The sequence below is a fragment of the Hyphococcus aureus genome, from assembly GCF_042643165.1.
GTDB classification, from domain to species: domain Bacteria; phylum Pseudomonadota; class Alphaproteobacteria; order Caulobacterales; family Parvularculaceae; genus Hyphococcus; species Hyphococcus aureus.
In genome coordinates this window covers 2,485,521-2,600,863 of sequence record NZ_JBHRSH010000001.1, presented here as the reverse complement: position 1 = coordinate 2,600,863, position 115,343 = coordinate 2,485,521, and the positions used below count along the sequence as shown (strand labels likewise).

Annotated in this window: 107 protein-coding genes, 2 tRNA genes and 1 pseudogene (2 of these 110 cut by a window edge); 53 read left to right on the top strand and 57 right to left on the bottom strand. The window is 57.2% G+C overall.

The genetic code is table 11. The annotated features are described in order from the left end of the window. The 3 genes from carB to ACFOOP_RS12660 all read left to right on the top strand — a co-directional run. Window positions 1-2,138, top strand: partial view of a carbamoyl-phosphate synthase large subunit gene (gene carB, locus ACFOOP_RS12670; RefSeq protein ID WP_379881332.1) — the 3' portion only. The gene continues 1,168 nt to the left of window position 1, outside the view; 2,138 of the gene's 3,306 nt are visible here — the last part of the coding sequence; its start codon lies beyond the left edge, outside the window; its stop codon occupies window positions 2,136-2,138. 210 nt (window positions 2,139-2,348) lie between these two features. After that, window positions 2,349-2,822 (top strand): transcription elongation factor GreA, encoded by a 474-nt coding sequence (gene greA / locus ACFOOP_RS12665; protein WP_379881330.1) that lies wholly within the window; start codon window positions 2,349-2,351, stop codon window positions 2,820-2,822. 213 nt (window positions 2,823-3,035) lie between these two features. Continuing rightward, entirely contained in the window at window positions 3,036-3,536 is a 501-nt protein-coding gene (locus ACFOOP_RS12660; RefSeq protein WP_379881328.1) for a nuclear transport factor 2 family protein, read from the top strand. A 4-nt stretch (window positions 3,537-3,540) separates the two neighbouring features. Here ACFOOP_RS12660 and gmk read toward each other — a convergent pair whose 3' ends face one another. The 7 genes from gmk to fabD all read right to left on the bottom strand — a co-directional run bounded on the left by gmk (window position 3,541) and on the right by fabD (window position 9,763). After that, the gene (gmk, locus tag ACFOOP_RS12655) at window positions 3,541-4,185 is read right to left on the bottom strand and encodes a guanylate kinase (RefSeq protein WP_379881326.1); all 645 of its coding nucleotides are present in this window, start codon (window positions 4,183-4,185) and stop codon (window positions 3,541-3,543) included. A gap of 10 nt (window positions 4,186-4,195) precedes the next feature. Continuing rightward, complete coding sequence (locus ACFOOP_RS12650; protein WP_379881324.1) at window positions 4,196-5,083, bottom strand: YicC/YloC family endoribonuclease; 888 nt, start codon at window positions 5,081-5,083, stop codon at window positions 4,196-4,198. Between the two features lie 39 nt (window positions 5,084-5,122). Then, entirely contained in the window at window positions 5,123-6,175 is a 1,053-nt protein-coding gene (mltG, locus tag ACFOOP_RS12645) for an endolytic transglycosylase MltG (RefSeq protein ID WP_379881322.1), read from the bottom strand. Between the two features lie 40 nt (window positions 6,176-6,215). Next, a complete protein-coding gene (gene fabF / locus ACFOOP_RS12640) occupies window positions 6,216-7,502 on the bottom strand; it encodes a beta-ketoacyl-ACP synthase II (RefSeq protein WP_379881320.1) in 1,287 nt (428 codons plus the stop codon). Between the two features lie 141 nt (window positions 7,503-7,643). Continuing rightward, window positions 7,644-7,880 carry an acyl carrier protein gene (locus ACFOOP_RS12635; protein ID WP_104832297.1) on the bottom strand — a complete coding sequence of 79 codons (237 nt, stop codon included), beginning with the start codon at window positions 7,878-7,880 and terminating at the stop codon, window positions 7,644-7,646. Between the two features lie 173 nt (window positions 7,881-8,053). Beyond that, a complete protein-coding gene (gene fabG, locus ACFOOP_RS12630; RefSeq protein ID WP_379881318.1) occupies window positions 8,054-8,791 on the bottom strand; it encodes a 3-oxoacyl-[acyl-carrier-protein] reductase in 738 nt (245 codons plus the stop codon). Between the two features lie 36 nt (window positions 8,792-8,827). Beyond that, complete coding sequence (gene fabD, locus ACFOOP_RS12625) at window positions 8,828-9,763, bottom strand: ACP S-malonyltransferase (protein ID WP_379881316.1); 936 nt, start codon at window positions 9,761-9,763, stop codon at window positions 8,828-8,830. 147 nt (window positions 9,764-9,910) lie between these two features. On the opposite strand from fabD, the gene ACFOOP_RS12620 reads away from it, so the two are divergent. The 5 genes from ACFOOP_RS12620 (at window position 9,911) to ACFOOP_RS12600 (ending at window position 14,007) form a co-directional block, all read left to right on the top strand. Next, entirely contained in the window at window positions 9,911-10,951 is a 1,041-nt protein-coding gene (locus ACFOOP_RS12620; RefSeq protein WP_379881315.1) for a glycosyltransferase family 4 protein, read from the top strand. A gap of 185 nt (window positions 10,952-11,136) precedes the next feature. After that, window positions 11,137-11,559 (top strand): 30S ribosomal protein S6, encoded by a 423-nt coding sequence (rpsF, locus tag ACFOOP_RS12615; protein ID WP_379881313.1) that lies wholly within the window; start codon window positions 11,137-11,139, stop codon window positions 11,557-11,559. A gap of 15 nt (window positions 11,560-11,574) precedes the next feature. Continuing rightward, window positions 11,575-11,802 (top strand): 30S ribosomal protein S18, encoded by a 228-nt coding sequence (gene rpsR / locus ACFOOP_RS12610; protein WP_379881563.1) that lies wholly within the window; start codon window positions 11,575-11,577, stop codon window positions 11,800-11,802. Window positions 11,803-11,807: 5 nt separating this feature from the next. After that, the gene (gene rplI / locus ACFOOP_RS12605; protein WP_379881312.1) at window positions 11,808-12,407 is read left to right on the top strand and encodes a 50S ribosomal protein L9; all 600 of its coding nucleotides are present in this window, start codon (window positions 11,808-11,810) and stop codon (window positions 12,405-12,407) included. A 115-nt stretch (window positions 12,408-12,522) separates the two neighbouring features. Beyond that, window positions 12,523-14,007, top strand: coding sequence for a replicative DNA helicase (locus tag ACFOOP_RS12600; protein WP_379881310.1), 1,485 nt, complete (start codon window positions 12,523-12,525; stop codon window positions 14,005-14,007). 6 nt (window positions 14,008-14,013) lie between these two features. On the opposite strand, the gene ACFOOP_RS12595 is transcribed toward ACFOOP_RS12600, so the two are convergent. Then, the gene (locus ACFOOP_RS12595) at window positions 14,014-14,418 is read right to left on the bottom strand and encodes a RidA family protein (protein WP_379881308.1); all 405 of its coding nucleotides are present in this window, start codon (window positions 14,416-14,418) and stop codon (window positions 14,014-14,016) included. An 11-nt stretch (window positions 14,419-14,429) separates the two neighbouring features. Next, the gene (locus ACFOOP_RS12590) at window positions 14,430-15,233 is read right to left on the bottom strand and encodes a glutathione S-transferase family protein (protein ID WP_379881306.1); all 804 of its coding nucleotides are present in this window, start codon (window positions 15,231-15,233) and stop codon (window positions 14,430-14,432) included. 518 nt (window positions 15,234-15,751) lie between these two features. Between ACFOOP_RS12590 and katG the strand changes: the two genes are divergently transcribed. The 5 genes from katG (at window position 15,752) to ACFOOP_RS12565 (ending at window position 21,954) form a co-directional block, all read left to right on the top strand. Continuing rightward, window positions 15,752-17,911, top strand: coding sequence for a catalase/peroxidase HPI (katG, locus tag ACFOOP_RS12585; RefSeq protein WP_379881562.1), 2,160 nt, complete (start codon window positions 15,752-15,754; stop codon window positions 17,909-17,911). Between the two features lie 543 nt (window positions 17,912-18,454). Then, a complete protein-coding gene (alr, locus tag ACFOOP_RS12580; protein ID WP_379881304.1) occupies window positions 18,455-19,549 on the top strand; it encodes an alanine racemase in 1,095 nt (364 codons plus the stop codon). A gap of 19 nt (window positions 19,550-19,568) precedes the next feature. After that, window positions 19,569-20,342, top strand: coding sequence for an MlaE family ABC transporter permease (locus tag ACFOOP_RS12575; protein ID WP_379881303.1), 774 nt, complete (start codon window positions 19,569-19,571; stop codon window positions 20,340-20,342). Window positions 20,343-20,350: 8 nt separating this feature from the next. Further along, window positions 20,351-21,130, top strand: a complete 780-nt coding sequence (locus ACFOOP_RS12570; RefSeq protein WP_379881302.1) for an ABC transporter ATP-binding protein — start codon at window positions 20,351-20,353, stop codon at window positions 21,128-21,130. Window positions 21,131-21,132: 2 nt separating this feature from the next. Further along, a complete protein-coding gene (locus tag ACFOOP_RS12565; protein ID WP_379881301.1) occupies window positions 21,133-21,954 on the top strand; it encodes an FkbM family methyltransferase in 822 nt (273 codons plus the stop codon). 3 nt (window positions 21,955-21,957) lie between these two features. Here ACFOOP_RS12565 and ACFOOP_RS12560 read toward each other — a convergent pair whose 3' ends face one another. Further along, a complete protein-coding gene (locus ACFOOP_RS12560) occupies window positions 21,958-22,746 on the bottom strand; it encodes a hypothetical protein (RefSeq protein ID WP_379881300.1) in 789 nt (262 codons plus the stop codon). A gap of 236 nt (window positions 22,747-22,982) precedes the next feature. Here ACFOOP_RS12560 and ACFOOP_RS12555 point away from each other — a divergent pair, with 236 nt between their 5' ends. Then, window positions 22,983-23,573 carry a nuclear transport factor 2 family protein gene (locus tag ACFOOP_RS12555; RefSeq protein ID WP_379881299.1) on the top strand — a complete coding sequence of 197 codons (591 nt, stop codon included), beginning with the start codon at window positions 22,983-22,985 and terminating at the stop codon, window positions 23,571-23,573. 8 nt (window positions 23,574-23,581) lie between these two features. Here the strand turns inward: ACFOOP_RS12555 and ACFOOP_RS12550 are convergent, their stop codons facing one another. Continuing rightward, on the bottom strand, window positions 23,582-24,139 hold the full coding sequence (locus ACFOOP_RS12550; protein ID WP_379881298.1) for a 2'-5' RNA ligase family protein: 558 nt from the start codon (window positions 24,137-24,139) through the stop codon (window positions 23,582-23,584). 100 nt (window positions 24,140-24,239) lie between these two features. Here ACFOOP_RS12550 and ACFOOP_RS12545 point away from each other — a divergent pair, with 100 nt between their 5' ends. Then, complete coding sequence (locus ACFOOP_RS12545) at window positions 24,240-24,527, top strand: magnesium and cobalt transport protein CorA (protein WP_379881297.1); 288 nt, start codon at window positions 24,240-24,242, stop codon at window positions 24,525-24,527. Between the two features lie 3 nt (window positions 24,528-24,530). Here the strand turns inward: ACFOOP_RS12545 and guaA are convergent, their stop codons facing one another. Further along, entirely contained in the window at window positions 24,531-26,120 is a 1,590-nt protein-coding gene (gene guaA, locus ACFOOP_RS12540) for a glutamine-hydrolyzing GMP synthase (RefSeq protein WP_379881296.1), read from the bottom strand. 243 nt (window positions 26,121-26,363) lie between these two features. Between guaA and ACFOOP_RS12535 the strand changes: the two genes are divergently transcribed. Further along, the gene (locus ACFOOP_RS12535) at window positions 26,364-27,611 is read left to right on the top strand and encodes a metal-dependent hydrolase family protein (protein WP_379881295.1); all 1,248 of its coding nucleotides are present in this window, start codon (window positions 26,364-26,366) and stop codon (window positions 27,609-27,611) included. A 215-nt stretch (window positions 27,612-27,826) separates the two neighbouring features. After that, the gene (locus ACFOOP_RS12530; RefSeq protein WP_379881294.1) at window positions 27,827-28,447 is read left to right on the top strand and encodes a VPLPA-CTERM sorting domain-containing protein; all 621 of its coding nucleotides are present in this window, start codon (window positions 27,827-27,829) and stop codon (window positions 28,445-28,447) included. 58 nt (window positions 28,448-28,505) lie between these two features. Here the strand turns inward: ACFOOP_RS12530 and ACFOOP_RS12525 are convergent, their stop codons facing one another. The 5 genes from ACFOOP_RS12525 to ACFOOP_RS12505 form a co-directional block, all read right to left on the bottom strand. Next, window positions 28,506-29,798, bottom strand: coding sequence for an RsmB/NOP family class I SAM-dependent RNA methyltransferase (locus ACFOOP_RS12525; protein WP_379881293.1), 1,293 nt, complete (start codon window positions 29,796-29,798; stop codon window positions 28,506-28,508). Between the two features lie 80 nt (window positions 29,799-29,878). Then, window positions 29,879-30,133, bottom strand: a complete 255-nt coding sequence (locus ACFOOP_RS12520) for a hypothetical protein (RefSeq protein WP_379881292.1) — start codon at window positions 30,131-30,133, stop codon at window positions 29,879-29,881. Between the two features lie 148 nt (window positions 30,134-30,281). Beyond that, entirely contained in the window at window positions 30,282-31,757 is a 1,476-nt protein-coding gene (gene guaB, locus ACFOOP_RS12515) for an IMP dehydrogenase (RefSeq protein WP_379881291.1), read from the bottom strand. Between the two features lie 10 nt (window positions 31,758-31,767). Beyond that, a complete protein-coding gene (locus tag ACFOOP_RS12510) occupies window positions 31,768-32,340 on the bottom strand; it encodes a hypothetical protein (RefSeq protein ID WP_379881290.1) in 573 nt (190 codons plus the stop codon). After that, a complete protein-coding gene (locus tag ACFOOP_RS12505) occupies window positions 32,337-33,011 on the bottom strand; it encodes an RlmE family RNA methyltransferase (RefSeq protein WP_379881561.1) in 675 nt (224 codons plus the stop codon). Before ACFOOP_RS12505 ends, ACFOOP_RS12510 begins: the two co-directional genes overlap by 4 nt. Before the next feature lie 361 nt (window positions 33,012-33,372). Between ACFOOP_RS12505 and ACFOOP_RS12500 the strand changes: the two genes are divergently transcribed. From ACFOOP_RS12500 to lysM, 5 genes are all read left to right on the top strand, one after another. Continuing rightward, on the top strand, window positions 33,373-33,741 hold the full coding sequence (locus tag ACFOOP_RS12500; RefSeq protein WP_379881289.1) for a DUF6249 domain-containing protein: 369 nt from the start codon (window positions 33,373-33,375) through the stop codon (window positions 33,739-33,741). 38 nt (window positions 33,742-33,779) lie between these two features. After that, entirely contained in the window at window positions 33,780-34,400 is a 621-nt protein-coding gene (locus tag ACFOOP_RS12495) for an RNA polymerase sigma factor (RefSeq protein ID WP_379881288.1), read from the top strand. Beyond that, window positions 34,390-34,719, top strand: coding sequence for a hypothetical protein (locus tag ACFOOP_RS12490; RefSeq protein ID WP_379881287.1), 330 nt, complete (start codon window positions 34,390-34,392; stop codon window positions 34,717-34,719). Before ACFOOP_RS12495 ends, ACFOOP_RS12490 begins: the two co-directional genes overlap by 11 nt. Before the next feature lie 142 nt (window positions 34,720-34,861). After that, on the top strand, window positions 34,862-35,458 hold the full coding sequence (locus tag ACFOOP_RS12485) for a DUF937 domain-containing protein (RefSeq protein WP_379881286.1): 597 nt from the start codon (window positions 34,862-34,864) through the stop codon (window positions 35,456-35,458). A gap of 21 nt (window positions 35,459-35,479) precedes the next feature. Then, on the top strand, window positions 35,480-35,911 hold the full coding sequence (lysM, locus tag ACFOOP_RS12480) for a peptidoglycan-binding protein LysM (protein WP_379881285.1): 432 nt from the start codon (window positions 35,480-35,482) through the stop codon (window positions 35,909-35,911). A gap of 60 nt (window positions 35,912-35,971) precedes the next feature. Here the strand turns inward: lysM and ACFOOP_RS12475 are convergent, their stop codons facing one another. The 3 genes from ACFOOP_RS12475 to dksA form a co-directional block, all read right to left on the bottom strand. Then, window positions 35,972-36,175, bottom strand: coding sequence for a cold-shock protein (locus tag ACFOOP_RS12475; protein WP_375203919.1), 204 nt, complete (start codon window positions 36,173-36,175; stop codon window positions 35,972-35,974). A gap of 245 nt (window positions 36,176-36,420) precedes the next feature. Beyond that, entirely contained in the window at window positions 36,421-36,915 is a 495-nt protein-coding gene (locus ACFOOP_RS12470; RefSeq protein WP_379881284.1) for a GNAT family N-acetyltransferase, read from the bottom strand. A gap of 35 nt (window positions 36,916-36,950) precedes the next feature. Beyond that, complete coding sequence (dksA, locus tag ACFOOP_RS12465) at window positions 36,951-37,367, bottom strand: RNA polymerase-binding protein DksA (RefSeq protein WP_379881283.1); 417 nt, start codon at window positions 37,365-37,367, stop codon at window positions 36,951-36,953. A gap of 539 nt (window positions 37,368-37,906) precedes the next feature. On the opposite strand from dksA, the gene ACFOOP_RS12460 reads away from it, so the two are divergent. Both ACFOOP_RS12460 and ACFOOP_RS12455 read left to right on the top strand, forming a co-directional pair. Further along, entirely contained in the window at window positions 37,907-38,272 is a 366-nt protein-coding gene (locus ACFOOP_RS12460; RefSeq protein WP_379881282.1) for a hypothetical protein, read from the top strand. A gap of 220 nt (window positions 38,273-38,492) precedes the next feature. Continuing rightward, window positions 38,493-38,930: pseudogene (locus tag ACFOOP_RS12455) on the top strand (lysozyme); the annotation flags it as partial. A gap of 522 nt (window positions 38,931-39,452) precedes the next feature. Here ACFOOP_RS12455 and ACFOOP_RS12450 read toward each other — a convergent pair. Continuing rightward, a complete protein-coding gene (locus ACFOOP_RS12450) occupies window positions 39,453-40,064 on the bottom strand; it encodes a uracil-DNA glycosylase family protein (protein ID WP_379881281.1) in 612 nt (203 codons plus the stop codon). A gap of 76 nt (window positions 40,065-40,140) precedes the next feature. Between ACFOOP_RS12450 and ACFOOP_RS12445 the strand changes: the two genes are divergently transcribed. Next, window positions 40,141-40,617, top strand: a complete 477-nt coding sequence (locus tag ACFOOP_RS12445; RefSeq protein WP_379881280.1) for a GFA family protein — start codon at window positions 40,141-40,143, stop codon at window positions 40,615-40,617. On the opposite strand, the gene ACFOOP_RS12440 is transcribed toward ACFOOP_RS12445, so the two are convergent. Next, window positions 40,614-41,006: a GFA family protein gene (locus tag ACFOOP_RS12440; RefSeq protein WP_491062256.1), complete on the bottom strand. Its 393-nt coding sequence runs from the start codon at window positions 41,004-41,006 to the stop codon at window positions 40,614-40,616. The two genes, ACFOOP_RS12445 and ACFOOP_RS12440, sit on opposite strands and share 4 nt — an antisense overlap. Continuing rightward, window positions 41,006-42,292, bottom strand: a complete 1,287-nt coding sequence (locus ACFOOP_RS12435; protein ID WP_379881278.1) for a NupC/NupG family nucleoside CNT transporter — start codon at window positions 42,290-42,292, stop codon at window positions 41,006-41,008. The genes ACFOOP_RS12440 and ACFOOP_RS12435 overlap by 1 nt, the downstream gene beginning before the upstream one ends. A 176-nt stretch (window positions 42,293-42,468) precedes the next feature. On the opposite strand from ACFOOP_RS12435, the gene ACFOOP_RS12430 reads away from it, so the two are divergent. Both ACFOOP_RS12430 and ACFOOP_RS12425 read left to right on the top strand, forming a co-directional pair. Then, window positions 42,469-43,968 (top strand): phosphomannomutase/phosphoglucomutase, encoded by a 1,500-nt coding sequence (locus ACFOOP_RS12430; protein WP_379881277.1) that lies wholly within the window; start codon window positions 42,469-42,471, stop codon window positions 43,966-43,968. 29 nt (window positions 43,969-43,997) lie between these two features. Further along, window positions 43,998-44,561 carry a cupin domain-containing protein gene (locus tag ACFOOP_RS12425; RefSeq protein WP_379881276.1) on the top strand — a complete coding sequence of 188 codons (564 nt, stop codon included), beginning with the start codon at window positions 43,998-44,000 and terminating at the stop codon, window positions 44,559-44,561. A gap of 18 nt (window positions 44,562-44,579) precedes the next feature. Here ACFOOP_RS12425 and ACFOOP_RS12420 read toward each other — a convergent pair whose 3' ends face one another. The 6 genes from ACFOOP_RS12420 to ACFOOP_RS12395 form a co-directional block, all read right to left on the bottom strand. Then, on the bottom strand, window positions 44,580-44,843 hold the full coding sequence (locus tag ACFOOP_RS12420) for a hypothetical protein (protein WP_379881275.1): 264 nt from the start codon (window positions 44,841-44,843) through the stop codon (window positions 44,580-44,582). A gap of 72 nt (window positions 44,844-44,915) precedes the next feature. Then, on the bottom strand, window positions 44,916-45,137 hold the full coding sequence (locus ACFOOP_RS12415) for a SlyX family protein (RefSeq protein WP_379881274.1): 222 nt from the start codon (window positions 45,135-45,137) through the stop codon (window positions 44,916-44,918). Window positions 45,138-45,175: 38 nt separating this feature from the next. Continuing rightward, a complete protein-coding gene (locus ACFOOP_RS12410; RefSeq protein WP_379881273.1) occupies window positions 45,176-45,889 on the bottom strand; it encodes a PepSY-associated TM helix domain-containing protein in 714 nt (237 codons plus the stop codon). 141 nt (window positions 45,890-46,030) lie between these two features. Further along, on the bottom strand, window positions 46,031-48,127 hold the full coding sequence (locus tag ACFOOP_RS12405) for a TonB-dependent receptor (protein ID WP_379881272.1): 2,097 nt from the start codon (window positions 48,125-48,127) through the stop codon (window positions 46,031-46,033). A gap of 67 nt (window positions 48,128-48,194) precedes the next feature. Further along, complete coding sequence (locus tag ACFOOP_RS12400) at window positions 48,195-48,620, bottom strand: hypothetical protein (protein WP_379881271.1); 426 nt, start codon at window positions 48,618-48,620, stop codon at window positions 48,195-48,197. A 101-nt stretch (window positions 48,621-48,721) separates the two neighbouring features. Further along, window positions 48,722-49,420, bottom strand: a complete 699-nt coding sequence (locus ACFOOP_RS12395; RefSeq protein ID WP_379881270.1) for a Crp/Fnr family transcriptional regulator — start codon at window positions 49,418-49,420, stop codon at window positions 48,722-48,724. Window positions 49,421-49,512: 92 nt separating this feature from the next. Between ACFOOP_RS12395 and ACFOOP_RS12390 the strand changes: the two genes are divergently transcribed. Next, window positions 49,513-50,343, top strand: coding sequence for a sterol desaturase family protein (locus ACFOOP_RS12390; RefSeq protein ID WP_379881269.1), 831 nt, complete (start codon window positions 49,513-49,515; stop codon window positions 50,341-50,343). Here ACFOOP_RS12390 and ACFOOP_RS12385 read toward each other — a convergent pair whose 3' ends face one another. From ACFOOP_RS12385 to ACFOOP_RS12345, 9 genes are all read right to left on the bottom strand, one after another. Continuing rightward, complete coding sequence (locus ACFOOP_RS12385; RefSeq protein WP_379881268.1) at window positions 50,344-51,315, bottom strand: beta-ketoacyl-ACP synthase III; 972 nt, start codon at window positions 51,313-51,315, stop codon at window positions 50,344-50,346. Window positions 51,316-51,419: 104 nt separating this feature from the next. Further along, complete coding sequence (locus ACFOOP_RS12380) at window positions 51,420-52,247, bottom strand: sulfite exporter TauE/SafE family protein (RefSeq protein ID WP_379881267.1); 828 nt, start codon at window positions 52,245-52,247, stop codon at window positions 51,420-51,422. A 1-nt stretch (window position 52,248) separates the two neighbouring features. After that, entirely contained in the window at window positions 52,249-53,229 is a 981-nt protein-coding gene (gene dusA / locus ACFOOP_RS12375) for a tRNA dihydrouridine(20/20a) synthase DusA (RefSeq protein WP_379881266.1), read from the bottom strand. Window positions 53,230-53,357: 128 nt separating this feature from the next. After that, window positions 53,358-56,549: an amidohydrolase family protein gene (locus ACFOOP_RS12370; RefSeq protein WP_379881265.1), complete on the bottom strand. Its 3,192-nt coding sequence runs from the start codon at window positions 56,547-56,549 to the stop codon at window positions 53,358-53,360. A 106-nt stretch (window positions 56,550-56,655) separates the two neighbouring features. Continuing rightward, the gene (locus ACFOOP_RS12365; protein ID WP_379881264.1) at window positions 56,656-58,068 is read right to left on the bottom strand and encodes an alanine/glycine:cation symporter family protein; all 1,413 of its coding nucleotides are present in this window, start codon (window positions 58,066-58,068) and stop codon (window positions 56,656-56,658) included. 15 nt (window positions 58,069-58,083) lie between these two features. After that, window positions 58,084-59,130 carry a histone deacetylase family protein gene (locus ACFOOP_RS12360; protein WP_379881263.1) on the bottom strand — a complete coding sequence of 349 codons (1,047 nt, stop codon included), beginning with the start codon at window positions 59,128-59,130 and terminating at the stop codon, window positions 58,084-58,086. Window positions 59,131-59,207: 77 nt separating this feature from the next. Next, window positions 59,208-61,415: a TonB-dependent receptor gene (locus tag ACFOOP_RS12355; protein ID WP_379881262.1), complete on the bottom strand. Its 2,208-nt coding sequence runs from the start codon at window positions 61,413-61,415 to the stop codon at window positions 59,208-59,210. Window positions 61,416-61,521: 106 nt separating this feature from the next. Further along, window positions 61,522-62,106 carry an FMN-binding negative transcriptional regulator gene (locus ACFOOP_RS12350; RefSeq protein WP_379881261.1) on the bottom strand — a complete coding sequence of 195 codons (585 nt, stop codon included), beginning with the start codon at window positions 62,104-62,106 and terminating at the stop codon, window positions 61,522-61,524. Between the two features lie 13 nt (window positions 62,107-62,119). Then, a complete protein-coding gene (locus tag ACFOOP_RS12345; RefSeq protein ID WP_379881260.1) occupies window positions 62,120-63,076 on the bottom strand; it encodes an alpha/beta hydrolase in 957 nt (318 codons plus the stop codon). A gap of 200 nt (window positions 63,077-63,276) precedes the next feature. Here ACFOOP_RS12345 and ACFOOP_RS12340 point away from each other — a divergent pair, with 200 nt between their 5' ends. Then, window positions 63,277-64,050, top strand: a complete 774-nt coding sequence (locus ACFOOP_RS12340; RefSeq protein WP_379881259.1) for an AraC family transcriptional regulator — start codon at window positions 63,277-63,279, stop codon at window positions 64,048-64,050. 18 nt (window positions 64,051-64,068) lie between these two features. On the opposite strand, the gene ACFOOP_RS12335 is transcribed toward ACFOOP_RS12340, so the two are convergent. Together ACFOOP_RS12335 and ACFOOP_RS12330 are read right to left on the bottom strand one after the other, a co-directional pair. After that, complete coding sequence (locus ACFOOP_RS12335; protein WP_379881258.1) at window positions 64,069-65,274, bottom strand: PepSY-associated TM helix domain-containing protein; 1,206 nt, start codon at window positions 65,272-65,274, stop codon at window positions 64,069-64,071. A gap of 60 nt (window positions 65,275-65,334) precedes the next feature. After that, a complete protein-coding gene (locus ACFOOP_RS12330) occupies window positions 65,335-67,509 on the bottom strand; it encodes a TonB-dependent siderophore receptor (RefSeq protein WP_379881257.1) in 2,175 nt (724 codons plus the stop codon). A gap of 371 nt (window positions 67,510-67,880) precedes the next feature. Here ACFOOP_RS12330 and ACFOOP_RS12325 point away from each other — a divergent pair, with 371 nt between their 5' ends. Next, on the top strand, window positions 67,881-68,669 hold the full coding sequence (locus tag ACFOOP_RS12325; RefSeq protein WP_379881256.1) for an AraC family transcriptional regulator: 789 nt from the start codon (window positions 67,881-67,883) through the stop codon (window positions 68,667-68,669). A 326-nt stretch (window positions 68,670-68,995) separates the two neighbouring features. Then, window positions 68,996-70,552, top strand: a complete 1,557-nt coding sequence (locus tag ACFOOP_RS12320; protein WP_379881255.1) for an amidohydrolase family protein — start codon at window positions 68,996-68,998, stop codon at window positions 70,550-70,552. A 48-nt stretch (window positions 70,553-70,600) separates the two neighbouring features. On the opposite strand, the gene ACFOOP_RS12315 is transcribed toward ACFOOP_RS12320, so the two are convergent. The 7 genes from ACFOOP_RS12315 to ACFOOP_RS12285 all read right to left on the bottom strand — a co-directional run bounded on the left by ACFOOP_RS12315 (window position 70,601) and on the right by ACFOOP_RS12285 (window position 80,708). Beyond that, on the bottom strand, window positions 70,601-71,740 hold the full coding sequence (locus ACFOOP_RS12315) for a DUF819 family protein (protein ID WP_379881254.1): 1,140 nt from the start codon (window positions 71,738-71,740) through the stop codon (window positions 70,601-70,603). A gap of 43 nt (window positions 71,741-71,783) precedes the next feature. Beyond that, window positions 71,784-72,776 carry an N-acetyl-D-Glu racemase DgcA gene (gene dgcA, locus ACFOOP_RS12310; RefSeq protein WP_379881253.1) on the bottom strand — a complete coding sequence of 331 codons (993 nt, stop codon included), beginning with the start codon at window positions 72,774-72,776 and terminating at the stop codon, window positions 71,784-71,786. Next, complete coding sequence (locus tag ACFOOP_RS12305; protein ID WP_379881252.1) at window positions 72,773-73,864, bottom strand: N-acetyltransferase DgcN family protein; 1,092 nt, start codon at window positions 73,862-73,864, stop codon at window positions 72,773-72,775. The genes dgcA and ACFOOP_RS12305 overlap by 4 nt, the downstream gene beginning before the upstream one ends. Beyond that, a complete protein-coding gene (locus ACFOOP_RS12300) occupies window positions 73,851-74,972 on the bottom strand; it encodes a YkvI family membrane protein (protein WP_379881251.1) in 1,122 nt (373 codons plus the stop codon). Before ACFOOP_RS12300 ends, ACFOOP_RS12305 begins: the two co-directional genes overlap by 14 nt. Before the next feature lie 194 nt (window positions 74,973-75,166). Beyond that, on the bottom strand, window positions 75,167-77,107 hold the full coding sequence (locus ACFOOP_RS12295; protein ID WP_379881250.1) for a serine hydrolase domain-containing protein: 1,941 nt from the start codon (window positions 77,105-77,107) through the stop codon (window positions 75,167-75,169). 252 nt (window positions 77,108-77,359) lie between these two features. After that, window positions 77,360-79,738 (bottom strand): TonB-dependent receptor, encoded by a 2,379-nt coding sequence (locus ACFOOP_RS12290; protein WP_379881249.1) that lies wholly within the window; start codon window positions 79,736-79,738, stop codon window positions 77,360-77,362. Between the two features lie 253 nt (window positions 79,739-79,991). Continuing rightward, window positions 79,992-80,708, bottom strand: a complete 717-nt coding sequence (locus tag ACFOOP_RS12285; RefSeq protein WP_379881248.1) for a GntR family transcriptional regulator — start codon at window positions 80,706-80,708, stop codon at window positions 79,992-79,994. A 164-nt stretch (window positions 80,709-80,872) separates the two neighbouring features. On the opposite strand from ACFOOP_RS12285, the gene ACFOOP_RS12280 reads away from it, so the two are divergent. After that, entirely contained in the window at window positions 80,873-82,543 is a 1,671-nt protein-coding gene (locus tag ACFOOP_RS12280) for a serine hydrolase (RefSeq protein ID WP_379881247.1), read from the top strand. Window positions 82,544-82,595: 52 nt separating this feature from the next. Further along, a complete protein-coding gene (locus ACFOOP_RS12275; protein ID WP_379881246.1) occupies window positions 82,596-83,084 on the top strand; it encodes an Lrp/AsnC family transcriptional regulator in 489 nt (162 codons plus the stop codon). A gap of 60 nt (window positions 83,085-83,144) precedes the next feature. On the opposite strand, the gene ACFOOP_RS12270 is transcribed toward ACFOOP_RS12275, so the two are convergent. The 5 genes from ACFOOP_RS12270 to ACFOOP_RS12250 form a co-directional block, all read right to left on the bottom strand. Then, window positions 83,145-83,231 (bottom strand) — tRNA-Leu (locus ACFOOP_RS12270). 194 nt (window positions 83,232-83,425) lie between these two features. Next, complete coding sequence (locus ACFOOP_RS12265; protein ID WP_379881245.1) at window positions 83,426-83,800, bottom strand: c-type cytochrome; 375 nt, start codon at window positions 83,798-83,800, stop codon at window positions 83,426-83,428. Window positions 83,801-83,808: 8 nt separating this feature from the next. Continuing rightward, window positions 83,809-85,794: a thiamine pyrophosphate-binding protein gene (locus tag ACFOOP_RS12260; protein ID WP_379881244.1), complete on the bottom strand. Its 1,986-nt coding sequence runs from the start codon at window positions 85,792-85,794 to the stop codon at window positions 83,809-83,811. Further along, window positions 85,791-87,164 (bottom strand): MFS transporter, encoded by a 1,374-nt coding sequence (locus ACFOOP_RS12255; protein WP_379881243.1) that lies wholly within the window; start codon window positions 87,162-87,164, stop codon window positions 85,791-85,793. Before ACFOOP_RS12255 ends, ACFOOP_RS12260 begins: the two co-directional genes overlap by 4 nt. Next, window positions 87,062-88,387 carry an MFS transporter gene (locus tag ACFOOP_RS12250; RefSeq protein WP_379881242.1) on the bottom strand — a complete coding sequence of 442 codons (1,326 nt, stop codon included), beginning with the start codon at window positions 88,385-88,387 and terminating at the stop codon, window positions 87,062-87,064. The genes ACFOOP_RS12255 and ACFOOP_RS12250 overlap by 103 nt, the downstream gene beginning before the upstream one ends. Window positions 88,388-88,729: 342 nt before the next feature. Here ACFOOP_RS12250 and ACFOOP_RS12245 point away from each other — a divergent pair, with 342 nt between their 5' ends. The 17 genes from ACFOOP_RS12245 to ACFOOP_RS12165 all read left to right on the top strand — a co-directional run bounded on the left by ACFOOP_RS12245 (window position 88,730) and on the right by ACFOOP_RS12165 (window position 109,345). Next, window positions 88,730-89,257: an RNA polymerase sigma factor gene (locus ACFOOP_RS12245; protein WP_379881241.1), complete on the top strand. Its 528-nt coding sequence runs from the start codon at window positions 88,730-88,732 to the stop codon at window positions 89,255-89,257. Then, window positions 89,251-90,324 carry a FecR family protein gene (locus ACFOOP_RS12240; protein WP_379881240.1) on the top strand — a complete coding sequence of 358 codons (1,074 nt, stop codon included), beginning with the start codon at window positions 89,251-89,253 and terminating at the stop codon, window positions 90,322-90,324. The genes ACFOOP_RS12245 and ACFOOP_RS12240 overlap by 7 nt, the downstream gene beginning before the upstream one ends. Window positions 90,325-90,989: 665 nt before the next feature. Further along, on the top strand, window positions 90,990-93,584 hold the full coding sequence (locus tag ACFOOP_RS12235; protein ID WP_379881239.1) for a TonB-dependent receptor domain-containing protein: 2,595 nt from the start codon (window positions 90,990-90,992) through the stop codon (window positions 93,582-93,584). A gap of 128 nt (window positions 93,585-93,712) precedes the next feature. Next, window positions 93,713-94,792 carry an ornithine cyclodeaminase family protein gene (locus tag ACFOOP_RS12230; RefSeq protein WP_379881238.1) on the top strand — a complete coding sequence of 360 codons (1,080 nt, stop codon included), beginning with the start codon at window positions 93,713-93,715 and terminating at the stop codon, window positions 94,790-94,792. Further along, window positions 94,789-95,310, top strand: coding sequence for a LeuD/DmdB family oxidoreductase small subunit (locus tag ACFOOP_RS12225; RefSeq protein WP_379881237.1), 522 nt, complete (start codon window positions 94,789-94,791; stop codon window positions 95,308-95,310). Before ACFOOP_RS12230 ends, ACFOOP_RS12225 begins: the two co-directional genes overlap by 4 nt. Beyond that, window positions 95,307-96,578, top strand: a complete 1,272-nt coding sequence (locus tag ACFOOP_RS12220) for an aconitase/3-isopropylmalate dehydratase large subunit family protein (RefSeq protein ID WP_379881236.1) — start codon at window positions 95,307-95,309, stop codon at window positions 96,576-96,578. The genes ACFOOP_RS12225 and ACFOOP_RS12220 overlap by 4 nt, the downstream gene beginning before the upstream one ends. Continuing rightward, window positions 96,575-97,840, top strand: coding sequence for a 3-isopropylmalate dehydratase large subunit (locus ACFOOP_RS12215; RefSeq protein WP_379881235.1), 1,266 nt, complete (start codon window positions 96,575-96,577; stop codon window positions 97,838-97,840). Before ACFOOP_RS12220 ends, ACFOOP_RS12215 begins: the two co-directional genes overlap by 4 nt. Beyond that, window positions 97,837-98,343 (top strand): LeuD/DmdB family oxidoreductase small subunit, encoded by a 507-nt coding sequence (locus ACFOOP_RS12210; protein ID WP_379881234.1) that lies wholly within the window; start codon window positions 97,837-97,839, stop codon window positions 98,341-98,343. Before ACFOOP_RS12215 ends, ACFOOP_RS12210 begins: the two co-directional genes overlap by 4 nt. Further along, window positions 98,340-99,368, top strand: coding sequence for an aminopeptidase P family N-terminal domain-containing protein (locus ACFOOP_RS12205; RefSeq protein ID WP_379881233.1), 1,029 nt, complete (start codon window positions 98,340-98,342; stop codon window positions 99,366-99,368). Before ACFOOP_RS12210 ends, ACFOOP_RS12205 begins: the two co-directional genes overlap by 4 nt. An 18-nt stretch (window positions 99,369-99,386) precedes the next feature. Next, the gene (locus tag ACFOOP_RS12200) at window positions 99,387-100,541 is read left to right on the top strand and encodes a M24 family metallopeptidase (protein WP_379881232.1); all 1,155 of its coding nucleotides are present in this window, start codon (window positions 99,387-99,389) and stop codon (window positions 100,539-100,541) included. Window positions 100,542-100,606: 65 nt separating this feature from the next. Continuing rightward, window positions 100,607-101,557, top strand: coding sequence for a Gfo/Idh/MocA family oxidoreductase (locus tag ACFOOP_RS12195; protein WP_379881231.1), 951 nt, complete (start codon window positions 100,607-100,609; stop codon window positions 101,555-101,557). A gap of 340 nt (window positions 101,558-101,897) precedes the next feature. Next, the gene (locus ACFOOP_RS12190; protein WP_379881230.1) at window positions 101,898-102,569 is read left to right on the top strand and encodes a response regulator transcription factor; all 672 of its coding nucleotides are present in this window, start codon (window positions 101,898-101,900) and stop codon (window positions 102,567-102,569) included. After that, on the top strand, window positions 102,566-103,585 hold the full coding sequence (locus ACFOOP_RS12185) for a sensor histidine kinase (RefSeq protein ID WP_379881229.1): 1,020 nt from the start codon (window positions 102,566-102,568) through the stop codon (window positions 103,583-103,585). The genes ACFOOP_RS12190 and ACFOOP_RS12185 overlap by 4 nt, the downstream gene beginning before the upstream one ends. 49 nt (window positions 103,586-103,634) lie before the next feature. Continuing rightward, on the top strand, window positions 103,635-104,711 hold the full coding sequence (locus ACFOOP_RS12180) for an efflux RND transporter periplasmic adaptor subunit (protein ID WP_379881228.1): 1,077 nt from the start codon (window positions 103,635-103,637) through the stop codon (window positions 104,709-104,711). A gap of 2 nt (window positions 104,712-104,713) precedes the next feature. Beyond that, the gene (locus ACFOOP_RS12175; protein ID WP_379881227.1) at window positions 104,714-107,821 is read left to right on the top strand and encodes an efflux RND transporter permease subunit; all 3,108 of its coding nucleotides are present in this window, start codon (window positions 104,714-104,716) and stop codon (window positions 107,819-107,821) included. After that, on the top strand, window positions 107,797-108,114 hold the full coding sequence (locus ACFOOP_RS12170; protein ID WP_379881226.1) for a DUF3240 family protein: 318 nt from the start codon (window positions 107,797-107,799) through the stop codon (window positions 108,112-108,114). The genes ACFOOP_RS12175 and ACFOOP_RS12170 overlap by 25 nt, the downstream gene beginning before the upstream one ends. Next, on the top strand, window positions 108,107-109,345 hold the full coding sequence (locus ACFOOP_RS12165) for a TolC family protein (protein ID WP_379881225.1): 1,239 nt from the start codon (window positions 108,107-108,109) through the stop codon (window positions 109,343-109,345). The genes ACFOOP_RS12170 and ACFOOP_RS12165 overlap by 8 nt, the downstream gene beginning before the upstream one ends. A gap of 41 nt (window positions 109,346-109,386) precedes the next feature. Here ACFOOP_RS12165 and ACFOOP_RS12160 read toward each other — a convergent pair. Continuing rightward, window positions 109,387-109,463: transfer RNA gene (locus tag ACFOOP_RS12160), tRNA-Ile, on the bottom strand. Window positions 109,464-109,665: 202 nt separating this feature from the next. Here ACFOOP_RS12160 and ACFOOP_RS12155 point away from each other — a divergent pair. Then, window positions 109,666-110,385 (top strand): SIMPL domain-containing protein, encoded by a 720-nt coding sequence (locus ACFOOP_RS12155; RefSeq protein ID WP_379881224.1) that lies wholly within the window; start codon window positions 109,666-109,668, stop codon window positions 110,383-110,385. Between the two features lie 47 nt (window positions 110,386-110,432). Here ACFOOP_RS12155 and ACFOOP_RS12150 read toward each other — a convergent pair whose 3' ends face one another. Then, window positions 110,433-112,145, bottom strand: a complete 1,713-nt coding sequence (locus tag ACFOOP_RS12150) for a M28 family metallopeptidase (protein WP_379881223.1) — start codon at window positions 112,143-112,145, stop codon at window positions 110,433-110,435. 167 nt (window positions 112,146-112,312) lie between these two features. On the opposite strand from ACFOOP_RS12150, the gene ACFOOP_RS12145 reads away from it, so the two are divergent. Both ACFOOP_RS12145 and ACFOOP_RS12140 read left to right on the top strand, forming a co-directional pair. Beyond that, on the top strand, window positions 112,313-113,128 hold the full coding sequence (locus tag ACFOOP_RS12145; RefSeq protein ID WP_379881222.1) for a hypothetical protein: 816 nt from the start codon (window positions 112,313-112,315) through the stop codon (window positions 113,126-113,128). A gap of 4 nt (window positions 113,129-113,132) precedes the next feature. Further along, window positions 113,133-113,435 (top strand): DUF4286 family protein, encoded by a 303-nt coding sequence (locus tag ACFOOP_RS12140; RefSeq protein ID WP_379881221.1) that lies wholly within the window; start codon window positions 113,133-113,135, stop codon window positions 113,433-113,435. Here ACFOOP_RS12140 and ACFOOP_RS12135 read toward each other — a convergent pair. The 3 genes from ACFOOP_RS12135 to ACFOOP_RS12125 all read right to left on the bottom strand — a co-directional run. Further along, entirely contained in the window at window positions 113,432-113,986 is a 555-nt protein-coding gene (locus ACFOOP_RS12135) for a GNAT family N-acetyltransferase (protein ID WP_379881220.1), read from the bottom strand. The genes ACFOOP_RS12140 and ACFOOP_RS12135 overlap by 4 nt on opposite strands. Before the next feature lie 9 nt (window positions 113,987-113,995). Continuing rightward, window positions 113,996-115,162: a hypothetical protein gene (locus tag ACFOOP_RS12130; protein WP_379881219.1), complete on the bottom strand. Its 1,167-nt coding sequence runs from the start codon at window positions 115,160-115,162 to the stop codon at window positions 113,996-113,998. A gap of 96 nt (window positions 115,163-115,258) precedes the next feature. After that, window positions 115,259-115,343, bottom strand: the end of a protein-coding gene (locus ACFOOP_RS12125; RefSeq protein WP_379881218.1) for a YegP family protein. 251 nt of this gene lie beyond the right edge of the window; only the last 85 of its 336 coding nucleotides appear in the window; the start codon falls outside the window, past its right edge; the stop codon is at window positions 115,259-115,261.

Here is a 115,343-nt window from a genome sequence, read left to right as displayed (position 1 = left end):
CGCTCTCGACGGCGATGAAATCGGTTGGCGAAGCCATGGCCATCGGCCGGTCATTCGCAGAGTCCATGCAGAAGGCGCTGCGCTCTCTTGAGACCGGGCTTTGCGGACTCGACCCGATCGAGATTGCCGGTCTTGGCGAAGGCGATGACGCCAATGCGTTCAGGGCGGCGCTCGCGGCGCCGACGCCGGATCGGCTGCGCGTGACGGCGCAGGCTTTCCGCCATGAATTGCCGCTGGAACAGATCCGCTCCATCACGCAATATGACCCGTGGTTTCTCGAACAGATCGCGGAAATCATTGCAACGGAAAAACAGATCGCGCGCGATGGTCTGCCAGACGACGCCGAAGCCTTGCGCCTCATTAAGGCCATGGGATTTTCCGACAAACGCCTCGCAGAGCTTGCCGAAGGCACGGAAAAGGAAGTTCGCGAGCACCGGCGCGCACGCAAGGTCCACCCCGTTTTCAAGCGCATCGACACCTGCGCCGCGGAGTTCGCCGCCAAGACGCCTTACATGTATTCCGCCTACGAACCGTCTTTCGCCGGAGCTCCGGCCTGTGAATCGAACCCGTCGGATCGGAAAAAAGTCATCATTCTCGGCGGCGGACCGAACCGCATCGGCCAAGGCATTGAGTTTGATTATTGCTGTTGTCACGCGGCGTTCGCGCTCGCCGATATCGGCGTCGAGTCAATCATGGTGAATTGTAACCCTGAGACAGTGTCGACCGATTACGACACGTCTGACCGGCTCTATTTCGAACCGCTGACCGCCGAAGATGTTCTGGAAATCGTCGCGAAGGAACGGGAACATGGCGAGCTTCTCGGCGTCATTGTTCAATATGGCGGACAGACGCCCCTGAAACTCGCCGGCATTCTCGAAGACGAAGGCGTGCCGATCCTCGGCACCCCCTATGACGCCATCGACCTCGCCGAAGACCGTGAGCGGTTCCAGAAGCTCGTTCAAAAGCTCGGCATGGTGCAACCGAAAAACGCCACCGCGCCTTCGCGTGAGCTCGCTGCGGAAGCCGCGGAAGAGGTTGGCTATCCTCTTGTCACGCGTCCTTCCTATGTGCTCGGCGGGCGCGCCATGGAGATCGTGCGCGACAAAACCGCCCTCGCCCATTATCTCGCGACGGCCCAGATCGAAATCAACAAAGACGAGCCGCTTCTTCTCGATCACTATTTGCAGAACGCCGTCGAAGTCGATGTGGACGCCATCTGCGACGGAGAGGATGTCTTCATCGCCGGCGTGATGGAGCATATTGAAGAGGCCGGCGTGCATTCCGGCGACAGCGCCTGCTCGCTTCCGCCCTATACGCTGTCAGACGCCATGATTGAAGCGCTGAAAAAACAGACAACGCGCATGGCGCTTGAGCTCGGCGTCGTCGGCTTGATGAATGTGCAATACGCCATCAAGGACGACGTCATTTATCTTCTCGAGGTGAACCCGCGCGCCTCGCGTACGGTGCCGTTCGTCGCCAAGGCTGTCGGCCTGCCCGTGGCGCGGATCGCAGCAAAAGTGATGGCTGGCGCCAAGATCAAGGACCTTGATCTCAAATGGCCCGAATTCACCCATGTGGCCGTCAAGGAAGTTGTCTTCCCCTTCGCGCGTTTCCCCGGCGTCGACACGGTGCTTGGGCCCGAGATGCGCTCCACCGGCGAAGTCATGGGCATCGACGTCAATTTCGACAAGGCGCGGGCGAAAAGCCTGATCGCCGCCGGCGCGCGCATTCCCATGAAAGGCTGCGTGTTCGTGTCGCTGAAAGATTCCGATAAGGCGCAAATGGTCAACGCCTCGCGCAAGCTCCTCAATATGGGCTTCACGATCATCGCCACTGGCGGCACGGCGGATTACCTGAATAGTCAGGGTCTAGATGTCGCCCGCGTAAACAAGGTGCTCGAAGGGCGCCCGCATATCGTTGACGCCCTCAAAAACGGCGAAGTCCATATGGTCTTCAACACCACCGAGGGGGCTCAGTCGGTGAAGGATTCGCGCTCCATCCGCACGACCGCCCTGACCCAGAAAATCCCCTGCATCACCACCGCCGCCGGAGCCCGGGCCGCCGTCCGCGCCATCGAGGCCATGCGCGCCGGGGATCTTGAGGTCGCCCCGCTTCAGGCCTACTTCGCCGCGATATAGAAAAACTATTAAATTTCAATCAGTTAAGACAGTTTCGCCGCAAATCCTCTTGAATTTCCGGCAAAGTAGGCTTAGATAACCGGCTCGAAAATAGGCGACGGCCCGGCGAAAACCGCCCGGCCGCGCTATTTTTTTCGTTTTACGGTCAAGAGGACCGGCCAAGGCGGACCAATGCGGGTTCGCCATTTATGAGGAGAGAGAGGGCGAGACATGGATAAATTCCCCATGACCCTTGGAGGCTATCAGAAGTTGGAAGCCGACCTGAAAAAACTGAAGAATGAAGAACGCCCGGCTGTCATCCAGGCGATTGCGGAAGCGCGCGCCCATGGCGACCTGTCCGAAAACGCCGAATATCACGCCGCGAAAGAGCGCCAGGGCTGGATTGAATCCCAGATTCTCGACCTTGAAGACAAATACACCCGCGCCGAAGTGATCGACGTATCCAAGCTCGACGGCATATCTGTGAAGTTCGGCGCCATCGTCACGCTGATAGACGAAGACACCGAAGAGGAGAAAGTCTGGCAGATTGTCGGAGATCTTGAAGCCGATGTGAAACAGCGCCGCATCTCCGTCTCTTCGCCCATCGCCCGCGCCCTGATCGGCAAGGAGCAAGGCTCCAGCGTCGAAGTCGCAGCACCTGGCGGCGCACGGTCTTATGAGATCGCGAAAGTGGTTTTCAAGTAAACGCTGTTTACTGAGAATTTTGATTTATTGAGCGCGCGCCTTTCGAAAGAAAGGCGCGCTTTTTCATGCAGCAAGAATAATTCCTCGGCGTATGCCCTGATTTGAGATCAATTGCCCGGTTTTCGCGTCTAGCTGATTGAATTCACGCTCCCCTCGGTGGGCTTGGACCCGTATGACCAGACCAGATCATTTTGAACCGAAAGCAGGGATTTCATGTCATATTTGTCGGTCGCATTTCGTGTGCGCGGAACTGTGTTGGCTGCACTGCTGCTCTTTTGCTCTCCCTCACTGGCGCAGGAGAAGCAAGAATGGACGCCGGAACAACAGGCGATTGTCGACCTGCTTAAGAACGGCCCGATGAATATCGAGACCAATTTCGAGAACTGGGAAGACAAGTACCATGAAGAGTGGACAGTCTGGTTCGCTGGACAGCCCACGGTTCGGCAAAAACCTGCGCATATGGAAAGAGTGCGCGACTATATCGGCCAAGGCGCCAAAGTCATTTCGTACACTGCGCAATTCGCCGATATAAGCGTAATCGGGAATACAGCGTTCGCGCGCTTCAATGCGATAGAAGAATTGCGCAATCCGGACGGCTCTCCGCGCACCGTTTATTATGCCGGGACGGACTATCTGGTAAAAGTTGATGGTCAATGGAAAGTCAGAGCGACGACCGTCGCCTTTACGCCGCAAGATGAAGAAAGCGAAGAATAAGCGCTTACCCGTCGCCGATCATCTCTTTCACAATCGCGGCGAGACCAACCTGGCGGCGGCGTTTCAGGCGTTCGGCGAAGAGGATGGAACGTAATAACTCTTCCGACTCATTCAGGTCGTAATTGACGATCACGTAGTCATACTCAGCCCAGTGGGACATTTCGGCGTCAGCTTTGGCCATGCGCTTTTGCACGACGTCTTCGGGGTCCTGCGCGCGCTGGCGCAAGCGCCGCTCCAGTTCCTCGCGCGAGGGCGGCAGGATGAACACCTTGACCACATCCTCGCCCGCGACCTCGTCAAGCTGTTGCGCGCCCTGCCAGTCGATATCGAACAGAACGTCCTTGCCCTGACGAAGCGTGTCCTCGACGAGGCTGCGCGGCGTGCCGTAATAATGCCCGAACACATTCGCCCACTCCATGAACTCGCCATTGTCACGCATGCGCATGAATTCTTCCTCGGAAACGAAAAAATAATCCTTGCCGTGCGCTTCACCGGGCCGGCGCTGGCGCGTGGTGGCGGAAATCGACAGCACCATATCGCCGTCCTTGGTCAGAAGCCGCTCAGCCAGCGTGGTTTTCCCGGCGCCCGACGGGCTCGACAGGATGAACATCAGGCCTCTGCGGGCCACTTTGAGGTCGCCGCCGATCATCTCGTCTTCCCTATTCGATATTCTGCACTTGTTCCCGGACCTGATCGATCACGCGCTTGAGGTCAAGGCCGATGCGTTTCAGCTCCATATCCTGCGCCTTGGAGCAGAGTGTATTGGCCTCGCGATTGAGCTCCTGGGTGAGGAAATCGAGGTCCCGGCCCACGGGACCGGATTTCGCCAGAAGCGCCCGGCCCGCGCCGACATGCGAGGAAAGCCGATCCAGCTCCTCCCTGACATCGGCCTTGATGGCGAGAAGCGAGGCCTCCTGAGCGAGACGGTCTTCAGGGACAGCGCCCTCCAGTAACTCTTTCAACTGGGCTGATATCCGGTCGCGGATCGCCGCGGGCATTGCGGCGGCGTTCGCTGCAGCGTCGGCGGTCAGTTTCTCAATCATGTCGAGTTGCCCCGCGAGCACCTCACCCATGGCGACCCCTTCCTTGCGGCGCGCATCGGCAAGCCCGTCCAGGGCTTGAGCGAAGGATGTCATCAACGCGGCACAAAGGGCTTCGCGCATCTCCTCGCTCATTTCGTCTTCGGCTTGTTCGATAACGCCCCTCAGCGCCAAAAGACCTTCCGCCTGGGGCGGGGCGCATTCGATCCGCAAGCGGATTTTTTCGATCATGGCGACAGCATTATCAAGCATCGCCTCGTTGATCGCATAGCCAGCGTCCTGCCCGTCTTTATTCAGAGTCAGTCCGATATTGAGCGTCCCGCGCGCCAGTTTCTGTTTCGCGAGTTTTCGCATCTCAGGATCGAGCGCATCGAATCCGGCCGGTAGACGCGCACGCCATTCAAGGCCCCGCCCATTAACCGAGCGCACTTCCCAGATATAGCGCCAGCCGTCATGTGCGCCTTCAATCCGGGCGAAGCCGGTCATGGAAGAAAGGTTTCCGGTCAATTGTTTTCCTTCATATGCGGTCGATGATTGGCCGCTGTTTTACTTTCCGCCTTGCGTGGCGCGCTGGCGTTCAATGCTCCGCCATTTGGCGACATTGGCGTTGTGTTCACGCAAGGTCGGCGCGAACACATGCCCGCCTGTGCCGTCGGCGACAAAAAAGAGATCATCCGTATCCGCAGGATTGAGAACCGCTTCGATCGACGCCTTGCCGGGATTGGCGATCGGCGTCGGCGGCAAACCGCGAATGACATATGTGTTATAAGGGGTTTCCCCGCGCAGCTCGCTGAGGCGCAAACCGCGGCCAAGGGGCTCGCCCTGAGTCAGGCCGTAAATAATCGTCGGGTCGCTCTCAAGCCGCATCCCTTTTTTGAGGCGGTTTACAAAGACCGAAGCGATGCGCGGTCGCTCCTCAGCGACGCCGGTTTCCTTTTCAACGATGGAGGCGAGAATGATCGCCTCAGCCGGGGTTGAAAATGGAAGCTCCATAGCGCGGTCATCCCAAATCGCATCAATCAGCGCGTCCTGGTCTTTCATCATCCGGCGCACGAGATTGTCGCGGGTCTCACCGCGTGTGAAGGCGAAGGTCTCAGGCAACAGTTCACCCTCGCCCGGCTCAATCGACACCTCGCCTTCGAGCACGTCGTTCTCGTTCAGCAATCGGATGATCTGCGCCGTCGTGCGCCCCTCGGGCGCTGTGAAATAATGCAGGATGCTCTTGCCTTCGCGAAGCTGATCGATAATGGCGATCACGCTTGATCGGGCCGGGATTTCATATTCACCTGCCTTGATCTCGCTTTGCACGCCGCGAAGACGCACCGCCGCAATAAAAATTTCCGGATGCTCGATAACGCCGACATCTTCCAGCTGGTGAGCGATCGTGGAGACAGCGCTCCCCGGCGGCAGGAGGACAATCGTGTTCTCCCGCGATGGACCGGGCTTCACCGCTTCGCGGTAGCCGAGATACCCGCCAACCCCGAGTGCAATCGCCGCCAGAAGCGCGAGCCCGCCGATAAAAAAGAGAAAGCTTTTCACCGCGCCCCCGCGCTGACTTGATCTGCGCTGGGCGCGCCTCGTCTGATCTTTACCTGACATCCCGCCTCCCGCCAGCTCCCGCTCGATTCATGAGGGGAGTTTAGCCGTCAACGCGCCGCATCACCAGAGAGGCGTTTGTGCCGCCAAAACCGAAGGAATTGGATAACGCCACGTTAATCGGCTTTTTGACCGCCTCTTTGGCGGCGAGATTGATAGGCGTCGCGACGGACGGATTGTCGAGATTGAGGGTCGGCGGCGCGATCCCGTCACGCATGGCGAGGAGGCAGAAAATCGCCTCCACCGCGCCTGCGGCCCCAAGCAAATGCCCGATAGAGGATTTTGTAGATGACATGACGAGCCCGTCCGCCGCATCGCCGAAGAGGCGCTCAACCGCTCTCAGTTCGATTTCATCGCCGACCGGCGTCGATGTGCCGTGGGCGTTGACATAGTCGATGTCTTTCGGCGCAAGCCCCGCGCGTTTCAGCGCCATTTCCATAGAGCGATAGCCGCCATTGCCGTCTTCGGCCGGCGACGTGATGTGATAAGCGTCGCCCGACAGGCCATAGCCGATAATCTCGCCGTAAATTTTCGCGCCGCGCGCTTTGGCTTTTTCATACTCTTCGAGCATGACGAAGCCGGAGCCCTCGCCCATAAGGAACCCGTCACGATCCTTGTCATAGGGGCGCGACGCTTTTTCCGGCGTGTCATTGAAATGAGTTGTCAGCGCCTTGCACGATGAGAAGCCCGCAATGCCGATGGGACAGATCGCAGCTTCGGCGCCGCCGGCCAGCATCGCGTCCGCATCGCCGAGCGCGATCAGCCGCGCCGCATCGCCAATCGCATGAGCGCCTGACGAACACGCCGTCACCACCGCGTGGTTCGGCCCCTTCATGCCGAGCTTGATCGACACCTGGCCAGAGACGAGGTTGATCAGATTGCCGGTGATGAAAAACGGCGACACGCGGCGCGGGCCTTTCTCATTCAGGACCAGCACTTCATCTTCGATGCCGGAAAGGCCGCCAATGCCCGAGCCCGTCATGACGCCGGCGCGTTCGCGTTCTTCTTCGTTTTTGAACTCAAGGCCGGAATCCTTGAACGCCATCTGCGCGGCGGCCATGCCGAACACGATGAACGGATTCATGCGGCGCTGTTCGCGCGGTTCTACCCAGTCATCGGCGTTAAAAGCCGCATCACCGGCTTTGTCGCCGCCGCGGGTTCCGTCAGTTAATGGAACGGAGGCCGCGATCCGGCAGGGAAGATTCGCGGCGTCGAATTGTTCAATAGGTCCGGCGCCGCTCTCACCATTGATGAGACGACGCCATACGGAATCGAGCCCCACCCCGAGCGGCGTGACCAATCCCATTCCTGTAACGACAACGCGGCGCATATAGACCTACTCCGGATTTGGGAAGCCGACAGGCCTTTGCGCTGATATTGACTGGCGCCGATGCGGTTTTCTTCAAAAACCCTTCAACGGCGCCGTCAGGCGAAACGGCCCTGTCGGCTCGTTATCGGGAAGAACAGCCGATCAGGACTTTTGTTCTTCGATAAATTTGATGGCGTCGCCGACCGTCTGGATAGTCTCGGCTGCGTCATCAGGGATCTCAACATCGAATTCTTCTTCGAACGCCATCACGAGTTCGACAATATCAAGACTGTCGGCGCCGAGATCATCGATGAAGCTCGCCTTTGGTTCGACTTTGGCGGCATCCACATCAAGATGTTCGACAACAATTTTCTTCACGCGTTCTGCAAGATCAGACATTCAACGCTCCTTGGTAAAAACGGTTATTTACGATTTTCAGATAAAACCTGAAAGGTGGTTTGTCAGCAGGTGTTAAACGGGGCCGCCTCTTGAGCGGGTTCGGGGGCGCAATTACGGCATATTGCAGATTGTTGCAACGCCAAAACCGCCGCAGCCGAGGTCATTTTCCTGACTTATAACATCGCCATGCCGCCATTGACATGCAAGGTCTGGCCGGTGACGTAGCGCGCCTCGGCTGAAGAGAGATAGACCGCAGCTGCAGCAATATCCTCAGGCGCGCCCATGGCGCCTGCGGGAATCTTGCCGAGAATCGCTTCTTTCTGCTGGTCATTCAGGGCGTCGGTCATGGCCGTGGCGATGAAACCCGGAGCGATGCAGTTGACGGTGACATTGCGGCTTGCGACTTCCTGCGCCAGCGATTTCGACATGCCAATCATCCCTGCCTTGGAGGCGGCGTAATTCGCCTGCCCGGCGTTTCCGGTGACGCCCACGACGGAGGCCACGCCGATGATCCGCCCGAAACGCTGTTTCGTCATGCCGCGCAAGGATGCCTTCGCCAGATGGAAATAGGCGGTGAGATTAATCTTGATGACCTCATCCCACATCGCCGGTTTCATCATCATCATCAGCGTGTCGCGGGTGACGCCTGCATTCGAGACAACTATGTCGAGCCCGCCCATGGCTTCCGAAGCGGTCTTTGGCAACGCGTCCACCGCATCGAGATCGGACAGATTGCACGGCGTCACATGAACGCGGTCTTTCAGATCGCCCGCAAGCGCTTCGAGTTTTTCCGCGCGGGTGCCGGAGACGGCGACGCTGGCGCCTTGCGCGTGCAGCGCTCTTGCGACAGCTTCGCCGATGCCGCCGGTGGCGCCAGTGACAAGCGCCCGCTTGCCCGAAAGATCAAACATTCCGCATCCTTTCTTTTGATTACGGAGAACTTCGCTTTAAGCTTTTACGAAGGCTTCGATATCGCCCGGTTCACTCACATTGAGGCTCTGCACATCGCGGTTGATGCGCTTGATGAGGCCGGACAGAACCTTGCCTGACCCCACTTCAATAAACAGCTCGCAACCTTCGGCCGTCATGTGATTGACGCTTTCAGTCCAACGCACGCGTCCCGTCACCTGTTTCACAAGAAGGTCACGGATCGACGCCGGATTGGCGACATCCTTCGCCGTGACATTGGCGACTAACGTCGTCGCAGGCGCAACGATTTTCACTTCCGCCAGCGCTTCCCTCATCCGTTCAGCGGCAGGCGCCATCAATGAAGAATGAAACGGCGCCGAAACCGGCAGCAATTTCGCAATCTTGGCGCCGAACTCCTTGGCGCCGGCGCAAACGGCTTCGACGCGTGCTTTCTCCCCGGAGATCACAACCTGTCCCGGCGCGTTGTCATTGGCGATTTCACACACGCCGTCACCCTTGGCGGCGTCGATGGCTTTTTGCGCGGCTTGCATGTCGACGCCGATCAGCGCCGCCATGGCGCCTTCGCCCACCGGAACAGCGGCCTGCATCGCCTCGCCTCGAATGCGCAACAGCTTCGCCGTGTCGCTGAGACTGATGGATCGCGCCGCACACAAGGCGGAATATTCTCCGAGAGAATGCCCGGCGACGAACATGGCGTTGGCAATGTCAGCGTCAGCTTCCGCTTCCAGCACCCGCATGGCGGCGATCGAATGGGCCATCAAGGCGGGTTGCGTATTCGCCGTCAGGGTCAGCTCTTCCATGGGGCCTTCGCGCATCAGCTTTGAAAGCTTCTGACCGAGCGCCTCATCCACTTCTTCAAAAACTTCGCGCGCAACCGGAAAAGCATCGGCGAGGCTCGCGCCCATTCCCACACTCTGGCTACCTTGTCCCGGAAAGACGAAAGCTCGCGTCATCGCGGCCCTGCTCCTTGGTTAAATTCTGAATTCGCGGACATAGCGACGCTGGCGCGCGAGGGCAAGGATTGGCGCTCACCAAATGTTACGGTTTCTTTTGCCGCCAAACCTTTTGCTGGAAGGGGCGAGCGCTGGTATCAGCCGCAGATGACCCAGCCGCCTATCCGCATCGCCACATTATCTGACGCCCCCGACCCGGACTGGGCGTGGATTCGGGACCTGATGGCGCCGGATTACGAAATCGCCGGCCGGCGGCTCCACTGGACGCCCTATTCGCTGGCGGCCCCAAGAAAAAAGCTGCAATTCGCCTATCGCTACGCCGGGGTGCGGCGCCTCATATCGGGTGCGCGGAAACAGCCCTATGACCTCATCATCACGCACGGCCCCTGGATGACGACCTGGGTGGAGCGCGTCGGACAAGCCGCAAAGGGCCCCAAAGAGAACCCCGCGCGCCACCTCGCCTTCTCCTTCAATTTCACCGACCTGCCCACCGGCTTCCGTAAATCGGTCATGAAACGCGCCTTTGACGGCGTCGATGCTTTCGCTGTTTTTACCGATGCGGAACAAGGGCTTTACGCCGATTATTTCAATATCGACCGGAGCCGGTTCTGGCGCGCGCCCTGGGGCGTCGCGCCGCCTTTAGCCGGGCCTCAGCCCAGAACCATCGAAGGGGACTATTTCGCCGCCCTCGGCGGCGAGGCGCGCGATTATGCAGTTCTGTGCGAGGCCGCCCGGGCCCTTCCCGGGACCCGTTTTGTCGCCGTCGCCCGGCCCCATAATTTCGAAGGGCTGAACCCGCCCGAAAATCTCGAGGTAAGGTTCAACCTGCCCTTTGAGGAGGCCTGGGAGATCGTCCAGCACGCCAGGGCGGCGCTTGTTCCCTTGCGCTCGCGTGAGACCCCTTGCGGGCTCGTGACCCTTGTCGGGGCCATGCATATCGGCAAGGCGCAAATAGTGACCGACGCCGCCGGGGCCGCCGACTATCTGAGGGACGGCGAAACCGGGCTTCTCGTCCCCCCCGGGGACGCATCCGCCCTCGCCGCCGCTGTCACCCGACTTGAGGCCGATCCAGCGCTGACGAACCGCCTGGGGCAAGCCGCAAGAGACTTCGCCGAGGCCAATTGCAGCGAGGCCAGGACGATCGCCTTTTTCGAGACTGTCCTCGTCCGCTGGTTCGGCGAGAAATAGCCGGTTTCGCGCTTGCAATAGGCCGCTCACTCCGCTATCTCCCGCGCCTTCACGAGCGATGGTCATGGGCGCTCGCCCCCAATCGGGCGGGTTCAAGGGATGGTCCCTTAGCTTCATGAGCCACAGGCGTTCCGGATCGCCAGCAGATCCGAACAGTCTCCGTCGCCCTATAAGGAGCTGGCTACATGCCGCTATACGAACACATCTTTATTGCGCGTCAGGATATCTCGCCTGCGCAGGTTGAGGGCCTGACCGAAACGCTCACCAAAGTCGTTACAGACCTCGGGGGCAAGATTGCAAAGTCCGAATATTGGGGCCTTCGCAATCTCCAGTACAAAATCAGGAAAAACCGCAAGGGCCATTACAGCCTTTTCAACATCGAAGCGCCGGCCGAAGCGATCTTCGAACTTGAGCGTCAGGAAAAGCTCAATGACGACGTTCTGCGCGCACTCACCGTGCGTGTCGAAGAACATAATGAAGAGCCGTCCCCCGTGTTGTCACGCCGTGACCGCAATGATCGCGGCGAGCGTGGCGACCGTGATCGCGGCGACCGTGGAGACCGTGACCGCGGCGATCGTGGCCGCGGCGATCGCGGCGACCGCCGGTAATCAGGAAAGGGATCAATCATGGCTAAACCATTTTTCCGCCGCCGCAAAACCTGTCCGTTCTCCAGCGATAACTCGCCGGCGATCGACTACAAGGATCCGAAACTGCTTCAGCGTTTTGTTTCCGAACGCGGCAAGATCGTTCCGTCGCGGATTTCCGCCGTCTCTCACAAGAAGCAGCGTGAGCTTGCGCGCGCCATCAAGCGCGCCCGTTTCCTTGCGCTTCTTCCCTACGTATCGGAGTAAGCACGATGGACGTCATTCTCCTCGAACGGGTCGAAAATCTCGGCCAGATGGGCGATGTTGTCAAAGTGAAGGCCGGCTATGCACGGAACTTCCTTCTGCCCCAGAAAAAGGCGCTTCGCGCCAATGACGACAACAAGAAAGTTTTTGAGGCTCAACGCGCCGATCTTGAAGCGCGCAACCTCGAACGCAAGAAAGAAGCCGAACAGGTCGCTCAAAAAATCGATGGCGCCTCTTTTATCGTCATTCGGCAATCGTCGGAACTGGGCGTTCTTTACGGCTCCGTTTCGAGCCGCGATATTGCGGAAGCGGCGTCAGAAGGCGGGTTCTCCATCGAACGCGCGCAGGTGCGTCTCGACAAACCGCTGAAAGCGCTCGGCATTACGCCTGTCCGCGTTGTCCTCCATCCGGAAGTCGACGTGAAGATCAACATCAACATTGCGCGCTCTGCTGATGAAGCTGAACGTCAGGCCCGCGGCGAGAACGTCCTCGCCCGTCCTGAGGATGAAGCCGAAGAGGAACAGGCCGCGGAAGCTGCGCCCGAGTTCTTCGACGAAGACGCCGACGCCGCCGTTGAAAACGCGGATGAAGAAAAAACCGAAGAATAACAAAATAACATAAAGGAGCTTTTGCAACAGCGAAGGCTCTCCCCACCCCCAAAGGTGGAAAAATATAAACGCCGGCTGTCTTCTCAGCCGGCGTTTTTTTTGATCTAAGGGCTGAATGGCTGACGGCGCAACCAATGCACCCAATAAAAATCAGGGTACGGAGAATAAACTCCCCGTAAGCCTCGATGCTGAACAGGCGATCCTCGGCGCCATTCTGTTCGATAACGAAATCTTTTACCGGGTCTCCGTCTTCCTGAAGCCCGAGCATTTTTTCGATCCCGTTCATCAGCTCATCTTTGAAGCGGCGGGCGATCTGATCAACTCGGGCCGTCTCGGCTCTCCAGTCACGATCGACACCTATCTCGCGAACAAGCAGGGCTATATCGACGCTGGCGGCAAGCGTTACCTCGAAACGCTCGCGGCGAATGTGCCGTCAACTTCCGGCGCCACCGACTACGCCAGGATCGTGTTCGATCTCTCCGTTTGCCGGGGCCTTATGTCCATCGGCTCGGAAATGTCGGAACGCGCGAAGATCGCAACGCTAGAGGATTCGCCCTCACAGCAATTGCAAGACGCGGAACAAGCGCTCTACAAGCTCGCCGAGACCGGAAAATATGGCGGCGGTTTTAAAACTTTCCGCGCCGCCATCACCGAAGCGATTGAGCTTGCAAACGCCGCCGTCAAACGTGACGGCGGTCTGGCCGGCGTCTCCTCCGGCCTTCGCGATTTCGACCGCATGCTCGGCGGCCTTCATCCATCGGACCTGATCATTCTCGCCGGCCGCCCCTCCATGGGCAAAACATCGCTTGCGACCAATATCGCGCTGAACGCTGCGAAGGCGCACAAGACCGAAAGACAGCCCGACGGCACGATGAAAACGGTTGAAGGCGCGGTGGTCGGCTTTTTCTCGCTGGAAATGTCCGCCGAACAGCTCGCGACGCGTATTATCGCCGAAGTCGCGGAAGTCTCCTCCTCGGCGATCCGCCGCGGCGAGGTCGATCAGGAACAGTTCGACAAGATTTATCACGCCGCGCGCGAACTGGAAAAGCTGCCGCTTCACATTGATGACACTGGCGGCCTTTCCATCGCCCAGCTTGCCGCCCGCGCCCGGCGCCTCAAGCGCCAGCATGGCCTGAACCTTCTCGTGGTTGACTATCTCCAGCTCCTCACGGGCTCCGGACGACGCAATGACGGCCGCGTGCAGGAGATCACTGAAATCTCTCAGGGGCTCAAGACGCTGGCGAAAGAGCTGGACGTGCCGGTCATCGCCCTCTCCCAGCTTTCGCGTCAGGTCGAAGCGCGCGAAGACAAGCGCCCGCAGCTTTCCGACCTCCGGGAATCTGGCTCGATCGAGCAGGACGCGGATGTCGTGCTCTTTGTGTATCGCGAAAAATATTATCTCGGCCGTCAGGAGCCGCGCGAAGGCACCGAAGAACACATGAAGTGGCTCGCGCGCCTGGATGAAGTCGGCGACACCGCCGAAGTGATCATTGGCAAGCAACGCCATGGCCCCATCGGCAAGGTGGATCTCCATTTCGAAGAAAAATTCACGAAATTCTCGGATCTCGTCACCGACCGCTATGGCGGCGGCGAATATTAGGCGCCCTCACGCAGACGAAGCCGCCGTCGCCTCGATCTCGATCAGCATTGCCGGCGCGCCAAGCTGCGCCACAGGGATCAGCGTTGCGGCCGGGCGATGCTCGCCCAACGCGTCCAGCTGCGCGGCGTGATACGCCTTCATTCGCTCCACATCATAGCCGACGATAAAAACGGTGAGCCTGACAATGTCGCCGATATGCGCGCCCGCGCTTTCCAAAGCCACAGCGATATTTTGAAAGACCTGCCGGGCCTGTTCTTCAAAATCGGATGACAGCTTTCCGTCCGCCGCAAAACCGCCCTGCCCGGCGAGAAAAATCATTCGCGCGCCGGGGTCAACCACCGCCATTTGCGAGAAATGAAAATCCGTCGGGTCAATCAGTCCCGGCGGATTTGAAAAACTTACAATGGGCATGAGCACCTCCTTCAAATTTCCAAACGTCTCTTCACTTCCGGCCATGATTTCGCACCATTGGCGCGCATTTGTTCTGCAAGCTCGTCAGGCATCCATTCCATAAACGCAGGATAAAAAGTCGGGCGAGCCTGGATCCGCGCGAACCACGCCTCAACGCGCGGCAGACGCCCGTCGCGCCACATGCCGTCACAAGAAAGCGCGGCGAGCCGGTTAAGATAAGGCGCGAGCGCCACATCCGCGATGGAGAACTCATCGCCGGTTAGCCAGGGATGCCGCTCAAGCGCAGTCTCCATTTTTTTCAGATAGCTGTCATAGAGACGGATCTTGTCCGCCGCGCCAGGCGCGGCCAGCCCGTCATGAATCCATTTCCATTTGAGTTCACGCGCAGCACGCCCCTCCGCCCCTGCGCCTTGTAGAAAATCGTCAAATGAGCCGGCGCCATTGCGCAAGATCATGTGGCGATGAGAAAGCGCATAAGTCAGCGCCGAACAGGCGGGATGCAATTCCTCGTCGACCGCCTTTGTCCAGAGCCGCGCCCGCGCGCGCTCGACGGCGCCCTCTGGAAAAAGCCGCGGCGCCTCGGGGAACGCATCTTCCAGATATTCGCAAATGACGGTCGATTCCGGAATCACTTCACCATCATGCACCAGCGCCGGCACGACCGCCTTAGGATTGATTCTCAAATAGGCCGGGTCGAACTGTTCACCTTTCAGGATGTCCACATAGTGGCCTGTCCAGTCGAGCTCCTTTTCCGCAAGTGCGAAGCGAACTTTCGCCGCGCAAGCCGATGACCCATGATGATAAAGTTCGAGCAAAGCAGCGTCCCTTTGATTCAAATCATACGGAATTTGGCCGCAACAGCACAGCTTCGCAATGACAAGCGCGCGATTGCACAGAACAGAGACGCATGATCGATTTTTCCAATTTCGGCCATGAATATTATCTTTTTTACATATAAATCGGGCGCCCATAGGGTTTCTTTGTGATGCGAATTTAAAGGGGCGCGGTTCGCCAAGGGGCTAGCGGCTTTATCGCATCTGAAAATGGTCACGTAGTAACTGGTCTCGTTTGTCAAAGACAAACCTGGTTCAACCCTGGCGGCGACAATCCTGGTGACATCAAGCCTGATGACATCAGGGCGCCCCCGGATGTGTCTTCTGAATTTTTGCACCGGAGAGGAAACATGAAAACAAATACGAAATCCGCCTTGCTCGCGACAGCTGCGGTCCTGTCGCTGTCTCTGGCGGCAAGCTGCGGCGGTTCGAATGAATCGCGCGAAGTCACGACGCCAACGCCGGAGGCCGTTGAGGATTCCGCTGGTGAAACAATTTCCATGAAGGAAGACGCGGCGCCGGCGGAAAGCGAATCCAAAACAAACGACTTCTGGTGGCCGGATGCGCTTGATCTCAGCCCCCTTCGCCATAACGCAGCAGCATCCAATCCTATCGGCGAAGACTTCGATTACGCCGCCGAGTTTTCAAAACTCGACCTCGCCGAAGTGAAAAAAGACATCGAAGCCGTCATGACGGACTCACAGGATTGGTGGCCTGCAGACTATGGACATTACGGACCGTTCTTCATTCGCATGGCCTGGCACGCGGCAGGCACCTATCGCATGTATGACGGCCGCGGCGGCGCCGGCGGCGGACAGCAGCGTTTCGAGCCGCTGAACAGCTGGCCGGACAATGTCAGCCTCGACAAAGCACGACGCCTTCTCTGGCCGGTAAAGCAGAAGTATGGCCGCGCCCTATCCTGGGGCGACCTTATGGTGCTGACCGGCAATGTCGCGATGGAGTCCATGGGCTTCAAAACTTTCGGTTTCGCAGGCGGGCGCGAAGATGATTGGGAAGCCGAAGTCGTCGATTGGGGCACGGAAGACACCATGCTCGCCGGCGATCAGCGTTTCCATGGCGACCGGGAGCTCGCCAAACCGCTGGCGGCGACACAGATGGGCCTCATCTACGTTAATCCGGAAGGTCCGAACGGCAATCCAGACCCTCTCGCGGCGGCCCATGACATCCGTCAGGCCTTCCGCGGCATGGCGATGACCGATGAGGAAACGATTGCGCTCATTGCTGGCGGCCACACCTTCGGCAAGGCCCATGGCGCGCACAAGCCAGATGAATGTCTTGACCCCGAACCCGCCATAGCCGGCGTGGAGCAACAAGGTCTCGGCTGGGTGAATAAATGCGGCAAAGGCAATGCGGAAGACACCATCACCAGCGGCCTCGAAGGCTCATGGACAATGAACCCGACCGAGTGGACACATCAGTATTTCTCGAACCTGTTCAACTTCGAATGGGAACAGACGCGCAGCCCGGCAGGCGCTATCCAGTGGGTGCCGACCGATGAAGCAGCGGGTCAATTGGCGCCGGACGCCCATGATCCTAACAAGCGTCACGCGCCGATAATGTTCACGACGGACCTCGCGCTGAAAGAAGATCCGGAATTTCGGAAAGTGTCACAGCGCTTCTTTGAAAATCCGGAAGAGTTCGAACTGGCTTTTGCGAAAGCCTGGTTCAAGCTCACCCACCGCGATATGGGCCCGCGCGCCCGTTATCTCGGGTCGGAAGCGCCTGCTGAAGAACTGATCTGGCAGGACCCGATCCCGGCGGTTGATCACCCGCTGATCACGTCAGCTGACGCCGCATCGATCAAGGCTGACATCCTTGCGTCAGGTCTGACGGTTCCGGAACTCGTGCGCACCGCCTGGGCGTCGGCTTCGACCTTCCGCGGCACCGATATGCGCGGCGGCGCCAATGGCGCGCGTATCCGCCTTGCCCCGCAAAAGGATTGGGCGGTCAACGATCCCTCCGAGTTGTCAAAAGTTCTGACTACGCTTGAAAAAGTGCAGACGGACTTCAACGATGCGCAAAGCGGCGGCAAGAAAGTCTCGCTCGCCGATGTGATCGTGCTCGGCGGCAATGCGGCGATCGAAAAGGCGGCGCAGGATGCGGGCAATCCGGTCAACGTTCCCTTTACGCCGGGCCGCATGGACGCTTCGCAAGAACAGACGGACCTTACCTCCTTCGCCGTTCTTGAACCGAAGGCGGACGGCTTCCGCAACTATCTCGGCGGCGCTAACGATAAGTCACCGTCTGAGCTTCTTGTGGACCGTGCGAGCCTTCTGGACCTCACCGTGCCTGAAATGACGGTTTTGGTCGGCGGCATGCGCGCCCTCGACGCCAATGCAGGCGGAACTGACTATGGCGTCTTCACTGACACGCCGGGAGCGCTGACGAATGATTTCTTCGTCAACCTGCTCGATATGTCGACGAAATGGGCGCCATCGAATACGCCTTATGTCTTCGAAGGCCGTGATCGTCAGACTGGCGATCTGAAATGGACGGCGACCGAGAACGATCTCGTCTTCGGCTCTAATGCGGAACTGCGCGCTGTCGTCGAGGTCTACGCCTTTAACGGCGCGGAAGACAAATTCGCCGACGATTTTGTCGCCGCCTGGACCAAGGTGATGAACGCCGACCGCTTCTGATCGCTGCTAATCGCGATACAGGCGACGAACGATTGAGACCGCCCGGCGCCGAAAACGCGCCGGGCGTTTTTCATAGACAAGACATATTCAAATCGGGGGGATGCAGGGGGCGGCGGCAAGTATACACCCGTTTTGGAACCCGTGGATAAGTTTTCACCGCTTTTCAGATGGCCCTATAATGCTCCCAGTCCGGACATTGAGAGGCGGTGTGGCCTGCCGTTCCCACTGGTCCGGATCGCGGCGCGCAGGGCGCGAGGGTTGCGAAACGGAAACTCCTCGCACGCTGGCCGGTCGCAGAGCCCGGGCTTTCTCATGGCTCAACGTCTGGGGCGTAACACCCTCCGGCGGTCATGATTACGGCCGGGCCCGCCGACGCTGAACAACGCTGCAAATGCGGGGCGTGATGCGCCCTTATACTTCTATTGCGATGGACGTTTCACGCCCCGCGCCTCTCTGCCTTTTACGTTCGGGCTCACGGAAGCCGCGGCGGCGCCAGCGCTTGCCCTTTTCCCGCCGCAAAAAGCCCCTTAAAGCTCGGTGGCTATGACCGTTGACCCAAAAACCGCGCCCGCTCACGGGCCGATCGTCGAGATCGATCTTTCGGCCCTTTGCGCCAATTACGCGATGATCCGCGACGCCGCGCCGGAGGCGCGCGTCAGCGCAGCGGTGAAATGTGACGCTTACGGTCTCGGCCTCACGCCTATTTCCCGCGCGTTGTTTGAGCGCGGGGGGTGCGATGAATTTTTCGTCGCCTACCCGGAGGAAGGCGCAGCCCTGCGCGAAGCGCTGAACAATGCGGCCGCCCGCATCTATTGTTTCGCCGGACCATCGGAAGAAACGCTTGCGCTTTATGAGCGCGTGCAAATGACGCCCGTCATCAATTCGCTGACCCAGGCAGAGCTGTGGGCGAAACGCGGCGCAGGCCCCACGGTGGTTCACATCGACACCGGCATGAATCGCCTCGGCGCGCCGATGAGCGAAGCGCAGGCGATTGCCGCGACCCTGTCAGCGGCGGGCCGTGAGGTCAGCATCGTCATGAGCCACCTGGCCTGCGCCTCAGACCCGACGCATCCGAAGAACAAAGACCAGCGTGAAAAATTTGTCGAAGCCGCGCGGCGCTTTTCCGGCGCACGGCTTTCCCTTGCTGCGTCGGCCGGCGCATTGATGGACAAGGCCTATCAGTTCGATCTCGTGCGGCCCGGGATCGCGCTTTATGGCGGCAGCCCCTTCGATGCGGATGACGAGCGCATTTGCGATGTGGCGACCCTGAAAGCGCCGATTGTTCAGTTGCGCGACCTTCGCCCCGGTGAAACCGTCGGCTATGGCGCGACCTTCACAGCGACGGCCCCGGTGCGAATCGCGACCGTCGCTCTTGGTTATGGCGACGGTTATCCCCGTAATGACACGCCAGCGGGCGCCGCTATCGTGAATGGGGCCCTTGCTCCTATTGTCGGGCGCGTCTCCATGGACTTCATCACTCTCGATATTACAAGCCTAAAGAATCCTGTAAAAATAGGAGATTATGCGGAATTCTTCGGCCCGCGCCTGCGCCTTTTCAAAGCCGCCGCCGCCGCCCATCGCGTGCCCTATGACTTGCTCACAGGGCTTGGCGGGCGGATCGATCGCCGCTACCTCTAGACGGTCAAGGGGAGCGTCCATGAACATCTTTGCAATAACCGGCAGCGTCACCCTCGACGCCCTGCGCGAGACAGGCCGAATGGCGGTCTTCGCGGGCCGCGGCGCCCTCGCCAGCATTCTCGGACCATTTTACTGGCGCGCCTTTTTCTCCTCGCTGGTCCGCATCGGCTTCACCTCGCTGCCCGTTGTCGGGCTGACCGCCGTCTTCACCGGCGCAGCGCTCGCCCTCAATATCTATGACGGCTCGTTGCGCTTTAACGCCGAAACATTTCTGCCGCAGATTCTGGGCGTGTCTATTGTGCGTGAGCTGGGGCCAGTGCTCGCGGCGCTGATGGTCGCCGGACGGTGTTCCTCCGCCATGGCGGCGGAGATCGGGACCATGCGCGTCACCGAACAGATCGACGCCATGTCGACGCTGGCTGTCGATCCTTTCAAATATCTGATCGCGCCGCGGATTATCGCAACAACCCTCGCACTGCCGATCCTCGTGCTCATCGCCGACATCATTGGCGTTTATGGCGGGTATCTTGTTGCCGTGTACGGTCTCGACTTTTCCGGGCCCGTTTTCATTCGCAACATTTCCGAGTTCCTTCAAAACCGCGACGTCGTCAGCGGGCTTTTCAAGGCGGGCGTGTTCGGCTTCCTCATCGCGGTGATGGGTTGCTATTACGGCTATCGCAGCCGCGGCGGCGCACAAGGCGTCGGCGCTGCGACGCGCACCGCCGTGGTGGCGGCGGCGGTTTCGATCCTCGCATCGAACTATGTCATGACCTCTTTCCTGGTGGAGTTTTAATCAAACCCATGAGCGAGACGTCACACACCATCGCCGTGCGCGGTCTTCACAAAGGCTTCGAGAATAATCAGGTCCTGCGCGGCGTCGACATTGATGTGGATAAAGGCCGGTCTCTGGTCATCATCGGCGGCTCCGGCAGCGGCAAGTCTGTGCTGCTCAAATGCATTATCGGCCTGATGAGGGCGGATCACGGCACTGTTGAAGTCGATGGGCGCGACATCGCGCGGCATACGGACAGCGACCGGCGTTATATGACCCAGCGCACCGGAATGCTGTTTCAGGGATCAGCCCTGTTTGACAGTCTCAAGGTCTGGGAAAATATCGCCTTTCGCCTGCTCAACGCCGACCGGAAATCACGCAAGGAAGCGCGGGACAAAGCGATCGATTGCCTCGCTCAAGTTGGCCTTTCACCTGAGATCGGCGACCTTCATCCTGCGGCGCTTTCAGGGGGCATGCAAAAGCGCGTGAGCCTTGCGCGCGCCATCGCCTCCGACCCGGAGATCCTTTTCTTTGATGAGCCGACGACGGGTCTTGATCCGATCATGTCCGACGTCATCAATAACCTTATCGTCGAACGGGTGAAAGCCCTCGGCGCCTCGGCCATCTCCATCACTCATGACATGGCGTCAGCTCGCAAGATCGCCGACGAGGTCGCCATGCTCTATCAGGGGCGCATCATCTGGCGCGGCAAACCGGAAGACCTTGAACGCTCCGGCAATCCCATGGTCGACCAGTTCGTGCACGGAAGGGCGGAAGGTCCGATCAAGATGGCCTTGCGGCGGAGCTAGGAATGGCCGCCGCCATCGAAGGTTTTCCGCTCAAGCAAAAACTGAAGCTGTTGCGCCAGCGCGCATACGCCGCCCTGTCCTATCGCGGTCACGTTCCCCTGTCGGTAAGCGCCGATCCGCTGGGCGCCGTCATCCATGTTGACGGCATGTCGGTTTACGCTCCCTCTGCGCTGCGCTGGAAACTTTACAAGAAAGGTTGGGCGGCGCGTCTCGATCAACTGGAGCGGGAATATGGGGTCGGCCGGCACATGAACCTGAACGAGGTCAGCACCATTCTCGATATCGGCGCCAACGCCGGCGAATTCGCCTATGTCGCGGCGCGTTATGGCGCCCGTATTCATTGCGTAGAACCGGACCCGAAAGTCTTCGCCTGCTTGAAGGCCAATACATCCGCACTCTCAGGTGTTTCCATCTATGATGCGCTCATCTGGAAAGAAAACGCCGATCTCGCTTTTTTCTCAGCGCCGGATACCGCAGACAGTTCGGTTTTCGATGAGGGGCAAGGCGATAAGATCACCAAGCCCGCTGTCACGGTGGAGCGGTTTTGCGCCGATAATATGATTGCGCAAATTGACCTGCTCAAATGCGACGCCGAAGGCGCCGAGCCTGAAATTCTGGAAGGCATTGGCGCGATGTTTCCAAACATTCGCGTAATAGCGCTCGATACAGGCGCCGAACGCCGAGGTGCGCGCACCCATCGCGAATGCCGCACACTCCTTGAAGCAAACGGTTTTTCCGTTTTCGATGAAAAGATCGGCAAGCGGCTGATGACTTTCGGCGTCAACCCGGCGCTGAAAAATCATCCGGACGCCGCCCAAAAATAAAGTCTATTCTTTTCTCGCTTTGACAAGCGATGGCGGACGAAGTCGTTGCGCTTCGGAAAACAGCGAATAAGTCTTGTTCACATAGTTTGAAACATCAACAATGCTCGCCATATATTTTTCAAGCTCAGGCGTCATCTCCTGCTCCACTAAACGCACATGGGCGGACGGATTTTCAGTTTCAAAACTAATGTAAAACCATGGCTCGCCGCGTTTCAAAACCAGCGGCTTCGTCACATCGTACCATTCAAAGCCCCAGCTCAATGGCCGTGGCCAGATATGCGCCGGAAACCGTCCGCCCATTTGGAGGCCAGGCCGGGGCGTCGGGAAATAATGAAGATAAGGCGGCGTCTGCACAATGTAGCAGGGATCATCAGCCACAAAAACATAAGGCGCAATAATCTGGATCAAAGGCCGCTCAGGATTTCGCCATTCATGTTGGGGATGTAGCATCATCATTTCGCGCAAGCCTGTCTGGCGCATCCCGGATTTTTCACCGTCAGCGTCAACAAGCGTAAACTGTCCATTTGGCTGACGATCAAACTGCAACGTCAGATCGATTGGACATGGCACAACAAAATGCCGTCGGTCAAAATCCACCGCAGCCGGACAAACTTGTACGGATTTTGAAGAAACAGGCTTCGGATCATTACGGGAAAATGGCTGCGGCGGCGCCCAGATTACAGCTCCCTTTTGTGTCCGCACGGTCCAGCCAACAGTGATAGTGCGTTTTTTGCCGCTCTGCGCGGCAGCGCGCCCATCCTGTTCTTCAGCAAAATAATCGTCCCAGCTCATAAGGCGGCGCACCCCGAAAGTTAATAAACGAATCCAGTATCATCCTGAACGAAATGCTTGTGAATTCAATACATCGCAACATCAATTCGCCTTGTCGATTTATGGATGCTCCGGCCCCCTACAACTATAATCCGAACCCGGCGCCGAAATAGCGCCGATTTCTTTATAAGCATCGATTGGATGCCGTCCACATAGAGGAAAAGCTGGCGGCGAAGGCATAAGGTCAGGGCGTCAATATGGGAGGACAAAAAGAAATGAAAAACTCGAAACAAAGGATCATCCACCATGGAACTGGAGCATTATTCACAGTCCTGATTTCTTTCGCAGCAATCATGTCTGCTGCTTCCGCCAGGCCGCCAACAGCGACGAAAGAAAGCTTGCTTGACCGCATGCAGATCCAAGACATAATTATCGGCTACTACGCCGAACTCGGGTCTGGCGATCATAATTTCGGCGAGTATTTTCTGGATGACAGCGTATTCCTCCTGAACGGTCTGAAATATGAAGGCCGCGACGCCATCGAAGCGCTCTATGCGAGCTTTGATGACATTTCTGACAATATGAGCCGCGGCAGATTTCGCATGCTGCTGACAAATCTGCAGATAGACGTCAACGGCGACACAGCAACGGCGAGCATGATCTGGACCGGCGTCATGAATGAAGATCTTAAAGGCGCACCCAAACTCCAGGAACAAGGCCGGGAATATGACACGCTCGTAAAACGTAATGGCGTCTGGTATTTTCAAGAGCGTGTTGTCGTTGCCGATAGCGGACTTCCGGACATGTTCGACGACAGCTACAAAGACGCCGAACCGTCAGAAGAGTGAGCGCCAATTTACTGAGCGTTATCATGCAAGGACCATTGCCCCAGAAAGTCGTATCGTGACTCTCCAATATGACTTAAAATCAATAAGAAGTCTTTCACTTGCCAGCTTATGGCTTCAACAGGATGGTCCTCAATAAGCCGGTCCGCATAAAGTAGCGTTATATGCGGCGTGTAATTAAAATCCACAAACCGGCCGAGACCCTCCTTTTTCAATGCAGAGACCAGCTGGCGATGAAAATCCCGCAAGGCGATGAGCCCATAGTCACCTAGCAATACAAGCGGAAAGCGCCCTGACTTTGTATCAAAACTCCCTGCCCGATCAAACGTGACTTTGAAGGTCTCTGCGTTGACGCTCGCCGCCGCCTGCCCGGCGGCGTCAACCACTTCATTTGGCACGCATGAATATTCACCAAGATTTTGAAGTGAAATATGAAAGCGGTCGGCCTCAAAAGGATGGCCGGTTAATTTGTGGGCGCTGCACAAACGTCTTGCAAGCATTTCAAGACGACCCGCCGGCTCCTGATCGGGCAAAATAGCAAAGAAAAGATTATAGCTTTTTCTGTTCATATTCGCCCTTACGGAGAAATTGCCTATCCTAACCGTATTTGTTAGTCGTCATTCCAGCACTGCTATGTCATGTCCTGATTGAACCACAGGAACCAGAACGATGAACAACCCTATTCTCCGCAAGCTCGCCTGGTTAGGTGCAATCGTGTTGATGGCTGCGCTGGCTGTCTTTGTTTTCAGTATGTGGGGCCTTGCCGGCTCAGCGGTTCTCCTCGGTTTCTGGCTGGTATTCTATGCAGGCAGCAGTTTCGTCTTAAGACGCAACCAACAGCGCGCCAGAGACATTTTCGCGAATATGACAGAAGAACAGCGCCAAGCCACTCTCGCCGCTTTGAGTGAAAGCGATCGCGCAGAAATTCTTGAAGCGCTCAAGGCAGGGCGTAAATAGCCCTTACTCCCACTCAATTGTACCGGGTGGTTTTGACGTCACATCATAGACGACCCGATTGACGCCGCGCACTTCATTGATGATGCGCGTCGCGCAGGCGCCAAGAAATTCATGGGGGAACGGATAATAATCCGCCGTCATGCCGTCGGTCGAGGTGACGGCGCGGAGCGCCAGCACATGATCGTAAGTGCGTTCATCGCCCATCACGCCAACAGTGCGCACCGGCAACAGCACCGCAAAAGCCTGCCAGATCGCATCGTAAAGCCCGGCTTTCCTGATCTCGTCGAGGTAGATCGCATCGGCCTTGCGTAATATGTCCGCTTTTTCCTTCGTTACTTCGCCGGGAATGCGGATAGCAAGGCCTGGCCCGGGGAACGGGTGGCGTCCAACAAAATGCTCCGGCAGGCCAAGTTCGCGGCCAAGCGCACGCACTTCGTCTTTGAAAAGCTCGCGCAAAGGCTCGACAAGTTTCAGATTCATTCGCTCCGGCAGGCCTCCGACATTGTGATGCGACTTAATTGTCACTGACGGGCCGCCATCGAAGGAGACGCTCTCGATCACATCCGGATAGAGTGTTCCTTGCGCCAGAAATTCCGCATTCTCGATCTTGCCGGCTTCCTTGTCGAACACATCAATGAAGAGCGCGCCGATGATCTTGCGCTTCTTTTCCGGGTCGTCGACGCCGGCGAGCTTGCCGAGAAACAAATCCTCCGCCTCAACATGAATGAGCGGAATGTTGTAGCTGTCGCGAAAGAGGCGCACGACCTCCTCGCCCTCGCCCGCCCGCATCAACCCTGTGTCCACGAACACGCAGGTCAGTTGCTCGCCGATGGCTTCGTGGATCAGCACCGCCGCGACTGATGAATCGACGCCGCCGGACAGCCCACAAATGACACGGGCGTCGCCCACCTGCGCCCTGATCTGGGCGATCGCTTCCTCGCGAAACGCCGCCATGGTCCAGTCACCTGTAAGCCCGGCGATTTTTTGCACGAAATTCGCGAGCAGCTTGGCCCCGTCCGGCGTGTGCACCACCTCCGGATGAAACTGCACTGCATAAATCTTGCGGGCCTCATCGGCGATGGCGGCGAAAGGCGCGCCTTCGGATTTGGCGATGATCTCGAAACCGTCCGGGATCGCGTTTACGCGGTCGCCATGGCTCATCCAGACTTGATGGCGCGAGCCCGGCTCCCACACACCTTCAAAAAGCTGGCTCGACTTCACCACGTCGATCATGGCCCGGCCGAATTCGCGATGATCGGAGCTTTCTACGTCTCCGCCAAGCTGGGCGCAGATCGTCTGCTCGCCATAGCAGATCCCCAAGATCGGCGCGCCATAATCATAGACCGACTGATCCGCGCGCGGGCTGGTCTCGGTTTTGACGCTGGCGGGCCCGCCGGAGAGGATGATCGCCTTTGGCGCGAAATCATCCAAAAACGCCTTATCGACGCGATTAAAGGGGTGGATTTCGCAATAAACCCCGGCCTCACGGAGGCGGCGGGCGATGAGCTGGGTCACCTGGCTGCCGAAATCGACAATGAGCGCCCGGTCATGGACCTGAGCGTGAGAAGCGGGGGCTTGAGAATTGGGCTGCATGTTGAGCCTTTAGCTGAGTCTGGACGCGGGGTCACGCCTCTTTTCGCGGGCGCAACAGTGAAATTCCCACAGACTATAGGGCCTCGCGGAACCCCGTGAAAACTTATCCACGGGTTCTGAAATGGCCTTATAGTACCGCCCGCCCCCATCACCCCTGAAGCATTTTCGGCGCCTTTCTAGCGTCCGCCTTGACCGCTGCGCCGCACTCGCCGACCCTGAACCGGCGAAACAAGGGACAGCGTTATGAGATTTCTGGCGGCGATTTTCTGGATGCTGGCGACGGCTCAGGCCGGGGCGCAAATTTATGTGCTGGCGCCGGACCGCGTCTTTGACGGCGACGCCATGCATGAGGGCTGGCAAGTGCGGGTCGAGGGCGGCCGCATCAGCGCCGCAGGCCCCACAGTGGATCAGACCGGCGCGGAGGTGATCGACCTTTCCGGCATGACGCTGACGCCAGGCCTCATCGACGCGCACTCTCATGTCCTGCTTCATCCCTATGACGAAACGTCGTGGAACGATCAGGTCCTGAAAGAATCCGTCGCGGAGCGGTCGGCCCGCGCCGTCACTCATTTGAAGGCGACACTTGACGCCGGGTTCACGACCTTGCGCGATCTCGGATCCGAAGGCGCAGGGTTCGCCGATGTTGGGATCAGACAGGCGCTTGAAAAAGGCGTGATCGCGGGGCCGCGGCTGATCGTTGCGGGACCGGCGATTGTGGCGACCGGCGCCTATGGCCCTTCCGGCTTTCATGAAGGCGTCGCGGTTCCGAAAGGGGCAATTGAAGTCAGCGGCGTTGAGAATCTCATCGCCGAAACGCGGGCGCAGATCGGCGGCGGCGCCGACTGGGTGAAAGTCTATGCCGACTATCGCTGGGGGCCCGGCGGCCTCGCTCGGCCGACATTCTCCGTGGACGAATTAAGAGCGATCGTTGACAGCGCCGCCGCGGCCGGAACGCCGGTGGTCGCACACGCCGGAACGGACGAAGGCATGCGCCGCGCCGTTGAGGCGGGCGTCGAGACCATCGAACATGGCGACGGCGGATCGCTTGAAACTTATCGCCTGATGGCGCGCAAGGGGATTGCGATCTGTCCGACGCTCGGCGCGGTCGAAGCCATCTCCCGCTATAGCGGCTGGAACGGCGCAGCGGAAACGGCGCCGCAACGCATCGCGGACAAGCACGCGCAGATGACGCGCATCCTTCGCGCCGGAACACCACTGTGCAACGGCTCCGATGTCGGCGTCTTCCATCATGGCGACAATGCGTGGGAGATTGAATTACTGGTCGATTATGGCGTCACGCCAATCGACGCCCTGAAAGCCGCAACCTCCGGCAACGCAAAAATCCTGCATCTAGAAAATGAAACCGGCTCTATCAAACCCGGCCTAGTTGCTGATCTTGCGGCGTTCGCCGGCGACCCGTCACAGAACATTGCTACGCTGGCCGATGCTCGCTTCGTCATGAAAGGCGGCAAGATCATCAGGAAGCCTTGAGAAGAATTTCGGCGCAGGGCGCAAATGCTTCAACACTTTTTCATGGTAACGTAAACGGCAGGCCATTTTGGCTACGAAATACGGCATGTATTGCTAAAATAATCGCGCTTTCCGCGTGAAACACGGGGCCGCAATTCTATCAATTGGTGTGCTCGTTTGCTTAGTCATCTCTGTATGCTACATCATGCGGCATTGGTTTTTTCAAGGGGTACAAAGTGAAGCGTTTAGTAGTGTCGTTGGTCGCCGGGGCGATCGCTATTGGATCAAGTGCGCAAGCAGGCGTCATCGCAACCAGCCTTTATGGCGATGTCGATTGTTTCGGAACCAACCAGGTCTGTAATGATGGCGTCCGCGGATCGGGCACATTTTCAGATTTCAACGACTTTAATGCGGCAATGGTCGCGGACAGCACCCCGCTCACGGATCGCTGGCCAGACGTTTTCGATAGTCAGTCGTGGGAGCAGTCGATTTCCAATACCGGCGCTGCGACTGAGGCTTCTCTCGACCTTCGGGTATGGGCGATGGCGGATATTGGCAACACCTACGATGTGCAAGTTAATGGAGTATCGGTCGGCACAATCGACACGGTTACCGCCGCCGACACCTATTTGGCGCAACAGGTTCGTAATCTTACGTTTCTGTTTTCCGCAGCGCTCGTAAATGATGGCGTGAATACGATCTCCCTGATCAATGATGGGAGTGGCGACAACTGGTCGCTTGATTTTTCACGGTTGTCACTGCTCGGAGCAAGCGAAGTGCCGCTGCCGGCCGCACTGCCCCTCTTCCTTATGGGCCTTGCCGGTCTGGGCGCAGCACGCCGCAAGCGCCAAAGCTAAGCAGCAAACGCTTAAATGGAGAAGGCCAGCCCGAAAAGGCTGGCCTTTTTTATGCGAGCTATGTTCGCCTTGTCATCACCGCCACGAAAAACCCGTCAGCGCGGATTTTATCAGGCGTGAGGCGAATGGCGCCGTCGGGTGTAACGCATGCTGAAAGCGCAGTCTTGCCTTCCTCCGTCGACAATCCCGATTGCTCAATGAAAGACAGCGCAGGCGCCCTCGAAAAATCGCCATGGGTTTCCAGAAACGCCGCAAGCCTGTCTTCGTTTTCTTCCATCAAAAATGAACAGGTGACCCAGACCATACGGCCTCCAGGCTTTACAAATCGCGAAGCCTCTTTCAACACGGTATCCTGTTCACCCTGCCGTGTTTGCAATTGTTTTTCCGTGAGCCGCCATTTCGTGTCGGGGTGACGCCGCCATGTGCCCGCCCCGGTGCAGGGCGCATCGACGAAGACCACATCCATCTTGGCCGCCAGATCGTCGAGCCCCTCGCCGCCTGCCGGTGAGCGGATTTGCACATTTCTCACGCCTGCGCGCTTGGCCCGGTCGAACAACGGTTTCAGGCGCCGCGCATCCCGGTCATAGGCGTAGAGCTGGCCGGTGTTCTCCATCATCGCCGCCAGCGCCAGCGTCTTGCCGCCGCCGCCGGCGCAATAGTCCAGCACCTGCGCGCCCTTGATCTCTCCCGCCGCGGACGCCGCCAACTGGCTGCCCAGATCCTGCACCTCGACCCAGCCCTTGTTGAAAGCGGGAATGACCGTCACGCCCGGCGCTTTTTCGCTCGGCTCGGGCGCGGCGATGCGCGCAGCGGTTTGCAGTAAGGGCGAGGCTTCGGCTTTGACCGTTTTCAACGCCGCAACCGCTTTTTCCGGCGTTGTCTTTAAGGTGTTGAGGCGCAGATCGATATCGGCGCGTTCCGAAAACGCCTTCATAACCGACGCGGCTCTCTCCCCAAAGACGCGCGTGAGGTGCGGCGTCAACCATTCGGGCGTATCGCCCGCCTCCGCCAGCCTCTCCGCAGAAAGCGCTTCGTGTTCTTTTTCCGTCAATGCGCCGGGACCATGCTCCTCAGTGACAGCCGCTGCGACATCTTCGAGGCTCGTCTTCCACAGGAACCGCAAGGCCGCGAGAATGACGGCGCGCGGCGCATCGTCATCCATCGTAGCGGCCAGTGACGCGCGCCGGCGCAGCGCATCAAGACAGAGCCCGGAGATAAAGGCGCGATCTTTCGAGCCTGCATAACGGTTCGACCGGCCCCAGTCTGCGATTGCGGTTTTCAACGGCACCCGCCGCGCCTCGAAATCGCTTAGAATTTCTATCGCCGCGGATATCCGGCCGCCGAATCGCATTTATCAAGCCTTTCAAAAAAGAAAAACGCCGCAATCATCCTTTTACGGATCAATCGCGGCGTTCGGTGTTGTTTCTTCGTTTATCCCTCGATGCAGGGATCGAGCGCAGCGTGCAGTTCCGCGGAAGCATTCTCATAATCTTCCATGGTGACGAGCGCGAGTTGCTCGGCCTGAAGGTCTGCGTCGCCCGATACGGCGTCAGCGATGCAAGCGCATGGCTCGGCTGAAACGCCGTTCGTCGCTGCGAACTCTTCACAAGCCGACTGTGAATCGCCGGCAAGCGCAGCGCCGGCGACGAGCGCCATGGCGCCCGCAAGAATGAAAGCTTTTTTCATGGATGACTCCCTAAAGTCTTTTACGTTTTGAACGGGCCCCCTTGCCGGACGCTGCGCGACTTCCCAGCCAGCCCAAAGAGAGCCTAGCGCAATTCAGTCCCTTTCGAACAGACTGCCCGGGAAGCCAAAACCCTTTTCCGCGAGAACCCTAGTTCGGCGTCGGATAGTTCGGCGCCTCGCGGGTGATGGCGACATCGTGGACATGGCTTTCTTTCAGGCCGGCATTGGTGATGCGCACGAATTTCGCCCGCTTTTGCATCTCCACGATGCTCGGCGCGCCCACATAGCCCATGGAGGCGCGAACCCCGCCCACAAGCTGATGGAGAATCGGGCCGATGGGGCCTTTATAGGGCACGCGGCCTTCGATTCCTTCGGGAACGAGCTTCATCTGTTCTTTCACATCCGCCTGGAAATAGCGGTCGGCGGAGCCGCGCGACATCGCCGTGATCGAGCCCATGCCGCGATAGGATTTATAGGACCGTCCCTGATAGAGGAACACCTCGCCCGGCGCTTCGTCCGTGCCCGCGAGCAGCGAGCCGATCATCACGCAGTCGGCGCCAGCCGCGAGCGCCTTCGCCATGTCGCCGGAATATTTTACACCGCCATCGGCGATGACGGGAACGCCTGCTTCGCGGCCCGCGCGCGAGGCGTCCATGACCGCTGTCAATTGCGGCACGCCCACGCCGGCCACAATGCGTGTCGTGCAGATGGAGCCGGGACCGATGCCGACTTTCACCGCGTCGGCGCCAGCGTCGATCAACGCCTTCGTCGCCTCATAGGTGGCGACATTTCCGGCGATCACCTGTGTCGTACTGGAGGCGCGTTTGACGCGCTCGACCTGTTCCACGACTTTCGAGGAATGACCATGCGCCGTGTCGATGACGATAACGTCGCAACCTGCATCGATCAGGGCTTCGATGCGCTCGTAACCGGCGTCACCGACGGAAGACGCCGCCGCGACACGCAGGCGCCCTTCGGCGTCCTTGCAGGCCAGCGGATAGGCCCGCGCCTTTTCCATGTCCTTGACGGTGATCAGGCCGACGCAGCGATAATCTTCATCCACGACCACCACACGTTCAATGCGGCGCTGATGGCAAAGCTCGCGCACCTGGTCCTGTGTGGCGCCGGGTTTCACCGTCACAAGGTCCACCGCCGTCATCAGATCACGCACCGGCTGGTCGAGATTGCGCGCAAAACGCATGTCGCGGTTCGTCAGCACGCCCACAAGCTTGCCGACGCCGTTTGCGTCGCGGTTCTCCACCACGGGAAATCCTGAAATGCTTTTTTCCAGCATCAACGCCTGCGCCGTCGCGAGGCTGTCGTCCGGGGTCAGGGTCAGGGGATTGACCACCATCCCGCTTTCAAAGCGTTTGACCCGGCGCACATGTTCCGCCTGCACTTCAACCGAAAGATTGCGGTGAAGCACGCCGACGCCGCCATTTTGCGCCATGGCGATCGCCATCTCCGCCTCGGTCACCGTGTCCATGGCGGAAGAGAGCACCGGAATGTTGAGCGTAATCGTGCGCGTCAGCCGCGCCTTCACATCAACGCCGGACGGCATGACCTCTGACGGGCCCGGCTCCAAAAGCACATCGTCGAATGTCAGCGCTTCACGGATTTGCATAGTAATAACCTCACACCTCGATCGGATCGGACAGGACGCCCCTGGCGTCAAAAGATTGCACGAGAATTTCGCCGGGACTGTCGACGTCATTCGCAATAACGATTTCCAGAACGCGTTTCGTCAGCGCCTTTGGCGAAGGAATGAATTCTTTCAGCGCCAGCCCGGCGCCGAGGGCCAGATCCATGCCGGAGCCGCGCGCCCAGAAGCCGCCTTCAGTCACAGGCGTCAAACAGAATGAATTGTCGAAATCCCAGATGGCGCCGCTTTTGTGAATGAGAAGGCCATTGCCGCAATAGCGCTTCAGCCCCTCTTCCATCTCACCGATGTCAAAAGCGCCATAGGCGTCTTTCATAAAGGTCAGCACTTCGAACGGGCGCGTTGCATGTTTCGGAAAATCTTTCTGGTGCGCTTCCAGGGCTTCGAGTTTCGGTCCAGTTCCAGAAATGCCGATGGCCCAGCCATCAATCGCATACCATTTATGATCGACCGAGGGCCCAACATAGCTGCCAATCGTGGCGCGGCCGTTGGAGCCAAGCCATGTCACTTGCTCGCTTGCATCATAAATTGCGGTGATGACCGTCATTCCCGTCCCCTGAAGCCGGTGGCGACAACATACTTCTCCGCCGAATGCGAACGCGAGGCTTTCGGTTTGGCGTGCTTGACGCTTTCAAAATTCTGTTTGAGGCGGATCAGGAGATCGCCCTCGGCGCCGCCGGCGAAGACCTTGCACACAAACGCGCCGCCGGGCGCGAGCACATCTTCGGCGTAATCAAGCGCGGCCTCGGCCAGCGCAACGATGCGTAAATGGTCCGTCGAGCGATGGCCCGTCGTCGGCGCCGCCATATCAGAAAGCACGACATCCGCCTCACCGCCCAGCATCTCTTTCAACCTGACCGGCGCTTCTTCATCGAGGAAATCCATTTCCAGAATATCGGCGCCCGGAACGGCGGGCACATGAAGATAGTCGATCCCGACCACCTTGCCCTTGGCGCCGATCGCCTTCACCGCCACCTGCAGCCAGCCGCCCGGCGCGCAACCAAGATCGACGATGTTCGCGCCCGGTTTCAGCAAGGAAAACTTCTCATCCAGTTCAAGAAGTTTATAGGCGGCGCGGGACCGCCAGCCCTCGGCCTTGGCCTTTCGCACATAAGGGTCGTTCAATTGCCGCTTGAGCCAGAGCGTCGACGCATAATCGCGCCGCTTGGCCGTCTTCACATGAATGTTTAATTCGCGGGGTTTGGCCTCTCCGGCCATGGGCGCGTCTTTTTTGCGCGAGCGTTTTTCAGGCTCTGCGCCAAGCGCCGTCGTCGCGATATTGGTCTTTTTCGCGCGTTTGTGCCGCTTCGCAGGCGGTTTTGTTGAAGAATTGCGTCGCTCCATGGGCCTTCATAGCGGAGTCTCAGAGTGTTTCAACCGGTTTTTGGCGCAGTGCGGCAGGCCGCCTCCATGCCCCGGAAACGGCTCAATTCAACGCTCAAAAGCCTCAACCGGCCGTTTTCTGAAGGAAAATCACCGGCCCCCACATCCAAATTGAGGCCCCGGCGCATCCAAGGGGGTACAAGCCGGCGAAAAAGCCGGCAAACACGTCAAAAGCAAAGAAAAGGAAATTTGAGTTATGGGCGAAGATGTTCTCATCCCCTTCGTGGTTTTCGGCTCCCTCGCCGTCATCGTCGTGTCAGCGTTTTATTTCAGCTACAAAAAGCGGACTGTCGTTTACGACGCGATCAAGGTCGCCATCGAAAAAACCGGCACGGTCGACGCGGCGCTCGTAGAGGCGATCATTCGCGATAATGTCGGCCCCTATGCGGATCTGCGCAAAGGCATCATCCTGATCGCCGTCGCCGCCGCCTTTATCCTGCTCGGCTTTTCCATTCCCGATGAAGAAGCCGTCGGCCCCATGATCGGCGTTGCGTCCTTTCCGGGCCTGATCGGACTTGCTTATGTGGCGTTCCACTTCTTTGCGCCCAGAGAGGCGACTGTCTAGGATTGGCGGTATAGGCGCTCGCGGCGGGAGGCCGCTCCATGGAGCCTGCTGACATCGAACTCGTCACGCTTGCGAAGGCCGCTCAGGACGAGCGCGCCTTCGCCGTGCTTGTGCGGCGCCATCAGGCGCGGCTGCGAGGCTTTCTGATCCGGCTTTGCGGCGACCCCGCTCTTGCTGACGATATCGCGCAGGATACCTTCATCAAAGCCCATGCCGGGCTTGCAGGGTTCAACGGCGGAGGTTCTTTTCGCTCCTGGCTTTTCGCCATCGCCTATCGCGAATTCCTTCAGGACGCACGCAAGGCGAAAGCCGCCGCGAGACTTGAAGACGCCCTGAGAAAAGAAACGGCGGGTCTTCAGGGGCAAACGCCGGAAGCTGGCGGCCTTACGGCCAGTATGTCGCTCGACCTTCAACAAGCGCTGGCCGGGCTCGACGAGATGGAGCGCGCGGCGATCCTATTATGCGACGCCGCTGGCTTTTCTCATACGGAAGCGGCGTCGGCCCTCGGCGCGCCGCTGGGCTCGGTTAAAACCTATGTCGCGCGCGCCAGAGACAAAATGCGCGCGGCGCTGTCAGAAGAACTTCCCCCCTCTTCGGACGCGCCCATACGCAAAACCGCCACTTCGCAACCAGCAAATGGAAAGCATTATGTCCTCTGATCCAATCGAAAATGCTTTGAAAGCGGATTTCGAAGCCCTGACAGACCGGCTTGAGCGGGACCGTTTTGCAGAACGCATATTGTTCAAACTTGGCGCACAGCGGCGCGCGCGGCTCGGCGTCGTCGCCTTTGCCGGCGGACTGGGCGCAGCTTTCGCCGCCTCGCAGTTTACCGGCGTTGTTTCAGCGCTAGCGCGCACCCTTGGCGCCGCCGCTACGCCGGAACTGACAAGTGCGGGCCTTTCTCCATACTTCCTAGCCGCCTTTATGCTCGGCGGCGCTCTTGTCGCGACGACGCTCGTTTTGCGGCAGGATTTTTAAGACGCGACTACACAACGCGATCCTTTCCGAATGTTATAACGCCGGGCTGCGCGCGCTGTCCTAAACCGTTTGCGACGGGGGAATATGCACCCTACACTTCCCGCTCCGATCGTGGGACCGCACATTCAGGGTGGAGAAATTCATGTCATTGATGGATCAACTGACAGATGTCGTCGTCGGCCAGATGGCTGGCCAGGCGGCGCAGAAAACCGGCCTTTCAGAAGGCCTTGCACAACAGATGATGCCCATGGCCATGGCCGCTTTAATGGCGGGGCTGAAAAAGAACGCCTCGCAGCCTGATGGCGCGCAAGCGCTCGCCAATGCGCTCGAGCGCCATGACGGCAGCCTGTTGAACAATGTATCCGCACTCGCCAATGACGATGTCCTCGCTGACGGCCAGCGGATTCTCAGCCATATTCTCGGCGGCAAACAGGATCAGACAACTCGGGCGCTTGCGAAAACCGCCGGGATCGATCAGGGCCAGGTCGCACAGCTTCTCGCCATGGCGGCACCCGCTGTTCTCGCTTCTCTCGGCCGCGCCAAACGCGAACAGGGTCTCGACGCCTCGGCGCTGGCGGGCCTCGTCACCGAGGAAAGCGTGCGTGTGCAAAAATCAGCACCCGCCGCCCTTGATGGCCTTATGGGCTTTCTCGATCAGGACGGCGATGGCGATTTCAAGGACGATTTACTCGAACAGGCCGGCAAGAAACTGCTTGGCGGCCTATTCGGACGAAAATAACACTCAAAGGAGGTATTCCGTATGCTGTTCAAATTCGCAAAAGAAGCGGGTGAAAAATTCCGCGAAGGCGTCACCAATATGGCGGAAGGCATCAAAGACCGCATTCAGGGCCACAAAACCGAAGTGAAAGACCTTAAAGTCGAGGAATCGGGCGACGGCCGCATCGTCCTCAAAGGCAAAGCGAAAAATCGCGCCGAGGCGGAGAAAGCCATCGTCGCCGCCGGCAACACCCCTGGCGTCGGCGAAGTCGAGGCGCATATCGACATCGAAGATGAGCCGGAACAGACGGTTTTCTACACGGTCAAAAGCGGCGACACACTCTCGAAAATCGCCAAGGAACATTATGGCGACGCAATGAAATATCCGGTGATCTTCGAGGCCAACACGCCCATGCTGTCAGATCCCGATAAAATCTACCCGGGACAGACCTTGCGGATCCCTTCGATCAACTAAAAGCCCATAAAAAAACGGCGCCCCAAGAGGCGCCGTTTTCCTATCAAACCGGAGACCGGTTTAGATTTTTTGCAGGTTACCCGCAGAGGACTTGCCGCGATCGGTCACGATTTCAAACTCGATCTTCTGGCCTTCGACCAGAGCGGACATGCCAGCGCGTTCGACAGCAGTTGCATGGACGAATACGTCCTTGCCGCCATCATCAGGCTGGATGAAGCCGTAACCTTTTTGGCCGTTAAACCATTTTACAGTACCAGTCGCCATTTCTAGTCTCCTTCGACATAAGGCGCGCCTGCGAAGTCATATGCCCCCGCAGGCTATTGGCCGCCGCCCCGAAGGACGCCGTCCGGTGTATGCAAGCTCGTGTCTTGGAAACGTCGAAATTCAGCAGACGGTATTAGCATCGGCCGCGGTTCGGCTGCGGCCCAAAACAGAAATTGCGCCGACAGATATAGGCGTCCGCCCGCCGCTTCGCAAGAGACGAAAAGACATGTTTTTTCAGCCTAATTTTAGATCGCTTTGTAAAGATAAAGCGACGGGATGGCGGCGGTGAAGCCGGCCTTTTCATAGGCGCGCCGCGCAGGCGCATGAGCCTCGTCACCGCCTGTTCCGACCGTGGCGACTTTCATTCCTGCTTCTTTCATGCGCTGAAGCGCGAAAGCATAGAGCTTTTCGCCAAGCCCCTCGCCCTGACAATTCGGGTTAACGGCATTCAGATCGATCTCCCCGACCAGCGTATTTGGGTCGAGCGCGAGGGCGCAAAAGCCACAAACCTCTCCATGCCGCTCAATCACATAGACCTCGCGATCGGAGCCTGGCGCGCAATAGCGGTCGAGAAGGTTCGCTTGCTCCGCTTCGGCTTCGGCAAAAGCGACGGACGCAATTCTTTCGCCCGCCAGCTTTCGGAAGGATGCAAAGACGGGCGCAAAAGCCGCCTTTCGGATGGCATGCAGTTCAGGAATATCTGCTAGCGCTACCGGCCGGATACGGCAATCGTCGCTCATACCCTGCTCGTAGTATTACCGGTTAAGGCCATCGATCAGTCGTCGCGGTAAACCTTTTCCTCACGCTCGTGGCGCTCCTGCGCCTCAAGAGAGAGGGTCGCGATAGGCCGGGCGTCGAGGCGGCGAACGCCGATGGGCTCACCCGTCTCTTCGCAGTAGCCATATTCGCCGGTTTCGATCCTGCGCAGCGCGGAATCGATCTTGGAGATCAGCTTGCGCTGGCGATCGCGGGTCCTGAGCTCAAGCGCCTTTTCGGTTTCGCTCGACGCACGGTCTGCGATGTCAGGCAAGTGATTGTCGTCTTCCTGAAGATTGGTCAGCGTGCCTTTGCTTTCCTTCAGAATATCCTGTTTCCAGGAAAGGAGCTTCTTCTTGAAATACTCCTTTTGACGATCGTTCATGAAGGGTTCGTCTTCGGACGGACGATACTCATCAATCTCGGACGCAGACATGGCCTTCTCCCAACTAACACGCCCCCTCCCCAAAGCCGATCCGGCCCTGAGTCGCGGCTCTCTATAACGGCGCCGCCCCATGGGCTCAAGCAGGGTTTGCCCGCCCAGGACGCCGTCGAAAAAAATTCATATTTTCCAAGTCTTGATTTTCAGTTGCCTTGCCCGGTTTCAGCCGCTCTGGGGCGGATTGGGGACTGATTTCGCTGCGCCGCAGCATTCTTGGGCGCCCGCTTTCCGGAACCGGCCAGCAGCGCCCGCGGGACCATGCGCGCCGCCCGGGGCAGATGCAAACAATTTCACTCAAATGCGCAAACCTTTGTTCTTCCGGGTTTCGTATAGCCAGAGGGCGCGTCCCCGACGGGAAACACCAACCCGCAGCCTGAAAGGCCCTGCGGCAACAAGGAAAACACAGTGCGAGCCATGAAAGCCCTCACGCCGCGCCTTGCGCCACGTTCGGCCCCAAATGCCGGCGCGTACGCTAACGCTCAGGACACGGATCATGCGGCCTCAAGCACTGCGGGAATTGAAGGAATAACGGCATGACCACTCTCGAAACGATCCCGGCCCCGGACGCAGCAGATCGCATCGCCACGCTCATCGACATCACCGAATCCCTCAACCTCATTTTCGAGGAAGAAAATGAGGCGATTGAAGAAGAACGCGTCGAAGACGCAGCGCCTCTTCAGGAAGAAAAGGCGCGCCTCGCCTCGGCTTATGCCCAGTCTATCCGGGCAGTGGCGGCGGATCGTGCGAGCATTTCCAGTGTAGACCAGGCGATGCTGGCGCGCCTGCGCGCTGTCACGGTCACCTTCGAAGCGCGGGCGGCGCATCAAAGGGCGCTTCTCGATGAGACATCTGGAAATCATAAGGATGAAAGCGCCACGGGTTGCGGTCAAATCGCCTGAACAATCCGCCGCCATCCTGCTTCCCACCGCTATGTGATTGAACGCGTTTCCCGCTCTCGATGATTTCGAAGCCTCGAATCGGCCGCTAAGTTATTATTATTATAACAAATATCTGGATTTTCCGGAGACGCCGTATTAGCCAGGAATTTACCTCGGCCCTTCTACTTTTCGCCCCTTTTTACGGTTAAGGTAGCGCCGTTAGAGGGGTGGGAGTGTAGTCGTGAGAACTTCTGAAAACGGCGTTGAGTTGATTAAGCGATTTGAGGGGCTTGAGCTTGAAGCCTATCAGGACATCGCCGGCATCTGGACCATAGGCTATGGCCATACGGGCGCCGATGTGCAGCCGGGGATGAAAATCAGCGAGCGCGACGCCGAAGAGCTTTTACGGCGCGATCTTAAGCCGCGCGAGCAAGCCGTTGAGGGCGCTGTAAAAGTCCCTTTGAACCAGAACGAATTCGATGCGTTGGTCAGCTTTGTCTACAATGTGGGCGCGGCCGCCTTTCGCGGCTCCACAGCCTTAAAGCGTCTCAACAAGGGAGACCGCGTCGGCGCTGCTGACGCTCTGACATGGTGGAACAAGGCGACCGTCGGCGGAGTGCTGCGCGAAGTGTTGGGCCTTACCCGCCGCCGCGCCGCAGAACGCGCCCTCTTCCTGACGCCGACCGCCCTGCCGCAGGTGCGGGATCCGGAACAAATCGAGGAAAATTCCCGGGCGACACCTGTTGAGGACTCGCCGCGCCGGGGCAATGTCGCCGAGAGCCGGACCGTGCAAGGCGCGACCATCGCCGGCGGCGCCGGCGTCGCCGCATCGACTATGGGCAAGGACAACGCCGAAGAGCTCGACCAGATCGAGACCAATATCGAGAACGGGACCGGCATGACCGAAAATCCCGATGCCGGCGAAGGATCAAGCCCGCCCTCAAGAGAAACACAGAGCGGCCAGACGCAGGACGGGACAACTCAAGACGGCGCGGATGGATCGCCGTCGACGGATCAACCGGGCCAGGCTGAAAACGACACGGGCGAGATGATTGAAGTTCCCGACCGGCCGTCCAAGCATGAGGTTCATGCTGTGGAGGCGCAGGTGCAGTTTGCGCTCGTCATCCTCATTATCCTGTCGGTGCTGTTCGTGATCTACGCCCGCTTTGACGATTGGCGTAATTACCGGCGCTAAAAAAATCTACTTCAACAACGCCCTCACCCGCTTGCGCAATACGGGGAGCAACTCGTCTTCAAACCAAGGGTTCTTTTTGAGCCACGTATTGTTGCGCCAGGACGGGTGCGGCGTCGCGAAATAGCGCGGGCTATAAGCGCGCCAGTTCTCCACTGTTTCCGTCAGCGTCTTTTTTGCGTCATCGTCCAAATGCCATTTCTGGGCGTAACCGCCAACCAGGATCGCCGTCTTGAGGTTCGGCATCGCCGCCATGAGCCTTGCGCGCCATGCAGTTGCGCATTCCTTGCGCGGCGGCTTGTCGCCGCCTTTCGAGTCATACCCCGGAAAGCAAAACCCCATGGGAATAATGGCGATCTTCTTTTCGTCATAGAATTCTTCATCGCTGACGCCCATCCATTCGCGCAATCGAACGCCCGACGGATCGGTGAAAGGCTTGCCGCTTTGATGAACCAGATTTCCCGGCGCCTGGCCAAAAACGGCGAGCTTCGCAGTCGATGAGGCGCGCAGGACAGGACGCGGTTCATGTGGCAATGGCGCGCCTTTAGGCTCCTCGACGCAGAGGCGGCAGGCGCGGATTTCTTTCAGGAGCGATGGGAGAGTTTGTTTTTTCGTAGCCATCGAACTGCTATATTGGCTTCGTCCGAAATGTCATCGCAATCATGCCGCCAAGGCTTTCAAAATCAGGTGAAGTCATATGAAAACCATCAAGATGGAGGTCACAGGCGGATGCCAATGCGGCGCAGTGCGATATCATACCGATAGAATGCTCGACAACGCGCATCTGTGCCACTGCCGCATGTGCCAGAAGGCCATGGGAAATATTTTCGCCGCCCTCGCAGCGACGCCTAATGGTGCGCTGAAATGGACCAGAGGCGAGCCGGCGGTTTTCCAAAGCTCCGATTTCGCCGAGCGGGGTTTTTGCGCCCAATGCGGCACGCCGCTATTTTACAATTCCCTCGATAATGACCGGATAAACCTCACCATCGGGTCGATGGACCATCCAGAAGATTTTCCGCCGCACAATCAGATGGGGACGCAATCAAGGGTATCCTGGTTTGCGAATATAGCGGCGCTGGAGGAGGCCGATTTTCCGGAAGATACGGCGATGAAGGCCGCGAACCGCCAGCATCCCGATCATGACACACAAGAATGGCCGCCAAAGCGGTCTTAGTCTTCCTTCGAGAGGTGGGTGAGCTTGCCTGCGTTTGCTTCCCAGTTCCTGCCGTCAAAGGGACGGATTTCGATTTTTGAAAACTGGCTGCGGTCCATGCAACGCAGGTTCAAAGCATAGCCGTCAGGGTTTGAGCGCGGCACATAAAACGACTTGACGCCACATGTCTTGCAGAACCAGTGCCGCGCCGCCCCTGTGTTAAAGCGATATTCCGTGAGGCAATCGTCGCCCGTGAGCAGTTTGAATTTCGAACGCGGGACGATGACATGGAGAAAGCCGACCATCTCGCATATGGAGCAATTGCATTCATCGGCGACGATCTCGTCGGGAAGGTCCACTTCCCAAGTCACGGCGCCGCAATGGCATCTTCCTGTCTTCAAGCCGGACATCATCCAACCCAGATAAGCCCGATAACGGCGCCGGTCATCAAGGTCGCCAGCGTGCCCGCCACCAGCGCGCGCGGCGCCAAATCAATCACGTCCATACGCCGGTCCGGCGCAAGCGCTGTTAATCCGCCGATGACAATGCCGAGACTGGAGAAGTTGGCGAACCCGCAAAGCGAATAAATGACAATCAGTACGCTGCGCTCGGAGAATGTACCCGGCGGAACCTCGGCGAGGCGCAGATAAGCAACAAATTCGTTGAGCGCAGTTTTCAGCCCCATGAACTCACCCGCCGCCTTGGCCTCAGACCAGGGCACGCCAGCAAGCCACATGAACGGTGCGAACACATAGCCCAGTATGCGCTCCAGCGTGATCGGGGTGCCCGCGAAATCAGGTCCTGCAGACAAGATGATATTGATTAGCGCCACCGCCGCAATGAAAGCGATCAGGGAGGCGATGATATTGAGATAAAGGCCGAGCCCATCTGTGACGCCGCGCATGAAGGCGTCCATGGTGCCGCCATAACCGAAATCATCCGCCGCCTCGACAGGTGTCGGCGTCACGCCTTTTTCCTCCGGCATCATCACCTGCGCCATCAAAATGGCTGCGGGAACGGAAATAATCGACGCGACGATGATGTGGCCCAGAATGGAGGGGTCGATATCGGCAAGGATGATTGCAAACACCGCCATCACCGATCCGGCGACAGTGGCGAAACCGCCGGTGATGACGATCAGCAATTCCGGGCGCGAAATTTTGGAAAGATACGGTCGGATCAACAGCGGCGCCTCTGTCTGTCCCAGAAAGGTGTTGGCCGCCGACGACAGCGCCACGGCGCCGCCGACACGGAACACCTTTTCAAGGAGAAAAGCGAAGCCGCGCACGAAAATCTTCAGAACGCCCCAATGCCACATCACGGCGGAAAGGCCGGAGAAAAAAATCACAAGCGGAAGCGCGCCGAAAGCAAAGCTGAACATGGCGCCCTCGTTCACCACCTCGAATGGCGCAGCGCCGCCGCCGAGAAAACCGAAAACGAAAGTCGTGCCTTCGCGCGTCGCCGCCTGCAGCACCTCAACGACCGATTGCAGTGAGGCAAGGCCCGCCCGCGCCCATGGCTGATAAAGCAGGAAAGCAGCGATCAGAATCTGAGCCGCAACCGTCCAAACCGCTGCGAAAAAGGGGAAGCGCAGTTTCTGGCTGGAAAACAGCCAGGCGATAAAGATGAAGGCGACGAGGCCCAGAGCGCTCTGGCCACGCAGACCGATGTCGCTCAACTCGAATGGCAAATCCATGAACCCCTCAACTGCACTGCGCCCCAACCGGTATTAACCAGCCCTTTTATGACAGCAGGAACTATGCGCAACTGCTGCGCCCTTGTCACTGATTCTGTTAAGATTCTTTGCCGCTTGCGCGCCGCGCCGGGGGCTCTATTGTGCGGTGCAAGAGGTAGACTTTGAAGGAAAAGCCCATGTTGCCTGCGCCGCGCGCCGATCTCAAATCCAACACGCTCGACTATGAGGTGACCCCGCTCGTCAAACCCACCGGCTTCCGCGAATATGACGCCCGCTGGGTTCTGGAGAAGGAGATCAACCTCCTCGGCATCCAGGCGCTGGGACAGGGGCTTGGCACGCTGATCCGGGAAATGGGCAAGGAGCCGCGCATTGTCGTCGGCCATGATTTCCGCGGATATTCCATGTCGATCAAACAGGCGCTGACCGTCGGGCTAATGACAGCCGGGATCGAGGTCAATGACATCGGCCTTGCCTTGTCGCCTGTCGCCTATTTCGCACAATTTGATCTCGACATTCCTTGCGTCGCGATGGTGACGGCGAGCCACAATGAAAATGGCTGGACCGGCGTGAAAATGGGCGCGGCGCGCCCCCTCACCTTCGGTCCCGAAGAGATGGGCCGGCTGAAAGAGATCGTCCTGAAAGGCGAATACAAATCTTTCCCCGGCGGCGCCTATAAATATGTCGAGGGCTTGCGCAAGCGTTATATCGCCGACCTTGTCGACGGCGTCTCGTTCAAGCGGAAGATGAAAGTCATCGCCGCCTGCGGTAATGGCACCGCCGGCGCCTATGCGCCGGAAACGCTGGAGCGTTTGGGGCTGGAGGTGATCCCCATGGACGCCGAGCTCGACCACACATTTCCGCGCTACAATCCGAACCCAGAAGATATGGAAATGCTGCACGCCATGCAGGCCGCCATCAAAGAGCACGGCGCCGACGTGGCGCTCGGCTTCGACGGCGACGGCGACCGCTGCGGCGTTGTCGATGATGAGGGAGAAGAAATTTTCGCCGACAAGATCGGCGTTCTCATCGCCCGCGACCTCTCGGCGCTGCATCCAGGCGCGCAATTCGTGGTGGATGTGAAATCCACAGGTCTTTTCGTTACAGATCCCGTACTGATCGAGAACGGCGCCAAGACCGTATATTGGAAAACTGGCCATTCCTACATCAAGCGCAAGAGCCACGAGATGGGCGCCCTCGCCGGTTTTGAAAAGTCCGGCCACTTCTTCTTTAACGAGCCGATCGGACGCGGCTATGACGACGGCCTTGTCGCCGCGATCGCCCTCCTGCAGATGCTGGACCGCAACCCGGACAAGAAACTATCCGATATGCGCAAGAGCCTGCCAAAAACATGGTCTTCGCCGACCATGTCGCCCCATTGCGCTGACGAGACGAAATATGGCGTTGTCGAACAGGTGGTGAAAGCGTTCGAAGACCGCGCCAAATCTGGCGGGACGATTATCGGCCAGAAAATCCGCGACGTCGTGACAGTCAATGGCGTCCGCATCACGGCGGAAGACGGCACATGGGGACTTATCCGGGCCTCTTCAAACAAGCCTGAACTTGTTGTAGTCATCGAAAGCCCGACCTCGGAAGAGAATATGAAAAAGATGTTCGAAGAGATGGATGCGGAACTGCGCAAACATTCCGAAGTCGGCGAGTATAACCAGAAAATCTGATCGCTCACGACGCCAAGGACATAAATCCAATGAAAAACAGGCTCCTCTTTCCCTTCGCGGCTGTGTTTTCACTCACTGGCGCCGCTCACGCGCATGAGCCGAAGATCGTCATGCCCGGCGAAGGCAAGCCCGTCGCTGTTCCGTTTCATCCGACTACATTGTTATTGTCGGAGGAGGAGAATGAAAGCGGCCTCAGCTTTTATGAATTCCGTGTTCCCCCAAAAACCGCCGCCGCACCGCCGCATATTCACACGCAAGAAGACGAGTTTTTCTATGTCGTTTCCGGCAAAGTGTCCTTCCTGGACCGGGAGACAGTCGTGTCGGGCGGACCGGGAACATTTGTATCGCTGACACGCAACAACCTCCATGCTTTCTGGAACGACACAGATGAAGAGGCCGTTTTGTTGCTGGCTGCGTCGCAGGGCAATTTCGAGAAGTTCTTCGATGAAGTCGCTATGGCGGTCCAGGCTGAAAAGCCCGCGTCCGCAGAGGATATGGGCGCGCTGATCGGCAGGGTGGCGTCCGCACGAGGCATAACCATCCGCATGGATGCGGTGCCTGACGAAGCCCGGGCGCTTTATTTCGGCGAGTAGCCGGGATTTCAGCCGGCGTTAATTGGCAAGGCCCATCTGGCTTGGTTTGTCCTGATGCGGTTTTTCCGTCGCGCCTTTGGCCTCCGCAATTGTATCGACGCACTCGCCGTCTTTATTGACGGGTTTGTAAATGACGGACTCGCCATCCGGGGTTCGGATTTCCATAGCGTCGCCTGAAACCAAAAGCCGGTTGACGCGGACTTTCCGGATAAACCGTTTAAGAGCCATAACGCCCTCACCGACCGCAATGGCCGTCATCGCGAATGAAACAATTTTTCTCATAACCCGCCAAACAGCAGGTTGAAGAGAATGGTTCCCTGCCCCGAAGCTTTTAAAGCCGGGGCAGCTGAGACATTAATAGTGCGGCGGCGGCGGTTCGCGATGACCGGCATGGTCCACCGCATCTTCCACCGCCTTCACTTCATCGCTGAGACGCGACACGTCGCGTTTGAACGTCTCCAACAGCTTCCACTGATCCGTTAGCGCCTTGGAGAGATCTTCGATCGTTTGCTCCTGAAAGGCAGAGCGCTCTTCAAGCTTCTCAATTCGTATTAAGAGCGCATCATGATCTGTCATCGGGAAACTCCTTTGCGTCGCCAGCGCGTTTATAAGCCCTAAGCCGCCCAGCCGATCCAGGTTCCCGATAGCGCGATAGCGGTTGCCACCGCAACTGCGCCAAGAATACCCACGGCGGCAAGACGCGGACCATGCAAGCGTGTCCATAACAAGATTCCGGACATCACCATGAACATCATCGCTCCGGCCATGGTGTCCATGATCAGAATAAAGACTTTGTTGACACCGGCAACCTTGTGCAGATCGATTAGCCCTTTGAGGAGACTCGGATTGCTGCGTTTGACCGACACGCGATTGGCGCCAAGTTCATACTCCCCGGTGATGACAGCGTTAGGCCCGCGAAATGTCACCGTGAAAGTCGGCGCTTGCTCCGCCATGCGGCCGCCAAAGGAAACCGGACCGCCCGGTCGCCCCCTGCCGCGAGACGGTTCGGCGTCAATGCTGAATTCTTCCTTCATCCATGCGGTCAGTGTTTCCTCGCTCGTGATCAGCCCCGGCTCAACTGGCGCTGACAGGGACGCTACTTCTTTCGTGACGCCGCCCTCAATATGCATGATCGACGTCCGGTGATTGAGATAAAAACCTGTCAGACCAAGGAAGAAAAAGAATAAGGCGCCGTAAAAGCCGGTCCAGGCATGGCTGCGCCGAAGCCAGGTCAAAATCGCATTGGTTTGCAGATCCTTGGGAAGGAACAGATAGCCGCCGGCGCGCCGCGCCGGTTTCTTTGCTTGTTCAGAAGTGCCTTCACTCATGTTTCTCGCCGCCCTTTTCTAATTTCCCGTCACAACCCTGTTTAACGGCGCAAAAACACAAATCCAGCGCTGGATGGCCAAGACAAAATGTCCCACATGAAAAGGCGGAGCAGACACTATGCCGCCTGCCCCGCCTCTTCATTAGCGAGAAAGATGGACCCGGACAAAGGCCCCGCGGCCGTTCCCCGGCAACCTTTCGCCAATCGCGACGTCGGAATTCGCGATACGATTATATCCGCCGAGATGCTGCCGATAGTTCTTATCGAATAGATTCGAGACGCCTGCGGAAAATGACACGCCCTCTGCTATGTCTATGTTTCCTGTCAGGTTAAACAGCGCATAGCCGTCGGTTGTCTGCTCGCTATTGGTTGCAGAGACCTTGTTCTGGTCCGCGACCAGCACCGTTTCAGCGCTGACGGACCAGTTTGCATGCTCATAGGTGGCGGCGAGCGAGGCATGCGGAGGCGCAATGCGATAAAGATTATCGTCAATGTCACGACGCTTGCCGCGAACATAGGAGATAACGCCGTCAAGGCGAAAATAATCCGTCAAAGCCACACCACCATCCACATCGACGCCGTAAAGCGCCGCATCCACATTTGCGAAACGCAGAGGAGTCGGATCGCCGTTCATCGCCGCAATCATTTCCTGAGGGCTGTCGAGAATGCCAACGGTCGCATCGAAAGGAACGCCCTGAACATAATCGTCAATGCGGCGATAAAAGACAGTGGGGCGTAGATAGAAGTTTTCGCCACGCCAGTCGGCGCCGGCTTCCGCGATCCATGCGGTTTCGCTATTCAACTGCAAATCACCCACATAGACATTGCCATCCGCGAGGCCGCCGCTCGCCTCCGTCGGCAGCCATGAAAATCGTTCAACATAGCCCGGCGCCCGTGTTTTGTGCGCCATTGTCATGCGCCAGGAAACACCGTTTGCTTCCTTGGTCCACAAACGGATAACGCCATCTACCGTCGTCTTGTCCCAATTGCGGTCTGCAGCGTTGAACGCATTGGCGAGATTGACGGGGCCCATAGGCAATGCGGACCCAAGCGAGGCTTCGCCTGCGCTGGCGTCGTGGAAATCGGCGCGAAGCCCAAGCTCAGCATTGAGCCAGCCGGATTCACCCGTCCATTCCGCGAAGGCGCCTTTTCTTTGCATCTGAATATCGCTGAGCGAATTGATGAAGAAGTTGATGTTGTTGGGATTGGTGATTGTGACGTCCTTGTCTGCGTCATCCATATCGAAACCGAGACGCAAATCGCCACCGGCGGAAGGGATAATAATGGCGAACTTACCGGAGAGCGTACGCGCATCAGCAAGTGTTTCACGAAAACGCATGGGATCGGCCGGCGCCGGGCGCAGATCGAAATTATTCATGGCGTGCTCGACGTCAGCGATGGAGAACGCGCTCTCGAATTTGATCCCGCCAAATGCTCCGTTCCATTTGACGCGGGCAAAATCCGTCTCAAAAAAGCGGATATCCATCGGGAAAGGCGGATTGCCCGTTGGCCCCGTTTTCTGGCGGCGGAGATCAACGCCGAACTCTTGGTCGCCTAACTTCACCCCGCCCGAGGCGCCATAAACAGCGCGCTTGTGCGACGAAGAAGCAATCGTACCGCCGGGAAACTCCACATCGTCTCCATCTTCATACGAACCGAGGACGTCAAAGCGATAGGTTTCGTTAGACGCCCCGGCGACACCGCCCACCGCAATGCTGTCATCGACGCTTCGCGCGAGCACGGTCGCATCGTAACCGAATTTCAGGTCTGAGCCGTCGATGAAATCAACACGCTTGAATTGCGCGTCAACGCCGCCCGCGAGACCGGGGCCATTTCGCACCGGGCTGACGCCGCGGTCGACGACAATCACCCCCACCAATGGCGCAGGCGCATAATGCAGCGGCGGGTCCATCATGTTGGGACCGCCCGACGCAAAGGACTGGCCGTCGACGCGTAAATTCAAGCGCTCGCCAAAGAGGCCGCGATACTGCACCTGTCCGGAAAGCGCGCCATTGTCGATGATTGCCGCGCCGGGCAGACGCGCCACAATGCCAGCGACATCGGGACCGCCATCCGGGGTGACATCCGGCGCCGTGGCATCGATGGTCATGGCGCTACGCGCCGATCCCGTCACCACGATCACATCTTCTAAAGCGGACGAGGAAGATTGCGCCTGAGCTGCGCCGCAAAGGCTCATGACGCCCGCGAAACTCGCGGACAAAAATAGATAGGATTTCATTGCTGTACTCCGTCGCGCGCCCGCATGACTGCGGGGCGCATGTCTGATCAAAAAGGAAAATGTCGGATCAGGCGTGGAGTGGCGGCCCGCGAGAGGGCGGCGGCGAGACAGCGCTCTGGCTGTCATGAAAAACGGATTGGGCGCGCCACAAAGGCGATTGCGCAAAGGCGACCGGAAGCCCCAAAGCGTCAGGCGCGCTTTCCGGCGTAAATAACAGGCTGAAGGATGCGAAGGGACACTGGCCCGCTTCGTTGACGGATGGCGCGGGCGCGCCGTCATCTTCCGTCACTTCGCCGGTTTCAGGATTGAAAAAAGCAGGCTTTTCACCCATCCCGGTACAAATCGTAATGGCGATGCGGCCCGTCGCCATATCATGTCCGATCATATAGCCGATCGGCGTGATCGCTCGCAGTGACGCTGCGACCAGGGCCGCCAGCAGAAACACGCGCATCCATGACAAACTATCCGCGCTAGCGCGGTGTTTGCTCGTCATGATGCGGCCTTGTGAGAACATGAAACGATCACAACTCTGTTCGGGGATAGACCACAAGCATAAGCCGCCAGTCCCCGGCAAGATACTTTCGAAAGATAGGGCTATTCGCCGCGCTGCAGCGGCTCCACTGGCAAGCGCGTAGCGATCCAGTCACTGAGACTTTTGCGGTCCGGCACGCCGATGCGGCCGTAGCCAAGGTCAATCAGTCCCTCACCCTGCAATCGGGCGAGCGCCTTGCCAATTGAAACGCGCGAAACGCCGAGCGTAAAAGCAAGGTCGGACTGGCTGCATTCAACGCCCCCGCTATGCTTCGCCGTGCGCTCCATGCCGGCGATCAGTTTCGCTGTCCGCACATCGAGCGGCAATCGCCGAACGTCCTCAAGAAAATCAAGCACCGAATAGAGCCGTTGCGTCATTGCGACCACAAGCGCGCGGGCAAGTTCCGGCTCTTCATTAAAGATCCGGTCGAATCGGGTTTTAGTTATCTGTTCGATTACGGTCTGCCCCTCGGCGATAGCGTCATAGGCGCGCGGCAATCGCGCGAACAGCGTAGCCTCGCCGAAACAGTGACCCTCGCCCAGAATGGAAGTCGTCACATAGGAGCCGTCCACACCCGGATTGGCGAACCGCACGGCGCCTGACCGGATGATGGAAAGGCCGGGCTTGGCGTCGCCCCGGGAATGGATGGTCTCGCCGTCATCATACTCAACGACAGACGCGGCGGCGCTGAGCCGCCTGGCGATGGCTTCCGGAAGGATCGAAAGCAGCGGCGTTGAGCCGAAATCGAGCAAATCCGCCATGACGTCCAAATGCTAAATTATTAGCATTCTGAGCCTCTCGGCACTGCTAATCAAGAAGCAAGCATAAAATAATGCAGCAGGGAGAGACGTCTATGAAAACGGAAATGCTGGTCATTCTCGGCATCTTTGCAATGTTCGCCCTGCTCGAGATCGTCTTCACCAATTTCTTCCGCAAGCAGAACCAGACGCGCGCTGACGTGATTGTTGAAATCGCTTCGACGCTATCGCTGATCCTCGTCACCCAACCGCTCGCCCTATTGGGCGGCGCCACCCTCGCGGCGCTTATCGCGCCCGGCGCCGCTGGCGCGCTTTCCGGCATTCCCCTCATCGCCGGGATCGCGCTGTTTCTGATCTTCGATGATATGATGCAATATTGGTGGCATCGCGCGTCGCACAGCCTGCCGTGGCTCTATAATCTCCATCGCCCGCATCACAATGGCGAGTATCTTTCGATCCGCGTCGTCTACCGCAACAATCTTTTCTATTATCTGTTGATGCCCGGCCTGTGGTTTTCAGGCGCGCTGATCTATCTCGGCCTCGGCTGGATTTACGCCGGCTACATCATCGTCAAAATGGCGGTCATCTATGGCGCGCATTCTGACGTGCGCTGGGACGAACCGCTGTACAAAATCAAATGGCTCTCCCCCGCGCTGTGGGTCGTCGAACGTGTGATCTCTACACCGGCGACCCATAGCGCCCATCACGGCAAATATCAGGCCGACGGAGTGACCAACTACAAGGGCAATTACGGAAACCTTTTGTTCTTCTGGGATGTCCTGTTCGGCACAGCGAAAATCACCCGCCGCTATCCGGAAGAATTTGGCGTCGAAAACCTTCCCGACACCACCGCCGCCGAACAGCTCTTATGGCCGCTGGTGCGGACGAAGGAAGAAAAGGCGCCGGGCGTGATTCCAGCCGAATAATCAATAACGCGCCAGCGCCGAGCCCCAGGCGAGACCGCCGCCAAGCGCTGCGAAAACCAGCAATTGCCCGCGTTCGATGCGTCCGTCGCGGATGCCGGCGTCAAGCGCCAGCGGGATTGAAGCCGAAGACGTGTTGGCGTGTTTGTCGATGGTGACAATCACTTTGCTTTCATTGAGCTCCAGCCGTTTACCGCAGGATTCGATAATGCGGATATTCGCCTGATGCGGCACGAACCAGTCGATTTCATGCCGGCTCACCTTGGCGCGCTCCGTCACTTCGAAGACCGCATTTGAAATCTGTTCAACGGCGTTGCGGAAGACTTCCTTGCCGTTCATGCGCACTTTTCCGACCGTGCCCGTCGATGACGGCCCGCCATCGGCGTAAAGATGTTTGGCTAAACGGCCGTCAGAAGACAGATAGGTCGCGAGGATGCCGCGCGGTTCGCGCGCCGTCTGCGACTCCTCCCCGGTGAGCACCACGGCGCCAGCGCCATCGCCGAACAGGACACAGGTCGCCCGGTCATCCCAGTCGAGAAAACAGGAAAGTTTTTCCGCGCCGATAATCAGCGCGTGCTTCACCTGCCCCGTTCTGATGAAGTCATGGGCGATATTCATGGCGTATAAAAATCCGGCGCAGGCGGCCGACACATCAAACGCGATCCCAGGCGGCGCGCCGATCTTGTCCTGCACATAGACAGCCGTTGAGGGAAAGGTTTTGTCCGGCGTCACCGTGGCGACGATGATGAGGCCGATGTCCCGTGGTTTGAGGCCTGCCTGATCAAGAGCGGCCCAGGCGGCGGCCGTGGCGAGATCAGAGGACGCCTCGTCTTCAGCGGCGAAATGGCGCTGCCCGATCCCTGAGCGGCTGCGAATCCATTCGTCCGAGGTTTCCACGATTTTGGCGAGATCTTCGTTGGTGACAACGTTTTTAGGCAGATAAGACCCTACACCTGAAATTATCGTCTCAATCATCGCCATCGCTCTTCCCCCAATGCCGTATAAGGCCACCTTAAGCCCATGTGGCGATCATGACGACTATAAATTCGCCGCACTGCACAAATTGTAAGGTAAGCCGTTCAGCCCGTGAAAACATCGAAGGCGAGCGCCCCGGCGGCAAAGAGCACATAGGCGCCGAAGCCCTTGGAAAGGAGACTGGCGTCAAGGTGATGCGCAGCCTTTGCGCCCCATGGCGCGGCGATCCCCGCCATCAGCGCCATCACCGCAAATGCTGGAAGGTTCACATAGCCGAGCGACATGGGCGGCAGCGCCTCGGCTGCAAGGCCCGAGATAATAAAACCGACAACGCCGGGCGCCGCGACCGCGACGCCAAAACCGGCCGAGGTCGCAATCGCCTGATGCATGGTGCGCCCGGCCAGCGTCATCACCATGACGCCCATGGCGCCGCCGCCAATCCCCATCAGGCTTGAGAAAAAACCCGTGCCAAAACCAAGCGGAACTTTCATCCGGCGGCGATTGAGATTGATGGTCTTCACATGACCGCGGTCTCTGCCGAAGAGACGACGATAGGCGACATAAAACGCGCCGCCCGCAAAGATGATTGTCAAGAGCTCCGCCGGCGCCCAATGAGCCAGCAGACCGCCGGCCCCGGCGCCGCCCGCAATCCATGGCGCCCAATGGCGCAGCATTTCCCCGTCCACATGGCCCGCGCGATGATGGGTCGCGAGGGATCGCACAGACGTCACAATAATAACGGCGAGCGATGTACCGATCGCGGTTTTCAGGCTCGGACCCTCTTCATAGCCAAGCAGGTGAAAGATCGCATAGAGCGCGGGCGTTGTGATAACCCCGCCGCCAATGCCGAACAGCCCGCCCGCGAACCCCGAGGCGAAGCCTGCTGCGAGAAGCGCAACGATCAACACCCAGTGCTCAGCGAGAAAACTCATCTCAGGCAGGCTCACGGGCGCGCATGGCGTCAAGCGCTTCATCAAGAACGGTTGCGCGCGCCGCGCTCGCATTCTCTGAGAGGAACCGCCGCCACGCCCTCGCCCCCGGCGCGCCGTGATACAGCCCGAGCATGTGGCGGGTGATGGAATGGGGCCGCACGCCAGCCTCAAAAGCGCCCTTCACATATTCTGACATCGCCCGCACCACATCCTCACGCGACAAGGCAGGCGCCATCATGCCGAACATCGCCTCATCGACCTCCGCAAGAATGTAAGGCGAGCCATAAGCAGCGCGGCCGAGCATGACGCCGTCAAAATCAACAACAAGACTGGCGGCATCCTGCACAGTTTCAATGCCTCCATTCAAAACGATCGTCAGGTCCGGCCGCTCACGTTTCAGGCGCCGGACAAGATCGTAATCCAGCGGCGGAATGGTGCGATTTTCCTTTGGCGACAACCCCTGGAGCCACGCCTTGCGGGCATGAACGATGAATACATCGCAGCCTGACGCGGAAATCTTCTCAACGAAACCGAACAGGCTTTCTTCCGGGTCCTGATCGTCAACGCCAATGCGGCACTTAACTGTAACCGGGATCTCAACGGCACTTCTCATCGCCGCCACACAATCCGCCACAAGGTCGGGCGTCTTCATCAGGCAGGCGCCAAAAGCGCCGGACTGAACCCGATCCGACGGACAGCCCACATTCAAATTGATTTCATCGTAGCCGAAAGCCTCACCAAGGCGCGCCGCCTCAGCGAGCTTTTCAGGCTCGGAACCGCCAAGCTGTAGCGCGATCGGATGCTCGCTTTGATCGAAACCGAGGAGATAGTCGCGATCCCCATGGACCGCCGCCTCTGCGGTGATCATCTCCGTATAAAGCCGCGCGCGCGCCGACATCAGCCGGTGGAAATAACGGCAATGGCGGTCTGTGCCGTCCATCAACGGTGCAACGCAGAATCGATATGGCTGGTTTTGAGACATATTTCAGAAGATGTACAAGCGTAACACGATCCTGTGCATAGCGCGCACCAGGCGATATGTCTCCATCCCACTTCAAGGAAAGCACAACTTCGCTATCGGCGTACCGGAATCGCCCGCCAGAGCCCTGATCAGCCGTCAGTTAAGGCCGATGACGCCACAGGGCCTTCATCCTGAAACCAGCTTTTTCCAAGCGGCCGCTGACGCGGCCAGACTTCATCAAGGGTCTCGGCGTCGTAAAGCCGTCCATTCTTCATGACGAATTCGAGCGACATCGTATTGCGAATGTCTTCAAGCGGATTTTCGTCAAGAATTAACAAATCGGCGAATTTTCCGGGCTCCAGACTGCCGATCTCCAGCGCGCGCCCGATCACCTCACTTGATCCTATGGTCGCAGCCTTCAACACTTCATGAGGCGTGGCGCCGCCGGCGGCCAGGGCCTGCATCTCCCAGTGATAGCCAAGCCCTTGCATGTTTCCGTGACTGCCGACCCCGACCAGACCGCCTGCCCGCAATATCTTCAAAGCGTCCGCGGCGAACAAAGGGTAGGTTTGATCTTCCGGCGGGCGCCAGTGAATATTTCTCAGCTTATCGGTAATGATATGTTCCGGCATGAAGCGCCGCAACTTGTCATCGAAATGGTCGTAATCGCTGATCACCATCTCGTCCCATGCGGGCGGGCCGCCATAGCCCACAAGCAATGTCGGCGTGTAGGCAATCCGGCTTTTGGCGTAAAGCTCAACGACATCGCCATAGAGCGGCGTCACCGGCAAGGTGTGTTCATCACCTGAGAACCCATCAATCGCGTGCGTGAGGTTCAGCCATAAATCACTGGCCCCTTCCGTCGTCGGCATCATGCCGAGCTCGGCGGCCGCCTCTATCATATGCTGTCGCTGTTCACGCCCGCCGACCATATAGGATTTGATATTTCGGGTGCGGTAATAATCGCGATAACGCGTCAAGACATCTATGGCATTCTCTTTTGTGTCCATGCGGCTGTTCACAAAAACGCCCGGCCCTGTTGAGTAAGCGCGGGGACCGATCATCAGCCCGGCGTCAATCATGTCCTGATAGGCGAACACATCCACCGTGAAGGGCTGCACGTCGAGGCCCGATGTGACCCCGTAAGCGAGATTGACCAGAAAATTCCAGTGTCCCGGTTCCTGCAGCTTGCGCCTGACCTCAACCCAATGGGCGTGAGTGTCGACAAAGCCCGGCAGAATATATTTCCCCCTAACATTGCGGATGGTCACGTCTTTCGGAACGTCCAGCTTGCCGCGCTTTCCTATGGCGGCGACGCGATTCTCCACTACAAGGATATCGGCGTTCCTGATCACCTCGTCATCCTTCATGGTGATCGCCGTCGCGCCGCGCAACAGAATAGCGCCGTCAGGCTTGTCTCGCGGCAACTCCAGGTAAATTGCAACCGACTTGGCCTTATCTTCCGCCTCACCTGGCTTCAATGAGGCAATAGCGTTGACAGCAATCTCCCGATATGTCGCGCCGATCGTCCAGAAAACTTTTTTGCCGTCCGCAGACCAGCCGAAAAAGTCGGCGCCAATATCGGTGAGTTTCTTTACGATTAAATTCGGCTTTGTCAGGTCAATGGTCGGCGCTTCGCCCGCTCCTGGCGGCGGCAACAGCACCAGATAAAGCTGTGAGCCCGTCTTCACTAACGCCTGATCCCCGTGAGGATTAAGTTTGAGATCATCGACCGTCGCAGGCTGGTCTGCGAAATACTGATTCCAGTTCGGTACGATGACCTTGGCGCGGGTCTTCATATCCTTTCCGTCGAGCCGAACCGACTTGGCGCCCTCCGGCGTATAATAACGGACGCGCGTCCCATCAGGACTGACTTGCGGCAGGCGCGCGCCAAAAGCATGCACAATGAGAGAAGCCTCACCGCCCCCAGCAGGGAGGCGAATAATATCCGTCGGTCGTTCCGGCGAGATCTCATATATTTTGCGCAGGCGCTCATAATGATTGGCGCGCATAGCGACGATCAGATCGCCCTTCGGTGAGAACACAGGGTCAGAATAAAAAGCTGCACTTTGCGTCAAACGCTGCGGCGCGCCGCCTTCCGCCGCAACAGACCAGACATGACCTTTCTCATTGGCGGACCAGGTGACATAGGCGATGCGGCTTCCGTCTGGCGACCATGAGGGTTGAAACGCAAAGGTCTCTGGAGCGCTGATATTTCGTGGATGCGCGCCCTCCTTCAGTTCCTGTAGGTAGATGGCGCCAAGTGCGGAAAAAACGATCGATTCACCGTCGGGAGACAGTTTGGTTTCCTCGATGACGCGGACTCGCACCGGACCGGCGTCATCCTTTTGTGGAACGCGCGTGATGGGGCCAAGCCCCAACTCAACATGCGCAGAAAACGGAATGCCGCTTACAGCCCCGCTCTCGATAGAAATCCGATGAAACTTTCCATCCTTGTTGAAGACGATATTCCGGTCATCAGGAGTAAAGGCGAAGCGCGGAAAAAGGTCGGCATAATAACCGCCAACCTGGCCGTCATGGCCGACCGGAAAAGCAAGCGAGCGGTCTTCACCGGTTTCAAGATCGCGCAAGCGCAGACCCGTCTGTTCGCCATAGCGGCTTGCATAGGCAAGGAACCGTCCGTCATGGGACAAGGCCGGTTTCATGCCCCCGCCGCCGACCGCAGCAACGATCAAATCCTCAACGCCGGTTTTCAAATCGCGGCGCGCAATCGCCCAATTGGGCGGGTCTTCATCGGTCCATGTGGAGCCATGTTTGGTTGCATAATAGATGTAATGCCCGTCTGGCGAAGCAATGGCGCCGAGCGCATTGTGGCGCGCATCGAATGTTTCATGCCCCGATGGTTTGGCGTTGGTGATACGCTCTCCCTCGCCGCCATTGACGCTGAACTTGTAGAGTTCAAACGCCAGAACGTAGTGCACGGCTCGCGAAACAAAAACCGCCTCGCCATCGGCGCTCCATGTGGGAGAAGTGAACAGGGTCACGCCCTTGTCGTGAGATAATTGCTTCAGGCCGCTTCCATCGACATTGGCGATCCAGAGGTTTGAGCTGCCAGACCGGTCACTGATAAAAGCGAATTGTTTTCCGTCCGGCGAAAATACCGGATGCGTTTCAAAGGCCGGCCCTTGCAACACGGGACGCGCTTTTCCGCCATCGATATTAAGCGCATAAATGTCGCCGAGAAGGTCGAACAGGATTGTCCCGCCATCCGGTGAAACGTCAAGCGCCACCCATGTGCCTTCATCAACCTCAAAATCGAGAGTGCGCGCCATCGCAAGCGGTAAGGCGGTCTTATCCGCCTGCGGCTGAAGGCTGAGCACGTGTGAAGATGTAAAAGCGATAGCGACCGTGAACGCGATCAAGCGACAAAACAAGTAAGAAGAGGTCCTCTTGAATTTGAACACTATAAGCCACATGCGCATGTATTTAGTCCTCATTTCGTTCAATTTCTTTATTGCGTCGCGCTTCTTGAAGATAGGCGCCGGCGTCGCGCGCGATTTCGTTGGAGAAAATATAAAGACCGATAATGTTTGGCGCCGCCAGCAGGAAAAACAGGCTGTCAATAATATTCACGGCGGTTGAAACATCGATCAGCGCGCCGAGCGGCAAAGACCCGCAAAAGAACAGCATATAGAGCCGCGATAAGGTTCGCGAACTCCCGGCGAGATATTTCCATGCCTGCAAAGCGTAATATCCGGTCGCGATGATGGTCGAAAAAGCGAACAGAAAAACGGCCACCGCCAACAAATAAGGAAACCATACTGATACAGTCTCGAACGCGGCCGACGTCATGGCGATGTCATTGAGGCCAAGGCGCCAGGCGCCGGACGTGACGATCGCCAGCGCGGTCGCGGTGCAAATGACGACCGTGTCAATGAATGGCTCTAACAGGGCGACGAATCCTTCTGACGCAGGCGATCTCGTTTTCGCAATTGCGTGTGCGATCGCCGACGATCCGATGCCCGCCTCACTGGAATAAACCGCCCGCCGCATGCCGGCGACAAAGGCGCCGAGAACGCCGCCCTGAACGGAGGACGGATTCATCGCTTCACTGAAGATAAGCTCAAGCGCGCCGGGAATTTCCCGCACATTCAGCGCGAGGATCATCAAAACGCCAATGACATAAAGGCCGCCCATGAAGGGAACGAGCGCCGTCGTGACCCGCGCTATCGATTTAACGCCGCCGATCAGCACCATCCCCGCGGCGAAGGCGACGATCAGACCATAAGCAAACGCCGTCCATTTCGTCTCGCCGAACCCCATGATGACGTTCAACTGAGCGTAGGACTGGTTGATCTGAATGATCTGGATGAATGCAAAGATCGCAAAGCCCGCATAAATCCCGCCAAGCACCTTGCCGATGCGTGGTCTGCCTCTGGACGCAAAGGCATTCCGCAATGTCCACATGGGCCCGCCGGTATATCGCCCGTCCGCGGTCTGCTGGCGATATTTAACCGCAAGCGTCACCTCGGCGAATTTCAGGCTCATGGCGAAGAAGCCGATGACGAACATCCAGAACGCGGCGCCTGGCCCGCCAATGGAAATGGCGATGGCGACGCCGGCGATATTGCCGAGACCGACGGTGCCAGACAGGGCCGTCGCAAGCGCCGCCTGTTGCGAAATCTCGCCGGGCGCCGATGGGTCCGCCCTCCGACCGCGCAGAATATCCACAGCGGCGCCAAAGCCGCGCACATTCAGAAAACCCAGTCTGAAGGTGAAAAACACCATGGCGACGGCAAGCCATAGAACGATGAGCTGAATGTCGACGCCGCCGAGGCGAACCGATGAAAAAACCACCTGCACCAGACTGGTGGAAAATTGTTCTATGGCGTCGAGCATCCGCGGTTCCCGGCTTTACGGGGTTGAGTGAGCGGCACCGAGAAATCCATTAAGGACGCTCACAACATTGCCGCCTACGTCATTGATCGCATATCCGCCTTCAAAGACAAACAGCGTTTGCCGCTGGAGGGCTGCAATCGCCGCTCCCATGCGCGCAAAATCATCACGCGTCAGCAAAAATCCGGACAGCGGGTCTCCGGCGCTTGTATCGACGCCCAAAGAGACAATGAGCGCATCCGGCGCATAGTCTCCGATGCGATTCAAGGCATGGCTCAGCGCTTCCCCATAGGAAGGCCACGCCGCGCCGCGTGACAAGGGAATATTGAGATTAAACCCCTCCCCCTTGCCGGCGCCGGTCTCGTCCGCATAGCCCAGAAAATAGGGGAAATCCGTATCCGGGTCGGCATGCACCGAGACATAAAACACGTCGTCACGGTCATAAAATATCTGCTGCGTGCCGTTGCCGTGGTGATAGTCCACATCAAGGATCGCTATTCTCAAGGCGCCCTCATTGCGGAGATACTGGGCCGCAATGCCGGCATTGTTCAGATAGCAATAGCCGCCAAAATATCCTCGCCCCGCATGATGCCCGGGCGGACGGCAAAGGCTGAACGCCATATTGGCGCCTCGCGAAAGCTCCTGCGCGCCGGATAGCGCCGTCTCAGCGGAGCGGCGCGCCGAGATCCAGCTATGTTTGGTTATGGCCGTCGAAATCTCGAAGGAATAGTGGGAAATCTTGCCGACAATTGTGTTTGGAATCTTCTCGCCGCGCATATCGTGGACCGGCCACACCATAGGAAAAGCGTCGCCGGTGCGTCCTTCCGCGATCCATTCTCCAAAAGCGCTTTGAAGAAAACCGATGTAATCGGCGTCATGAATGTCGAGCAGATGCGATACTGGAAATTCGGCCGCATCTCTGGCGGCTCCTGGGAAAGCAGCCTCCAGCGCAGAAAATAGCATTTCGGCGCGCTTGCCGCTTTCATACGGCGCCGTCAGCTCACCGCGATTGAACTCAACGCTCTGGTCATGCAGCAACTGCTCTCTGGCGAAGAATGCTTTCATGTTGAACGCTCGCATGCTCCGCAAAAGTCAGGCGCTGCCCGAGGCTGCCGGAAATCCGGCAACCTCGCAATATCAGCTTACTGGTAATTCCAGCGAATAAGGGCGCCGATAGTGCGCGGCCGTGTCACCGAGCCCGCAAAAGAAAACGGCGCATTCAAGATGCCATATTCGTCAAAGAGGTTTTTGGCGTACACACCCAATTCAATCTGATCGGTAACTTCGATAGAGGCGTTCAGATCGACAATGTGATAACCGCCTTTTTGCAGTGTGGCGCCAAAAGCGACAGGCGCTTCCGTCAGATAGCGATGGGCGATGCTGAAACGCGGCTTAAGCGCCATATCGTCGAAATGGAATTCGAGATTATTGGCAAGCACCCAGTCCGATGCGCCCGGAAGTTGCGTCCCTTCCGCATATCCGCCGCCCGGCGCAAAACTGTCGGGTAGCAGTGTGGAAAGCTCCGCATCCGTATAGGACACACTCGAGGAGAAAGAGACATAATCCGTCGGATTGAGAACCAGACTCAACTCAACCCCGTTAATATCCGCCCCGCCGCCATTGATAGTGTAGGCGTTGAAATCGATGGGCGTGAACAAACGCGCCTGAATATTGCTCCAGTCGATATGATAGGCGGCAAGATCCACAATGACGGCGCCATCGGCAAGATCAATACGCGTGCCGATTTCAAAGTTCCGTGTTGCGTCGCTTTCAAAGGACAATGGCAAGCCCGGCGTCGCCGCCGAATAAACATTCACGCCGCCAATCCGGTAGCCTTCGGAATACAGCCCGTAAATCATGAAATTGTCTGTCGGTTCATAGCTGAGCGACACTTTCGGGATAAAATCCGATTCCTTGCTGGGGCTTGGCTGGAAATCAAATGGCGGAACAAGATCGGCGTTCGGCAAGAACTGAAGACGCGGTTCGGACGTGTATTCAAAAACCCGTCCGCCCACGGTCAGGGTCAGCACATCGGCGAATGTGTAAGACGCCTCACCAAACAGCGCGATTTCTCTTACCTGACTATCGCTAACGGTGCGTTGTGTGAGATCATCCGGCGCGATCAGGCTGCTTGGTTGTCCGCCGAACATGCCGGGATTAGCATCGATATAAGCGCCAATGCCTTCAATAAACACAGCGCCGGTGCTGTCCGCATTCATCTTTGTGTAGTTGGCGCCGACAAACCATGAAAACGGGCCGTCGCCGACCGACGCCAGCCGCAGTTCTCCGTAGTAGGTCTTCGACTCACCGAAGGACGACGAAAGCTGCGGCGTGCCGGTCCGCGGATCATCGCCGCCGAAAAAGATCGAATCGTCAAAGGCGAGGTCGCTGCTTTTCTCAACATAACTGCCAAGAGCTGTGAACGCGGCAAAGCCGAGATCCTGTTCCAGCTTCACGCTATGCAGCATGAAATCAGTGTCCTGAAACTCAGGCACGTTGGTTGCGCGATCGTAAGTCGGAACTTGCGGATCGGCTCCGAAGATCACATAGGTCTGATCGTCAAGATTATATTCCTGATACATGCTCAACGTAGACAAAGTCGTCGTGTCGGTTGGCGTGAAAACGATAGAGCCGCGAATGCCGCGAACCCGCAGATCGTTACTGCCTTCAATTCCGGCCTGCGGGTTGTCGAGATAGCCGGCGTCGAAACGCTGCAAGGCGACAACGCGCACGGCGAGTTTGTCTTCGATCAGCGGCGCATTGATCATGCCCTTGACGGCGTATCCCGGCTCGCCGGAACGGCGCGTCGTCGAAATATTGCCTTCAAATCCAGCGTCAAATCCGCTGGCGTCTGCTTCATTCACAACATAGTTGATCGCGCCGCCGAGCGATGACGATCCGAACAATGTGCCCTGCGGGCCGCGCAGCACTTCAACCCGTTGCAGATCGAAGGCGTCAACATCTGGAATGGCGAGGGGAAAGCCAGGCTCAATCAGCGGGATTTCGTTGAGATAATAGCCGGTAGTCGCTTGATTGGCCTCGTGATAGGTCGTCGAGGCGACCCCGCGAATAACCACTTCAGACACGCCTGGCTGATAGTCGTTGAACACAACGCCCGGCACGCGCGTGATATAGTCGGAAAGACTTTGAGCGTTGATATCTTTCAGGCTCTCTTCCGTCACGGCGCTGACAGATCCGGCGATGTCGCGCAGGTCGGTGTTGCGCTTGGTCGCTGTCACGATGATCACGTCGTCGCCTTCTGCGGCATAGGCGCCGCCAGACGCGCATGTCAGCGCTGCGACAGATCCGGCAAGCAACAAGAAACCTTTTCTTGCGGTAAAATCAGACATATACCCCTCCGCTTTTTAGCGATTTAAGTTGTGTATGCTAAAAGGCGTCATGAGCAGGCGCTTCTTATCAAGGGTCATTGATTAACGCGGATGGGCCACACCTTGGTTAATCAGCAGGGCGGAACCGTTTCATCCATGATGAGAGGTCCGGATCGCTCAAGCAGTCGACGATTTCACCAAAGGCCGTCTGGCTTTCATCCTGTCCCAGCTTAAATCTGGCGTGAATGTTCGATATGCGCGCGCGAAATCCAACCACACGCGCTCGTAACAGGTCGTAACGGTCGCCCAGCATGGATACTGACCATGGCGACGCCCGCCCCTGCTCCATCTGCTCAACCAGCGCACCCAGCGCTTCATCCGTCAGCTTCTCGTCAATGGTGACATCGCCATCGATCTGAAGGGCGGCGTAATTCCAGGTCGGCGCCCAGTCTTTATTGCTCACCAGCTCCGGCGAAATGTAACCATGAGGACCGAGAAACAGAAAACGTGCGCGCCCATCGCTTTTGAACGCCACGGCAAGCGGGTGCGCTTTGGGAACATGGCCCAAAAGCGAGACCGGCGCGCCCGTCGCATCGCATTCGACAAGCATTGGGAGCAGCACGGGAAAAACACCCTGATCCTGCGGCAGAACCCAGGCCAGCGGATGCTCCCGGATCAACCGGATAATGTCTTGGTCAAGAATTGTCTCCATAGACCAGCCGACGCTACATCGTCTTTTTGAGCCACGCGGCGGCGTCATCGAACGCCTTTTCCGCTATGGAAGAAATACTCACAGCTTCAAGGAAGCTGTGGGTCGCGCCCGCATAGACATGTTCCTCCACATCAACGCCGGCTTTGCGCAACAGCGCCGCCATTTCGCAATTTTCGTCACGCAGAATGTCGCACTCAGCGATACACATGAAAGTTGGGGGCAACCCCGCGCCGTCGAGGCGCAGCGGGCGTGCATAGACACACCCTTCCGGGCTTTCACCACCCAGGTAATCACGCCAGAACGCAGCCATTTCGGCGCGTGTCAGCATGTAATTGTCGCCATCATAATGCATATGAGACGGGCGCTCTTGCGTATCAAACGCGCCGTAATTGAGGAGAAGCCCGTCAGGCGTTCGCCTTCCTTCATCGCGCAAGCGCATCGCGGTCGCAATGGCGAGATTGGCGCCGGCGGAGTCGCCTCCGAGAATGATGGAGGGCGCCTCAACACTCGCGCCCAAACCGCCGCCTGCGATCCATTCATAAGCGGAACAAATATCATCGAGCGCACGCGGATAGATTTCTTCGGGAGAGAGAGCGTAATCGACGCCTACAACAACAACGCCGGAACGGTGCGCATATTCGCGCATCAGCCGGTCATGCGTGTCAAGCGAGAACATGACCCAGCCGCCGCCATGCATATACAGAAGGATCTTGCCAGGCTTGACGTTATGAGGCGTGTAAATCCGTAATCCAACGCCGGAAGGCGTCTTTGTTTCCTCTACCCCGGCCATTGCCGGTCCGCCTGCGCGCCATGGCGCCCTTACCTGTTCGGCGATGTGACGACGAGCGACAGCGCCGCCGTCAAACCCGACGGAATTTCGCGCATAGTCGCTGTTCATAATCCGGTGAAATTCACGAATGGCGGGATCGACATCGTTAATCTCGGCCGAGCCAGTCTCTATTGACGTCATCCCGCCCCCATTTTCGTCTGTGGGAATACCAGCCTGAAACCTCTCATGAAACGATGGTCGCTAAAGCGCCTTAGGTGACGGGACAAAAGCATGCTGGTTCGGGCAAAACCATGAAAAACCATGCTGTGATATTGACTTGGCGGTCGACAGCTACCTAGCATTTTATAAATAATCAGCTCGAAATCGTCGCAATCAGGCCAATGAAGCATTATCAGGACATAGACGATCCGGCGCGTCAGGTCATTGGTCTGGCGGACGAATACGCCACCGGCTTCACCGACCCTTTTCACAGTCACAAAAGAGCCCAGCTGCTCTACGCATCCAGCGGCATCATGTCGGTCGAAGCTGCATCCGCGAGCTTTGTCGTGCCGCCTCAACGCGCCTTGTGGATTCCCCGCGGCGTCGTGCATCAGGTTTCCTGCCGCGGCGGCGTCTCACTGCGAACGCTGTATTTTATGGAAAGCGACAACACGCCATCGGGAGAATGCAAAATACTCGAGGTCTCGGATTTTCTACGCGCCCTCATTTTGGAAGTGGTGAAGTTTGATCCGGCAAACAGCAACCAAGAGCGTGAGAGCGCCATCATCAAATTGCTATCCAACGAGATCAACGACATGCCCGCCGCTCCCTATCACGTCCCGATGCCAACAGACAAAAGGCTCGCGGCGGTTTGCCGGGAGCTTTTGAAAAACCCCACTGACAAACGCAATCTGGACGAATGGGCCGCCTTCGCCGGTTTCGGCCGCCGCACCTTCACGAGGCTCTTTCGCACAGAAACCGGCATGGGACTCGCTACCTGGCGCCAGCAGGCGCGCCTTCTCGAAGCTCTCTCGCTGCTTTCATCGGGACAGTCCGTAACCACTGTCGCCTATGCGGTCGGATATGACAGCCCCAGCGCTTTTACGGCCATGTTCCACAGATCATTCGGGGTTCCGCCGAGCCAGTATCGCTTCACCGAGACCCACACGGACTAATCGCATGTCGCATTTCAGTTATGCGCCGGTCGCGGCTTTCTGAGGCGCCGATTGACGGGCGGCCTTTTTCTGCGCGATTCTCGGCCCGCGCTTCCTCCACCACACGTAAAGTCCACTAACGCACATTTCCGTCGTTGCAAGGCCCAGCAAAAAGATGATTGCAACGCCAAACCAACCGGCGATTTCACCGCTATGCAACGGATATAGGGATCGGCTCAACTTTCGGCCTGCACTATCGCGATAGGGATTGTCTTCATAGACAAACTCGCCCGTGCGCCCCTTCATCCAGTAAAAGATCGGCCCCAGGCCGCTGTAATTTTCATAGCCATTGCGCGTATAGAGCACGCCTACAAGATCGCGCTCAGGATCGGTGAGCATCTTCGTCGGTTTCCATGCGGGTCTCTCCGCCGTAACCCAAAGGGTTCCCTTTTCAAGCGCGCCTGCGAAATCAATCGGATCAAGATTAGGCGCTGTCTGTGGCGCGGGCGCATCCCAGGGTGACGGCTTGGCCGGCGACACGGCCTGAACGGCTGGCGTGAACGCTTCGAAGAAAAAGTTCATGGCGACGGATGTAAACGCGAGCACAGTCACACCAATAAGAACCCAAAGCCCCGATGCGCGATGAAGATCAAGCAGGAAACGCGCCGGCGGCCCGCGGAAACTGATGGTCCAGAATTTTTTCCAGTTCGCCCAGAATGGTCCGCGTTTTGGAAACGTCAGATAAAAACCGATAAGATTACCGGCGAACCAGCCCAGCGCTGCGACGCCCATGATCCACCGGCCCCAATTGCCGCCAAGCAGCGTGTAGTGAAAGAAAAGCATGCCTTCGACAATATGCCGACGCCCCCAGCCGGGGCCGCCCTCCCGGCCGCCAATGACTTCACCCGTAACGCCGTCAAGAAAAATATTCTCATACTCAATTGTGGCGCCCGGCTTCGGCTCAACCTGCACAAGGATATTGCGCCCTTTCCTGACCTTTAATGGAAATGAGTGGATAAACAGATCGGGATGCTCAGTCTGAAACGCTTCGACGGCGGCAATCGGCGAGATCTGTTCGCCGCTGTTCTTCGTTTTGAAAAGGTCGGCGTTAAGCGCTGCATCCAGCGGCTTTGCAAAACAGAGGATACAGCCTGTGACAGCGGCGATAGCCAGAAAGACAAGCGTCACAAGCCCCATATAGCGATGAAGCCAAAGCCAGATATTTGTCTGCGGCTTTCTCGCCATAGGATCATTTCCGCGAATTAGGCGGGCGTCAGGCGCCTGCTAGGGATTAGAATTTCGACGTTAGAATTTCAGAGTCACCGTGCCGATGATCTGCCGGCTTTGGCCGTAAATGCAGTTTGTCGGCGACGAACACCGTCCGACATATTTTTTGTCGAGAAGATTGGAGGCGTTCACTGCAACCCGCCAGCGCGGCAGGTCATAGTGAATAATCGCATCAACCAGTGTTGTCGGTTCGGAATAAATCACCACTGGGTTGAAGGCGCCAACAAGACTGCCGGCGCTGGAGCTTAAATGGCGCACACCAATCCCGGCGCCAAGCCCGCCAAGCAGACCGCGCTGAAGCGTGTAATCGACAAGCGCCGCCGCCTTGTGTTTTGGCGTGGTTGGCAAGGGATCGCCTAGATCGCCATTCGCGCTCTCAATCACTTCCGTATCCGTATAGCTGTAGGATGCGTTGATGGTGAGCTGATCGCGAATGCGCGCCGTCACCTCCGCTTCCGCGCCCTGGGCTTCGACTTCGCCAATCTGCGTTCCGAAAACAGGCGTGAGCCCGTTCTGGGTTGCAACCAGGTTTTTCTGACGAATGTTGAAATAAGCGGCGGTCGCAAAGATTTTGACATCGTCATTAAGCGTGCGTCCGTCATATTTAACGCCGCCCTCAATCTGACGGGCCGTTGACGGCTCGAAAGGCGTGAGCGTCAGCGAGTCAGTGCCGAGCACCGGCTCGAACGCCGTCGAATAACTCACATAAGGCGCGATCCCGTTCTCGAAAACGTAATTGAGACCGACCCGATAGGTGAATTTTTCCTGTTTCGTTGTCGCATCCGCCGCGCGGTCATGCAGATTGACCCAGTCATGCCGGCCGCCAAGCGTCAGCGCCAGACCGCCATAGGAAATCTGGTCCTGAATATAAACGCCGGTCTGTTTCACGCGCTGATCGTTGAAGGTCGAACTCAGCGCCGGCGTGACAAACGGCGTCATGCCGTAAACAGGGTCGAACAAATCGATCGAATTGGCGACGCCAAAACCGAAAGTCGCGTCATTGGCAAGGTTTCGGTAGTCGACGCCGACAATGATGTTGTGTTCAAGATCACCAGTCGCCGCTTTGATAGCGACACGGCTGTCAACGGTAAGACCGCTTACCTTTTCCGCAAAAGGAAAACTGAAACGGTTCACTGTGCGATAATCATCAGGCACGCCGTTAAAGTCGCCATCTAGAAGACCGGCGCCGTAGATCACCTGTTGATATTCATCGTAATCGCTCCAGCGGAAATTCTGTTCAAAGCTCACTGTCTCGCTGAATTCATGGACGAGATTGTAGCCAATTGCATATTGATCGCGCTCGTAGCGGTTGTAATCTGGCTCACCCAGATTGGTCGAAATCGGCACAACGCCCAGCGGATTGTCAAAACGCGTCCCCTCGGACGGCAAGAAACCGTTGGTGTCGCCATTGACCTCATCACGCTGATAATAGCCGAGGCCTGTAAAGGTCGTCGACGGGCCGATTTCCCAGGTGAATGTGGGCGCCACATAGATCCGTTCAGCGTCAACGAAATTCACCTGCGATTCACGATTGCGGTACATTCCGGTCAGTCTTGCGGAAAGCCCGTCGGCGAGCGGTCCGGTGATTGTTCCCGCGCCCTGGAAGAAATCATTCGTGCCATATTTGAAGCTGACTTCGCCGCCAAACTCGTCGGCGGCGCGGCGGCTGCGCAAATTATAAATGCCGCCCGGGGGCACGTTGCCATATAGAACCGATGACGGGCCTTTCAGAATGTCGACGGATTCAAACCCATAAATATCTGCGCCGACATTGAAGATGGTCGTTGTTATCGGCGCCTGTAGCCCGTCGATATATTGCTTTGGCGTAAAGCCGCGCACGGTAAGAAAATCAAAACGGAGATCAGGCCCGTAATTCTCGCCGACAATGCCGGAGGAATACCGAATCGCTTCCTGCACATCGACAACCGCGAGATAATCGATCTGGTCGCGGGTGACGACCGACACCGATTGCGGCGTCTCGATCAGTGGGATGTCCGCCTTGTTGGCGGACTCACTGCCGAACGGCACATAATTCGGGGCGGTGACAATAATGACATCGACGCCGTCGACATTTTCCCTGAGGGTCTCCAGCGACCCTTCAGAAGCCGCGCCGCCGCCCTCTTGCGCCTGCGCTGACGCCAGCGCTGACAAAGCCACCCCGCAAACAAAGAAACCTTTTAATTTCAATACCATAATTACCCCTCCGCTGGGCGCGCTTAAAACAGGATGTGACTTTATTGCAAATGCTTCGCATTTTCAATGCAATCATCAGAAGAACATCGCTGTCTCATGACGCATTCGAACCTGACGATTCTGTATGAAGCTTAAAGGCGACGCCCCCTGTTTCACTTTCCCGCGCGGGTCGAAAACCATCGCAATCAGGTCATAGCGTGTATTTTCAAAATCTGCGGCTCAACAGCAACGCAACAGAAAATTGCGCGCGTAGAGCCGACGGCGCTTCGAAGGCGCATTTTCATCACTATACCAACATTGTCGGGTTTATGATGATAACTCAGCCCCCGGCCCTATTGACCAATACAACTGGCTGTTAGCATCATTGTTCAATGCTGGATTTTAGCTCAACCGTCTTCGGTGTGGATCGCCGGGAATATTTGCCCATAGCGTGCCGGCCTGTGCATGCCTATGAGGACAAGTTCCCCCTTGGCTATGTATATCCCGAGCACACCCATGACCGGGCGCAGCTTTCATTCTCTTTGAGCGGCGTCATGTCGGTGATGACCGAAGATGCAAACTTCATCTTGCCCCCCGGCCGCGCGATCTGGATTCCCGCGAACACAAGCCATCAGGTTGCTTCACGCAGCGCCATGCACTTTCAGATCGTTTATATTGATCCCGGTATCGGTGAACAGCCCGAGAGTTGCCGGGTTTTTGATGTATCCCCGCTGGTGCGTGGACTCATTCACGAAATCATCGGTTTCGATTTGAACTACGATATGCAGGAGCGCGAGGGGCGAATTGTCCGTCTCCTGCTTGAAGAAGTCTCGCGGGTTCCGGCATTATCCGTACGCGTTACACTTCCTCAGGACACGCGATTACGTCAGGTTTGCGATGCAATCCTGGCGAACCCGTCTGATGACCGGGAGATTTCTGACTGGTCGGAAATCGCCGGCATGAGCCGCAGAAGTTTTACGCGCCACTTCAAGCAGGAAACCGGCATGGGGCTTGCCGCATGGCGCCAACAGGTTCGCCTGATGGAAGCGGCTGCGCGTTTGTCAGAAGGCGAAACGGTGACAAGCGTCGCTCTTACCGTCGGCTATGACAGTTTAAGCGCCTTCACCTTCGCTTTTCAGCGCGCCTTCGGCATGTCGCCGAGCGTGTTTCGCGCAAAATAAAGCAGATTTCGAAAACCTGACATTTGCACTTTGAGCGCTAGCGCCGCACGGTTTCGCGGCGAGAGCCGCAACGCCGTTCCCCAAGATGGGTCGCCGCAACGGTTGTCATGGGTTGGTTCCTTTGCCACTCACTGCATCCGATATTTTGGATGCTATAATTCTAAAATTGGCTGTTATCTTTGTATTGGATGCCTTATAGTCATTGCCATAATGCGCCGAAAACCAGAAAGCCGTAAGATTTACAGCAGGTTATGGGGCACACAGATCGTCGACGCCGCGCAGCCGCTGAATAGCGCGTCTTAGTGGCAACCCATGGAGAACACCCGATGAGAAAATTTTTTACGGTTAGCCTCGCGCTTGCCGCAATGGCGGGCCTTACGCCCGTCACTAGCGCGAAAGACGCAAATTTTGACCTCGTCATTCTCAATGGCCGCGTTATCGATCCGGAAACCGGCCTCGACGCGCCCCGCAATGTTGGCGTCCGCGATGGAAAAATCGCCGCTGTAACAAAAAAGAGAATTAACGGCGCCCGCAATATCGACGCCGATGGATTAGTCGTTGCGCCGGGATTTATTGATCTCCACGCTCACGGACAATCGATTCCCGCCGGCAGGGTGCAGGCGCTGGACGGCGTAACAACAGCGCTGGAGCTTGAAGCTGGGGTCCTGCCGATCTCTGACTTCTATGACGCCGCCGCAAAGGAAGGGCGCGCCATCAATTACGGCGCCTCTGTCGGCTGGGCGCATGCGCGCATTTCCGCGTTTGTCGGCGAAGAACCAAGATCCGACATCTACTGGTTCGAGCAGCATATGAGCGACCCTGAGTGGCAATATGAACTGGCGAACAGCGAACAGTTGGACGCTATCATGGCGCAAGTCCAAAAAGGTCTGGACGAAGGCGGTCTCGGTATTGGCGTTCTGTTGGGATACGCGCCGAGCTCCGGCAGGAAAGAATATTACGCCTTGCATGAGCTTGCCGCCAGGAAAGGCGTGCCGACATTCACCCATGCCCGGTTTTTATCGAACGCCGAACCTGACAGCTCCTTCGAAGGGTATGAGGAGATGATTGCGGTTTCGGCGTCCACCGGCGCGCATATGCATATATGCCACCTCAACAGCATCAGCTTGCGCGACATCGAAATTATCCGTCCCATGATCGAAAACGCCCAGGCCAATGGTGTCAACATCACTGTTGAGGCTTATCCCTATGGCGCCGGCGCCACATCCATTGGCGCGGCGATGTTCCGCGGAGATAACTGGCAGGCGCGCATGGGCGACATCAAGAAATCAGACTTCACCGTTGATGGAACGCCGCTCTCGGATGCTGAATTCGACCGGCTTCAGGCCGAGGCGCCGGGAACCAGCATCGTTGTCCATTTCATTCATCCCGAGGAACGGCCTGAAGATGCAAAACTGCTTTCGCAGTCCGTGCTTTTCCCTGGGGGCGCTATTGCTTCGGACGGCGGCGATTGGGCGCTCAACGGAGAAATGGTTGCGGCAGACGCATGGCCGCTCCCGGCCGAAGCAGAATCCCACCCGCGCAGCGCCGGCACCTTTTCAAAATTCCTGCGTGTTTATGTGCGCGAGACCCAGTCGATCGGCCTTTCTGATGCGATCGCAAAAATGAGCCTCATCCCGGCCCAGATCCTTGAAGATTCGGTCCCGCAAATGCGTGGCAAGGGGCGACTGCAAGAAGGCGCCGACGCAGACATCATTGTGTTTGATCCGGCCACGGTCAGCGACCGCGCAACCTTCGCAGAGCCTGCGCAAACATCGCAAGGTTTCGCCTATGTGATAGTCGGCGGCACGCCGCTGGTGAGTGACGGTATTCTGGACACGACAGTCCTGCCCGGCAAACCCATTCGTAGAACCGTGAAACAGTAGGCATTTCATATCAGAACAGAGTGCGGCCGCCTTGATCTCTATTCTCATTTACTGGAGTACGCCTCCAAGAAGTCTGAAAATTCCAATGCCCACGAAATTGCCGATTATATAGCCGAGAATTCCGGTCATGATCCCGGGCGCAACAAGATTGCGCCAGTTCATCAAGATCGCAATCGCCGCCGCAATCGGCGGCCCGGCGATACAGGCGAGCGATGCGATAATGATTTCCGCATGGTTTAACTTGAGCGCTGCGCCTGCAATAAAGATGAAGACCAAGTGAACTGCGAAAATCATCAGCACTTCCAAAAAAAGCCCCGGCGCCGAGTTGAGCATGGCGTTGAGGTCGGCGCCGGCGCCGATGATCGCGAAAAAAAGATACATGAAGATCATCGCGACAATATCTTCGCCGCGCAATCTGGAAACAAAGCGGCGTCCGGCCGTAGCGACCAGGGTCATCGCAACTGTAATGAACAACAATGAATAGCTTTCATATCCGAGATAGGCGGCAATAGACGTGCTCACCGCAACCACAGCAGCGGCAAGCGCTATCGCGGTTAGAAGATTTGCAAATGAATAGGCTTGTCCGCTGTCGCTTGCCCCCCCGTCTTCAGCGCTGCCCCAAATGCTTTCCAGTCTCCATGGAAATCTTTTCTTCAAAAACGCCCAACCCGCCACAAAATTCATGCAGATGATGAAGCCGACGCCAAGAATATTATCAATCGCAAGCGCCGCAGCGAGCTCTGAAGGATCGTCAAGCCGGACCGCTTCTGCGACGGCGACGAAATTAAGCGATCCACCGATATAGGTGGCGCTGTATATCGCCGCAATCGCCGGTTCATGCGGCCCGAGATCGAACAAAAGCGCGCCGATGACCGCGCCTGCAGCGGCGCCAATGGCGCCGATGGCGAAAGCGACAAGCACCCTGCCCCCTTCAGTGAAAACCTTGATCAGGTCCGCCTTTAGAAGAAAAAGCGCAATGGCGAGAGGAACCAGATAGGCCCAGATCACGTCGTAAAGCGGCGCGCTGCGCGGGATAAGATTGAAATGCGCCGCAACAAAGGCGCCAATCAGAACAAACCCGACGCCGGAAATCCTGCGCCCGACACGCGTCGTTTCCATGATTGCGGCGGCGGCCGATATAAACAACAACACTGCAAGCAAGGAAAAAATATTATCGGCAGCGATCATGCGATGCGTCCCATTTTATCTATCGCATACGGCGCCGGATGGATCAGCGCATGCCGCCCCAAAAGCCTGCAGAGGGCTGAGAGACAAGACTGTTTTTATAAGACATGCCGCCAAGGTGATCTGACTTCAAGTTGAGCGGGCCATCCAGATCCACATAATCGCAAAGTTGCGCAACGACGAAGGATGGCGCCATGGACAACGATGTGCCCACCATATTGCCAACCATTAGGCGTTTGCCGGCGTCTAGCGCTTCCTGTGCAAGCGCCAGCCCTTCCGTCAGGCCGCCTGTTTTGTCGAGTTTGATATTGATCATGTCATAGCGCTCAAGCGCGGCCGGTAATTCTCCGCGATGAAGGCAGCTTTCATCGGCGCAGATCGGCACAGGCGACTTGAAGTCTTCGAGACCTGCATCATCCCCGCGCGGCAAAGGTTGTTCGATCATCGCGACTCCGAGGTCGGCAAGCTGAGGAGCGACCTCTTCCAATTGAGAAAGCGTAAATCCCTGATTGGCGTCAATCACGAGCGCCGCATCGGGCCGCGCTTTGCGAATGGCGGTAATGCGTTCAACGGGCGCTTCATTATCGAGCTTGATTTTGAGGATCGGATATCCATCGGCGCGCGCTGCTTTTTCCGCCATTTTTTCCGGCGTCGCTTCAATGCCGATTGTAAACACCGTGCGCTGGTCTTTCGGCGTAATTCCTGTCAATTCCCAGATAGATTTTCCGCTTTGTTGGCTCTCAAGATCCCACAAGGCGCAATCGAGCGCATTCCGGGCGCCGCATGGGGACATAACCTCCTGCAAGTCTTCGCGCGAAAGTCCGCCCTCAATATCACGGCGCAACGCCTCGACCTGGTCAAGCATCCCGTCTGCGAAATCATTCAGATAATAGGCGCCGCATCCCTCGCCCCGGCCGACATTGCCGCTCTCGCTTATTTCAACTTCAATCATGTCAATCACTTCAAAGACATGCCCGGTAATCCGGAAAGGCGCGATCATGGGCCATGATGTTTTATGAACGCTAAGCTTACGGTTCACAGGAGAAATTCCTTTTCAATTCTGTCGACTATCAATTTTGCGCCGTCCTTGATGGGGTCAATGACCGGCAAACCTGTCTCCGCTGAAAGACGTTCAAACAGGGCAGGTTTTTCTGAAAGGGGGAGTTGGCTTGTATTGACCGACATGCCGACAAACCGCGCATCCGGATTGACCCGACGCGCCATCAGGAGATTAGCTTCAATCGTCTCCTGCAAGCTATGCAAAGGATAAGGCTGCTTTCGCTCCGTACCAAGATTATACACTCTTGTGGGATCGTGACAGAGCACGAGCGCATCCGGCTGTGAACCATGCAACAAACCAAGACTGACGCCAGCGAAGCTTGGATGAGAAAGGGCGCCCTGCCCTTCGATCACATCCCAATGGTCGTCATCAGCAGCTGGCGAAATCAATTCCGCCGCGCCGGAAAGGAAGTCCGCAACCACACAGTCAATCGCAAACCCGGCGCCCGCGATCATGACGCCTGTCTGACCGGTCGCACGGAAATCAGCTTTCCATCGCCGCGCCTGCATTTCTTTTTCAATGGCCAGCGCTGTGTATTTCTTTCCAACCGCGCAGTCCGTTCCCACTGTCAGCAATCTTTTGCCGGTTCGCTTTGCGCCGGTTCCCAATGGCAGATCAGCAGGCGGCGTTCTGACATCGAAAAGCCGTGCGCCAGATGCTAAGGCCGCCTCAACAATTTCCGGAAAATCTGTCAGCCGCGCATGCATGCCGGAAATAATGTCCAGCCCCGCCCGCGCCGCTTTGACAAGATCCTGCAACCAGCGATCGGGTATATAGCCGCCGGCCGGCGCAACGCCGATGACAAACGAGCCGACACCCGCCTGCACCGCTTCTTCGATCGTCATATCCGGCAGGCCGCTATCGATGCTGCATTGTGGCGTACGATATTGCCCGATACAAAGATTGCGACGCCATTCGATCAGACCCAGGCCGGTCTTGGCGTAACCTGTAAGTTCGATATCGCCGAAATAAATGAGGTATGGCGCTTTGAAGCGTTTGACGCCTTCATTACCCGCACCCTCGCGCGGCTCCACTTTTTCAGCAAAGCTCTGGCTAGCCAAGCTCATAAGCTGCCTCCATCTCCTTGTTTTGCTTCGCGGTGACGATCTTGAACAAGCCAACGGTCACAAGCGGCAAAATGACGACTGCTATGAAGGCGTATGACAAAGCGCCATAGCCTTGTGCGATGAGATCAATGATACCGACGGCGCGAGCGAGAAAGATCGCGCAGGCCAGCACACCAACTGCGTTTACGAACCTCGCCCAGTGCGGAAAGCGGCGGCCTTTTTCTTCAAAGACAGACGCAACGCGTTCATTGAGCGAATGCAGGATTCCAGTGCCCGTCTCTATAAAGGTTCCAAACAGGACAATCTGAAAGACAATGAAAAACCAGGGCGAATTCAGGCTCTCCAAAAGCGTCAGCACCGGCACAGGCGCCGTCTGGATTTCAGGATATTGCGCCAGCATCGCAAGATAGACGAAGACGCCCGGAATGACGCCGATGAGGCCTGCGAGGCCGCCTGAGATAAGCGCTTCGCGCCGCGTTTTCAGATATGGCAGGACAAACAATACAGCGCCCAAGGCCAAAAGATTGTATGAAGCGTAGCGAAGGCCGTCGATATGCCACGCGCCATTTACTTCGCCGGTTTCAACGGCAAGGGCGATATTGTCTCCAAACGCTGTGGCCACCCAAACCAGAAAAGCGCCATACACGACGTAAAGAATAATGGACCAGGAGGCCAGCATCCGCTCAATCGCTTTGCCGCCCAGATAAGCAAACACGCCAACGCCGCCCAACAATGCAATCACGCCAAAAACATGCGGCCAGCCCAGAGACGATGAAAATATTTCTCCGGCGGCCGAACCCAACACCGCCAGCACCAAGATTGAGATCAATAAATAGAGAATTTCAAAAACCCGCCATGCAGGCCCAAGCAGGCTTTTGAAGAATGTCCGGTAATTGTAACCTCGAGAAAGCCGCGCGTACTCAAAAGCGACCGCCAGAACAGCGCACCACGCGATAGCTGTCACCGCCATGCCCAACAAGCCGCCGAGGACGCCATGCGCAAGGAAGAACTCTGCAACCTCACGGCCTGTTCCATAACCGCCGCCAATAATAACGGATTGAAATACAAATCCCGGAAGCAGGTAGGTTTGAAAAAAACTGCGCGTCATGTCGACTGCTATTACCTTTTTCGCAGGCCGCTTTCGCCAATGCGGCTACAGCGTTCCTTCCTCAATTGTGTTCGAACACGCTGCCCGGATCGAGCTGTAACCCTGGTGTCGGCGACGCACGGAGGGACGCACGCCGCCGACCTTCTTATTCACGCTTACCTCTTGCTGTGCCGGGTAAGGTGAGGTTTTATCCATCAATAATTCATCTCAAGGCTAAGAAGCCCATTCGTCGCCGCGAACCAGATAACGACAAAGATCGCCGCCAGGATGACAATGCTCCAAAGTTTTGCAAACCAGCTCTGGGCGCCCCGCCAGACGACAAACAGATTCCACGACGCGATAACAAATGCGGCATAGAGAAGGATCTGTGTGAACTGCGTCACCCGTAACTGAGTGTCAAATCCGGGCCCAAGCCCCGTGAGATTGGTAAACAAGGTCTGGAAGGCCAGCACCCATGCGATCAGGAAAGCGAAGACAAGCACAACGCCGATGCGAACCAGCCGGTGCGCTGTCGCATCCTGTCCTGTCAGCCCGAAGCTTTTGCCATAGCGCCCGCGAACAATGGCGCGAACAGGCCAAAGAACCAGCGTAAGCAAAAGTGCGCCAATCGCGCCCGCCAGCAGCGGCGTCATGAGCGATGAAGAGCGATACCATGGCGCTGGCGTCAGATGAATGATCGGGGAGACCGGCTCAAAAGTGACATAGTCGAGCTTTCCGTCGTCCTTGAGAACGGCGGTCAGGCGTTCCAGCCCATTGGTGTTTCGCCAGACATAAGGCTCAACCTCGCGCCAGTGCGTTTCCACACCAAAGAGCGGAAGCAGCAGATCGCCATCCTCATTCATAGCGATCTTTTCCTGACCTAAAATTCTCATGATCGCGGCAAAGTTGGTGGCTACTGTGCGCGAACTCTCATACTCGCCAACAACCAGTTCACCATGCTCCTTGGCGGTTTCCAGGCGCGGGCCAACAGGTGTGGCCGCTTCAGGAAAATATCGCAGGGCAAAATCTGTGGTGACCGCAAAGCGCAAAACGCCCGAGCCTTCGCCGGCGCTATTCACTGAAACATAAATGCCAACATTCTCATCGACGAGGACATTAAGATCGGAATGGAAAAACTCCGTGTCCCCGCCATGACCGCGAATGCGCAAATCACCCTTGTCCAGTTGCCAGAAGCCAAGCGCCATCGCATTCAAAGGCGGAGAGAGCTGATAGATCGTCTCATACATTTCCCGCCATGTTTCCGGCTTCATGAGGGCGGCGTCTTGTTTGAGAAGGCCAATCATGAAGCGGCCCATAGCCTCGCCACTCGCAGCGAGCGATCCCGCCGGCGCCATCGGCACAATCTCATAATATTGCGCCTCACCATCCGAAGCGCTTTTGTAGCCATTTGACATAAAAGGTTCGAACTCCGCCGGCAGTGGCTGGCGAAACGTAGCGCGATCCATCCCTAGCGGTTCAAAAACATGGCGCTCGACATAGGCTTCGAATGTCTCACCTGACAGGCGCTGAACAATATAGCCCGCCAGCGCGGTGCCGTAATTAGAATAGGCAGGGGTTACGCCCGGCGCAAAAATCCGCGACGGCGGAGGAGACGCTTTTAAAAATTCCTCCAGCGACATATTCAATTCCGGATCGCCAATAATCAGGTTTTTCAGTCTTTCCTGAAAACCGGGCGTATGCGTCATCAGATTGCGCATGGTGATCGGCTCGCCAAAGGCGTCCGGAATTTTAAAATCTAGATAGGTGTCGATATCCTCGTCGAGGTCGATTTTTCCTTGCTCGACCAGCTGCATCACTGAAATCCATGTGAACAGTTTTGAGATAGAGCCCGGCCGAAACATTGTTCCAAAGCCGTCAACAGGCGTCTTGCTTTCAAGATCCGAATAGCCAAAGCCGCGGCTGGTCAGAATCTCTCCGTCTTTAACGACGGTCACTACGGCGCCGACAATATCTGCTTTCCTGATCGCATAGGGCATGTATCCGTCAAGCCAGTCATCAACATCGGCTTTAGTCAGGAACGGAGCCGCCTCATCCGGCAGACCCGGTTCAACAGACACCGTATTAGGCGCCATATCTTCAGCGTCATTCTCCACAATTTCGCTCAATGCATCGTCAACAGACAGCGGCTCAGCCATAGGATCGGTTTGAGCTGACGCCGGTAGCGAAACCACCATCATCAACGCAGCGAACAAACTATATATTGTTATTTTAAAAGACATGACGCCCTCGCGGTTTTTTGAGTCTGGATGAAACTAGAAACTATGCGCCCCAGAAAGCCTTGGTTCGTGCCGGAAAGCTGCGCCAGTCCCCATACGCCATTTCCGGGTCTGCTTACTCTATTCGCCCGGCAGCGCAAAAACACGTTGCCGGGCGTTTCTCACGCTACCCTAATAACGCAGGGTCAGACTTACGCCGAGTGTTCGCGGTCTATTCACGGACGCCGAGATCGCAGGCGCATCGAGGATGCCGTTTGCATCAACAGCCTGGGAAAAGAGGTTGGCTGAGGAATTGATCACTTCGATGTCATTGAGCAAGTTCGTTGCGAAAAGGTTCAGCGCAACCCGGTCGTTTTCCAGCCCAATCCGTAAATTCAGATTTTCAAGTGAATCAAGCCTTGAGGATGGATAGTTCTGCACCGTGGCGAAGCGCTCGCCAATATATTGGAAGACGCCTGTCGATGTCAGCTTCCAATCACCTGAGCCCAGTGGCCGCTCATAGGAATAGCCGGTTGAGAAAGAAAGCTTCGGCGCATGGGTCGCGGCGTTGCCGTCCTTGATATCATAGAAAGGCTGTCCCATGGGGGCGCCAGGTGGCGGCGTATCAAGCGTCGCAAACTGCCCAGTGAATTCCGCATCCAACAGCGCCATATTGAAGAAGCCGGAGAAGTTATCGTCGAAACGATAAAGTGTTTCCAGCTCGAGACCGATGATGCGCTGGTCCGGCCCGTTCAAGGGCTGTGTCGCCGGCGCCGCAATAATGATCTGCGTGTCTTTGAATTTTGTATGGAACACGCCAAGATTGGCAATCAAATCTCCGTCCAGCCATGACGATTTGACGCCAGCCTCGACGGTCAGGACGCTGTCTTCATCAAACTTGACCGCATCTTCGATGCCCATCGGATCGGGACCGGCGATCGCCAATGCTGAAACGCCCTGCCCGACGCCGCCATTGCGGGCGCCAACCGCCGCATTGGCGTATAGAAGGATGTCGCCATTAATTTCAAATTCAACGCCCCCGCGCGGCAGGAACCGTTTGAGATGGAAGTCATAAACATCGCTTGCGCCAATGCTCAGCAGCAGATCAACAAAATCGACAAAATCAATCGGGTCCGATTCTGTCCATGGAATGAGGTTTCCACCCATATCAAAACGCGGCACAAGATTGATCACATTGTTGTCGATGAATGTCGCGACAACTTTGTCATCGACATATCGCACGCCGCCGATCAAGCGCAGCTGATCGGTCAGGCTGTAGGTCACTTCAAGAAAACCGGAATATTGCGTTGAGTTGGTCGTCGAGGTTTCTCTGAGGATATAGTCCCTCGCTGGCGTCGTCACTGCAGCACATCCGGCGCAGTCAAGGCCGGCGACGGTCATGATGTCCTTATCGCGATAATAGAGACCGGAGGTGAAATTCACCGGACCGTCGAAATCCGAAACAAAGCGAAACTCCTGGGAGAACTGTTCTTGCTTTGTGGCGGTATTCTGGAACGTCGTCGTATCGATTGAGCCTCCCGGCGTATCGGAAGCGAAGAAAGCCTGCAGGCCAAATGAGTTGCCCGCACTGAAGCGCGTATCGATGTTGTCACGCTCATAGTAACCGGTGATGGAGGTCAATTTGATTGCGCCGAAATCATAGCTGATCTTGCCCGTGTAAAGGTCAAAATCGTCCGTAACAAAACCGCTCATTGGCGAAGACGAGAATGTAAGATCTTCAGGGTCAGAGCCCGGATCGACTTGTGTGGATTCGCCAAGATCGTCCCGCATGAGAAATGCAGAAAGCCGGACTTCAAGCGCTTCTGTCGGGCGCGCCAGAAGAACCGCGCGTCCGCCAAAGCTGTCAAAGTCGTTGACGTCCTCGCCTTCGCTCGGATTGTCGATAAACCCTTCGTCTTTGCGGTAGAAACCGGAAACCCTAAGGCCAAGCTTGCCTGGCGCCAAAATAAGAGAGCTCGCATTTTCGCCGCTATAAGCAAGGCCGCCATCTTTGATGGTTTCGAGCTGGCCGCGCGCAACGCCTGTAAAGCCCGGCCCATCAAGATCAGGGTCCGCCGTAAAATAGCGAATAACGCCGCCAACTGCGCCCTCACCAAAAAGCGTAGGCTGCGGGCCGCGGATCACCTCAATGCGTTCAAGATCGACTGAGCTATAATCACGCTGCTGTCCCGGCGACGCCACAGAAACGTCATCTAAAAACAAACTATAGACAGAACTCGTCGCATAGGCGCCGGCTTTTGCGTCTTTCACGCCGCGAATGGCGATATCGTTGGAATTCTGTTGGGACTTGATGTTTTGCAATCCGGCGACAAGTCGCGCCACATCTTCGAGGTCGCGGACGCCAAGGTCATTGATGTCGTCCCCTGACAGGCCGGCGACGCTTGCGCCGATATCCTGAATGGATTCTTCGCGAAAGCGCGATGTGACGATGATTTCATCGCGAACCATTAACGGTCCGCCGTCGCCATTTTCGCCCTGTGCATGGGCTGAAACAGTCAACGCCGCCATGGCCGAGCTCGCCAAGAGCGCTATTTTGGTTCCACAAGCCATTCTTACCTCCTTTGCCCCGGCGCCCGCATGCGAGCGCATTCCGCCATTTTGGCTGTATTATTTTTGTATATGGCTTTTTTAATGGCGTGAATACCCGCTTTATATAATTTTACGGATGTTCTTACCCCTGTGGCGTACGGATCACAGCATAGCCGTGCAGAGCCGCCGCCGCGGACAAGCCAAAGGCGAAAATGCTTGAGGTTGGTGACAAGAAAGAGAAGTGTGGGGTCAGGCGGAGAGCCTGAGAGAGCCCTTAAGGTGCGGGCGGAACGCGCAGATCCTGCGTATAAAGCTGGTCATGCAGGAAGATGGCGTCCAACACCCGTTCCTCGCAAAGCGAAAGAATTTTGTGGGTTTGCTCACGAATTTCGGTGGCGTGATCGCTTTTGACCGCTTCCAGCAATTCGCGCTGATGCTCCCAGGTGAACGGCATCACGCGCTTCATCTGAACATAAAGCCAGTAGATCCGCATGGTCGTGTCTTCAAGCTGCTTCACCCAGTGGATGAGCAGCGGATACTTCACTTGCTGCGCAATAAACACGTTAAACCGCTTATTCGCCTTTAATAACGCCAATGCAGCGTCATCCCCGCTAATCGGACCTTTGTGGGATATGGCGTCGTTCAGCTTAACCAGCTCATCGTAATCCACATGCGCGGCCGCCATAGCAAAGAGATTCGGCTGCAACATTTTGCGCATGGCGAAATTCTGTTTCACATCGAGCAGGGTCAGCGGCGCGACCCGCGTCACCCGCGGGGAGATAGAAACAAGAAACTGCTGGGCGGTAAGTTGCTCCATGATGTTCCGCGCCGTTGTCCGACTGATATCGAACATCTCGGTCAGAATGTTTTCTGACACTTTCTGACTGGGCGCGAGCTTCTGGGTCACGATCGCATCCATGATGAGATCGTAGGCGGCGATGGAATCCCCGCCGTTTTGCTTTTTCTTCTTGCCGCCAGCCGCCTTATTCATCGCGCTTTACTGCAGCATTCCGCTGTCATTTTCCATATTTTTCGCCCGCACGAGCCAGAAAATGTACTTTTGAGAGCCTTATAATAGATTAAGGCTGTATTATTCTTCACAGTTGGGCTAGCGTTATCGGAGGGATCACACAGACCAAACATTGAGCGCCAGCCATGAACCGCAAAGACTCCATACGCCGCAAGGCCTTTTGCGACCAGGCGGATCACAGCGGCTGGACATCGACTTCTTTCATTTCGGGCATGCAGGAGAATTTTATGCGCAAAGCCGCCCTCGCCTCCCTCGTCACAGCCATCGCCCTGACAACCGGCGCTGTCAGCGCTGCGGATCCAACGCCGGAACAAATCGAGGCTTACGCAAAAAAGACTGTTGATGATTTCAAAATCACGGGTCTCGCCATCACCGTCGTCAAAGGTGACTCGATCATATTTCAGCACGGTTATGGCGTGCGTGACATCCGGCAGCCTGACATAAAAGTGGACGAAAACACGCTCTTTCCATTCGCTTCCATTGGAAAGGCATTCACAACTGCATCTCTTGCCATGCTGGTCGACGAAGGAAAACTCAACTGGGACGATCCCGTTCGCAACTATATTCCTGAATTCGAGATGTCGGACCCCTATATCACGGCGGAATTTTCCGTTCGTGATCTGGTCACTCATCGCTCCGGCCTCTCCCTTGGCGCTGGCGACTTGCTGGTCTTTCCCGATGCGAATCCGAACATCAAAGATATTCTCGCCGCAGTGAAATACCTGCCCCCCGCAACGAGCTTCCGCTCTGAATATGCCTACGACAATCTCATGTATATTATCGCTGGCGAAGTTCTCTCGCGCATTGACGGCCGTCCATGGAGCAAGGTTATCGAAGAGCGTGTTTTCAAGCCGCTCAAGATGAAATCCTGCAAGGCGCTTCCGTCGCAAGGCGCCGAGGCAAAAAATACAATCACCCAGCATTTGCGCATCCCAGGCAGTTGGGAGGGGGAGCCCATAGACCCGCGATACGTCATGGGCGACAGCACAGCGCCAGCCGGCGGGATCAGCTGCTCCATCGCCGATCTGTCAAAATGGGCCCAGTTCTGGCTCAATGATGCAACCGCCCCTTCCGGAAAACGATTGATCTCGGAGGCGCAGGTCAAGGAACTGTGGACAGGCGTCACCCCGCAACCTGTCAATCCGATGATGGCCGATTTGGGCGGAACCCATTTCTCACTATACGGTCTGGGCTGGGGGCTTCACGATTTTCACGGCAAGCTGCTGGTCAGCCATAGCGGCGGATTGTTAGGCGCCGTTTCTTATTTCGGCCTGTTGCCTGAAGAAGACATTGGCGTCTTCGTGACAAGCAATGACTTTGCGTTTGGCGTCAGCGGGCTTGCGCTGCAAATTCTCAATGACGCCGCGGCGCCCAATTCAGACTCGGACTGGATAGGCCGCCTCTTTGAATATTATTCAAACTATCAGGAAACGGCGCAACAAGACGCAGGCCTTGGCGCTGATCCTAAAAAGGATATTGCTGTTGAGCCCGTCCGGCCATTGGCTGACTATACGGGAACTTACGTGGACAGATGGTATGGTCCCGTATCCATAGAGACCCGTAACAGTGGCCTGTTTATCGACATGAGCCGTTCGGATTCGCTTGACGCGCCGCTCATCCCGGTTGGCCCTGACAAATTTGTCGCCCGCTGGCCTGACCGCAAATTAAACGCCGACGCCTATGTAATCTTCAAAATTATCGAAGACAAAGTTGTCGGCATGGAAATGACGCCAGTCTCAGAAACGACGGACTTCTCCTTCGATTTCGACGATCTGGATTTTGTCAAACAACCCTGATCGGCGCAGTCTCTGTCATTACGCTTTAGGCGTCTCGTGGTGTGTTCATCAAATGCTTGACTTCATAGATCTCAAAATTCTGCGGGCTCTTTGTAAGAACGGCCGGATCACTTACGCCAATCTTGCGGAACAGATCCATCTGTCTCAAACACCGACGCTCAAAAGAGTAAAGCGTATCGAGGAAAGCGGCTATGTGACTGGTTACACCGCCATTGTTGATGAAAACCGGCTGGGCGGCAGCATGAACGTCTTTGTGATGGTGACGCTCGCCAGCCAGAAAATCGCAACCCACCATGAGTTCCGAAAGCTGGTCGCAGATGTCCCGCAAATCATGGAGTGTTTTTTAACCTCCGGAGACTCAGACTATTTGCTGCGCATCGCGGTAGACAGCATGGCGGAATATGAAAAAATTCTTACAGAGAAGATTTCCAGCGTCGTCCCCGTGACCAATATCAGGTCGAGCTTCTCTTTACGTCCCGTCAAGCGAGAAACAACTCCCCCCCTTCTTTCAGACGCTGCGTCTGTCATTTACGCGCGGTAGAGCCTTGTGCGCCCGCCGAGGTTTCTTGATCGTTGTGTCCTGAAGATCTGAAGGGAAATGTGGTGCGGACGGGGGGACTCGAACCCCCACGAGGTTACCCTCGACAGATTTTAAGTCTGTTGCGTCTACCGGTTCCGCCACGTCCGCAAAGTGCGCGCCAATAAACAGGCGCCCCCCGACAATGGCAACCGGAATTATTTGAAAATGCGCCGCCAGTCGCAAGGCGCTATTTGCGCATCCGAACGCATACTGGAGGGGACACAATTAACTCAATAAAAACATAGTCTTAAAGAAAACCGGCAAGCCGCCACGCAGAACGATCTGCAGATGAAGACTTCCGCTTATTCCTTGCGGGCCGCTAACAGCGGAATATCATCCACAGCCTGCGCCGCTGAACGCGAAAGAAGGTACTGGTAGATTTCTTCAAGGTCTTCGTCGGGGAGCACACTCGGCGCATAAGGCGGCATCCGCCGCGCGGGATGGCGCACATAATACATGAAAGCTTCTAGCGGCAACGGATCAGGCGCCAGGCGTGGTCCCGTTTCCGCCCCCTGCCCTTCATATCCGTGGCATTCATAACAGCCATATTTCACGAAGACCGCTCGTTGCGAATCTTTCTGCTTGGCGTCGCCTGTTTGCGCATTGCACGAGACCGGCGCGATGCAGGCGAAGGCAATGAATAAAAAACGAGAAAACATTTTCAGTTGATAGAACATGGATGAGCCTATCTCGGTTGGCAAAGCACATCGATCAAGGCCGGTTCACCCTGACCAATGACATCAAGCGCGCTATCGAGAACGCGCGAAAGATCGTTCGGATTATCGATGGGCCCCGTCGACCACACACCGAGCCCCTTTGCGACCGATGCGAAATCAACGCCCGGATTCTCGAATTTCAATCCGTGATGAGTTACAGGACCGCCAACGCCGCGGCGGCGCTCCGCCGCCATGCGTTGCAAATGCATGACTTCCTGATGATAGCCGCCATTGTTATGCATGATCGTCAACAAGGGGAGATTATGATGCGCCGCCGTCCAGAACGCGCCCGGCACATATAGAAAATCGCCATCGCCCTGAATGTTGACGGTAAGGCGCCCAGTCTCTTTGTTCGCTAACGCAGCTCCTACCGACGCCGGCGCACCATAGCCAACGCCAGCCGCTCCTGAATCGCCGATATGATTGTGGTGCTTGTCAAAGTCCCATAGCCGTTGAGGCCAGCGGCTCAAAAATGTCCCGCCGCCTCGTGGCGTCAACATCCATTCGCGATCCTTGATCTTGGGCCAGAGCTCGGCGCAAAGCCGCGCAAGGCTCACCGGCGAGGCGCCCCACCCATAGCGCGCAGCATCCAGCGACGCCTCACGTTGGACTTTATGAGCTTCCCGCCATTTTTGCCCGCGTTCTTCATATCGCGTAATATGCGCTGGCGTGATCGCCGCCTTAATTTTTTCCAGCAGCAACGGCGCCGTCGCCTCCCCGTCGCCTGAAGCGGAAATGTCAGCCGGAAAATAGCGCTGAAAACTTTGGTAGTTGGATTTCAAAAAGAGGTCATTGACCCCGATCAGCGCGACCTTGGCGTCGTCGCGCGCCTTGCGCATGGGCGCGCCATGACGGCGCCCGCCCGTCATACGATTTACAACGCCCCAAGGATCTTGCACCTCAAGCCCAAGGATAAAATCTGCATCCAGAATCAAATCGTCTTCATTGGCTGTCTGACACAGATAGTGAGTCGTCGGAAAATTCATGCGGCCGCAGAGGTCGACCACCGGGGCGTTCACCGCCTCTGCTATCTCTATGAGCAAGTCCATGCCGTCCGGCGTGTTGGCGAACATGTCCGCCACGATGACCGGATTTTCTGCATTGACCAGAAGCTGTGCAATTTCCTCAACCGCATTTTCATCGGCGACCGGCGGCGCGCCCTTGATGAATTTCGGGATGTCGATGGAAAGATTGGCCGCCTCTTCTTCCTGGATATGCGCATCAAGCGCCAAATAAACCGGGCCATAAGGCGGCGTCAGCGCAATCTTCATGGCGCGAGAGAAGTCTTCCGCAAACGCCTGCATGGAAATCGGCGCCGCATCCCATTTGGTAAAATCCCGGATGATTTTTCCCGTGTCATGTGCGGAGTGATTCCAGTCGATATAACTTGAACGTTTTGATGAGTCCGCATGGGTGCTGCCCATGATAATCATCGGCGCTCTGTCGACATAAGCATTGTAGACAGCCATTGCGGCGTGCTGAATGCCGACCGTTCCATGGGCGAGCACACCCATGGGCTTGCCCGACGCTTTTGCGTAACCATGTGCGATCGCGACAGCCTGTTCTTCATGGGTCGCCGTAATAATCTGCGGATTTTTATTGCCGGCGTAATTGACGATCGATTCCTGCAACCCCCGAAAGCTCGATGCAGGATTCAGGCTCATATAGGGCAAGCCGACCGACCGGATGACATCCACCATGACATCGGAGCCGGGACGTTCGACAAAATACCGGTCCGATAACTCCGGACCATATTGATCAATGGAAGCAATATCGCCCTCTTCCATCTGTTTTTCGGCGCGGGTCGGCGCAGGCGCTTTTTCGCTTTCTGCCGGCGCTTGTGCGCGCGCTGTAACCGGGCCTGCAGCGCTTGCGGCAAGACCGCCCGCAAGGCTGGAAGTCAGCAGCCGGCGGCGATCAACGGTGAGGCTTTTGTCTTTCTTCTCCTTCGTCACGCTGTTTCCCCTTTTCCTGGCGAAGGTTCAACTTCATTGCTGGGTAAGATCGGGTAAGGGCCGATCAACATGAGCATGACAATGGCCACAAGCGTTGCGATCGAGGCGACTATCAACCCGGAGTGATAAGATCCGAACATATCGAAACTCAGCCCGGCGAAATAGACGCCGGCTGCGCCGCCGACATTGAACAGCATGTACATAAATCCATACGTCCGGCCGACCGACCGCCGCCCGAAATATTGCGCGCAGAGATAGCCGAGCACATCAAACTCCACACCAAGCCCGATGCCAATCGCGACCGTCGTCATAATGGCTGTTGCGTTGCTCGGCGCGAAAGCAAGGCTTGCAAAGCCCGCCGCCGTCGTCATCAGCGCAAGCGCGGCCACATAAGGCGCATGAAATTTATCCATCAGATAACCAGAGATAATTCGCGAGGTGATAATCGAAACGCCAAGCATAGAAGCCGCACCCGCCGCCTCACCTCGGGTCATGCCGCGATCGACAAGCAACGGAACGATTTGCGAGACGGCGCCAGTAAGCGCGATGCCCAGAAGAAAACTGGCGATAACCAGTTTCCAGAATGTGGCCTGTCGCAGGCATTCCGAAAATGTGTATCCAGCCGCAAGCCTTGCCTCGCCGGAGGTGCGCCACTCCTGCTGCGACACACCATCGGGATATTGGCCGATATCTGCAGGTTTGTTCCTGACCATGAAGAAAACCAGCGGCGCCACGATCAGAAGATTGACAGCGCCAATCGCCATATAGGCTTCACGCCAGCTTGCTTGCACCGTAATCCAATTGACAAGGCGCGGCATGATGATCGCGCCAATTCCCGCCCCTGATATGCCGAGACCGAGCGCCAGTCCCTTATGCTTGTCAAACCAGCTGGTGAGCAGCGGCACATATGCAATGGTCGACGCACCGCCGCCGAGCACGGTCAGCGCAAAAGCGCCAACATAGAACTGCCAGAGATGCGACACCTGCGAGAACAGGGCGAAAATCAATCCGAACAGGATCGTCGCCGGTATTAGCAGCGCCCGCACTCCCTTTTGATCTACGATGGTTCCCAAGATGGGCAACATCGCCATCATCGAGATATTGGATACGGTGATCGCCAGCGCGATATCTCCGCGCCCCCATCCATATTGCTCTGAAAGAGGAATAACAAAGGAACTGAATCCAAATATAAACGCACCTGGATAGCCGAAGCACATGCCGAAAGCGGCGACGGGCACAAGCAACCAGCCGAAAAAGATTTTATTCTTTATGACGAACTCTCCTTCGATAGCTGTCCATGTTCGCCAGCGCGAACACGATCCCAGTATTTTGGACGGACCAAAAGCAATGACGCCGCCGACAGAACGCACACCGTGGCTGACAACCCAAATCCAAGATTGTAGGAACCGGCGCTGTCGTAAATCGCCGACATGATGGTGGGGCCCAGTGCGTTTCCGACTGCAAAGGCGCCCATATAAACCGGCATGACATTGTTGATGAGACGCGGCCCGTAACAATGTTTGGCGACGACAGGGGCGACGATGACAAAACCGCCATGAGCAACGCCTCTGGCAATTGCAAAGGCTGCAAGCCAACCGGCACCATTTATCTGCAAGGCAAGAAAGATTGAAATCGCAATGAGCAGGTACCAGACTGACACACCGCGAATGGAAAACAGATCATAGAATTTTCCGGCCAATAATTTGGCGAAAATTCCCAAGCCAAATATGCTGGAGAGGCCCATGGCGGCGGCGCCTGCGCTAAGGTTCAATTCCCTTTCCAGAAACAGATATGTGTGTTGCAGAACGGCCGAATCCGCCGCGGACACAAAAAACAGCCCTGAAATCACGATCCAGAAACCGGGCGTTTTCAGGACATCGGAAAAGCTTTCGTCGAGATCGGCGGCGTCCAGCCTTGCCTTTTCGGCCTCCTGCGCCTTGCGCTGGCTTTCCTGTCTGGCGAATTTTGCGCCATCGGGCTTGTCTTTCACCAAGAATACGAAAAGCGGCAGCGCTATTGCCCAAATACCAGCGCTGATGAAAACGAATGCGAGCCGCCAGCCAATCTGTTCAATCAGGTAGCTGGACACAAAAGGAAAAATAATACCGCCCGCACTGACGCCTGATGCCACGATGGCGACAGCCAGGCCCTGATTGCGGGTAAACCACCGAGACACCAGCACCTGACAGGTGATCATGACCGGCATAACGCCGATGCCGATTAACGCGCCTGCGAAATAGTAACTGTAAAGGCTGCCAATCCAGGAAAACGACGCCATGCCCAGCGCGGTAATAACGCCGGCCGTGATCATGACGGCCTTCAACCCGAAACGGTTGATCGCAAAGCCAACCAGAAAGATGGACGTGATGGCCGAAAACAGGTTCTTGAGCGCCACGATGCTCACCGCGCTGGTGCGCGACCAGCCGAATTCATCGATCACCTGGCCATAGATAAGCGGAAGCGAGCCCGTCACGGCGCCGTAAGTGCACATGACGCAGACAAACCCTGCAAACGCCATCAGCCAACTAAATGCTGAATCTGTGTGCAGCGCAGAAGCTTCGGCCCCGTGCAGCCCAGGGGCGTTCTGCGTCATGCTATAGGCTTTCGCTGTCCATATTTGCGCCAGCAACACCAAACGCTGAAAAGACTTACCATCCCGGCCTACACTCCCTTGCGCGCGTTTTTTGCTGCTTTGCGTCAAGCAAGCAGTGATATATTTTATTGTCCCTTCGTTGCAGGCGGCCCTTAACCAACGGACCGCCCGCCGCACGAAGGAGATCGAAGCGCATAAAACAAGACGCGCCATAACGGATTTACCTCAGCAAAATCCGGCGCTACCTCGCAAAAAGAAAAATGATGTGTTAACTTCCCGCGCGAATGGGGAGAAGCACGTCAGTTCCGCCAAGGGGCGAGCTCATATGTCTGGGGACATTAAATGACTGAAGTCGCGAAACCAGCGCAAACGGAACACTCCGCTTTGCTTGATGACCTATCGAAAAATTTCAGACGCCCCCTCATCGCTTACTTCCTGAAACGCACCAGAAACACCGCCGAAGTCGAAGATTTAGTTCAGGAGACCTTTTACAGAATTATTCGACGCTCAGACGGCGACAAGATCCGGAACCCGGAAGCTTTCCTGTTCCAGACCGCCGCCAACCTGCTCCGGGACCACGCCAGGCGCGAGGCCACCCAGGCAAGCTCGCTCTCTTCTTATGCGGATTTGTCGAATACAACTGAGGTTCTTTCGCCCGAGCGCGTCTTACAAAGCAAGCAAAGCCTCAAATCGATCCTTGCCGCACTGGAATCAGTGAGTGAGGTGACGAGAGATATATTTATTCTGCATCGGCTGGAGAACATGAAATACAAGGAAATAGCCAGTCTCTACGGCATTTCTCAGAGCGCTGTCGAAAAGCACATGATGAAGGCAATCGCGCATCTGATCCGCAGCAGGGACGAATGGTAGACAACACCGGACATAGTGATTCCGCCTCCAGACACGGCGCGCCCGATGGCGACCTGTCTGACGAGGCTGCCTATTGGTTCATGCAAGTGAAGCTGAGCACTCCAGACCCGGAAACGCAGGAGCAATTCCGGCAGTGGCTGCGCGCCAGCGACGATCATGCCGAAGCCTTCGCCCTGGCGGAAGAATCATGGAGCTCGGTGGGCGAAATGGCCTCTGAGCCTGAAGTGATGGAGCTGCGCAGCCTCGCCCTTCGGCGCAGCGCTTCGCATCGCCATCCCCGCGGATTTGAAGTCTCCCGCCGCGCCGCCGCCGTCGCGGCCGTTGGTTCGGTATTCTGCGCCGCAACGGGGTTATGGGCTTTAGGCAAGTTCAAAAACAATACCTACGAAACCGGTATTGGCGAACGCCGCGTGATTACGCTTGCCGACAATTCAAAGGTCACGCTGGACGCCGGCACCAAGCTACTGGTCTCCTACACCGCTGAGGCGCGCAATATTCAACTTCAACGTGGACAGGCCTTTTTCGAGGTCGCCAAGGATACCTTGCGTCCATTTAAAGTCGTGGCCGGCGACCAGACGATTGTCGCCCTCGGGACGGCTTTCAATGTTGAGAAAATGCCGCTGCACACACTCGTCACCTTGCTGGAAGGTCGCGTCGCCGTCCATGGCATTAACAAGGCGCTTGACCATGAACAGAATAAACCATCCGACGCCCTGCCCAGTCAGCAGAATGTAGCAAAAGAGCAGCAATTATCTCCCGGTGAACAGCTATCAGTGGATGAGCGCGGCGAAGCGGTGCTTCGACGACAAGTGGCGCTTTCTCAAACTGTCGCATGGACGCGCGGCCAGTTAATTTTTGAAGACGAGCCGTTATCGTCAGCGATTACGCGTATTAATCGCTATTCGCAGACACAAGTCATCATCTCGGACCAGAGCATCTCCGAGATACGCATCAGCGGCATCTTCAATACAGGAGATACAGCCGCCTTTGTTGAAGCGTTGTCTCAATATTTTGCAGTCGATATATCCATGCAGCAAAATGGCGACATTCAGCTGAAACGCCTTTAGGCGCCATCATTGACGATGGCGGCGCCTGCGCTGCAACAAAGCGAAGCGCCTTCTCGCTCTTGCACAAAAGCCAATTCAAAAAAATGTTGTCCCGACGTGCTGAGGTAAGAACAACCTAGCGCGTCTTACCATTTACGGTACCGGACGAAATTCTAAAAGAACATCGAAACAGCCGGGTATTGGGAGGGAATATGAAAAGAGAAATTAAAAGATTCAGACTATACCTATGCGCAACGTCTGCGGCATTCGCCATACATGCAGCAATGCCAGCATGGTCGGCGCAGAATAGCGACACTGTCAGTGACTTTGATATTCCTGAGCAGTCGCTTGAGAGTGCATTGAACGCCTTCGGGACCATGTCCCAATCTCAACTTATGTATTCACGCGAGATCGTTCAAGGCCGAGTCAGCCAGCCTCTTCAAGGCGAGTTGCCTCGCGATAAGGCGCTGCAACAGCTATTGGGCGATACTGGTCTAACATATGAAGAGACAGAATCTGGCGTAATACTTATCCGATCCGATCAGGCCGCGAACAGCACTCAGTATGTTTCAGCTATGCAATATGCACAGGCGCAAGATGATCCAGCCGCCGTGGAAACTGTTCCCAGCCAAAGAAACGGAGCGGCGTCTTCCGAGCGCCCTACTCAATCGGCGGACATAATTACAGTGACGGGCTCGCGTATCTCTACTGGCCTCGATACTCCTTTATCTTCGCCTCTAGAGCTTGTATCCCGCGATGAATTGACCGGCGCCAACAGAGCGACGATCGGCCAGTTTGTCATCACGTCAACGCTCAACTCCGGCAGCTTTCACAACAACGAACAATCGAGCCAGTCCGACTCGACAGCAACTGCGTTCAACCTGCGCGGCCTCGGAGTTCGTTCGACGCTCGTGCTGATTAACGGACAACGCCAAGTCGACACACCGGAACCCGGCAAGAAAAACATCACGATGGTTGATGTGAACTCGCTCATGCCGTCCATCATGGTGCAACGTCTTGAGATCCTGAAGGACGGCGCCGCGGCGCTATACGGCTCAGAAGCTGTTGCGGGCGTCGTGAACTTCATCACGCGCGACAAGTTCGAGGGGTTTGAGATCGATTCCAATTGGCAGCGTGCGCAATTCGGAGGCAAGGACGACGTCTCTGCTCAGGCCATTTGGGGTATGCAGGGCGATCGTGGCGGTGTTGTAACCGCAATTGAGTTCCAAAAGCGCGATCCGAACTTCCTGGACAACAGATTCTCGGACCGCATTTTCAATTATGGCGCGACATCAAGTTTCAGTACGCCAGGCTCTTTCATCACAAGCGCCGGCCGCGTGCCAGACCCTCTTTGCGGCAGTCCCGCTCTCGATAATTTGGCTGCAGACTTGTATCCGGGCGTCACTGGCGAAAATCCGGTCAGCATCATCGACGGTGACCGGTGCATCAGGATCTTCGCACAGGGACGCGGTTACAATTCAAAAGAAACCCGCCTCAATGCAATGATGCGCGCCCATTATGACGTATCTGATTCATTCGAAACACATTTCGAAGCGGGCGTCAGCCGAGGCCGTTTTCAACGCTTTACACAAGCAGTGCCGACCGCCTTTCCGCGCACATCACGCGCGGCTTCAACTGTGCCGGTTTCCAACCCGGGCAACGTGTTTGGCGAAGAAGTTGTCGCCACATTCCAGCGCGGCATCTTGAACGGAAATCCGTCAGTTGGCCTGCGTGAAGGCCCCGGGCAACTGGAAACGGATTACTTTCGCTTAAATTCCGGTTTCGACTACCGCCCATTTGAATCAAACTTCCTGCTGGAAGGCGACGTTACCTGGGCGACAAGTGACTCACTGGTCAAACGTTCTGACGTTGTCGAAGAAAGATGGGCCGCCGCGCTCAACGGATATGGCGGACCTGATTGTGATCCTGCAGCCGGCATGCCCGGTGTTGGCGCTTGCGGATATTTCAATCCCTTCGCCAGCGCGTTTCTGGCGAGCCCCGGCGATCCTGAATACAATGACCCGGAAGTCGTTAAATGGCTTTCTCCGGAACTCGTTCAGGACGGCCGCACGGAACTTTTTACTGCAGAGTTGGTCGCCTCGACACCGCTATTCGAATTGCCTGGCGGCATGCTCGGCGCTGCGGTCGGTTTCCAGTATCGTGACGAGAGCTGGCGCCGCTATGTATCCGAGATCAGTAAATATCCAGGCTTCGTTTTTCAGGGCCGCGAAGTTGACGCTGAAGGCGACCGGGATGCTATCTCCGCTTTCTTCGAATTACGCGCCCCCATCCTGGAATCGCTCGAGCTTTCCGTCGCTGGCCGGTATGAAGACTTCGGCGGCCGCCTGAACAGCTTCGACCCGAAAGTCGGCGTTGTCTGGCAACCTGTCGATGATCTGACGCTTCGCGCGTCATGGGGCACGGCGTTCCGCACGCCCAGTCTGAACCAGGTCTACGGCACACGTATCGGCGCCGTGAACGTTACGGTTGATCCCGTGACTGGCGAACAGGATACGGTTCAATCCATTGAACAGGGCGGCGATGTCGATCCGGAAGAATCCACAAGCTACAATATCGGCGCGGATTACAACTGGAACGGCTTCTCCTTCACCGCTGATTTCTGGAACTACGATTTCACTGGCATCGCCATCCAGCTTGATCCGGAACTGCTGATTCAGAACGACCCAACCAGCCCGCTTATCTTACGCGACGGCACCGGCAGGCCGATCCAGATCACCTTGCCGATCATCAACGCATCGTCGGTGAAGACAAACGGCGTTGACTTCAAGCTCGGCTATGAGACGGACCTTGGTGACTGGGCCCAGCTCTCGCTTAAGACCAGCACTTCTTTCGTCAACAAATATGAGTATCAGGAAGAGCTGAATGGGCCTTTGATTGACGGCGTCGGCTACCGCAATGAGACGAGCGGCGTCGCGGAACCGCTGCCGCGTTGGCGTGGTAATTATACCGCGGCGCTCAATTTCGGACCGAACTACAACTACCGCGCCGCGGTTACAACGCGCCTCGTTTCGACGGTTGTCGATCGTCAGAATGAAAGCGTCGATGATAACTTCGTAACCGTTGACCTGGCGTTGTCTGCGACACTGGAGAACCTCCTGGGTTCAGGCTCGCCAGACAGCAACACAGTTGTGCGGTTCGGCGTCAATAACCTCTTCAACGAGGCGCCGCCGCTTATCATCGGCTCGCTCTTCACATTTGACGAGCGTTCTTATGACGGAACGGGTCGCCAGTTCGTACTTGGCCTGACTCACAAGTTCTAACTCTCACGGTTGGCGCCGGCCCCTCGCCGGCGCCGCCATATCACGTCACGATCCTGTCGCCGCCAGCGCTTCTCACCAAGCGTTGGCGACGGTCGGTGTTTGAAGAAAAACTAAAAATTGGAGTTTTCATGCTGGTCATCTCGAATGAAGAGATTGAACGAATAATGACGCTTGCGGACTGTCTCGATCCGCTAAAGCAAGCCTATATCGAACTTGAACGCCAGGAAGCTGTAAATCGGGAACGCACCCACACTTTCTTCCCTGTAGAAGATGACCGTTATCCGGGCTTTCGCTACAGATTCAAATCACAGGAAGGCGCCAATCTCGCAAGCGGCGTATGGGCGCTGCGCATCACTTCCGATATCGCGGGCGTTGAAACGCTCCCGAGCGGCGAACAGCGCCGCCGTCTTATCCCTGCAGCGCCGGGAAAAAAATATTGTGGCCTTGTAACGCTCTACAGTCTGCGCACGCTCGAGCCGCTTTGCATCATTCATGACAGTGTTTTGCAGAAATGGCGCGTCGCAGCGACGTCTGCATTGGCTATCGACAAGATGGCGCGCAAGAACGCGAAAGTCGCAGGGCTTTTTGGATCGGGCTGGCAGGCCGGCGCCCATCTCGAAGCCATGTTCCACATCCGCCCCGACATTGAACAACTTCGCGTTTTCAGCCCGACCAAAGCAAATTGCGAGCGGTTCGTCGCAGAATACAAAGACCGTTATGATGGGCGCGTTGTCGTTGCTGAAAACCGGCGCGACGCAGTCGCCGGGTGCGATATCGTCACCTGCGCAACGGCCGCCATGGAGCCCTGCTTCGACGGTTCCTGGGTCGAGCCCGGAACGCATCTGACGTCGATCACCTCGCCGGATGAGACAAACGAACGCCGCGAATTGGACGATGCGAGTTTCGACAAGGCCTCGCGTATCGCCGTGACCTCCGTGCCGATCATCAAGAAGGTGGGACAAAGCGACATCCTCGGCCCTGTAGAACGCGGGCACATTAAATTCGAAGACATCGCGCCCATCGGCGACTTGCTTTCGGGCAAGGTCCCCGGCCGCGAGAGCGATGATGAAGTCACGATCTTCGCCAACAACACCGGCATGGGTCTTCAATTCGCAGCCGTCGGCGCTTTCGCATTTGAAGCGGCGAAGAAAGCTGGCGTTGGCCATGACGTGCCGACAGATCTGTTCCTTGAGGAGACAACCCCGTGAGCCAGGTAGAAGAAAAACTCGGCGGCCCCTGCATTACAGTCGGCGATCACGTAAACACCGATGTTGTTATTCCGGGGCGATATCTTGTCAGTATCGACCCTGTAGAACTCGCCAAACACGCCTTTGAGCCCTTGGGCGAAGAGTTTCAACAACGCCTGTACAAATCGCGCGTGCTCGTCGCTGGCAGAAATTTCGGTTGCGGCAGCGCCCGCGAACAGGCGGCGACCTGTCTTATCGGCGCCGGCGTCAAAGCTGTCGTCGCAGCGTCTTTCGCGCGCGTCTTTTTCCGCAACGCCATCAATACGGGGCTTGTGGCGGTTCAATGTCCGGAACTCGTGGATGACATCACCGATGGCGACGAGATTTTCATCGATCTCACCGCCGGAAAAATCTCCGCTAAAGGCAAGACCTATGGGTTCAGCGCCTACCCCGAGAACATGCAGCGCATTCTCGATGCCGGCGGGCTTATGCCGTTTGTCGCAGGAAAATTGAAAGAGGAGCAGCGTCAGGCGCAATGAGCACAACAGCAAAAACCTTTGCGCAAAAAGCGCTTGAACGCGCATCAGGCGTCAATGATTTGAAACCAGGCGACATCGCCGATGTAGCGCCAGACATTTATATGAGTCACACGGCAAGCTGGCGATGCATCGCTGCGTTTGAAAAGCTTGACGGCGCGGTTCTGAAACACCCTGAACGCGTGGCGATGGTGATGGACCATATCTCCCCCGCCCGCACGAGCCTCGTCGCAAGTCAGCATCGCCGCAGCCGCCAATTCGCTGAGGCCCGGGGCATCGATAAGTTTTTTGATGTCCAGGAGGGCATTTGCCATCTGGCGCTGATGGAAAACGGTTGCGTCAGGCCCGGCGATGTCATCATCGGCACCGACTCTCACTCGACGATCTACGGCGCGCTTGGCGCACTCGGCACCGGCGTTGGCTTCAGCGAGATCACCGCCGCTTGGGCGCTTGGCACAATCTGGATGATGACGCCGGAGTCTATCAAAATTTCCCTTGAGGGCCGTTTGCCTCTTGGCGTCTATCCCAAAGACATCATGCTGAAACTGATCGGCGATCTCACCGCCGACGGCGCCACCTATAAATCGATAGAATTTCACGGCGGCCTGACGCGGGACCTTTCCGTCTCCGAACGGATGACGCTGTGCAATCTCTCCATGGAGATGGGGTGCAAGAATGCCTATGTGCCGCCGGACGAAAAAACTTTCGAATTTTGCCGCGCCGCCGGCGTTGAAAATCCCGAAAACTCCGCTCTCTATCCTGACGAAGACGCCACATATAGTGAGACGGTTAATCTCGACGTTTCTACACTCGAGCCGCAGATCGCCTGCCCGCATGTCGTCGACAACGTCAAGCCTATTTCAGACGTCGCCGGGTTGAAGCTCGACCAGGTCTTTGTCGGCTCCTGCGCCAACGCGAAGTATGACGACCTCGTGGAAGTCGCCTCGATCCTGAAAGGCCGTAAGATATCGCCAACGGTCAGGATGATGGTGACGCCTGGCTCTCGTGGGATTTTGAAACGCGCAACCGAAGAAGGCTTGCTCAGTATTCTGATCGATGCAGGCGCGCTCATCACCAATCCCGGCTGCGGCGGTTGCGCCGGCGACGGGGGCGCCATGGGCGACGGCGAAGTGACGTTGTCGACCGCTAACCGCAATTTCCGGGGCCGCATGGGCAGCTATGAATCGGACATCTATCTGTCGAGCCCAGCGACCGCTGCAGCCTCCGCACTGACCGGAAGCATTACCGATCCGCGAGAGGTTCTTAAATGACAACACTCATCGAAAATATCCTCGCTCGCGCCAGCGGTAAAAAATCCGCTGCGCCGGGCGACGTGGTCGTCGCCGAAGTCGACGGCATGGTGATGCACGAGATCAGCGGCTATCTGACCACGCGCCTTTATGATGAAAAGATCGGTCGGCCGATAAAGAATCCGGAACGGCTTCACATGGTGTTCGACCACATTTTCTCTCCCCCACGCGAGCATGAAGCTGAAATGCTGAAAGCTGACCGCGCCTGGGCCCGCAAAAACGCGATCAATCTTTACGATTGCGGCAGCGGCAACATTCACAACGCCGTCTTGCAGGCCGGCGCAATCGGACCGGGCATGGTGCTGGTCGGATCGGACAGCCATACGCCGGTCTATGGCGCCATGGGCGCTTTCGCCGCCGCCCTCGGCAACGATTCTCATGCGGGAACCGTCTTTCCCTACAGCAAGGCCTGGTTCAAAGTCCCGAGCACGATCCGCATCAATCTCCATGGCGAACTGGCGCCGGGGACGACGCCCCGCGACATCGCCTTGTGGCTTGTCGCTCAGATCGGCGAAGGCGGAACGGTCTATAAGGCGCTTGAATTTGGCGGCCCCTTCATCGAAGGCTTGAGCCTGTTCGATCGCTGGCTGTTTCCGCTGATCAATGTCGATGTTGGCGCTAAATGCAGCTACATCGTGCCTGATCAAAAAGTGTTCGACTTCGCAGAAAAAGTCGGCGCCATGGGCGCATGGCGCGACCTCGACATTCCGAAGACAACAGATGCGGATTTCGAGAAAACGCTGGATTTCGATATTTCCAATGTCGGTCCGCAGATCGCCTGCCCGCCAACCGTCGGCAATGTCAAAGACGCGCGCCTCGTCGCTGGCGAGACCATTCACTATGCCGAACTCGGCGGTCATGGCGGCGGACGCATCGAAGACATTCGCACAGCGGCGAAAGTCTTCGAAAACGCCAGCGTGAACCCGCAGGTGCGCTTCAATATCGTGCCGTCTAGCCGCAACGCATTCGCTGACGCCTTGAAAGAAGGGCTCGTTGAAAAGCTGCATAACGCCGGCGCCTTGTGGTTCCCGCCAAGCACCGGCTCCAATCAGGCCGTCAATATGGGCGCGCTTGCTGACGGCGAAGCCATGATTTCCACACATTCACGGAACTTCCCCGGCCGCAACGGCAGCCCCCTCGCCAAGATGTATCTCGCATCGGCGCATACCGTCGCCGCCTCGGCGAAAGCCGGACACATAGTAGACGTTCGGGAGGACGCATGAACGATTTTGCATTCAAAGGCCGGTGCTGGAAAGTCGGCGACTTCATTCCGACCGATCAGATCATCAAGACGCGGCGCGTTTACCAGCCGCTGGAAGAGGCGGCGAAATTCGTCCTGGAGGATGAAAACCCCCGCTTTGGCAAGGAAGTCCAAAAGGGCGACATTCTGATCGCGGGAAAACATTTCGGGCAATCTTCGGGACGCGCCGTTGCCGTGAAAGCAATGATCGCCACAGGCGTTTCCTGCGTTGTGGCGGAATATTTTTCGCGAACATTTTATCGCAATGCGTTTGAAATCGGCCTGCCGATCCTCGAAGTCAAAGGCGTGAGCGCCGCAGTTGAAGAAGGCGACACAGTCTCCGTCGATATTCCCAACGCCCGCTTTGTCAACGAACGGACCGGGGAAACGCTCCAGGGCAATCCTGTCGATCCATTCCTTCTAGACATGATCCGCGGCGGCGGCGTTATCGCCCTCGGCCCTCAACTCGCAGGAGACACGGCATGAAACGCGGCCTTGTCAAACTCGATATCAATGAAACGCCCCGTTCCGTCTATGAAGACCGCCTCGATCAATTACGCGCGCAGCTGAGGGAAGAAGGTTGCACGATCGGTCTCGTTTATGCCGACATTTCGCGCGGCGGCGATCTTTCCTACCTGACAAATTTCTGTCTCTACTGGAACGAAGCAGTGCTCGCTGTGCCGGTGGACGGCCCACCTGCGCTCATCATGAAGCTGTCCAAGCGCGTCAATCCATGGATCAAGCGCACGACGATTCTTGACGATATTCGCAGCGGTCCCAATGCCGCCAAGAACATCGCTGAATTTGTTGGCGAACAAAAAGACGGCGACAACGCTGCGATCGGTCTTGTCGGCAGTGAATGGTGGCCTGATGCGCTCTTGACGCAATTGCGCGACGCGGCGCCCGGCGCACAAATGCATCCGCTTGGCAATCTCGTAAAAGATGTGCGGCGTGTCCCAGACCTTGAAGAACTCGCCTTACTTGAAGAGGCTGGGCACATTCTCACGGATGTTATCGAGAAAGCGGCGCATAAAGCTCAGGATGGCGCACGTCTTTCTCTCATGGTCGGTGACAGCCGCCGCGCCGGTTACGCCGATCTTGAAGTTCATTGCCGCACAGCCGACACAGGCGACCGTCTGATCGACGCTTGGGGCCAATATCGCTATGTCTGGGTGGAGGCTGCGCGCACCGAAGGCGGCGGCGCCGGCGAAACCCTTCAACGGGCCAGAGATGTCCTGTTCAGCGCATTAAAACCTGACGCCAGCGAAAGCTCCCTGCAGGCGGCCGTTGCAAAAGCCCTGCCCGGTGAAACGGGTCTGACCGTTTCCTGCTGGTCGCATGTCGAAATCGAAACTCGCGGCGCCTATCGCTCTGCGGACGACACGCATCGTTCATTCGCTGAAGGCGAAGTTGTCTCCCCTCGCCTTACGTTGAAGACGCCAGACGGCGTGTTCACTTCCGCCGCGACCGTGCGACTTCTCGCCGGCAGCCCGAGCATCATCGCCGCATAGCTAAAGAAAGAGTCCCGCATGACCCTAAAGGCGCAATCTGCAATTGTCGCACCGCCTCTTGAAGAGCGTGAGTGGCGTTATCGACGCATTCGTAAGGAAATGGAAAAAGCCGGATTGGACGGGCTGCTTATCTATGCGCCGTCCTGGCGGCGCGAGAATTTCCGATATGTCACTGGCGCTGCGCTTCAATCGAGCGTCGCTCTCGCCTATCTTCCAGCGACTGGCGCGCCAACAGCTTTCGTTCTGTCCGCGGAAGATGAACGCGCGACGAAGGCGGCCGGATTTGTCGAAGATGTTCGCCGCGTCACACTCGCCTCTCCAGCAGAGATTGCCGATCGGCTGCGTGAAGGCGGGGCGCCTGAAAAAATTGGCGTCGCCGGTTGGGATTTCCTCCCCGCAAGTCTCCTCGCCGGCCTGAAAGAGGCCGCACCCGGCGCTGCTTTTGTCAACGGCACCATGATCGGCGACAAGGTTCGCCTTGTAAAAAGCGACTGGGAAATCCAAAAGTTGCGCCGCGCCGGTGAGATTTGCGACGCCGCGTGGCTCGCCTTTCTCGAAGCGATCGTGCCCGGCGCGCATGAATTCGATATCGTAGCCAATGTCGAGGCCAAGCTGCGCAGCATGGGCGGCGCCGATAATTTCATGCTGATCGCTTCCGGCGGCGACGATGTGCGCGGTATGACCCCGCCGACCGACCGCAAGCTTCAAAAAGGCGACATGGTCCGCACGGAGTTGACCCCTCAGTGGGACGGTTACTGGACACAGATTTGCCGCTCCGCGGTGATGGGCCCCGCTAGCGACGCACAAAAGAAGTCATTCGATCTATTCAATGAGTCGGTTGCTGCAGGCATCGACGTCATCAAACCCGGCGTCACCGCACATGACATCGCCAAGGCCGAGAACGACGTTTTCCGCAAATATGGATATGGCGAATATTGCACGGCGGAATACACCCGCGTGCGCGGCCACTGCCTGGGGCTTTATCTCGACGAGGTCCTAATCCTTGAAGGCGTGGAAACCGTACTCGAGGAAAATTCTGTGCTCATCGTTCACCCCAACACCTATACGCCGATTGCTGGCTATCATGTGCTGGGCGACAGCGTTGTGGTTACCAAGAATGGGGCGGAAAAACTCTTTAAAACGCCGCGCCAGCTTGACGAAGTTCCTGTTTGACGCAATCCGCGCCGCAGAAGCGCCCTATCGGCGAACACGCCCGTGTTTGAAAGGAGTCAAAGATAATGAAAGTCGCAATCGCGGGCGCCGGCGCCTTTGGAAGGAAGCATCTCGACGGCATTAAAAACATCGACGGCGTGGAAGTTATCGCCCTTATCGGCCGCAGGCTTGAACAGACACAGAAGGTTGCAACCGATTATAACGTTCCTAATGCCTTTACCGACCTGTCCGAAGCGTTGAATCTGCCAGGACTGGACGCCGTGATTCTCTGCACTCCAACGCAGTTGCATGCAGCCCAGGCGATAGAATGCATGGATGCCAGCAAGCATGTGCAGGTCGAAATCCCGTTGGCGGATACCTTCGAAGACGCGGAGGCGATTGCGAAGAAGCAGAAGGAAACCGGGCTTGTCTGCATGGTCGGCCACACGAGACGGTTTAACCCGTCGCATCAATGGGTTCACAATAAAATAAGCGCAGGTGAACTTTCCATACAGCAGATGGATGTTCAGACTTATTTTTTTCGCCGCACGAATACCAACGCCGAAGGCGCTCCGAGGTCATGGACGGATCATTTGCTCTGGCATCACGCCGCTCATACGGTTGATCTTTTCCAATATCAAACCGGTGAAAAAGTCGTCGTCGCCAATGCGGTTGAAGGGCCGCCCCATCCGGAACTTGGCATCACTATGGATATGTCGATCCAACTGAAAACCGAGACAGGTAAAATCTGTACGCTATCTCTTTCTTTCAATAATGATGGCCCCCTTGGCGCGTTCTTCCGCTATATTTGCGACAATGGCACCTATATCGCCCGCTATGACGACCTGCTCAACGGCACAGGTGAAACTGTGGACGTATCCAATGTTGATATTTCCATGAACGGAATCGAATTACAGGATCGCGAATTCTTCGCCGCCATCAAGGAAGGGCGTGAGCCGAACGCCTCCGTTGCAAGCGTCTTTCCCTGCTACCGAACACTGCATGAGCTCGACCGTCAGCTCGCGGCGCAGGCTTGATAACATTAGCCTCAGCCGACATGGCCCGCCCCAAGCGCTCTTTCACTCGGAGAATATACCAGGGGTGAATGCGTCATTGATGATGGTGGGCCCGGAGGGATATCAATAAAAACCTCGATTATGCTTTCAAAAACATGCCCTTAACAGAATGCAACATGTTGCAACGGTAACACGGCAGGGTGACAAATCAACCAACAAAACAGATATAACAATCGAATTATCGCCATCGTAAGAACTTTAGCCGGCAAACAGAGAACTGCCGTAATGGCGTGGCAGCCTGTCAGCGAATAGTCAGGAAAGCCTGACAAAGCTGCTGCAATAAGAATAAGTTCAGGCCGCCATGCGCGTACTACTGATTGAAGACAACACCGACTTCGCCTCTTTGCTCACAGAAGGGTTGGGCAAGCGCGCTATTTCCTCAGAGCACGCCGATACGCTTGCGGCGGCCGATCTCCGTCTTGCTTCAACCGCCTATGACGCGATTATTCTTGATCTCGGCCTGCCCGACGGCGACGGCGTCGACTGGCTGAACGCGCTTCCCGAAGATCGCCCGCCAGTGCTGATACTCTCCGCTCGCGGCGCGCTGACGGAACGGGTGCTAGGCCTTGATTCCGGCGCGGATGACTATCTTGTTAAACCAGCCGAAGTCGATGAAATCGCCGCGCGATTGCGCGCAATGATGCGCCGGCCCGGCGCGCGGACTCCGGTCGTGCTCCACATCGGCGGTCTGAGTTTCGATACTGCGAGCCGCAACGTCAGCTATGACGGCGTCTCCATCGCTTTCGGCCGCAAGGAAACGGATTTCCTTGAGCTCCTGATGCGCCGCGCCGGAAAAGTCGTGCCGCGGGAATCGATCGAGGCCGTGCTTTACGGATTAGACGAAGCGGTGACTCCAAATGCGCTCGAAGCCCTTGCCTCACGCGTCCGGCGCAGGCTTTCCGAGGCAGGCGCAGACGGCATGCTCCATACAGTACGCGGCGTCGGTTACTTCATTAGGGAAGATGCATCATGATGCGATCTATCGGCGGCCAGATCGCCATCGGCCTCATCGTTGCCGGCATATTTAGCGCTGTCGTGCTGGTCGCGCTGGTCGGCCATCAATACGGTTTCTTCAGCGAACACGCTCCGCCTGTAGCGGCCACGTGGATTGAGATTGTCGATCACGTGATCATTCCGCTCGTCGTATTTTTGCTCTTGTTCGGCTTGGGCGCGTTCTGGGTCATCCGCCATGTAACAAATAGATTGAAGGCGGCGACGCAAGATGTCATCGCAGCCGCGGAAAGGCTGGAGCGTTATGACGCGACAAACAACACCCTGCCCGCCGAGATCGAGCCTTTCGCCAGAGCTGTGTCCCAACTCACCGCAAAACTCGAAACCTATGCGCGCCGCCAGGAAGCTTTCGCCATGGATGCGGCGCATGAGTTGAAAACTCCGCTCGCGGTTCTCGCGCTTGAACTCGACAAGCTGCCGCGCGAGGATGCGGCGCGGCTTCGCAAACAATTGAACGCCATGTCCAACATGGTCGATCAATTCTTACTGCTTGCGCGCAGCCAGTCGGCCGAGCCCCTCGCAAAACAGCCGCCGGTTGATCTTCATGCCGTCGCTCGCCGGATCGCCGCAGAACTTGCGCCCACGGCCGTGGCTGAAGGCAAGGCCATCGCCTTTCAATCGGATGGCCTCCCCCACAAGGTTCCGGGCTTGGAGGAAGCAATCGCCGCCGCCGTCCGCACTCTCGCGGTGAACGCCATCCGAGCGACGCCAGCCGGTGGTGAAGTCATCGTTGAAGTTGGGCCGGAACCCGCCGTCAGCGTTTATGACGGCGGCCATGGGCTTGATGAGCAGACGCTTAATCGTTTCAAAGCGCGCGGCATGCGCGCCGACCGAGCGCCGGGTGGCGGCGCCGGCCTCGGCCTCGCCATCGCCGACCGCATCGCAGAAGCGCATGGCGCTGAATTGCAGACTGCCATGCCAGAAAGGCCCGGCATTCGTTTGTGCTTTGCCCCTATGCGCTCGTCACCGTCAGCTTAATGTCAGCAAGCCCAGCGTAACAAAGGTTCCCGCGAGGCATGGAGCGGTCGTGGGGGTCTTTGAGATGAAAGTGCGGAACATACTCCAGACAGGGCTTTTTCTTCTGGCCACATGGGCGATCCATGCGCCGGCTTCAGCGCAAATCGAGATCGAGCTGTCTCCTGCCTCCCGCATGGCGCTGGGAGTTGAGACGGCGACGGTTTCATTGATTGAAGCGTCCGAAGGCGTTACGGCATCCGCCATGGTGATCGCGCCGAACGGAGCCTTGCAGGCGGCAGCGTCTCCTTTTGACGGCGTCATGGTTGATACGCTTGCGACGCCGGGCGCCGAGGTCAAAGCCGGCGATCCTGTCGCTGTGATCTACAGCGCCGCCTACGCTGACGGCTCTGCTGAACTGGAGGCGCGCCGTCTCACCATGGCGCATATGGCGCATCTCGCCGAACGTTCGGACGAGCTTTTCAAACTGGGGTTAAGATCGGAACAGGAAACCGACGAAGCTCATCACGACGCCATTTCCGCGCGGCTCGCCTATGAGGCGCTAAGAACGCAACTCCAATACGTCCAGCGCGGAGCCCAGCCTGGCCAGTTCATCCTGACGGCGCCCGCCGCCGGCATCCTCACCCATGTCGCGCCGGCTACCGGAGAAATGATCGGTGCCGGCGCGCCAGTCGCCTCCATTCTGACGAGCAACATCTTCTGGGCGCGCGCGCAACTGGCTGAACGCCATGCTGCAGCGCTGAAGACTGGCGCTTCCGTTACTATCGATCATCTTTCCGAGCAAGGCAGGATTGTTTTTATCGATCCGGAAATTGATTCGGAGACACGCTCTCTTGATGTCGTTGTCGAGCTTCCGTCCGAACAGAACTGGCGGCTTGGCGCCATGCTGACGCTCACTTTTGAAACGGTTCCGGGCGATGGCGCGCTGCTGGTCCCGGCGAAAGCGGTGGTGAGGATTGGCGGCGTTGAAACCGTCTTTGTCGAGACGAAAACCGGCTTTCATGCAATGCCGGTCGAAGTCGTTTCCCGTTCGCGCCAAGACGCGCTCGTGCGCGGCGAGCTTGCGCCGGGCGACAAGGTTGCCATTACCGGACTCGCCGCCCTTAAAAATATCGCCAGCGGGGTGTAGCGATGCTGGACCGGCTGATCGATTTCTCGCTCACGCAGCGCATGTTCATCCTCGGCCTTGCCACGCTTCTCGCGGCGGCAGGGGCCGTTGCGGCGCTGCGGCTGCCCATCGACGCTTTCCCCGAAATTGCGCCGACACAAGTCAAGATCATCATGAAAGCGCCCGGCATGACCCCGGAAGAAGTCGAAACGCGCGTTGTGCGTCCGTTGGAGATGGAGCTTCTCGGCATTCCCCGGCAAAAAGTCATGCGAGCCAAGACGAAATACGCCATCGCCGACATCACCATCGATTTTGAGGACGGCGCCGATGTCTATTGGGCGCGCCAGCAAGTAAGCGAGCGCCTGTCTGCGGTTCTGCCAGACCTGCCTTCAACGGTTTCGGGCGGACTCGCGCCGATCTCCACGGCGCTATCCGAGCTTTTCATGTTCACCATCGAAGGCGGCGATCTTTCACTCGAAGAGCGCCGTTCCCTTCTCGACTGGGTGATCCGCCCGTCGCTTAGAACATTGCCGGGCGTCGCTGATGTAAACTCGCTTGGCGGAAGGGTGCGCACCTTCAACGTGGCGCCGGATGAAGCGGCCATGGCCGCCGCTGGCGTCAGCCTCAACAATCTGCGCAGCGCACTCGAGCAAAACAATCGCAATGACGGCGCAGGCCGGCTTACCGATGGCGAGGAAACGCTGGTGGTGCGCAGTCTCGGCGCCGTCGCCACGGCTGATGACATTGAAACGCTGGTGGTGCGGCGGACCGGGACCGGCGTCGTCCGAGTCGGGGATGTGGCGAACGTCACCAACGAATCGTTGACGCGTTATGGCTCCGTCACCAAGGACGGCGAAGGCGAGGCCGTCGAAGGCATCGTCGTCGCCCTTCGCGGCGCGGACGGCCGCAAGGTGGTCGCGGGCGTCGAAGCCCGCCTTGACGAACTCGCTACGAGCTTTCCTGAAGGCGTTGAGGTCAAGGTTTTCTACAACCGTTCCGATCTAATCGAGAAGGCCGTCAGCACGGTCACCGAAGCGCTTGTCCTCGCCGTCCTCCTGGTGATCGGCCTCCTCCTTCTGTTTCTCAACAATTTCCGGGCGGCGCTTGTCGTGACGCTCATCCTTCCGTTTTCCGCCCTCGCCGCTTTCCTGCTGATGCAGACCGTGGGCATGTCGGCAAACCTCATGAGCCTTGGCGGCCTCGCCATCGCCATCGGCATGATTGTCGATGGCGCCATCGTCGTCACGGAGAACGCCGTCGAACGCTTGAACGAAGGCGGACGCGCCAACAAACTTCACATCATCTATCGAGCAGCCGGAGAGGTCGCAGCGCCGACCGCGGCAGGCACGCTGATTATCTGTCTCGTTTTCATGCCGCTTCTGACGTTGCAGGGACTCGAGGGCAAGCTGTTCGCGCCTGTCGCGCTTACCATCATCTTCGCTCTCGGTTCGGCGCTCATTCTCGCGCTTACGCTCATTCCGGTACTTGCCGCCTTCCTTTTGAAGACGGCGCGCTCAAAAGAAGCGCCGGTGATGCATGTGATCACGCCGACCTATGAGCGCCTTTTGAGCGCCGCCATGCGCCGGTCCTGGCCGGTTTACGCCGCAGCGGGCGCAGCCATCTTTCTTGCAGCCATCAGCTATTTTTCCGTCGGCAAAAACTTCATGCCAACTATGAATGAAGGCGCGGTCGTGATGCAGGCGGCTTCGCTTCCTTCCATCAACCTTGATCAGAGTCAGGCCGACGACATGCGCATCCAGCGCGCGCTTATCGAGCGGGTGCCGGAGGTAAAACATGTCATTGCGCGCATCGGTTCGGACGAACTCGGCCTCGACCCTATGAGCCTTAATGAAAGCGACATGTTCCTCGAACTGGCGCCGCGCTCCGAATGGCGGGGACCGGACACAGAATGGCTCGTCGGTGAAATGCGCGCCGTCATGGAGGATTTCCAAGGCATCGAAACCTCGTTCACACAGCCGATCGAAATGCGCGTTTCGGAAATGCTCACCGGCTCCCGCGGTGACGTTGCAGTGAAGATTTTCGGCCCAGACGGCGCAACCCTCGCAGAGCTTGCCGGTCAAATTGAAACGGCGCTCACCGGCGTGCCGGGCGCGGCGGATGTCTTCACCACGTCAAACGATGTTGCGGAATATCTTCAGATTGACATCGATCCGGAACGCGCCGGACGTTTCGGGCTGGATATTCTATCCGTTCAGGACGAACTGCGCGCGCGCCTTGAAGGCGTGAAAGCCGGCGAAGTGATCGAGCCCGGCCGGCGCACGCCCATCCTGATCCGCGCGGACGCGGATAAGGCCTCTGACGTTTACGGTTTCGAGGACGCCAGACTGGTGACGCCGGACGGAGGCACGGTTTTGCTTTCCGATGTGGCGCGCGTCGTTCGCGCTGGCGGGTTTGCCGCAGTCGATCGTGAAAATGGCTCGCGCTATGCAGTCGTACAAGCCTTTGTGTCGGGCCGCGACCTTGTGAGCTTCGTCGAAGACGCACAGGCCGCCGTCGCCGCCATGGGCCCCCTCCCCGCCGGGTACCGCCTTACCTGGGGCGGCGAGTTCGAAAACCAGCAGCGCGCCGCCGCGCAGCTTTCCGTCATGGTGCCTTTGTCTTTGGCGCTGATCTTCGTCGTTCTGTTTGCTACGCTCCGTTCCTTGCGCCAAGCGTTGCTCATTTTTTTCAATATTCCCTTCGCGCTGGTAGGCGGCATTATCGCGCTCGCAATATCCGGACAATATTTATCCGTACCGGCCTCGGTCGGCTTCATTGCACTGTTAGGCATCGCTGTGTTGAACGGCCTCGTCCTCGTCACGCATTTCAACGATCTGAAAGCGCTCGGCTTCGGCGCGGAATATGTTGTGCGGCAGGGCGCTGTGCGGCGGCTGCGCCCTGTTCTGATGACAGCGCTGACCGCCGCTTTCGGACTTGTTCCCTTGCTCTTCGCCTCAGGACCCGGATCGGAAATCCAGCGCCCCCTCGCGATTGTGGTGATCGGCGGCCTCGTATCCTCCACCGTTCTCACGCTCTTCCTCCTGCCACTGCTTTACCGGCGTTTCGGCACTGAACGCGAAGCCACAACACTTTCCAAGGAGGTCGCATGGGTGCGTCCTTATGCAAGCTGACGATCATTTGCCCGCGGGAAATCGAGGCAGTGCTGGCGGATGCGCTCGACGCCATGGAACCGCGATTGCCCGGCTATACGATGATCGAGGCGCATGGCCGCGGGCCGAAAATGCAGCCCGCCAGCGCCGCCGAACGCGTACGCGGCGCGCTGCGCACGGCGATGTTCATCCTGATCCTGCCGCGCCCGCGCATTGAGGATGTGACGGGGATGATTCGCACCGCCTGCCCGCGGCCGCAGATTTCTTATTGGGTGGAGCCGGTTGAAGATTTTGGACGGCTGACCGATGCGTAGACTGTTCTTATTCGCTGCATACCTATTCGCTTTCGTCAGCGCACCGGCGAACGCCATGCCGCCCGAGCCGTTGATTGCAAAGGCGGTGGATGCTTCCCCTATGGTTATGGCGGCAAAAGCCGATCTTGATCGCGCGCACGCGACAGCAAAGCGATTGCGCGTCGGCGAGTATGAAGTGGTTGTGTCCGGAACCGGCGGGCGACGGACCGTAGATGACCCCGCCTTTGGCGAAAGCGAATATACGGAATGGAACGCCGGGCTCAGCCGGACCGTACGTCTGCCCGCCAAACGCCGTGCGGACAAAGACTTGGCGTCGCTCGAGGTCGAAAAAACCGAAGCCGCCTATGAGAATACGCGCAAAGACGCTCTCCTCGAATTCGTGGCGCTATGGACAGACTGGCGCGCAGCCACAGAGGCCTCGCTGACAGCCCGGCGTCTGGCGAACGATGCACAGCAATTGGCTATCGCAGAAGAGAAAGCGGTGAAACTCGGCGCCAGCCGTCAGATCTATGTTAATCAGCTCAGCGCCGAATCTGCTCTCCTTCTCCTTGAAGCCGACCGCAAAGTGACTGAGGCGGAAAATGCAATGGCGAATCTCGCTGCGGCTTTTCCCGACCTTGTCATCCCGGCGAGCCCTGTCGCGCTCGAGTGGGACGAGGCGCGCATCATTGCGCTGATGGAAGCCGAAGCGCCCGAATCCGCAGCCGTACGCGAAGCGCGTCTTTCACGAGATCAGATGGAAACCAAGGCGAGACGGGCGCGGCTCGATCAATTGGCCGACCCGACTTTCGGCGTTCAGTTCGCCAATGAGTTCGGCGGCAATGAGACAAGCGTTATGGCGACAGTCTCGATTCCGCTCGGCGGTCGCGCGCGCCGCGCCGCCGCGGCGGAAGCGGGCAGTCAGGCTGTCGCCGCCTCAGCAAGATTGAGAGCGTCCGAACTCGATGCTGTACGCCGCTATGAACAGGCTAAGCGCGCGGCCAAAACCGCCTCAAAGAATTTTAACAACGCCGAAGACGCCGTCCGCCAAGCGCGGAGCGCAATGGACCGGCTCAAAAAGGGTTACACTATAGGCGCGGTTGCTCTCGGCGATCTCACAGCGGCGCGCCGCACGCTAACACTCACGGAACAGGCGCTTGTCGAATATCGCATCACGGCGGAACGCGCTTACCTGACGCTTGCGGTGCTGAATGATGGCTTCGCGGAGCCTGCGAACCATGGCCAGTTTTAATTGGAAACGCCAAAGCCAGCCACAATGAGATTATAGCATAGTGGTGGGCCCGGAGGGACTCGAACCCCCAACCTAGCGGTTATGAGCCGCCAGCTCTAACCAATTGAGCTACAGGCCCGGAAGGCGGCGGGCCGCCTGACGGGAGCGCCCTATTATCAGCAATCGAAAGCCGGTGAAAGCCCGCTGGAAAAGCCCTTTTTCAACCGCCTCACCCGAACTTGAAGGCGCTTCGACGCGTTGACATATTGCGGTTAAATCGCCGCCATGTTTTCGCCGCGACAGGCCGCCACAGCGGTTTCACCAAGAAAAGGAGCTTTTTCATGCGTTCAGCCACCCTTCCCGCCGCCGCAGCCGCCATCATGATGGCGGGCTGCGCCGCGCCTGCCGCCAACGCCGCCGATTCCGCCGACGCGCCCCGCACCATCAGCGTCTCCGGCGAAGGCCGCGCCGCCGCGGCGCCGGACATGGCGGTGATCTCTATCGGGGTTCAAAGCGAGGCGCCTACCGCGGCCGCCGCCCTGCGCCAGAATTCCGCAGATATGAGCGCGACGATCAAAAAACTGAAAGATCTCGGCATCGCCGCCAAGGACATTCAGACGTCGGGGCTGTCGGTCAGCCCGCGCTATAATTATGAAAAGAACCGGTCCCAGCCGGAAGTGATCGGCTTTACCGCTTCGAATAGCGTCACGGTGCGCCTGCGCGATCTGTCTGATGCAGGCTCGGTCATCGACCAGGCGGTGCAGTCCGGCGCCAATAATCTGGGCGGCGTTTCTTTTTCGTTTTCCGAACCGAAGCCGCTTTATGATGAGGCGCGCCGCAACGCTGTCGCCGATGCAAAATCAAAAGCCTCACTCCTGACTGACGCCGCTGGCGTTCGCTTGGGTAAGCTTCTCTATATTCAGGAAGGCTACGCCCAGACGCCGCAACCTAAAATGTATTCGGCGCGCATGGAGATGGCGGACTCAGCCGCCAATGTCCCCATGGAAGCGGGTGAGTCAGAAGTAAATGTCACTGTCTCACTTGTTTACGAGATCGAATAGAAATCGCTCCGACAACTGGCAAGAAAACGGCCCCCATGGGGCCGTTTTTATTTTGCGAACAGGTCGCCGAAGAAATCACCTATGTTCCACACCGGTTTTTCTGGCGCATCGGCAATGGCGCGCGCGATGATGTAATTAATCTCCGCGAAGCGCGCGAGGTCGTCATACAAGATCGGTTGAGAGATATCGTCGCTCGGCTTGTGATAGTGGTTCTTGTAGAAGTCCCAGAATTTTTCTTCACCCCCATTGGCGAAACCTGTCCATAAAAAGATCGACGGCACACCCTGTTCTACAAAGCGGTAGTGATCCGAGCGGGTAAAAATGCCAAGCTGAGGGATCGGGTCCGGCGCCAGCGCGATGCCGGTTTCTTTGAGCGCAGCCTTCATAACCGGTCCGATGGAAGAGCGCTCGGCGCCGAATGCGATTACATCCGTAAACGCATGCAACATCACCGGCATATCGAGATTGACATTAGCGACCATCTCGCCCCGCCCGATGGTCGGAAAATGCGCAAAATAATCAGCGCCAAGAAGCCCTTTTTCCTCAGCCGTGACCGCGACGATCATAACACTGCGCTTTGGCGCGCCTTCCTCTATAAAACGCAGCGCCGCCTCAAGCATCGTCGCAACGCCTGTCGCATTGTCCATTGCCCCGTTATTGATCCCGTCCTTGCCCTCATCGACAAGGCGGCCATTGACGCCGATATGATCGAGATGCGCCGTCAGAATCACATATTCGTTTTTCAGCACCGGGTCGGAGCCGGGAATGAGCCCTACAACATTGGGGCTCGATAAATTGCTCCGCTTCATCGCGCCGGTCATGAAAACGCGCACAGCAAGGTCGAACCCGCCCACGGGACCGCCCGCATCATCAGCGGCGGCCCGCGCCGCTTGATAACTGACGGGTGCGCCCTTGAATAAAAGCGCCGCCTGTTGCGGATGAAGTATGGCGGTGGCCTCAATGTTCGCTCCCGACGTATCAACGCGCCCGTCCGGCCATTTCCAACTCATGATTGAATAATTCGGGTTGGCGACCCGGCGCTCCCATGGCGTGCGTTGTTCGTCTTGTGTCGTTGTCAGCATGATCGCGCCAATGGCGCCGCGCGCGGACGCTTCTTTCATTTTCAGACTGTTTGAGTTGAAATGCGCGCGGCTTTCATTGTCGAAAATATCGGGGCTTCCGGAGAAATAAACGACGACTTTTCCTTCGACATCGACATCCGCGAAATCATCATATCCGAATTCCGGCGCATGAACGCCAAAGCCGATGAATACCGCCGGCGCCTGCATGATTGAAAAGGCGTCTGCGGCGAGAGACGGGTAAATAATGAAATCCTTGAGGCTTTCTAATTTGTGAAGCGCACCATCGGGCGATGTCACCGACAGCGAGGCTGCGTCCAGCACCGGCGTTCCGGCGACAAACGGAACCTCCTGCATCCAGCCGCCCTTTGCGCCGGGTTCAAGACCCAATCCCGCCATACGCGCAGCGACATAATCCGCCGCTTCCCGGTAGCCTTGCGTTCCGGTTTCCCGCCCTTCGCGCGCATCATCCGCGAGCCAGGCGACATCGGCGCGGATGCGCGCAGCTGCGTCACCCTCCCCCTGCGTCTCGCTTGCCGCCAGCGCAGGCTCTGCCGGAAAAGGCGGCGCATCGACCGTGACGCAAGCGCCAAGCGCAAAAAGATAAAGGCAGATGACCAAACGGGACAAATCAGCGCCCATGAAAACTCCATTTTTCAGCGCCGCGATTAGGGCCGTCACGATTGCGCCGGTCAAGCCGCGCACCGCATTCGGGTATGCGAATCGCTCATCAAAAACCCAATTCGCAACTCTAATGATGTGATTTTACAATGCTTTTTCATGCCGACGCAAAGTGTTGGAACCACCGGCCCTAGCGCGGTATTATTAGCGCAGGGGAGTATTCCGTGATGAACAGATTTTTGCTTGCTACCTATCTCATAATGGCGCCCTTGATGGGCGCTGGCTCAGCCGCCGCGCAGGGCGGCTATGTTCACGAAAACGGCATCGGTCCCGATCCTGACGGAGACACCAATCCAGCCACCGTCACCAGGCCAATTCAAAAACAGGAAAGAGCGGCCGGCGATCTCGACGGCCCCTATCGCGTCATTGATTTCGAAGTTCCGCCGGGGCGGCATGGCGAAATCATCCGCGAAGACTATGCGAAGAAATACGGTGTGCATTTCGGCAAGGGCGTGACGCGCCAGATCTGCGAAGGTCAGCGCCGTTTTTATTATGACTCGATCTGCACCTATGAAGCAGCGCCAAGCGGGACATATGCGGCGGGATATTACGACTACCTCAATGCGCCCTTGACCATTGAATTCGATCAGCCGGTTTGCGTCGCCACCCTCGCGATTTATCCAACCGGCGGCCAACAGGACGAACCTTTCCGCGTGTTGATCAAGGGATGGGACGAAAACGGCTTCGCCCTGCCCGACGCCGAAGCTGAATTCGAGTGGAACAAAAACACGGTGCGCTGGAAAAATATGGCCGGCGCCTATTACATTGGCGGCAGGGCGAAAAAAATCGAAGTCAGTATGAAGAGCGGCAGCCCGTCTCAGGCAAGGGACATTCTGCGCTTTCTCATCGATGATGTCGCTTTTGTACAGGAGGGCTGCGACGAGGTGCTGGCTGATTTCGCCGAACAGGAAGCGCCGAGCCTCATCGTAGAGTCCGATGAAGACCTGCCTGAAGATGGCCTCCTCATCATCGAGGGTTCATAAATCTTTGTCGCAGGAAAATCAGATCCTTTATGAAGTCATCGCTGACATCGAACCTGCGGCGCGCGGTGACTATCTTGACTGGCTAACGCCACATATGGCGCAGATGCTGACTTATGACGGATTTCTCTCCGGCGAAATAGTCGTCAGCGCCGAAGACGAATGCGAAATCACCAGCGTCTATCGTCTCCGCGACATGGCGGCTATGGACGCCTATCTCGCCGGTCCCGCAAAGGACATGCGCGCAGACGGCGTCAAACGGTTCGGCGGCAAGCTAGTCGCGCGTCGCCGCATTTTGAAAGCGCTTTAAAGCGCCTTGCGCATCAAAATGACTGTATTGACGGACCCATTCGCGGCGATTTGAGTTTCGCGGCTGATTTCTTCATAGCCGCGCGCGCGATAAAGCGGCTCACCGGGAAGCGTTGAGCCAAGCTCAATCGTTTTGAACCCGGCCTCGCGGGCGGCGTTTTCTCCAAGCTCAATCAACAACGTGCCGATGCCGTTACGCGTCCAGTCGGGATGGGTGTACATGGCGCGAATACGCGCCGCGTCCGTCGAAGGGTCGGCGTAGCTGTCATCACGCCCTTTGGTGTGGTTCCCGCCATAAAGCGTCCGGCGCTTGCCCCAGCCTCCGCATCCCGCCAGGACAGTCTCACCATCTTTCTCTGTCTCTATGACAAAATAGGTGCCGTCTTCGATCAGCGTCGTGTCGAGGCCCATGGTCTCCTGCGCCGCAGTGACCTCTTCCGGCGTCAGAAAATCTTTCATGTTTTCAGCGATGGACGCTTTCATCACGGCGATGATCGCATCCGTGTCGGCTGCTGTCGCGATGCGATGAGAGAAGTTAACTTTGGCGCGCATGATGTTGAACTAGTTGATGTTACTCTCGTCGTTTACGACCTCACCTTCGGCGGTCCGGTAAACTCGCCTGACCTCCTCATTCCTCGAGTTGAAATGATGATCGATCGAAGCATAGCCTCTTGTGGGGTGATCGAGCAATTTCCCTTGCTCATCCACATATTCGGTCCTCGTCCGGACAACGCCGTCCTCTCGCCAATAAAACCGCTGGCCGGCATAGCCTCTTTCCGGTGGAATCCAGACATTCCCGCTCGCATCCACAAAGTCATAGCCAAGCCTGTTGCCAGCTTCGTTATATAGCCGGCGAAATCCCATGTGCCCCGAAAGACCCAGGGACGCCTCACCGCGTTCATCGAGATAAACGGCTCTTTGAAGATAACCGTTCTCATCATAATCGTAGTCTATTCCAGCGACATGAGCGGCGCCGCCTCGGCGGGGTCCCTCGGAATCCACTGCTCGCCATGATCGCCGGACACCGGCGCCGTCCCTCTTTATCGCAACGCTGTAATCATCATCTGCGATAGCGAGACGCGTTAAAAAACCGGATCCATCGCGTACAATGACGGCCTCTGAAAAGGTAAACTCGGCGCCGCTTTTGATCGGGTCTCCATTTTCATCATAACGCGTTTCGACACCTTCGCGGTCATTGTCCCAAACCCAGCCGACCTCTGCGTACCCGAATGCCGAGGACGAAATTTCTCCATTCGCATTATTTAGTCGCGCCGATATCGGGCGTTCTCTGTCATCATATTCAATTTCCACCGAGAAGATTTCGCCGAAAACATTTTTTCGCTGATCGAGATGATCAAAGAAATGAAGAAAGGCCTTGTTCGCTTCTCGCTCGATTTTCAAATGCGATGTGGGCGTTAGCCGGTTTGACGAAAAATTTTCGTCAATTGGCTTTGGGACGCCGCCATGAAAATACTGCGCATCAATGATCGCGCCGCACCCGTCCACTTCTATGCGGAAATGAGCGATTTTTTGGGCATGCGTTTTGCTCACCTCACCGACACCGACGATTGGCTCAGCCCAGGAGTTCACCTCCGCCAGCCGTCTAAAGTAAGAAACCTTTCCGAGATCCTCGCCGCAACGATCAGACGCCAGAGCGCCCGTCGCCGTAACCAAAACTCCCGTGGCGGCCAGCACCGAGGATTTTATCCAAACGCGCGAAAGGGTCATGGCGAAAAATCCTTTATAAGTGTGGACGGTGACAGACACTTTATAAAATTAACGCCGCTCTTTGAGCGGCGTTAAAGAATTTTATCAGACGCCCAGTTATGCCGTCTGGTCGTCAACCGCAGCGTCAGGCGCGTTCTTCATCACCGACTCAATGCCGTTGTCACAGCCCGAGGCGCTGTCA

Coding starts and splice junctions, on each gene's coding strand:
- ACFOOP_RS12135 (WP_379881220.1), bottom strand. CDS start 113,986: ATGCGCGCCAAAGTTAACTTCTCTCATCGCATCGCGACAGCAGCCGAC.
- ACFOOP_RS12550 (WP_379881298.1), bottom strand. CDS start 24,139: ATGAACAGAAAAAGCTATAATCTTTTCTTTGCTATTTTGCCCGATCAG.
- ACFOOP_RS12300 (WP_379881251.1), bottom strand. CDS start 74,972: ATGACGCGCAGTTTTTTTCAAACCTACCTGCTTCCGGGATTTGTATTT.
- ACFOOP_RS12200 (WP_379881232.1), top strand. CDS start 99,387: ATGACCCTAAAGGCGCAATCTGCAATTGTCGCACCGCCTCTTGAAGAG.
- ACFOOP_RS12475 (WP_375203919.1), bottom strand. CDS start 36,175: ATGGCGACTGGTACTGTAAAATGGTTTAACGGCCAAAAAGGTTACGGC.
- ACFOOP_RS12330 (WP_379881257.1), bottom strand. CDS start 67,509: ATGGTATTGAAATTAAAAGGTTTCTTTGTTTGCGGGGTGGCTTTGTCA.
- ACFOOP_RS12560 (WP_379881300.1), bottom strand. CDS start 22,746: ATGAGCTGGGACGATTATTTTGCTGAAGAACAGGATGGGCGCGCTGCC.
- gmk (WP_379881326.1), bottom strand. CDS start 4,185: ATGATCGGCGGCGACCTCAAAGTGGCCCGCAGAGGCCTGATGTTCATC.
- ACFOOP_RS12215 (WP_379881235.1), top strand. CDS start 96,575: ATGACAACACTCATCGAAAATATCCTCGCTCGCGCCAGCGGTAAAAAA.
- ACFOOP_RS12230 (WP_379881238.1), top strand. CDS start 93,713: ATGCTGGTCATCTCGAATGAAGAGATTGAACGAATAATGACGCTTGCG.
- ACFOOP_RS12450 (WP_379881281.1), bottom strand. CDS start 40,064: ATGGCTACGAAAAAACAAACTCTCCCATCGCTCCTGAAAGAAATCCGC.
- ACFOOP_RS12500 (WP_379881289.1), top strand. CDS start 33,373: ATGGGCGAAGATGTTCTCATCCCCTTCGTGGTTTTCGGCTCCCTCGCC.
- ACFOOP_RS12175 (WP_379881227.1), top strand. CDS start 104,714: ATGCTGGACCGGCTGATCGATTTCTCGCTCACGCAGCGCATGTTCATC.
- ACFOOP_RS12240 (WP_379881240.1), top strand. CDS start 89,251: ATGGTAGACAACACCGGACATAGTGATTCCGCCTCCAGACACGGCGCG.
- ACFOOP_RS12185 (WP_379881229.1), top strand. CDS start 102,566: ATGATGCGATCTATCGGCGGCCAGATCGCCATCGGCCTCATCGTTGCC.
- ACFOOP_RS12210 (WP_379881234.1), top strand. CDS start 97,837: ATGAACGATTTTGCATTCAAAGGCCGGTGCTGGAAAGTCGGCGACTTC.
- ACFOOP_RS12360 (WP_379881263.1), bottom strand. CDS start 59,130: ATGAAAGCATTCTTCGCCAGAGAGCAGTTGCTGCATGACCAGAGCGTT.
- ACFOOP_RS12570 (WP_379881302.1), top strand. CDS start 20,351: ATGAGCGAGACGTCACACACCATCGCCGTGCGCGGTCTTCACAAAGGC.
- ACFOOP_RS12525 (WP_379881293.1), bottom strand. CDS start 29,798: ATGCGATTCGGCGGCCGGATATCCGCGGCGATAGAAATTCTAAGCGAT.
- ACFOOP_RS12565 (WP_379881301.1), top strand. CDS start 21,133: ATGGCCGCCGCCATCGAAGGTTTTCCGCTCAAGCAAAAACTGAAGCTG.
- ACFOOP_RS12510 (WP_379881290.1), bottom strand. CDS start 32,340: ATGACGGTCATCACCGCAATTTATGATGCAAGCGAGCAAGTGACATGG.
- guaA (WP_379881296.1), bottom strand. CDS start 26,120: ATGCAGCCCAATTCTCAAGCCCCCGCTTCTCACGCTCAGGTCCATGAC.
- ACFOOP_RS12190 (WP_379881230.1), top strand. CDS start 101,898: ATGCGCGTACTACTGATTGAAGACAACACCGACTTCGCCTCTTTGCTC.
- ACFOOP_RS12505 (WP_379881561.1), bottom strand. CDS start 33,011: ATGGCCGGAGAGGCCAAACCCCGCGAATTAAACATTCATGTGAAGACG.
- rplI (WP_379881312.1), top strand. CDS start 11,808: ATGGACGTCATTCTCCTCGAACGGGTCGAAAATCTCGGCCAGATGGGC.
- ACFOOP_RS12410 (WP_379881273.1), bottom strand. CDS start 45,889: ATGAGTGAAGGCACTTCTGAACAAGCAAAGAAACCGGCGCGGCGCGCC.
- ACFOOP_RS12275 (WP_379881246.1), top strand. CDS start 82,596: ATGCTTGACTTCATAGATCTCAAAATTCTGCGGGCTCTTTGTAAGAAC.
- ACFOOP_RS12385 (WP_379881268.1), bottom strand. CDS start 51,315: ATGATTGAGACGATAATTTCAGGTGTAGGGTCTTATCTGCCTAAAAAC.
- ACFOOP_RS12395 (WP_379881270.1), bottom strand. CDS start 49,420: ATGGCGGATTTGCTCGATTTCGGCTCAACGCCGCTGCTTTCGATCCTT.
- ACFOOP_RS12250 (WP_379881242.1), bottom strand. CDS start 88,387: ATGACGCAGAACGCCCCTGGGCTGCACGGGGCCGAAGCTTCTGCGCTG.
- ACFOOP_RS12340 (WP_379881259.1), top strand. CDS start 63,277: ATGAAGCATTATCAGGACATAGACGATCCGGCGCGTCAGGTCATTGGT.
- ACFOOP_RS12335 (WP_379881258.1), bottom strand. CDS start 65,274: ATGGCGAGAAAGCCGCAGACAAATATCTGGCTTTGGCTTCATCGCTAT.
- rpsF (WP_379881313.1), top strand. CDS start 11,137: ATGCCGCTATACGAACACATCTTTATTGCGCGTCAGGATATCTCGCCT.
- ACFOOP_RS12470 (WP_379881284.1), bottom strand. CDS start 36,915: ATGAGCGACGATTGCCGTATCCGGCCGGTAGCGCTAGCAGATATTCCT.
- ACFOOP_RS12415 (WP_379881274.1), bottom strand. CDS start 45,137: ATGACAGATCATGATGCGCTCTTAATACGAATTGAGAAGCTTGAAGAG.
- ACFOOP_RS12170 (WP_379881226.1), top strand. CDS start 107,797: ATGGGTGCGTCCTTATGCAAGCTGACGATCATTTGCCCGCGGGAAATC.
- guaB (WP_379881291.1), bottom strand. CDS start 31,757: ATGCAAATCCGTGAAGCGCTGACATTCGACGATGTGCTTTTGGAGCCG.
- ACFOOP_RS12495 (WP_379881288.1), top strand. CDS start 33,780: ATGGAGCCTGCTGACATCGAACTCGTCACGCTTGCGAAGGCCGCTCAG.
- ACFOOP_RS12205 (WP_379881233.1), top strand. CDS start 98,340: ATGAAACGCGGCCTTGTCAAACTCGATATCAATGAAACGCCCCGTTCC.
- dksA (WP_379881283.1), bottom strand. CDS start 37,367: ATGTCTGCGTCCGAGATTGATGAGTATCGTCCGTCCGAAGACGAACCC.
- ACFOOP_RS12535 (WP_379881295.1), top strand. CDS start 26,364: ATGAGATTTCTGGCGGCGATTTTCTGGATGCTGGCGACGGCTCAGGCC.
- ACFOOP_RS12460 (WP_379881282.1), top strand. CDS start 37,907: ATGACCACTCTCGAAACGATCCCGGCCCCGGACGCAGCAGATCGCATC.
- mltG (WP_379881322.1), bottom strand. CDS start 6,175: ATGTCAGGTAAAGATCAGACGAGGCGCGCCCAGCGCAGATCAAGTCAG.
- ACFOOP_RS12575 (WP_379881303.1), top strand. CDS start 19,569: ATGAACATCTTTGCAATAACCGGCAGCGTCACCCTCGACGCCCTGCGC.
- ACFOOP_RS12245 (WP_379881241.1), top strand. CDS start 88,730: ATGACTGAAGTCGCGAAACCAGCGCAAACGGAACACTCCGCTTTGCTT.
- ACFOOP_RS12145 (WP_379881222.1), top strand. CDS start 112,313: ATGAACAGATTTTTGCTTGCTACCTATCTCATAATGGCGCCCTTGATG.
- ACFOOP_RS12400 (WP_379881271.1), bottom strand. CDS start 48,620: ATGACGAGCAAACACCGCGCTAGCGCGGATAGTTTGTCATGGATGCGC.
- ACFOOP_RS12600 (WP_379881310.1), top strand. CDS start 12,523: ATGGCTGACGGCGCAACCAATGCACCCAATAAAAATCAGGGTACGGAG.
- ACFOOP_RS12350 (WP_379881261.1), bottom strand. CDS start 62,106: ATGGAGACAATTCTTGACCAAGACATTATCCGGTTGATCCGGGAGCAT.
- ACFOOP_RS12420 (WP_379881275.1), bottom strand. CDS start 44,843: ATGAGAAAAATTGTTTCATTCGCGATGACGGCCATTGCGGTCGGTGAG.
- ACFOOP_RS12265 (WP_379881245.1), bottom strand. CDS start 83,800: ATGTTCTATCAACTGAAAATGTTTTCTCGTTTTTTATTCATTGCCTTC.
- ACFOOP_RS12290 (WP_379881249.1), bottom strand. CDS start 79,738: ATGGCTTGTGGAACCAAAATAGCGCTCTTGGCGAGCTCGGCCATGGCG.
- ACFOOP_RS12280 (WP_379881247.1), top strand. CDS start 80,873: ATGAACCGCAAAGACTCCATACGCCGCAAGGCCTTTTGCGACCAGGCG.
- ACFOOP_RS12390 (WP_379881269.1), top strand. CDS start 49,513: ATGAAAACGGAAATGCTGGTCATTCTCGGCATCTTTGCAATGTTCGCC.
- ACFOOP_RS12440 (WP_491062256.1), bottom strand. CDS start 41,006: ATGTCCGGCTTGAAGACAGGAAGATGCCATTGCGGCGCCGTGACTTGG.
- fabF (WP_379881320.1), bottom strand. CDS start 7,502: ATGCGCCGCGTTGTCGTTACAGGAATGGGATTGGTCACGCCGCTCGGG.
- ACFOOP_RS12620 (WP_379881315.1), top strand. CDS start 9,911: ATGACCCAGCCGCCTATCCGCATCGCCACATTATCTGACGCCCCCGAC.
- ACFOOP_RS12315 (WP_379881254.1), bottom strand. CDS start 71,740: ATGATCGCTGCCGATAATATTTTTTCCTTGCTTGCAGTGTTGTTGTTT.
- lysM (WP_379881285.1), top strand. CDS start 35,480: ATGCTGTTCAAATTCGCAAAAGAAGCGGGTGAAAAATTCCGCGAAGGC.
- ACFOOP_RS12435 (WP_379881278.1), bottom strand. CDS start 42,292: ATGGATTTGCCATTCGAGTTGAGCGACATCGGTCTGCGTGGCCAGAGC.
- ACFOOP_RS12355 (WP_379881262.1), bottom strand. CDS start 61,415: ATGTCTGATTTTACCGCAAGAAAAGGTTTCTTGTTGCTTGCCGGATCT.
- ACFOOP_RS12660 (WP_379881328.1), top strand. CDS start 3,036: ATGTCATATTTGTCGGTCGCATTTCGTGTGCGCGGAACTGTGTTGGCT.
- alr (WP_379881304.1), top strand. CDS start 18,455: ATGACCGTTGACCCAAAAACCGCGCCCGCTCACGGGCCGATCGTCGAG.
- ACFOOP_RS12365 (WP_379881264.1), bottom strand. CDS start 58,068: ATGCTCGACGCCATAGAACAATTTTCCACCAGTCTGGTGCAGGTGGTT.
- ACFOOP_RS12195 (WP_379881231.1), top strand. CDS start 100,607: ATGAAAGTCGCAATCGCGGGCGCCGGCGCCTTTGGAAGGAAGCATCTC.
- ACFOOP_RS12635 (WP_104832297.1), bottom strand. CDS start 7,880: ATGTCTGATCTTGCAGAACGCGTGAAGAAAATTGTTGTCGAACATCTT.
- dusA (WP_379881266.1), bottom strand. CDS start 53,229: ATGTCTCAAAACCAGCCATATCGATTCTGCGTTGCACCGTTGATGGAC.
- ACFOOP_RS12295 (WP_379881250.1), bottom strand. CDS start 77,107: ATGGCTGAGCCGCTGTCTGTTGACGATGCATTGAGCGAAATTGTGGAG.
- ACFOOP_RS12320 (WP_379881255.1), top strand. CDS start 68,996: ATGAGAAAATTTTTTACGGTTAGCCTCGCGCTTGCCGCAATGGCGGGC.
- ACFOOP_RS12345 (WP_379881260.1), bottom strand. CDS start 63,076: ATGACGTCAATAGAGACTGGCTCGGCCGAGATTAACGATGTCGATCCC.
- ACFOOP_RS12595 (WP_379881308.1), bottom strand. CDS start 14,418: ATGCCCATTGTAAGTTTTTCAAATCCGCCGGGACTGATTGACCCGACG.
- ACFOOP_RS12380 (WP_379881267.1), bottom strand. CDS start 52,247: ATGAGTTTTCTCGCTGAGCACTGGGTGTTGATCGTTGCGCTTCTCGCA.
- ACFOOP_RS12490 (WP_379881287.1), top strand. CDS start 34,390: ATGTCCTCTGATCCAATCGAAAATGCTTTGAAAGCGGATTTCGAAGCC.
- ACFOOP_RS12220 (WP_379881236.1), top strand. CDS start 95,307: ATGAGCACAACAGCAAAAACCTTTGCGCAAAAAGCGCTTGAACGCGCA.
- ACFOOP_RS12555 (WP_379881299.1), top strand. CDS start 22,983: ATGGGAGGACAAAAAGAAATGAAAAACTCGAAACAAAGGATCATCCAC.
- ACFOOP_RS12130 (WP_379881219.1), bottom strand. CDS start 115,162: ATGACCCTTTCGCGCGTTTGGATAAAATCCTCGGTGCTGGCCGCCACG.
- ACFOOP_RS12325 (WP_379881256.1), top strand. CDS start 67,881: ATGCTGGATTTTAGCTCAACCGTCTTCGGTGTGGATCGCCGGGAATAT.
- ACFOOP_RS12155 (WP_379881224.1), top strand. CDS start 109,666: ATGCGTTCAGCCACCCTTCCCGCCGCCGCAGCCGCCATCATGATGGCG.
- ACFOOP_RS12425 (WP_379881276.1), top strand. CDS start 43,998: ATGAAAAACAGGCTCCTCTTTCCCTTCGCGGCTGTGTTTTCACTCACT.
- ACFOOP_RS12405 (WP_379881272.1), bottom strand. CDS start 48,127: ATGAAATCCTATCTATTTTTGTCCGCGAGTTTCGCGGGCGTCATGAGC.
- fabD (WP_379881316.1), bottom strand. CDS start 9,763: ATGACGCGAGCTTTCGTCTTTCCGGGACAAGGTAGCCAGAGTGTGGGA.
- ACFOOP_RS12305 (WP_379881252.1), bottom strand. CDS start 73,864: ATGAGCTTGGCTAGCCAGAGCTTTGCTGAAAAAGTGGAGCCGCGCGAG.
- ACFOOP_RS12165 (WP_379881225.1), top strand. CDS start 108,107: ATGCGTAGACTGTTCTTATTCGCTGCATACCTATTCGCTTTCGTCAGC.
- ACFOOP_RS12445 (WP_379881280.1), top strand. CDS start 40,141: ATGAAAACCATCAAGATGGAGGTCACAGGCGGATGCCAATGCGGCGCA.
- ACFOOP_RS12545 (WP_379881297.1), top strand. CDS start 24,240: ATGAACAACCCTATTCTCCGCAAGCTCGCCTGGTTAGGTGCAATCGTG.
- katG (WP_379881562.1), top strand. CDS start 15,752: ATGAAGGAAGACGCGGCGCCGGCGGAAAGCGAATCCAAAACAAACGAC.
- ACFOOP_RS12520 (WP_379881292.1), bottom strand. CDS start 30,133: ATGAAAAAAGCTTTCATTCTTGCGGGCGCCATGGCGCTCGTCGCCGGC.
- ACFOOP_RS12285 (WP_379881248.1), bottom strand. CDS start 80,708: ATGAATAAGGCGGCTGGCGGCAAGAAGAAAAAGCAAAACGGCGGGGAT.
- ACFOOP_RS12430 (WP_379881277.1), top strand. CDS start 42,469: ATGTTGCCTGCGCCGCGCGCCGATCTCAAATCCAACACGCTCGACTAT.
- fabG (WP_379881318.1), bottom strand. CDS start 8,791: ATGTTTGATCTTTCGGGCAAGCGGGCGCTTGTCACTGGCGCCACCGGC.
- ACFOOP_RS12485 (WP_379881286.1), top strand. CDS start 34,862: ATGTCATTGATGGATCAACTGACAGATGTCGTCGTCGGCCAGATGGCT.
- greA (WP_379881330.1), top strand. CDS start 2,349: ATGGATAAATTCCCCATGACCCTTGGAGGCTATCAGAAGTTGGAAGCC.